Origin of the sequence: Pseudomonas hormoni (genome assembly GCF_018502625.1) — a bacterium.
Taxonomy (GTDB): domain Bacteria; phylum Pseudomonadota; class Gammaproteobacteria; order Pseudomonadales; family Pseudomonadaceae; genus Aquipseudomonas; species Aquipseudomonas hormoni.
In genome coordinates this window covers 4,482,920-4,598,262 of record NZ_CP075566.1, presented here as the reverse complement: position 1 = coordinate 4,598,262, position 115,343 = coordinate 4,482,920, and the positions used below count along the sequence as shown (strand labels likewise).

The window sequence follows — 115,343 nt, the reverse complement described above, 5'->3', positions numbered from 1 at the left end:
GGACGTCGAATTCCTGTGCCGTGCCGACGAGCTCTACGTGAGCCCCGGCCTGGCGCTGGCGACCCCGGCCCTGCAGGCCGCTGCTGCCCGTGGCGTGAAATTGTCCGGTGACATCGAGCTCTTCGCGCGTAACGCGAAGGCGCCGATTGTCGCCATCAGCGGTTCCAACGCGAAAAGCACCGTGACCACCCTGGTGGGCGAGATGGCGGCTGCGGCGGGCAAGCGCGTCGCCGTCGGCGGCAACCTTGGCACTCCGGCGCTGGATCTGCTTCGCGATGACGTCGAGCTGTACGTGATGGAACTGTCGAGCTTCCAGCTCGAAACCACCGACCAGCTCAACGCCGAAGTGGCGACTGTGCTCAACGTCAGCGAAGACCACATGGACCGCTACAGCGGTCTGCCGGCCTATCACCTGGCCAAGCACCGGATCTTCCGTGGCGCCAGACAGTTCGTGGTCAACCGTCAGGATGCCCTGAGCCGTCCGTTGATGGGCGAAGGTCAGCCTTGCTGGACCTTCGGTTTGAGCAAGCCCGATTTCAAGGCCTTCGGTATCCGGGAAGAGGACGGCGAGAAATACCTGGCCTTCGAATTCCAGAACCTGATGCCGGTGCGCGAGTTGAAAGTTCGCGGTGCCCACAACCAGTCCAACGCCCTGGCGGCATTGGCCCTGGGGCACGCGGTCGGCCTGCCGTTCGACGCCATGCTGTCGAGCCTGCGCACGTTCGCCGGGCTTGAGCATCGCTGCCAGTGGGTTCGTGATCTCGATGGCGTGGGCTATTACAACGATTCCAAAGCCACCAACGTTGGCGCCGCACTGGCTGCCATCGAGGGCCTGGGCGCGGACATCGACGGCAAGGTCGTGCTGATCGCCGGTGGCGACGGCAAGGGTGCCGAGTTCAGTGATCTGCGTGATCCGGTGGCGGCCAACTGCCGCGCCGTGATCCTGATGGGGCGCGACTCCGACAAGATCGGCGATGCCATTGGCGACGCCGTGCCGCTGATCCGCGTCGGTTCGCTGGTCGAAGCGGTGGAACAATGCCGCGCCGCTGCGCAACCGGGCGACGTGGTGCTGTTGTCGCCGGCCTGCGCCAGTTTCGACATGTTCAAGAATTACGAAGACCGTGGTCACCAGTTCGTCCGCGCCGTGGAGGATCTGGCATGAGCCTGCTTAACATCATCAAGCCGTATCCTTCGCCGCTCATTACCGGGCGCGGCATTGACCTCGATTTCCCGATGCTCGCCGGTTGCCTGGCCTTGCTCGGCCTCGGGCTGGTGATGATTGCATCGGCCTCGACCGAAGTGGCGGCCGTGCAGTCGGGCAGTGCGCTGTACTACATGATTCGCCATTTGATCTACGTGGTGCTGGGCCTGGGTGCCTGCATCGTCACCATGATGATTCCGATCGCCACCTGGCAACGCCTGGGCTGGCTGATGCTGATTGGTGCGTTCGGTTTGCTGGTGATGGTGATCATTCCGGGGATCGGCCGTGAAGTGAACGGTTCGATGCGCTGGATCGGTTTCAGTTTCTTCAACGTTCAGCCTTCCGAGATCGCCAAGGTGTTCGTGGTGATCTACCTCGCCGGTTATCTGGTGCGTCGCCAGAAAGAAGTGCGTGAAAGCTGGATGGGTTTCTTCAAGCCGTTCATCGTGCTGCTGCCGATGGCGGGCCTGTTGCTGATGGAGCCGGACTTCGGTGCCACCGTCGTGATGATGGGTGCGGCTGCGGCGATGCTGTTCCTCGGCGGGGTCGGGCTGTTCCGTTTTTCCTTGATGGTGGTTCTGGCGGTCGCGGCGGTGGTGTTGCTGATTCAAGTGCAGCCGTATCGAATGGCGCGCCTGACCAACTTTGCCGATCCGTGGGCTGACCAGTTCGGTGCCGGTTATCAGTTGTCGCAGGCATTGATCGCGTTTGGTCGCGGCGAATGGCTGGGCGTGGGCCTGGGCAACAGCGTGCAGAAACAGTTCTACCTGCCGGAAGCCCACACCGACTTCGTGTTTTCGGTCCTGGCCGAAGAACTGGGCGCCGTGGGGTCCTTGTGCACGGTCGCGCTGTTCGTCTTCGTCTGTATTCGTGGCATGTACATCGGTTATTGGGCCGAGAAGGCCAAGCAATTTTTTGCCGCTTACATCGCGTATGGCCTGTCGTTCCTGTGGATTGGTCAGTTCCTGATCAATATCGGGGTGAACGTCGGCCTGCTGCCAACCAAGGGTCTGACCCTGCCGTTCCTCAGTTATGGCGGCAGTTCGTTGGTGATCTGCTGCGCCTGTCTCGGCCTGTTGCTGCGCATTGAGTGGGAGAGTCGAACCCACCTCGGCAGCGAAGAGATGGAGTTTCATGAGAGCGACTTCGCCGAGGAGTCGACCCATGGGCGCTAACGTTTTGATCATGGCGGGCGGCACCGGTGGCCACGTGTTCCCGGCGCTGGCCTGCGCTCGCGAATTCCAGGCACGCGGTTACACCGTGCATTGGCTCGGGACGCCGCGTGGCATCGAGAACGATCTGGTGCCGCTGGCCGGTATCGAACTGCATCGGATCAATGCCAGCGGTTTGCGTGGCAAGGGCAAATTATCCCTGCTCAAGGCGCCGTTGATGTTGCTCAAATCCGTCTGGCAGGCGCGGGCGATCATTCGCCAGCTGCAGCCGGTGTGCGTGGTCGGCTTCGGTGGTTATGTGACCGGCCCTGGCGGCGTTGCAGCCAAACTGGCCGGCGTGCCGGTGATCGTTCACGAACAGAACGCCGTGGCCGGTACCGCCAATCGGTTGCTGGTGCCGTTGGCCGCCCGAGTCTGTGAAGCGTTCCCCGACACCTTTACCCTGTCGGACAGCCGACGGACCACCGGTAATCCGGTGCGCACCGAGCTGTTCCTCGACACACCGCGACCAGCCCTGGCCGGTCGCAAGGCGCGTTTGCTGATCCTGGGCGGAAGCCTGGGCGCAGAACCGTTGAACAAGTTGCTGCCTGAAGCCCTGTCGCAAGTCGCCCCCGACCTGCGCCCGGAAGTATTCCATCAGGCCGGCAAAAACCACGATGAAGTGACTGCAGAGCGCTATCGCGCGGCTGGCGTCGAGGCGCAAGTGCAGCCTTTCATCAAAGACATGGCCCACGCCTATGGCTGGGCCGACCTGGTGGTGTGCCGCGCAGGCGCATTGACCATCAGTGAACTGGCCGCCGCCGGTCTGCCCTCGATGCTGGTGCCGTTGCCCCACGCGATCGACGATCACCAGACCCGCAACGCCGATTATTTGGCCCGTGAAGGCGCTGCCTTCCTGATGCCGCAAAGAACGACTGGCGCAGCGGATCTAGCCGCACGCCTGACAGAGGTCCTGATGCAACCACAACGACTCACCGACATGGCCACTGCGGCACGCCGCCTGGCCAAACCCGATGCGACCCGTAACGTGGTCGATACCTGCCTGGAGGTGGCCCATGGTTGAGAATCAGAAAGCCATGCCGCAACCGGAAATGCGCCGCATTCGTCGCATCCACTTCGTCGGTATCGGCGGCGTGGGCATGTGCGGGATCGCCGAAGTGTTGCTGAACCTGGGCTATGAAGTGTCCGGTTCCGACCTGAAAGCTTCGCCGGTCACCGAGCGTCTTGAATCGTTCGGTGCTCAAATCTTCATCGGCCACCGCGCCGAGAACGCTGCCGCTGCCGACGTGCTGGTGGTGTCGAGCGCCGTGAACACCTCCAACCCGGAAGTCGCCACCGCGCTGGAACGCCGTATCCCGGTGGTGCCACGCGCCGAGATGCTGGCTGAGCTGATGCGCTATCGCCACGGCATCGCCGTCGCCGGTACGCACGGCAAAACCACCACCACCAGCCTGATCGCTTCGGTGTTCGCTGCCGGTGGCCTGGACCCGACGTTCGTCATCGGTGGTCGTCTGAATGCCGCGGGCACCAATGCCCAGCTAGGCACCAGCCGTTACCTGATCGCCGAAGCCGACGAAAGCGACGCCAGTTTCCTGCACCTGCAGCCGCTGGTGGCCGTGGTCACCAACATCGACGCCGACCACATGGCGACCTATGACGGTGACTTCAACAAACTGAAGAAAACCTTCGTCGAGTTCCTGCACAACCTGCCGTTCTACGGTCTGGCGGTGGTGTGCCTGGACGACCCGGTGGTGCGTGAAATCCTGCCGCAGGTCAAACGTCCGGCCGTCACTTACGGCTTCGGCGATGACTGCGACGTGCGCGCGATCAATGTGCGTCAGCAGGGCATGCAGACCTTCTTCACCGTGCTGCGTCCTGACCGCGAGCCGCTGGACGTCTCGGTGAACATGCCGGGCAATCACAACGTGCTGAACGCGCTAGCCACCATCTGCATCGCCACTGACGAAGGCGTCAGCGACGAAGCCATCGTCCAGGGTCTGTCCGGGTTCCAGGGTGTGGGCCGACGCTTCCAGGTCTATGGCGAACTGCCGGTCGAAGACGGCAGCGTGATGCTGGTCGACGATTACGGTCACCACCCGACCGAAGTTGCTGCCGTGATCAAAGCCGTGCGCGGTGGCTGGCCGGAGCGTCGCCTGGTGATGGTTTACCAGCCGCACCGTTACAGCCGCACCCGCGACCTGTACGACGATTTCGTCAATGTACTGGCCGACGCCAACGTCCTGTTGCTGATGGAAGTGTATCCGGCCGGCGAAGAGCCGATCCCGGGCGCCGACAGCCGCAAGCTGTGCAACAGCATCCGTCAGCGTGGCCAGCTCGACCCGATCTACATCGAGCGCGGTGTCGACCTCGCGCCGGTGGTCAAGCCGCTGCTGCGTGCCGGCGACATCCTGCTGTGCCAGGGCGCCGGTGATATCGGCGGTCTTGCACCGAAACTGTTGAAGAGTCCGTTGTTCGCTGGCACGGTTGCCGCGCCGAGCGTGGGGAAGTTGAAATGACTGCTGCTTACGCCAACCTCGTCTCCACAATCGCGCCGAAAGATTTCGGCCGCGTCGCCGTGCTGTTCGGCGGCAAGAGTGCCGAGCGTGAGGTGTCCCTGAAGTCGGGCAACGCGGTTCTCGATGCGCTGCAAAGCGCCGGTGTGGACGCGTTCGGTCTCGACGTGGGTGATGACCTGTTGCAGCGTTTGCTCAACGAAAAAATCGATCGCGCCTTCATCATTCTCCACGGTCGTGGCGGTGAAGACGGCAGCATGCAAGGCCTGCTGGAATGCCTGGGCATTCCGTACACCGGCAGCGGCATTCTGGCCTCGGCACTGGCCATGGACAAGCTGCGCACCAAACAGGTCTGGCACAGCCTCGGCATTCCGACGCCACGCCACGCGGTATTGAGTTCCGAGGCCGATTGTATTTCGGCGGCGACGGAACTGGGCTTCCCTTTGATCGTCAAACCGGCCCATGAAGGTTCAAGTATCGGGATGGCCAAAGTGACGTCCGCGCCCGAGTTGATCGACGCGTGGAAAGCGGCCAGTACCTACGATTCGCAAGTGTTGGTCGAGCAATGGATTCAAGGTCCGGAGTTCACCATCGCCACCCTGCGTGACCAGGTGTTGCCACCGATTGCCCTGGGCACGACGCACAGTTTCTACGACTACGACGCCAAGTACGTGGCTTCCGATACCCAGTACCGGATTCCATGCGGCCTCGACAGCACCAAGGAAAAAGAACTGATGGACCTCACGGCGAAAGCCTGTGAGGCGCTGGGTATCGCCGGTTGGGGCAGGGCAGACGTGATGCAGGACGCCGACGGGCAGTTCTGGTTCCTCGAAGTCAACACCGCACCGGGCATGACCGATCACAGTCTGGTGCCGATGGCGGCCCGTGCTGCCGGTCTGGATTTCCAGCAGTTGGTTCTGGCGATTCTGGCAGCCAGCATCGAGGCGCGAGGTTAATACCATGCAAGGCGCACAGCTAAGACATCAGCCCCCACCAGCACCCGGCCGCAAGCCGGTGCCACGGGGTGCCAGCCGAATGGTGGCCAAAGAGCCGATGTCCGCGCGCCTGCCGAAAGCCAATTTTGGTTTTCTCAAAGCCTTGTTCTGGCCGGTGATGCTGGTGGCGCTGGGGTTCGGTACTTACGAAGGCGCGCAGCGTTTGTTGCCGTACGCCGACCGGCCGATCACCAAGGTCGCGGTGCAGGGCGACCTGAGCTACATCAGCCAGCAAGCGGTGCAGCAGCGGATCGCCCCGTACGTGGCGTCGAGCTTCTTCACCATCGACCTGGCGAGCATGCGCACCGAGCTGGAACAGATGCCCTGGATTGCCCACGCCGAAGTGCGTCGGGTGTGGCCGGATCAAGTGGTGATCCGCCTGGAAGAACAACTGCCGGTGGCCCGTTGGGGCGATGAGTCGCTGTTGAACAACCAGGGGCAGGCGTTCACCCCGCGTGAGCTGGCGAACTACGAACACTTGCCACAGCTGTTCGGCCCACAACGGGCTCAGCAGCAAGTGATGCAGCAATACCAGGTGCTGAGCCAGATGCTCAGGCCGCTGGGCTTCTCGATTGCACGCCTGGAGTTGCGTGAACGGGGCAGCTGGTTCCTGACCACCGGTGCCGGCAGCTCGGGCCCGGGAATCGAACTGCTGCTGGGCCGCGGCAACCTGGTGGAAAAGATGCGCCGTTTCATTGCCATCTACGACAAGACGCTTAAAGAACAGATTACGAACATTGCGCGCATCGATCTGCGCTACGCCAACGGCCTCGCTGTTGGCTGGCGGGAACCTGTAGCGCCCACGACAGCCCAACCCGCTGTCGCGAAGAATTAAGAAGAGGCAGGACCCATGGCAAACGTGCAAAGCGGCAAAATGATCGTCGGTCTCGATATCGGCACCTCCAAGGTGGTGGCGCTGGTAGGCGAGGTCTCGGACGACGGCACGCTGGAAATCGTCGGGATCGGCACTCATCCGTCCCGCGGCCTGAAGAAAGGCGTGGTGGTGAACATCGAGTCCACCGTGCAGTCGATCCAGCGCGCCATCGAAGAAGCGCAGCTGATGGCCGGTTGCCGGATCCACTCGGCGTTCGTCGGCGTGGCGGGCAATCACATCCGCAGCCTGAACTCCCACGGCATCGTGGCGATTCGTGATCGCGAAGTCAGCTCCGCCGACCTTGAGCGCGTCCTCGACGCGGCCCAGGCCGTGGCGATTCCGGCTGACCAGCGCGTGCTGCATACCCTGCCGCAGGATTACGTGATCGATAACCAGGAAGGCGTTCGTGAGCCGCTGGGCATGTCGGGCGTACGTCTGGAAGCCAAGGTTCACGTGGTCACCTGCGCCGTCAACGCCGCACAGAACATTGAAAAATGCGTGCGCCGCTGCGGTCTGGAAATCGACGACATCATTCTCGAGCAACTGGCGTCCGCGTACTCGGTGCTGACCGACGACGAAAAAGAGCTGGGCGTGTGCCTGGTGGACATCGGCGGCGGTACCACCGACATCGCGATCTTCACCGAAGGCGCGATCCGTCACACAGCAGTGATCCCGATTGCGGGCGATCAGGTGACCAACGACATCGCCATGGCGTTGCGCACCCCGACCCAGTACGCCGAAGAGATCAAGATCCGCTACGCCTGCGCCCTGGCCAAACTGGCCGGTGCCGGCGAAACCATCAAGGTGCCAAGCGTTGGCGACCGTCCACCGCGCGAGCTGTCCCGCCAGGCCCTGGCCGAAGTGGTCGAGCCGCGTTACGACGAGCTGTTCACGCTGATCCAGGCCGAACTGCGTCGCAGCGGCTACGAAGACCTGATCCCGGCCGGCATCGTGCTGACCGGCGGTACTTCGAAGATGGAAGGCGCGGTCGAACTGGCCGAAGAGATCTTCCACATGCCGGTCCGCCTGGGCGTGCCCCATGGCGTCAAGGGCCTCGACGATGTGGTGCGCAACCCGATTTATTCCACCGGCGTTGGCCTGTTGATGTACGGCCTGCAAAAGCAGTCCGACGGGATTTCGTTCTCGGGCATCAGCAGCCGCGACAGCTACAGCAATGAAGAGCCGAAAGCCGCCTTGATCGATCGCATCAAGAGCTGGGTGCAAGGCAACTTCTAAGAATTACCGCAGCACCGTTGTAGATACAGGCAGTAGGCGAAAAAACTAGAGAATCAAAGGAGAGGGAAAATGTTCGAACTCGTAGACAACATCCCCGCAAGCCCGGTAATTAAAGTTATCGGTGTTGGCGGAGGCGGCGGCAACGCTGTCAATCACATGGTCAAGAGCAACATTGAAGGCGTTGAATTCATCTGCGCCAACACTGATGCCCAGGCGCTGAAGAGCATTGGCGCGCGGACCATCCTGCAACTGGGCACCGGCGTGACCAAAGGTCTCGGCGCTGGCGCCAACCCTGAAGTAGGTCGTCAGGCCGCTCTCGAAGATCGTGAGCGCATTGCCGAAGTCCTGCAGGGCACCAACATGGTGTTCATCACCACCGGCATGGGCGGTGGCACCGGTACCGGTGCTGCGCCGATCATTGCTGAAGTGGCCAAGGAAATGGGGATCCTCACCGTTGCGGTGGTGACCCGTCCGTTCCCGTTCGAAGGTCGCAAGCGCATGCAGATCGCCGACGAAGGTATTCGTCTGCTGTCCGAAAGCGTCGACTCGTTGATCACCATCCCCAACGAGAAGCTGCTGACCATCCTCGGCAAAGACGCCAGCCTGCTGTCGGCTTTCGCCAAGGCTGACGATGTACTGGCCGGTGCCGTTCGCGGTATCTCCGACATCATCAAGCGTCCGGGCATGATCAACGTCGACTTTGCCGACGTGCGTACCGTGATGAGCGAAATGGGCATGGCGATGATGGGCACTGGCTGCGCCAGCGGTCCGAACCGTGCACGCGAGGCCACCGAAGCGGCCATTCGCAACCCGTTGCTGGAAGACGTGAACCTGCAAGGTGCACGCGGCATCCTGGTGAACATCACCGCCGGTCCTGACCTGTCCCTGGGTGAGTACTCCGACGTGGGTAGCATCATCGAAGCCTTCGCTTCCGAGCACGCGATGGTCAAGGTCGGTACCGTTATCGATCCGGACATGCGCGACGAGCTGCACGTGACTGTGGTTGCCACTGGTCTGGGCGCGAAAATCGAGAAGCCTGTGAAGGTCATCGACAACACCGTTCACACCTCCATGGCGTCGCAGCCGCAACAATCGGCTCCCGCTCGTCAGGAAGCGCCAGCGGTGAACTACCGTGATCTGGACCGTCCGACCGTCATGCGCAACCAGGCTCAGGCCGGTGCTGCGACTGCCGCGAAGATGAATCCGCAAGATGATCTGGACTACCTGGACATCCCGGCTTTCCTGCGTCGTCAGGCCGATTAATGGAATGTATCAGGGCTATGAAGGTGATTGGTGTTCAGCAAAGGTCTGGTCTGCTATTATCGCCAGCCTTTGTTGATACCAGTTCGCAATTTGCGCTGAAGCGGCCCAAGCCATGATTAAACAACGCACACTGAAAAATATTATCCGTGCCACAGGTGTAGGCCTGCACTCCGGGGAGAAGGTATACCTGACCCTCAAGCCCGCACCTATCGACACCGGCATTGTGTTTTGTCGTGCCGATCTCGACCCTGTGGTGCAGATTCCTGCCCGCGCGGAAAACGTTGGTGAAACCACGATGTCGACCACGCTGGTCAGTGGTGACACCAAAGTGGATACGGTGGAGCACTTGCTCTCGGCCATGGCTGGCCTGGGCATCGATAACGCCTACGTCGAGCTCTCCGCGTCCGAAGTCCCGATCATGGATGGTAGCGCTGGACCTTTCGTATTCCTGATTCAATCGGCCGGCCTGGAAGAACAGGACGCACCGAAGAAGTTCATCCGGATCCTGCGGGAAGTGACAGTGGAAGACGGCGACAAGCGCGCCACTTTCGTCCCTTTCGAAGGCTTCAAGGTGAGTTTCGAGATCGATTTCGATCACCCGGTTTTCCGTAACCGCACACAAAGTGCAAGCGTGGATTTTTCCAGCACTTCGTTCGTAAAAGAAGTCAGCCGCGCCCGTACCTTTGGTTTCATGAGTGACATCGAGTACCTGCGCAAGCACAACCTCGCACTCGGCGGCAGCGTTGAAAACGCTATTGTGGTCGACGCGGATGGTGTACTGAACGAAGACGGCCTTCGCTATGAAGACGAATTCGTGAAGCACAAGATCCTCGATGCAATTGGTGACCTCTACCTGCTGGGCAATAGCCTGATTGGTGAGTTCAAGGGCTTCAAGTCCGGACATGCATTGAACAACCAGCTGCTGCGCAAGTTGATTGAGCAGACAGATGCTTGGGAAGTCGTGACTTTCGAAGACGCCAGCACTGCACCGATCTCTTACATGCGTCCGGTTGCGGCGGTGTAAGTAAAAACCTCTCTAGTTTTTAAAGGCTGCCTTCGGGTGGCCTTTTTTTATGCCTGCGGAAAAGTAATGCGGTGTTCGTTCTGGCCTCTTCGCGGGCAAGCCTCGCTCCTACAAGTGCAATGCGTGTCTCGTAGGAGCGAGGCTTGCCCGCGAAGAGGCCGGCCGCCACACCGAAGATCTCACTGCGTAGCCACCACCCGATTCCGCCCGCTTTCCTTCGCCTGATACAGCGCCTTGTCCGCCGCAAACAGCAACTGCTCGAGGCTGGTGTCGGTGGTCGAGGTCCAGGTGCTGATGCCGATACTGACAGTAATCGGCGATTCAACGCCCGCCACAAACGGCAGTTGTTCCACGGCAACGCGGATGTGTTCGGCAATCTGCTGCGCCCCCGCGCTGTCCGTTTCCGCCAGGACTACCGAAAACTCCTCCCCTCCGTACCGGGCGACCAGATCCGCCGGTCGCCGCACGTTCTCGGCGATGACTTTGGCCAGTGCACGTAACGCATCGTCACCCGCCTGATGACCATGTTGATCGTTGAAAGCCTTGAAGTGGTCGGCATCGATCATCAGCACCGACAGCGGTTTGCCGGAACGTTGGGCGCGAAACCACTCATGGCGCAGGGTTTGATCGAGCGTTCGACGGTTGGCCACGCCGGTCAAGGCATCGGTGGCGGCCAGTTGTGCCAGTTCCTGCTCGGCGTTGTGGCGCAGGCGCAACTCCCGGCACAGCAGCCAGGTCAGCCACAGCAGACCAATGCACAACACGCCGGTAGCACCGCTGATCACAATCGCCGTGCGCTCCCAGGCGGCAAACACGTCGTTGCCCGAGAGCGCGACGATTACCGTCAATGGCAGGTTGCCGACCCTGGAAAAGGTATACAGGCGTTGTTCATGATCGACGCTCGACACGCTGTCAAAGCTGCCGCTGTGTTCGCGCAGGATGCGCTGGACATTGGGGCGGTTGGCGAAGCTTTTGCCGATCGAGTCATTGGCCAGATGAGGCTTCTGCGCCAGTAATATGCCGTCGTCGTTGATGATGGACAGGGCGCTGCCGGCCCCGATGTTCAGGCTGTTGAACAATTGATCGAAGTAGCCCAGGCGCATTGAAGCCACGGCGACCCCGAGGAATTCACCCGTAGCCGATGAGATGCGGCGGCTGAAGCTGATTCGCCATTCGTCGCTGTCCTCGCAATCGCAACGGGGTTTGAACGGTCGGCTGATGAACATGCCGGTGTCGCGGTTGAAGGCATGTGCGAGGAAATAATCGCGATCGGCAAAGTTGCCGGGTTTTGGTTCGACCAGCGAGGAGTCCGCGAGCACCTCACCATATTTGTCGAGCAGCAGAATGTCGCCCTTGAAGCGCGCCGTGGTAGAGCGGTCGAACAGCACCAGATGGCGGATCTGCGCTGAAACCTGTTTCAAGTCGTCCCGCTGCGAGGCGGCAATCAGGCCTTGCAGCGTCAAATCGTAGAGTTCGACGGTGCGCAGCACGTCGGCGTCGATCAGTTGCGCAATCGTGGTCGCGCTGCGCGTGGCCGCCTGCTGCGCGTTGGCGTGTTCGCGGATTAGCAGAAAGGTGACGATGCTGAGAATCGCGATAACAGTCAGGGAGCTGCCCAGGATCACCATGAGCTCGGGGCGACCGGTCTTGCCTGAAACGTGTGGGGGACGGCTCGCGGGCATGGGGAAGATGTCTGCTTGAGGAGCAAAAAAAAGGCCAGCAAAACGCGCTGGCCTCTACTTACTCAAGCTTAGAAGACATTGAGCGGGTAGTCGACGATCACCCGGTATTGTCGACTATCTGAGCGTCGATCAGCATCGTTGCATTGATTGTAACGATCAATGAAGTGACAACAAAAAAAGCCGCTGACAGCAGCGGCTTTGAAGACAACTTTTCAACAGGAAGAGCCGATGAAAAGTGTCGAGGGAAACAGAGCGATATGTTGCGATCAGCTATCTTTCTCGACCCGTGGCTGGGCCTGAGTGGCAGACGCTTGAGGGGTTTGCGCAGCGTCCTGAGCCTTGGCCGTCATTTCGCTCTGATACGCTTCGAACGCTGCAGCGCGCGCGGCATTGTGCGCGACGAAAGTCTGCGACTCTTCAGCGATGGCGAACGGGGAGAGGAACAAAGAAGACAAAACGAAAGCGCTGGCAATACCCATAGTGTTGGACATCTTTAAAACCTTCTTGCTTGGCAAGTGCTGTTTGGTGGCGCAAAGATAAGGATCTTGGCCGACGGGAAACAGAGCCAATTCAAGAAAGGACTATTGCGGTAGAAGCAACAGTAGCTGCTTCAGGCAGGACACTTGTGGCGAGGGAGCTTGCTCCCGCTCGGCTGCGAAGCAGTCGCAATCCATGCACCTCGGTTTATCAGAAAAACCAAGTGACCGATTTGGGGCTGCTGCGCAGCCCAGCGCGAGCAAGCTCGCTCGCCACAGGAGGCAAGGTGATTCAGACCGGTAAATGGATGCCGAAGGTATTCATGCCGTGATCACTGCGCACAAACACGTCGCCGCCATGCATCAGCGCAATCGCCTTGACGATCGCCAGCCCCAAACCGTGGTTATTGCCACTGTTGCTGCGTGACGCATCGACCCGATAAAAGCGCTCAAACAGCCGTGGCAAATGCTCACTGGCAATCGGCGAGCCGGGGTTGGCGACGCCGATGCTGACCTGATGCTCCTCGACCTCGATCCGCACCTGGATCACTTGGCCGGGCTCGGTGTGTTGCACCGCATTGCTGAGCAAATTGATCAGCGCCCGACGCAGATGCGCAATCTCGATCCGCACCTGCGCATCACCACTGACCTGCACCTGAACCTGCGCATCTTCAAGAATGAAATCCAGATACTCCAGCGTCGTCGCCACTTCATCGGCCAGCGAGGTGGACGTCAATTTGGTCGCCTTGCTGCCCTGATCGGCACTGGCGAGGAACAACATGTCGTTGATGATCGAACGCAGCCGCTCCAGCTCTTCAAGATTCGATTGCAGCACTTCGAAGTAGTGTTCGGCCGAGCGCCCACGCGTCAGCGCCACTTGGGTCTGGCCGATCAGGTTGGTCAGCGGCGAGCGCAATTCGTGGGCGACGTCGGCATTGAACGACTCGAGCCGCGAGTAAGCCTGCTCGACCCGCTCCAGCGTGGAGTTGAACGAGTTAACGAACTGGTTGAGTTCCGGCGGCAACGACGATAGACGCAAGCGCCCGGAACGCAACGGTGGCGCCAATCGCTGGGCTTCCTGAGACAGTTTGATCAACGGCTTGAGACCGATCCGCGCCACCCAGTAACCGAGTGCCGAGGCCAGCAGCACACCGATAATCGCCAGACTGATCAGAGCAATCAGCAGGTGATGTTGGGTCTGGAAAAACGTCTCGGTGTCGATGCCGATCATGAAGCGCAACGGCGGTCGTTGATCCTTGGCCGGAAACTGGCTGACAAGCACTTTCAGCGGGTAAGGCTGATCCGGCAGCTGTAAGTCGCGCATGCCCAGCGGCCCTTCGGCGAAGGCGCGGACCTGCGGCGTCAGGTTGCCGTATTCGTAGTGCGGATCGCCGCTGATGATCCAGAAACTGATGCGTTTGTCTTCTTCACCCAACAGCTTGAGCTTGTTGTTGATCTTCACCCAATGCTCCGGCGTGCCGTAACGGCCGACGGTGGATTCGAGCACGCTGTAACGCGCGTCCAGCTCGGCTTCAGGCAGCAAGCCCAGGCCCTTGTCGACCTGTTGATACAGCGCCCAGCCAATCAACAGAAACACCAGAAGCGCCACCAGCGTGAACATTCCACTGAGGCGCAGCGCAATCGAATTACTGGACACCACGGCTCTCCAGCACATAACCCATGCCACGGATCGTGTGCAGCAGTTTCTCGTCGAATGGCCCGTCGAGTTTGGCCCGCAGGCGTTTTATCGCGACTTCGACGACGTTGGCGTCGCTGTCGAAATTGATGTCCCAGACCATTTCCGCAATCGCCGTTTTCGAGAGGATTTCACCTTGCCGGCGGGCCAGCACGCTGAGCAGCGAGAACTCCTTGGCGGTCAGGTCCAGTCGCGTTCCGGCGCGGGTCGCCTTGCGGCTGATCAAATCTATCCACAGGTCGGCGATGCTCACTTGCACCGGTTCATGGCCGCCGCTGCGACGGGTCAGCGCTTGCAGGCGCGCCACCAGCTCGAGGAAGGAAAACGGTTTGCCGAGGTAGTCGTCGGCGCCATCGCGCAGGCCTTTGATCCGGTCTTCCACACGCTCGCGGGCGGTGAGCATGATCACCGGGGTTTGCTTGCGCGCACGCAAGGCGCGCAGTACGCCGAAGCCGTCGAGGCCCGGCAGCATGACGTCGAGGACGATCACCGCGTAGTCGCTTTCCAGCGCCAGGTGCAGGCCTTCAACGCCGTCCCGCGCCAGGTCCACGGTGTAACCCTGTTCCGTCAGGCCGCGGTGCAGATAATCCGCGGTTTTTTCCTCGTCTTCGATAATCAGAACGCGCATGACCCCGCCTCAGTCTGTGGTCGCCAGCACCGACAGTGGCGCTGGTGCTGGTGGGAGAGAGTGCCGATGGAAAAGCCGCTCAAGCCACAAGTATATGACCGGAGTGGTAAACAGCGTCAGCGCCTGGCTCACCAGCAAGCCGCCGACCACCGCAATCCCCAATGGCTGGCGCAACTCGGCGCCGGTGCCGTAGCCGAGCATCAGCGGCAGTGCGCCGAGCAGGGCGGCGAGGGTGGTCATGATGATCGGCCGGAACCGCGTGATGCAGGCCTGATAGATCGCTTCTTCCGGTGGCAAGCCGCCCTTGCGTTGGGCCTCCAATGCAAAGTCGATCATCAGGATGCCGTTTTTCTTCACGATCCCGATCAACAGCACCAGCCCGATCAGCGCCATGATCGAAAAGTCCTGGCCGCAAATCCACAACATGATCACCGCCCCGAGCCCCGCCGATGGCAGCGTCGAGATGATGGTCAGCGGATGGACGAAGCTCTCGTAGAGCACGCCGAGAATGATGTACACCGCCACCAGCGCCGCCAGAATCAGCCACGGCTGGCTGGCCAGCGAACTCTGGAACGCCTGGGCCGCGCCCTGGAAGTTGCCGCTCATGGCTGCCGGCATGCCGATTTCAGCCTTGGCCTGATTGAGCATGATGACGGCATCGCCCAACGCCACACCGGGTGCCAGGTTGAACGACAGGTTGGCGGCCGGAAACATGCCGTCATGGGCAATCGACAATGGGCCCACGGTAGGCGCATCGAATTTCGCCAGCGCCGACAGCGGCACCATTTCCCCGCTGAGGGGGGAGCGCAGGTAGAAATAGTTGAGGCTTTCGGCCTTGCCGCGTTGCTTGGTGTCCAGTTCCAGAATTACGTTGTACTGGTTGATCTGGGTCTGGAATTCGTTGATCTGCCGCTGACCGAACGCGTCATAAAGCGCTTCGTCGACATCGCTGGCGGTCAGGCCGAAACGCGCTGCGGCGCTGCGGTCGATGCTGATGTGCGTGATGCTGCCGCCCAGTTGCAGGTCGTTGGAAATGTCGCGGAACGCCGGGTTGGCACGCAGTTTTTCCGTCAGGCGCTGGGTCCAGGTGCTGAGGGTCGCGCCGTCGTTGCTCTTGAGCACGTATTGGTATTGCGCGCGACTCGGGCCAGAGCTGAGGTTGATGTCCTGACCGGCGCGCAGATAGAGCACGATGCCCGGCACTGCCATCAGTTGCGGACGAATCCGGTCGATGAACTCGCTGGCCGAGACGTCGCGGTCACCGCGTTTTTTCAGGGAGATCCAGAAGCGGCCGTTGGCGATGGTCTGGTTGCTGCCCGAGACGCCGACGGAGTGGGAAAACGCCGCGACCGCCGGGTCTGCCGCGACGATTTCCGCCATCGCCAGGTGTTTTTTCACCATGTCGGGGTAGGAAATGTCGGCGGCCGCTTCGGTGGTGCCGAGGACAAAACCGGTGTCCTGGACCGGGAAGAAACCTTTCGGAATGAAGATGTAACCGGCAATGGCCAGACCGAGAGACAAGCCAAACACACCGATCATCAATTTCTGATGGGCGAGGGCGCGACGCAGGCCTTTTTCGTACCACGCCAGCAACCGTTCGCCGAACGTGGGTTTGCTGTGGGCGTGATGCACCGGGGCGCGCATGAACAGCGCCGCCAGCGTCGGCGCCAGGGTCAGCGACACCACCACTGAAATCATGATCGTAGACGTGGCCGTCAGAGCGAATTCCTTGAACAGCCGCCCGACCACGCCGCCCATGAACAGCAACGGGATGAACGCCGCCACCAGCGAGAAACTGATCGAGACCACCGTGAAACCAATCTCGCCGGCGCCTTTGATCGCTGCTTCGCGCATGCCGTCGCCGGCCTCCAGATGTCGGTGAATGTTCTCCACCACCACGATCGCATCGTCGACCACAAACCCCACGGCCACCACGATCGCCACCAGCGTCAGGTTGTTCAGGCTGAAGCCCATGATGTACATCAGGGCAAAACTGGCGACCAGCGAAACACCCAGTACCGCCGACACGATCAGCGTCGCCGACCATTGGCGCAGGAACAACGCCATCACCGCGACCACCAGCATGATCGCGATCAGCAGGGTGACTTCCACTTCATGCAACGAGGCGCGGATGGTCTGGGTCCGATCGATCAACACCTTGACCTGCACCGAGGCCGGCAACATCGCTTCGAGGCCGGGCAGGGCAGCCTGGATGCGGTCCACGGTCTCGACGATGTTGGCGCCCGGCTGCCGGGAAATCACTAGGTTCACCCCGGGTTTGTCGCCGGCCCAGGCTTGCACGTAGGCATCTTCCGAACCGTTGACGACTTTCGCCACATCCTTCAGGTGAACCGGCGCACCGTCCTTGTAGGAAACGATGAGCTGGCTGTATTCGTCCGGGTGGAATAATTGGTCGTTGGTGGACAGCGTCGAGATACTCGACTCGCCGTACAACGCACCTTTGGCCAGGTTGAGACTGGTTTGCTGAATGGCCAGGCGAATGTCCGCCAGCGTCAGGCCGATGGCGGCGAGTTTGTCCGCCGAGGCTTGAACGCGAATCGCCGGACGTTGCTGGCCGGTGATGTTGATCTGTCCTACGCCGTCGATCTGACTGATCTGACGGGACAGCAGGGTTTCCACCAGATCGCTGAGTTCGGGACCGGGCATTAAGGTTGAGTTGATGCTGAGAATCAGCACCGGGCTATCGGCCGGGTTGACCTTGCGCCACGTCGGTAGGTTCGGCATGTCCTTGGGCAGTTTGCCGGCGGCGGTGTTGATCGCGGCCTGCACTTCCTGCGCGGCAGTGTCGATGCTTTTGTCGAGGGTGAATTGCAGGGTCAGGTTGGTCGAGCCAAGGGCGCTGCTTGAGGTCATCTGGGTCACGCCGGGGATGGCGCTGAATTGCACTTCAAGCGGCGTGGCCACCGACGACGCCATGGTTTCCGGGCTAGCGCCGGGGAGTTGCGCGGCGACCTGGATGGTCGGGAATTCGGCTTCCGGCAGCGGTGCAATCGGCAGGCGTGGGAAGGCGATGACACCCAGCAACACCAGGGCAAACGTCAGCAGGATCGTCGCCACCGGATGATCGATGCACCACGCCGAAACTGAGCCGTGGCCCTTCATGGCTTCGGCTCCGACTGGACCACTTGCGGTGGCGCGGTCAGTACCTGCACGGTCGAGCCGGGTTTGAGCCGCGACTGGCCGTCGCTGACCAGCACGTCGCCCGGTTTCACGCCTTTGATGATGTCCTGGCCGCTGCCTTGATGGACCATCTGCACCTGGACGGTTTCAACCTTGTCGCCCTTGACCCGGTACACGAAGTGTTGATCGAGCCCGCGTTGTACGACCGTGGGCGGCACCACCAGCGCATCTTTATCCAATGCTGTCTGAATCTTTACCGTCACCAGCAGGCCCGGCCAGAGTTTCTGTCCGGGGTTGTTGAATTCGGCCTTGGCGCGGATGGTCCCGGTGTTGGCATTGATCTGGTTGTCGATCAGGGTCAGATGACCCTCGCCCAGCAGGTTGCCGGTTTCGCCGTCGGTGTCGGCACCGATGTAGGCCTTCACCTGAGCGTGCTCCGGATCGTTGATAAGGCCTTGCAGGGTCGGCAGCATTTGCTGCGGCAGGGAAAACTCCACGGCAATCGGGTCGATCTGGGTCACCGTGAACAAGCCTTGGGTGTCGGTCATGCGCAGGAAGTTGCCTTCGTCCACCGTGCGAATACCGACGCGACCGCTGACCGGCGAACGAATCTGGGTGTAGGAGAGCTGCACTTGCGCGGCATCAATCGAAGCCTGATTGCCTTGGGCAGTGGCCTTGAGCTGGTTGACCAGCGCTTGTTGCTGGTCGTAGGTCTGCTTGGAGACGCCGTCGTCGACGCTTAGCAGTTTGTAGCGCTTGAGGTTCACCAGCGCCACTTGCAGCTGCGCCTGGCTTTCGCCAAGTTGTGCGCGAGCCTGGTCGAGGCTGGCGCGAATCGAGCGGTCATCGATGGTGGCCAGCAGGTCCCCCTTATTCACCAACTGACCTTCCTTGACCAGGATTTTAGTGAGGATGCCGTCGATCTGCGGGCGTACCACCACACTGTGCAAAGACAGCACCGAGCCGATGCCGCTGACGTAGCGCGGGACGTCTTTTTCGGCGACGTTCACCACCCGGACCGGAATCGCCGTGGGCGCGGCGAGTTTCGCCGTCACGGGTTTGGTGGCATACCACACGCCCAGCGCTGCCAGGACAATCAGAAGGGCGGCGATCAAGGCGGGTTTTTTCTGAATTCGCATGCGAGTGGGGCGCCGGGGCTGGGTGGACGGAGTTTGGTCAGGGTTATACCTCCCTTTATAAACCTGTTCGCCGGTCAGGAAGGTGACTGCTAACTGACGGCGCTGTCAGTTTGGGGTTTGTGTTGTCTGTTCTGGCCTCATCGCCAGCAAGCCGGCTCCTACAGTATTCGTGATGTACGCAAGTCCCTTGTAGGAGCTGGCTTGCCAGCGATGGGCGTTAACGAAAACGCAGGCTGCCTGGATGAACGCTATGACTGGACGTTTTTCGCGAGCAAGCTCGCTCCTACAAGGGCGTGGGGAGGTATACTGCCGCCTTTCGCGGCTCGCTGACCGGGCCCGACTCTATTGCATCACCCGGAGCTTTCATGACTTCCCCGACACAACCGCCGGTTGCCGACGCCTTGAGCGACGACCAGGCAGACCTGCCAGACAGCGTCGACTCCAGCGCAGACAGCGAAACCAAAGCCGCGATCCCGGCATTCAAGTTCCCGTTCAAGCCGGGTGAACTGGCCGCCGCGAAATCCGCCAGCCAGCCGTGGTACAAGAACGGCGCCAAGAACGGCCATACCAAGACCCCCGGCGCAGCGCCTCCCGGCACCCGTCGTTCGATGGGCAAGCGCTGAGTTTCCACCCCCCGCCATTGGCCATCCGCCGCGGTTTTCAATCGCGGTGATGGCTAAGTGCTCATGTCCTGAGCCAGATCAACGTTTGTGGAATCAGTGCGCTTAGAGTCAGCAGCCCTGCCGACTCTTTCCCTACAACGAGCGCGCTTTCCATGAAGATCAACCTCCCGGTGACTGGCCGTAATGTCGACGTTGCGGCTGATGCGAACATCCTCTCGACCACCGATCTGACCAGCGCGATCACCTACGCCAACGACGACTTCATCAAAATCTGCGGCTACAGCCGTGAGGAGTTGCTGAGTTCGACGCACAACCTGCTGCGTCACCCGGACATGCCGGCAGCGGCTTTCGCGCATATGTGGCAGACCCTCAAAAGTGGCCGTTCATGGATGGGGCTGGTGAAGAATCGCTGCAAGAATGGCGATCACTATTGGGTGAGCGCCTACGCCACGCCGGTGACGCAGAACAGTCAGGCGGTGGAATATCAGTCGGTCCGGACCCGGCCCTCGGCGCGGCAGATCGACGCCGCCGAAAAAGCCTACGCAAACCTTCGCGACGGTCGGGTGCCGCTGTCGCAACGCCTGCCTGTGCTCGCACCGGGACTTAAAGTGGTGGCGCTGTTCAGTGTGACGCTGGCCTGTGTGGTGGGCGCCGAGGTGTGGCTCAACCCGTCATCAGCCGTGTTCGGGATGCTGGCGTTTGTCATCGGCAGCGGTTTGGCGGCGGTCGGAACCGGGCTGATGTTGCGCCCGCTGACAGCGCTCACCGAGCGCGCCCGACAGATTGCCGACAACCCGTTGAGCCAGGGCATTTATACCGGCCGCCGGGATCAGTTCGGCCAGATCGAGTTTGCCTTCCAAATGCTCGAAGCGCAGATCGGCGCGGTGGTGGGGCGCATCGGCGATGCGTCGCAGCGCCTGGCCGGGCATGCGGCGGAACTGGTCGAACACTTGCAAAGCAGTCACCACAGTACGCTGGATCAGCAGGCTGAAACCGATCAGGTGGCAGCGGCGATTCACCAGATGTCCGCCAGCGTGGCGCAGGTGGCCAGCCATGCGCAGCAAGCCTCTCAGGCCGCTGATCTGGCCGGCAGCGAAACCCGCGAAGGTCATCAACTGGTGAGTGAGAGTCGCCACGCCGTCTTGCGTCTGGCCGAGGAACTGGCGCACGCCACCGAGGTGATTCATCAGCTGGAAGGGCACAGCAGCGAGATTACCGGGGTGCTGGAAGTGATTCGCAGCATCGCCGAGCAAACCAATCTGCTGGCCCTCAACGCGGCCATCGAGGCGGCGCGCGCCGGGGATGCCGGGCGCGGTTTTGCGGTGGTCGCCGACGAAGTGCGGGGCCTGGCGCAACGCACCCAGCAATCGACCAACGAGATTCAGCGCATGATCAGCACCCTGCAAAACGGCACGCGAGACGCGGTGGTGGTGATGCAGCAAAGCAGTGAGCAGGTGGAAAACAGCGTCGAACAGGCCCGGCGCGCCGCCGATGCGCTGGACGCGATCAGTCGGCGGGTCAATCAAATCACGCAAATGAGCCTGCAAATCGCCTCGGCGGTGGAAGAGCAAAGCACGGTCAGCGAAGACATCAACCGCAACATCAGCCGCATTCGCTCTGCCTGCGAAGTCACGGTAAGCGAAGGCCGGCAAAGTCAGGCCAACTCCGAAGACGTGGCGGGGCTGGCGGGGGATTTGCGGCAGTTGGCGCAGGAGTTCTGGCGAGAACGCCGTTAAGCCGCGCGCAACGAAATGAACGCGTAGTTGACGGGCGCCTCGGTGGTCAGTTGCGCGCCGGCTGCCAGGACTTGCCCGGCGATGTCGTCGCCGGACACGTGGAACTGCCAGTCACTGCCCGACTCCGTCGACGGCTGTTGCGCCACCTGATCGATGACCGTGGCAAATGCAGTCATGTCCGGCAGGTACGCGGTGAACCCATCGCCCTTGAGCGCTGTAGTCCGAATCCCCAGCAACGCGCAAATCGCATCCTTGGTGCGGATGTCATCACGATCCGCCTGACGGGAACGCTGGATAAGTCCTGCGAGTTCCTGATCGACCAGTTCACCACCGACGATCAGGTCCGGGCCTTTTTCCCACGATTCGGGCGGGCATTCCTTGATCGAAGTGTTGAGTGGAATGTGCGGATTGATTTCCATCGGATAGATACGGCACACCAGCGGCCGGCGTTCGTAGATACGGCAGAGGTTGTCTTCGTCAAGATTCCGGCAGGGACCGACGTTGTAAGCCGCAAACGTGATGGCCACGAACGCTTCGGACGCGCCGCTTTGCACCACCACCGAACGGCGTTCGGCATGTTCGCGTTGCTGCACCGGCAGGCCCAGGCCATTGCCCAGGAACCCTTCCACCAGCACGATCACCTGACCGCCGTCGGCCGCCCACATCCGGGCTTCTGTCAGGGTCAGGGGCACGTGGTGGTCATTGCAGCATTTGCCACAACCTACGCAGGAAAACGTCGTATTCATTGAAGGATCAGTCGCCTGTCTGGGCCCGAAACGGCGACAGAATGTCACCGCAAAGGTCTGCTTCGAAGCAAGTTATGCGCCATTCACTTGGATTTGGCCGGTAGGCGGATGGAGTCCCATTCGGTCACGTAGGCGGTTTTGCTTTTTTTGTTGTAGAGGCACAGTTCGGTGCCTTGCTGTCCTTTCATGTGTTTTTGCGGGTAGCGGCCTTGCAGGAGCACGGCGGTGTAGTCGACCCGGTCGTCGAACTGTGCGGCTTTGCCGACGGGGGAGGCGTCTTGCAGGCCGCTGGCCTTGATGCAACTGGCGAGCATGGCTTTGTCGAAGGCGGCCCAGGCTTCAGGGGTGGAGGCTTGGGTTTGGGTGGCGAGGGCAGTGAGGCAGAGGAAAGTGAGGGTGGTGGTTTTCATTGTTCAGGCATCCTTGGGCATGTGTGGGCCGAGTATGCCTGATGGTATGAGGTTGAATGTGTCGGCCTCATCGCGAGCAAGCCTTGCTCCTACAGGAGACGGTGATTACCTGTAGGAGCGAGGCTTGCCCGCGAAGGGGGCTGTCAGGCCGGAACCGGCTCCCGACGGACCATATACATCCCGCAACTTTCATACAATCGCTGCGCCCGGATGTTGTCTTCCAGCACCTTCAAATCCACAAACCCTTCACGACGCTGCTGAAACACATTGAATGCATTCAACAGCAATGCCCGACCCAGCCCCCGACCCTGAGCGCGCGGGTGCACCACCAGATTCTTGATGTAGGCGCTGGTCCAGCACTGGCACACACCAACGATGCCGTCGGCATCCAGAGCGATGAAGCACAGTGAAGGATCGTACTCGGGATCGGTCTCGAATCGCTGTTGCCAGGTATTCAGCGCCGGCACACGGCCGCCACCTTCCAGATAACCCAGTTCCATCAGGCGATGAACGGCTTCTGCCAGTTCGGGGCGGTAATCGTGCAGGACGATTCCCTGAGGCCAGGTGATGGCGGGCGCAACCTCAGCCAGGTTGCGCCGCATCAGAAAACAAAAGGCGTCGGTCAAACTCAATGACCCTGTTCGGCGACCGCCTTGGCCGCTTCGATCAGGCACTTGGTCAGCTCCGGCGAGGAGAACTTGGTCAACACCGCGTTGGCACCGGCAAGACGTGCCTTTTCGCTGTTCATCGCGCTGTCCAGTGACGTGTGCAGCAGCACATACAGGTGCGAGAAATCCGGGGTTTCGCGCAAGGTGCGGGTGAAGGCATAGCCGTCCATCTCCGACATTTCGATGTCCGAGACGATCAGGTTGATTTGCTGGGCCGTGCCTTGCAGGTCCAGCAGGCAGTCAATGGCTTCCTTGGCGCTGCGCGCGGTGTGGCATTGCAGGCCGAGGTTGCGCAGGGTGTGCACCGACTGCTGCAAGGCGACCTGACTGTCGTCGACCACCAGGATGCGCGCGTTGCCCAGTACTTCGGCGTCTTCCATGCTCAGCTCGGTCGGGGCCATTTCGATCTGCGCCGGGGCGATGCCGTGGATGACTTTTTCGATGTCCAGCACCTGCACCAGCGTGCCGTCGACCGAGGTCACACCGGTGATGTACGAGCGCACACCGCCGGAGCCGAAGGGCGGCGGACGGATATCGGTGGTCAGGCAATGGACGATCTTGCTCACGGCCTGAACGTGCAGACCCTGCTTGGAACGGCTGACGTCAGTGACGATCAGGCAGCCGCCGTTCGGGTCTTCCAGCGGCCGCTCGCCAATGGCGCGGCTGAGGTCTATCACCGACAACGACGCGCCGCGCAGGGTGGCGATGCCTTTGACGTGGGGGTGCGACTCCGGCAGCCTGGTCAGCGGCGGGCAGGGGATGATTTCACTGACTTTGAGCAGGTTGATCGCCATCAGCTTGCCACTGCGCAAGGTAAACAGCAGAAGCGAAAGTGAGTCTGCGCGGGCTTTGGTGGAGGACATAAAAACCTTCTGTGGAAAAAGGTGATGGGCGAATGGAAAGTCGCCAAAAGCTATCGATGCCGGGTTATCGACTTGTTGGGGGCAGGCTTTAGGCCAAATACCTGTCGGGGGCCAAACGGTGAACCTGTGGCGAGGGAGCTTGCTCCCGCTGGAGTGCGAAGCGCTCCCCGATATGGCACCTCCCTCTGTCAGGCAGTACCATTTTGCGGATGCTTCGCAACCGAGCGGGAGCAAGCTCCCTCGCCACAATGGGCATCACTTCATGCCCAGTCTCTTGGCCATCCGCCCAAGATTCGCCCGATCCAGGCCTAGCTCTCGCGCCGCGCTCGCCCAATTATTGTGGTGCCGTTCCAGGCAAGCGCTGATCAATTGCCGCTGATAACTTTCAGTCGCTTCACGCAAGTCCCCGGACATCAACGGCACCGGAATCGCACTCGGTTGCTCGGACGCGACCTCAACACCACCACTGGGCAACTCCAGGTCCGCCGCACTCAAGCTGAGTATCTTCGGCCGCTCCTTGCAGTGCCCCAAGGCTTTCAGCGCGCTACGACCAATCAAGTGCTCCAGCTCTCGCACATTACCCGGCCAGTCATACGCGAGCAACGCGGCCTGGGCGTCGCTGTTCAGGCGCAGGCTGTTGAGGCCCATGCGCGAGCGGTTCTGCTCCAGGAAGAAACCGCTGAGCAGCAGCACGTCCCGCCCGCGATCCCGAAGGGCCGGCACCAGCAGCGGGTAAACGCTTAACCGGTGATAGAAATCGGCACGGTAACGGCCACTGCGCACTTCTTCGGCGAGGTCGCGATTGGTCGCGGCGATGAGCCGCACGTCGACCTGATGTTCCCTGTCCGAACCCAGCCGCTGCAGCTGACCGCTTTGCAGCACGCGCAGCAACTTGGCCTGCACGGTCAGCGACAGTTCGCCGACTTCATCGAGAAACAGCGTGCCACCATTGGCCAGTTCGAACTTGCCTCGGCGGTCGCTGGTCGCCCCGGTAAAGGCGCCGCGCACATGGCCGAACAGTTCGCTTTCCACCAGCGTGTCCGGCAGCGCGGCGCAGTTAAGGCTGATGATCGGCTTGTCGGCCCGGGGCGAGGCGGCGTGAATCGCCTGGGCCACCAGCTCCTTGCCGACCCCGGTTTCCCCGGTGATCAACACGGTCAGGTCGCTGCCGCCCACCAGGCTGATTTCTTCCACCAACCGTTTGTGGGCCTTGCTCTGGCCGATCATCTCGCGGCTCTGCTGACCGCTGGCCTGACGGTAAACCTCGGCGCGCTGATGTTCGTCTTCGACACGATTGGCCAAGCGTTCGATGCGCTCGGCGGCATTGACTGTGGCGGCGGCGAGGCTGGCGAAGGCTTGCAGGGCGTCCAGTTCGATCGGCTCGAAACGCTCCGGGTCGAGCGCATCGAGGGTCAACAAGCCCCACGGGCGCTCGTCGATAAACAACGGGCACCCCATGCAGTCGTGGACTTCCAGATGCTCATGGAGGCCATCGACCAGCCCGTCGTAAGGGTCGGGCAGATCGCTGTCGGCCGCAAAACGGGTCGGGCCGGGGCTGCTGAGCAGTGCTTCGAAGCGCGGGTGTTCGCTGACCTTGAAGCGTCGGCCGAGGGTGTCGGTGCTCAAACCGTCGACGGCCAGCGGCACCAGCCATTCACCATCGAGGCGCAGCAACGCGGCAGCATCGCAGGGGAGCAGGGCGCGCATGGCTTCGAGCAGGCGCCGATAGCGCTCGCCCTCGGGGAGTTCGCGGGACAGGTCCGAGACCAGGGGGAGCAATGTTGTGAGCAGGGATTTTGCAGTCATAGTGACTCCATGTAGTCGAGATGACTATAAGTCAGGCTGTGTCGTTATGACTAGAATGTTTTTAACTTGTTGATTTATAACAATTAAATAGCTGGCACGGAAACTGATAAGGAGAGGGCAATCAGTTAGAAACCCAAGTAGCTCAGGAGTCACCTTATGCTCAGCGTTCAAGACCGTGCAATCGTCAAATCCACTGTGCCGTTGCTGGAAAGCGGTGGCGAAGCATTGATCACGCATTTCTACCGCATGATGCTCTCCGAATACCCGGAAGTCCGCCCGCTGTTCAACCAGGCGCACCAGGCCAGCGGTGATCAACCCCGCGCCCTGGCGAATGGTGTGTTGATGTATGCGCGCCACATCGATCAGCTCGACCAATTGGGCGACCTGGTGGCCAAGATCATTAACAAGCATGTGGCCCTGCAAATTCTCCCGGAACACTACCCGATTGTCGGCACCTGTCTGTTGCGTGCGATTTCCGAAGTGTTGGGCGACGAGATCGCCACGCCGGAAGTGATGAGCGCCTGGGGCGCAGCGTACGGTCAACTGGCCGACATCCTGATCGGTGCCGAAACCAGCATCTACGATCAGAAAGAACAGGCACCGGGCGGCTGGCGCGGCGCGCGGGAATTCATCGTCGCGGCCAAGGTTGAAGAGAGTGCGGAAATCACCTCGTTCTACTTCGAGCCGGCGGACAAAGGTCCGATCCTCGCCGCAGAGCCTGGCCAGTACATCGGCATGAAACTGATCCTCGATGGCGAAGAGATTCGTCGTAACTATTCGCTGTCAGCCCTGGCGAACAAAGGTCAGTACCGCATCAGCGTCAAGCGTGAAAACGGTGGCCGCGCCTCGAACCATCTGCACGATCAACTGCACGTTGGCTCCACCATCCAGCTGTTCCCGCCATCGGGCGAATTCACCCTGACCGACAGCGACAAACCGTTGGTGCTGATCAGCGGCGGCGTCGGCATCACCCCGACCCTGGCCATGCTCGAAGCGGCACTGGAAACCCAGCGGCCGGTGCACTTTATCCACTGCGCACGCAACGGCAGCGTCCACGCCTTCCGCGACTGGATTGATGGATTGGCCGAGCGTCACCCGCAACTCAAGCGCTTCTATTGCTACGCCGAGGATGATGGAGTCAGTCCGGCAGCGGACAAGGTCGGGTTGTTGAGTCAGGAACAACTGGGCGAGTGGCTGCCGCAGCAGCGCGATCTGGACGCTTACTTCCTGGGGCCTAAAGGCTTCATGGCGGCGGTGAAGCGTCACCTGAAAGCGTTGGGAGTGCCGGAGAAGCAAAGCCGTTACGAGTTCTTCGGCCCGGCTTCCGCGCTGGAATAACCGCCGCTTTTCTGTAGGAGCACGGCTTGCCGGCGAAGGCGATCTTGAGGACGCCTTCGCCGGCAAGCCGTGCTCCTACAGGTGCGTGTTTCGCCATCAATCCGGGGGGCGGTTGTTTAGCCTTTCAATTCCTTCAGGTGTTTGTACACCGTCGCCCGTCCCATGTTCAGCACGTTTGCCACATAGTTGGAGGCGCTTTTGCCTTTGAAGGCGCCCTCGGCGTGCAGGGCCAGCACCAGTTCGCGTTTATGGTCGCGGGTCAGCAGGTTCAGGCTCAGCTGACGTTCGCGCAGCCAGCCGTGGAGGAAGGTGTTGATCCTCTCCTGCCAGTCATCGCGAAACAGTGAATCCGGTTGCGGGATCAGCTTGCTCGGTGACAGGAACAGATCCAGCGCTGCCTTGGCATTTTCGAACAGCGAAATATTCAGATTGATGCACAGCACGGCCAGTGGATGACCGTTGCTGTCGCGCAGCACGCTGCTCAGGCTGCGAATCTTCTGACCATCCCAATTGAGTTTTTCGTACGGGCCGATGTTTCGTTCGCTGATGTCATCGCTGAGCATGTCTTCCAGCGCGGAGTCGTCACCGACTTCACGTTTCGACAGGTTATTGGCTATGTAATCGACTTTCTGTGTGCGCAGATCGTGCAGCACCACCTCGGCGTGGGGAAAGAACAACGTGGCGATGGCATCGGCAATCGCGCGGAAGTTGTCCAGGGCCGGGTCTTTTACAGGTGCGTTCATACAGTGGAGCTCCAGGCAGCGTCAGCGCCCTGCAAAAAGGGCGCTGGAAGTTTGCCGCAATCGGGTCGACACGTCACCTGAGGACGCGGATCAGCCCAGGCGAGCAGGGGAGAGCATCCCGGCATCCAGGCCGAAGCGCGTGAGTTGCTCGGGCAAGGGTTCGCCGCGCACCAGTGCGGCGCTGGCCTGGCCCATGGCGGGCGAGGTCTGGATGCCATACCCGCCTTGCGCCGCAACCCAGAACAGCCCCGGCACCTGCAGATCGAAACCGGACAGCAAATCGCCGTCGGCCACGAAGCTGCGCAGGCCGGCCCAGGTGCGGGTCGGGCGGCGGATGGTCAGGGTGGTGGCTTCTTCGATCTGGTAGATGCCCATGGCGATGTCCAGTTCTTCGGGCTGCACGTCGTGCGGTTCCACCGGGTCGGCGTTGGCCGGTGAGCCAAGGAACATGCCAGCGTCGGGCTTCATGTAGAACGACTCGTCGAGGCTGACCAGCATCGGCCAATGGTGGATGTCCACGCCTTCTGGCCCGGCGAAGATGAACGCCGCACGGCGCTTCGGTTGCAGGCCCAGCGGCTTGGCGCCGGCCAGTTCGCCGATCTTGTCGGCCCAGGCGCCGGCGGCGTTGATGATGATCGGGGCGCTGAAGGTCTGGCCGTTGGTTTGTACGTGCCACACACCCTCGGCATCGCGGGTCAGGCTCAGGACTTCGCTGTCGGTGTGCACTTCTCCTTTGTTGCGCCGGATGCCGCGTAGATAACCCTGGTGCAGGGCGTCGGTGTCGATGTCGCTGGCGGTCGGGTCGTAGATCGCGCCGTGGACTTTGTCTCGGCGCAGGATCGGTAAGCGTACGCAGGCTTCGTCGGCGCTGAGCAGTTGCATCTCGGGCACCGTGGCTTTGGCGCTGAGGTATTGATTGTTCAGCTCGGCCGGGTCGCCGGTGAAGTCCACGGTCATCTCGCCACGTGGGGTCAGCAGCGGGTGTTCGCAGAAACCGGCGGGCGGGGCGTCGAAGAAATCGCGGCTGGCCTGGGTCAGTGCCCGGACTTGCGGGGTGCCGTAAGCAGCGGTGAACAGCGCGGCGGAACGTCCGGTGGAGTGATAGGCCGGATGGGATTCGCGTTCGAGCACAATCACCCGGGCGTGCTGCGACAGCCAGAAACCGGTGGAAGCGCCGGCAATCCCGCCGCCGATGATGATGAAATCTGCCTGGCTCATGAACGTCTCCTGTCGAGCGTAAATGCCGAATGTATAGATGACCTCTGTAGGAGCGAGGCTTGCCCGCGAAGGCGGTGTGTCAGTAGACATAAATTCAGGCTGATACACCGCCTTCGCGGGCAAGCCTCGCTCCTACAAGGGGATTAGTGCTGCAGGCGGTAAATGGCATTGGCCAGTGCGATGTCTTCCAGGCCCAGGCCGATCGAGCGGAAGAACACATGGCGGTCGTAACCGGGACGCTGGACTTTCTCGCTGAGCAGATCGGGCAGGTCGCCGACGATAGCGCTCTTGTCCCAGCCATGTTGCTCACCGGCGATCAGCATTTCGCCCGCCGACCCCGGAGTGGTCAGACGATAGTCGCAGAAAACCTGCATGTCGTTGAGGCTCTGCGGCGGCACTTCGTGGGCCCGCGGCGCGTTGGTGCTGATGGAAGTGATCAACGCCGGTTTGCTCAGGCTGGACGGGTCGATCACAGGTCCCGCGGACGAAGTGCAGAGCATGATCACGTCGGCGTCCTGGACGGCCGCTTCACGACTGTCGACGAGGGTCAGCCGTGGATCGAGACTTTTGATCTCGGCGAGGGCTTCAGGGCTGAGTTCGCTCAGGTTCGGCGAGAAAAGGTGGATGCTTTGCCAGTCGCGCAAACCCTTGACGTAATGCAGGTGCGCCATGGCAACCTTGCCGCTGCCGATGATTGCCAGACGTTGAGCGTTCAACGGGGCGAGGGCATCGACAGCCACGGCGGTGGTCGCGGCGGTACGCGCAGTGGTCAGTTCGCCGGCATCGCAGAGCAACAGCGGCTGGCCGGTCTGCATCGACATCAGCAAGGTCCACGCAGTCACCAGCGGACCTTGTTCTCGCACGATGTAGGGCGACGTCTTGACCCCGTAAACCCCGTCTTCGGCCAGCACGCCCAGGTAGTTGATGAAGTCGCCGGCACCCTTGGGAAATTCCACCAGTTGCTGCGCCGGTTGCACCGCCTGCCCGGCGGCCAGGTCGCGGAACAGCTTGCGCAGGATCTGCGGCACGTCGACCTGTGCCAACAATTCACGGGCCTGGGGTTGGGTGATCACAAAAGGCGTGCTGGACATGGGCGGCTCCGAGAGCTGGAAGTAAACTAATTTGTCCATTATGGACTTTTAGTTATCGCGAGCAATATCCGGGGCGAAAAAAAAGCGCAGTCCGTTTCCGGCTGCGCCTCTTTCAGTAAGGCCCGCGTTACGGACGCTTGCGCTCAACCGCCCGCAGCAGATGCGTCGGTGGCGTTTCACAGCTGATCTTGCGACCCAGCAGCGCCTCGATGGACGGTAGCTGGTAGGAGTCGTCTTCACCGGCAAAACTGATGGACACGCCATCCGCGCCGGCACGACCGGTACGGCCGATACGGTGCACGTAGTCGTCCGGGACTTCCGGCAGGGTGAAGTTGATCACGTGACTGATGCCGTCGATGTGAATGCCGCGACCGGCGACATCCGTGGCCACCAGCACGCGGATCTTGCCTTCGCGGAAGCCTTCGAGGGTCTTGATGCGCTTGTGCTGCGGTACATCGCCGGACAGTTGCGCGGCGTTGACGCCATCACGTACCAGGCGTTCTTCGATGCGCCGCACTTCATCCTTGCGGTTGGCGAAGACCATCACCCGCTCCCAACCGTTGTCGTTGACCAGGTTGTAGAGCAGTTTGTATTTGTCCGCACCAGCCACCGCGTAGATGTGCTGCTCGACGTTTTCGCTGGCCACGTTCTGCGACTCGATCTCGACGATCGACGGGTCGGTGGTCCATTGCTTGGCGAGGTTCATCACGTCTTCGGTGAAGGTCGCGGAGAACAGCAGCGTCTGACGCTCGTTCTTCGGCGGGGTCTGGCGAATGATCTGACGCACTTGCGGGATGAAGCCCATGTCGAGCATGCGGTCGGCTTCGTCCAGGACCATGACTTCGACCATGTCCAGGTGCACGTCGCCGCGCTGGTTGAAGTCGAGCAGGCGGCCCGGGGTCGCGACGAGGATGTCGCAGTGACGCGCTTCGAGGTGCTTGAGCTGCTTGTCGAAGTCCATGCCGCCGACAAACGTCATGACGTTGAGGCCGGTGTACTTGGTCAGGTCGGCGGCGTCCTTGGCGATCTGCACCACCAGTTCGCGGGTCGGCGCGATGATCAGCGCCCGAGGCTCGCCCATGTAGCGCTCTTTCGGCGGCGGGGTTTGCAGCAACTGGGTGATGATCGAAATCAGGAACGCGGCGGTTTTGCCGGTGCCGGTCTGGGCGCGACCGATGGCGTCTTTGCCCGCGAGGGTGAAGCCCAGCACTTGAGCCTGAATCGGCGTGCAATACGGGAAGCCCAGGTCCTGGATGGCGTGCATCAGTTCCGGAGCAAGTTTGAAATCGTGGAAACGGGTTTTGCCTTCCTGGGGTTCAACGACGAAATCTTCGAGTTTCCAGGGGATCACCGGCGCTTTTGGCTTGGGCTCGCGACGCGGTTTGGCAGGTTTCGCGGCTTCGCTGGGCGGCGCTTCAGCGGCAATGGCTTCGACAGCGGGAGTGGCCGGTGCAGGCTTCGGCGCGTGTTTCGGTGCCGTTACGGGTGCGGTCCGGCCAGGCTGATTACCGTCGGTGCGGTGGCTGGGGGTGTGAGACGGAGCGCTGGAGGCTGGCGCGAGCTGCTCAGTCTCGCTTTTACCGAACATTTTCTTGAGTGCTTTGAGCACGGTCATCTCATCAATTGGTTAAGTGCCGGCCAGTGTAATGCAAGAAACGGGCGCGGCGTAGTGGGAGGGATCAATGGGCTGTTTTTCGCCTGAACCGTTAACGCAAGCGTTCAGCGAGCCAGACGCCGATGTCGCGAATTTCCTCGGGTAACACTTCGTGACCCATTGGGTATTCCTGCCATGTCACGGTGACACCATGCGTCTTTAAATACTCGTAGGCGGTGCGACCCATCGAGTTTTGCACCACGTCATCGTACTGACCGTGCAGCGACAGCACTGGAATGCGTTGCTGGCTGGCGGAAAGCTCCAGTTTGTCACTGAAAGTCGGTGCATAAGTAGAGAGGGCAAGTACGCCACCCAACGGCCCCTGCCATTTCAGAAACGCGGTGTGTAACACCACGGCGCCGCCCTGGGAAAAACCTGCCAGGAAAATCCGCGAGGCGTCTATTCCCACGGCTCGCTGCACGTCGATCAATTTAATGATCCTGTCCGACGACTCTTCAAGCTGCTCGCGGTTGATCGCGCGTGCGGGGCTCATGGCCAATATGTCGTACCAGCTCGGCATCTCGTAGCCACCATTGATGGTGACGGCGCAGGTCGGTGCCTGAGGGAGAACGAAGCGAGTGGTCAGCAGGCTTTCCTGTAACGCTTCGGCCACCGGCAGGAAGTCGTAACGGTCGGCGCCCAGGCCGTGCAGCCAGATAACGCAGGCGTCTGCGGGCTTGACGGGTTCAAGAATAAGGGGCTCGGTCATGGCTGCTCCAATGTTGTGCGCGCGCGCTCATTGAGTGCGTGATGTGAGTGCGCGTCAGGTTGATCAGTTACGAAGATGTCGCAAGGCTACAAGTTTTGCTATTGACCTGTCCCTTAAGTGCTTTGGCGAGCGGTCTGGTACGGGCTTTGCTATAGGAATGCCTGTACGAAAATCCCACGCCTGTCGGTAACACTATCAGGCCATTGTTCGTGGTGGGATAGCAAAAAATCCGGTGATGGATGTTCGCCAGTGGCCGATACGGGCTTCGCGAACGTGAAAGGGCTACAGCCCGTTCGGCCGATTGGTGAGAAGTGAGTGGTCCATGATGTGGATTTTCTCCTACTAGACTCATAGCGCAGGTCCTACGTCGGTTGACCCCAAAAAAAGCCAACACGGGTCAAAACGCCTCAAAAGGGTGCGACTGGACTCAAGCTCCGACACAACAAGAGCAAAACTGGAGGTTTGAATGAAGATGTTGAAATCCACCCTGGCCATCGTGACTGCAGCCGCAGTACTCGGTGTCAGCGGGTTCGCTCAGGCGGGTGCAACCCTGGATGCAGTGCAGAAGAAAGGTTTCGTACAGTGCGGCGTCAGTGATGGCCTGCCTGGTTTTTCGGTTCCAGACTCCACTGGCAAGATCATCGGTATCGACGCTGACGTCTGCCGCGCTGTGGCCGCTGCCGTTTTCGGCGACGCGACCAAGGTGAAGTTCAGCCAGTTGAACGCCAAAGAGCGCTTCACCGCGCTGCAGTCCGGCGAAATCGACGTGCTGTCGCGTAACACCACCTGGACCAGCTCCCGCGATTCGGGCATGGGCCTGGTGTTTGCCGGCGTGACTTACTACGACGGCATCGGCTTCCTGGTGAACAACAAGCTGGGCGTGAAAAGCGCTAAAGAGCTCGACGGCGCCACCATCTGCATTCAAGCCGGTACCACCACCGAGCTGAACGTTTCCGACTACTTCCGTGGCAACGGTCTGAAATACACCCCGATCACCTTCGACACCTCCGATGAAAGCGCCAAGTCGCTGGAATCCGGTCGTTGCGACGTGCTGACCTCCGACAAATCCCAGCTCTACGCACAACGCAGCAAGCTGGCGACGCCGACCGACTACGTCGTTCTGCCGGAAACCATCTCCAAGGAGCCTCTGGGCCCTGTCGTGCGTAAAGGCGACGAAGAGTGGTTCAGCATTGTGAAGTGGACCCTGTTCGCCATGCTCAACGCTGAAGAAATGGGTATCACCCAGAAGAACGTTGAAGCGGAAGCCAAAGCCACCAAGAACCCGGACGTCGCTCGTCTGCTGGGCGCTGACGGTGAATACGGCAAAGACCTGAAAGTGAAGAAAGACTGGGTCGTGCAGATCGTCAAGCAAGTGGGCAACTACGGTGAAGTGTTCGAGAAAAACCTCGGCAAGGGCACTCCACTGGCCATCGACCGCGGGCTGAACGCTCTGTGGAACAACGGCGGCATTCAATACGCACCACCAGTGCGCTGATGGTTCTATCACCCGGTGGGCCAACCGCCGGGTGATGTTCTGTTCCATTACATCCGGGGCACTTCATGCAAAATTCAATCGGCGCACCAAAGCAGAGGCTCAGCCTCAGCGATCCCAAAGTGCGTGCGTGGCTATTTCAGATCATCACCATTGTGGCGGTGGTCTCGATGGGCTGGTACCTGTTCGACAACACGCAGACCAACCTACAACACCGGGGCATTACCTCCGGTTTCAGCTTTCTGGAGCGCAGTGCCGGTTTCGGTATCGCTCAACACCTGATCGACTACACCGAATCGGACAGCTATGCCCGGGTGTTTGTCATCGGCCTGCTCAACACGCTGCTGGTGACCTTCATCGGCGTGATCCTGGCGACGATCCTCGGATTCATCGTCGGCGTATCACGGCTGTCGAAGAACTGGATCATCGCCAAGCTGGCGACTGTTTATGTGGAAGTCTTCCGCAACATTCCGCCGCTGCTGCAAATCCTGTTCTGGTACTTCGCGGTGTTCCTGACCATGCCGGGGCCGCGCAACAGCCATAACTTCGGCGACACCTTCTTCGTCAGCAGCCGCGGCCTGAACATGCCGGCCGCGCTGGTGGCGGACGGTTTCTGGCCGTTCGTGGTCAGCGTGGTCGTGGCCATTGTCGCCATCGTGCTGATGTGCCGCTGGGCCAACAAGCGTTTCGAGGCCACCGGTGTTCCGTTCCACAAGTTCTGGACCGGCCTGGCGCTGTTGCTGGTGATCCCGGCGCTGTGCGCGCTGATCTTCGGCACGCCACTGCACTGGGAAATGCCCAAGCTGCAAGGTTTCAACTTCGTCGGTGGCTGGGTGCTGATCCCGGAACTGCTGGCGCTGACCCTGGCCCTGACCGTGTACACCGCGGCGTTCATCGCCGAGATCGTGCGTTCGGGCATCAAGTCGGTCAGCCATGGCCAGACCGAAGCGGCACACTCGCTGGGCCTGCGCAACGGTCCGACCCTGCGCAAGGTGATCATCCCGCAAGCCCTGCGTGTGATCATTCCACCGCTGACCAGCCAGTACCTCAACCTGGCGAAGAACTCTTCGCTGGCGGCCGGTATCGGTTATCCGGAAATGGTCTCGTTGTTTGCCGGTACGGTGCTGAACCAGACCGGGCAGGCGATCGAAGTCATTGCCATCACCATGAGCGTGTACCTGGCGATCAGTATCAGCATTTCCCTGCTGATGAACTGGTACAACAAGCGCATTGCGCTGATCGAGCGGTAAGGAAAAGCGCATGAGTACTCATACTTTCAAACCCGACATGCCTCCACCGAGCAGCAGCATCGGTGTGGTGGCGTGGATGCGCGCGAACATGTTCTCCAGCTGGCTCAACACCCTGCTGACCCTGTTCGCGTTCTACCTGATTTACCTGGTGGTTCCGCCGATTCTGGAATGGGCGATCATCGACGCCAACTGGGTCGGCACCACCCGCGCCGACTGCACGAAGGAGGGCGCCTGCTGGGTGTTCATCCAGCAGCGCTTTGGCCAGTTCATGTACGGCTACTACCCGGTGGACCTGCGCTGGCGCGTGGACCTGACCGTGTGGCTGGCGGTCATCGGCGTGGCGCCGTTGTTCATCTCGCGCTTTCACCGTAAAGCGGTGTATGGCCTGAGCTTCCTGGTGCTGTACCCGATCATTGCCTACTTCCTGCTGCATGGCGGTTTGTTCGGCCTGACCACCGTGGCGACCAGCCAATGGGGCGGCCTGATGCTGACGCTGGTGATCGCCACCGTCGGTATTGCCGGCGCCCTGCCGCTGGGTATCGTCCTGGCCCTGGGCCGTCGTTCGAACATGCCGGCGATTCGAGTGGTCTGTGTGACCTTCATCGAATTCTGGCGCGGCGTGCCGTTGATCACGGTGCTGTTCATGTCCTCGGTGATGCTGCCGTTGTTCCTGCCTGAAGGCATGAACTTCGACAAACTGCTACGGGCACTGATCGGCGTGATCCTGTTCCAGTCGGCCTATGTCGCCGAAGTGGTGCGGGGCGGTCTGCAAGCGATTCCAAAAGGTCAGTACGAAGCGGCCGCAGCGATGGGCCTCGGTTACTGGCGCAGCATGGGCCTGGTGATTCTGCCGCAAGCCCTGAAGCTGGTAATCCCTGGCATCGTCAACACCTTCATTGCGCTGTTCAAGGACACGAGCCTGGTGATCATCATCGGCCTGTTCGACTTGCTCAACAGCGTCAAACAAGCCGCCGCCGACCCGAAATGGTTGGGCATGGCCACTGAAGGCTATGTGTTCGCGGCCCTGGTGTTCTGGATTTTCTGTTTTGGTATGTCCCGCTATTCCATGCATTTGGAACGTAAGCTGGACACAGGCCACAAGCGTTAGGAGTTAAGTGATGAGCGAAGCGATCAAACAGCCTGTGAGCCCTGAAGGCATTATTCAGATGCAGGGCGTGAACAAGTGGTACGGACAGTTCCACGTGTTGAAAGACATCAATCTGAACGTCAAGCAGGGCGAGCGAATCGTCCTGTGCGGCCCGTCGGGTTCCGGCAAATCCACCACGATCCGTTGCCTCAACCGTCTGGAAGAACACCAGCAGGGCCGCATTGTGGTCGATGGCGTGGAGCTGACCAACGACCTCAAGCAGATCGAATCGGTCCGCCGCGAAGTCGGCATGGTGTTCCAGCACTTCAACCTGTTCCCGCACCTGACCATCCTGCAGAACTGCACGCTGGCGCCGATGTGGGTGCGCAAGATGCCCAAGCGCAAGGCCGAAGAAATCGCCATGCATTACCTGGAGCGCGTACGCATTCCGGAACAGGCGCATAAATTCCCGGGGCAACTGTCCGGTGGTCAGCAGCAGCGTGTGGCGATTGCCCGTGCCCTGTGCATGAAGCCGAAAATCATGCTGTTCGACGAACCGACTTCAGCACTCGACCCGGAGATGGTGAAAGAGGTTCTGGACACCATGATCGGCCTGGCCGAAGACGGCATGACCATGCTCTGCGTAACCCACGAAATGGGCTTCGCCCGCACCGTGGCCAACCGCGTGATCTTCATGGACAAGGGTGAAATCGTCGAGCAGGCTGCGCCGAACGACTTCTTTGATAATCCGCAGAATGAGCGGACCAAGTTGTTCCTGAGCCAGATCCTGCATTGATCCTGCACAGGCGTTGAAATAAACCCGGACATGTTCCGGGTTTATTTTTGCCTGGGGATTTATCGCGTCAGGGCTGTTTCGTGTTCTGGATGACAGGCCGCGAGAAGTTGCTTCAAATCGCTCCCCTCACTGAGCGCGTGCACCTCGGCCATCAGGTGCGGATGACGATCAAGCAGGAGCATCAATGTAAACAGCGGCTGAGGTGGCGCCAGTTCACCGCGCTCATAACGGGAGAAGGCGTTGTGCCCGCCACCGGAGAGGAGCTTCACAGCGTCTTTTTGCGTGAGATGCAGTTTGCGGCGGATGCGTTTCATCTCGGCTGCCATGAGTTGGCGGCAGTCAATGAGCAGTTGATCGCTAGCCTCGGAGTACCGTTCGGCACTTGCGTCATCGAACTCGATTTCACCGCAGACCCGGCATTCATAACCTGAAATGTCGTCTATCTCACGACTCATCTGCTTGAAGTCAATGGTGAAGCTGCGCGAGTCAAAATGTTGCAGTCCATCATGGGTGCCGCAGCTGAAGCATTGCTTTGCTTTCATGTGTCTTTCTCCTTGAAGGAGATTATCGGAGGCCCACCACCGGGGCGGTAAGTCGCTTTGATGTAAATCTCCAAACCGTGAGTCTTCATGTGATAAACGTCCTGCCATATTCGATGGTCGGCGTAAGTGGTCATCGATTTGTGCAGCATCCTGTGCTCCAGCGAACAGACGATTCGCAGCATCTGTGCAAGGCTTAAATCGAGTCTCCGGCCACCTTCCCGCGCGGCAGCGGTAAATGCTTTTGTTCCTAGCCTGACAACCTCCGCTTTGACTACGGCCAAGTCGTAATGAGGTGTGTTCTTTTCCATAAGAAACTTGGGACCTTGAGTTAAAAAATTACCCTTAAAGGGTAATTTTGGCAATCTGAAATTCAGTTCTTTTTGTTGCCTGAATAACCCTAGCCCGTTGCCCTCTCGGACGAAGCTGACTAACATGTCAGAAAATTCATCCTATGATTGGATGAAAGGGCGAATCCAATGTCAGAAATTTCTCCATTAATAAAGCGATCCTTGGTCGATCAGGCCTTGGATCAGTTGCGTCTGCGCATCACCGAAGGCGTCTGGACTGTCGGCCAACGCCTGCCCACCGAGCCAGAGTTGTCCGCTGAGTTGGGCATCAGCCGCAACACCGTCCGCGAAGCCATGCGTGTGTTGGCGTTTTCCGGGTTGATTGAAATCCGTCAGGGAGACGGCAGTTATCTGCGGGCGGTGATCGATCCTCTGGACACTCTGAAAGCGTTGTCCCGATGCTCCCTCGAACAGGCGCGGGAAACACGGCACATCCTTGAGGTCGAGGCCATCGGCCTTGCCGCCATCCGCAGGACCGACGAAGACCTCATCGAATTACGCAAAGCGCTCAACGTCAGCGGCGATCACTATCACGGCGATCTCGACAGCTACATCGCTTGCGATCTGGTATTCCACCGTCGCCTGGTGGACGCCGCGCACAACCCGACCCTCAGCGAGTTGTATCGCTATTTCTCCAGCGTCATCGGTGCGCAATTGCGCCAGACCCTGAGCGTCACGCCTCGCCGCCAGGAAGTGTTCGACCTGCATATCCAATTGCTCGATGCCGTCGAACAACGCGACCCGGAACGGGCCAAAGCCCTGACGAGGCAGTTGATCAATGAACCTTGAAACCGAGAACGCCATGTCCAGCAGCAACAATCACATCCCCGAAGCCAAGCGCACGGCGGAGCTCGAAGAGCTGCTGATCGACGCCGAAGCCGATGATGAACAGGTTCAGAAAAGTCAGCCCGTTCTGCTGCGGCCGTGGCTGTTGCTGCTGGGCCTGATTCTGGTGGCGCTGAACTTGCGTCCGGCGCTGTCGAGCATGGCGCCGATGCTCAGCGAGGTGTCGAAAAGCCTCGGACTGTCCGCGGCACAGGCGGGTTTGCTGACGACGCTGCCGGTGCTTTGCCTTGGTTTGTTCGCACCGCTTGCACCGATTCTGGCGCGACGCTTCGGCGCTGAACGCGTGGTGTTGGGCATCCTTCTGACGTTGGCCGGCGGGATCATCCTGCGCAGTTCGTTCGGCGAGATCGGACTGTTTTCCGGCAGCGTGTTGGCCGGTGCCAGCATCGGCGTCATCGGCGTTTTGCTGCCGGGCATCGTCAAACGCGACTTCGCCAGACACGCCGGCACCATGACCGGCGTCTACACCATGGCGCTGTGTCTGGGGGCCGCGATGGCGGCTGGCGCGACCGTGCCGTTGAGCGAACATTTCGACAAAAGCTGGGCCCTGGGCCTCGGGTTTTGGGTGATTCCGGCGCTGGTGGCGGCGATTTTCTGGTTGCCACAGGTAGGTCAAAAACACGGCGCGCATAACGTTGCTTATCGGGTTCGCGGTTTGTTGCGTGACCCGTTAGCCTGGCAAGTGACCTTGTACATGGGCCTGCAATCGTCGCTGGCCTACATCGTGTTTGGCTGGTTGCCGTCGATCCTGATCGGTCGCGGTCTGACGCCGACCCAGGCCGGTCTGGTGCTGTCCGGCTCAGTGATTGTTCAGTTGGCCAGTTCGCTGGCCGCGCCATGGCTGGCGACGCGTGGCAAGGATCAACGCCTGGCGATTGTGATCGTCATGGTGCTGACGCTCGGCGGTCTGTTCGGTTGCCTCTACGCACCCATCGAAGGCCTGTGGGGCTGGGCAATCCTGCTCGGTTTGGGGCAGGGCGGTACATTCAGTCTGGCGTTGACCCTGATCGTGCTGCGTTCGCGGGACTCGCATATCGCGGCCAACCTGTCGAGCATGGCCCAGGGCTTTGGCTACACCCTGGCGTCCATGGGGCCATTCGCGGTCGGCATCGTGCATGACTGGACCGGTGGCTGGAACGCTGTGGGCTGGATCTTTGGAGTGATCGGCCTTGGTGCGATTGTCGCCGGGCTCGGTGCCGGGCGAACCCTTTACGTTCAGGTGCAAAGCGAAAAAATCTGAATGGCTGCATCACTGGCATTCGGCCCACGAATGCCAGTGGTCTTGCGTGCATTTGCAGACTATCGTGCAGGCAATCTTTTGATGCCATTTTGCACAACAGGGAGTCTGCCCATGAGTGATACCCACAACGCCTTGATCACCCGGTTCTACCAAGCCTTCCAGCAGCTGGATGCCGAGGCGATGAGTGCCTGTTACACCGACGACGTGGTGTTCAGTGACCCGGCGTTTGGCGAACTGCGCGGCCGTGATGCTGGCGACATGTGGCGCATGCTCACCACTCGGGCCAAGGATTTTTCCTTGACGTTCGATAATGTCCGCAGTGACGAGCGCAGCGGCGGCGCGCATTGGGTGGCGACGTACCTGTTCAGCCAGACCGGTAACACCGTGGTCAATGACATTCAGGCACGTTTTGTTTTTCGCGACGGCAAGATCTGCGAGCATCACGACAGCTTCGATCTGTGGACCTGGTCACGACAGGCGCTGGGTTTCAAAGGGGTGCTGCTGGGGTGGACGCCGTTGGTGAGAAACGCGGTTCGCGCTCAGGCCTTGAAGGGGCTGAAGGCATTCCAGGCCAGTCGCTGATAAGATCGCGGCTTGTTTCCTTTCAAGTCTTGATCGTCACGTGAACACCCCGAGCGAATCTTCCGTCATTGCCGCCGAACCTACGCCTGTCAGCAAACCGTGGTTCGTCTACCTCGTTCGCGCGGCCAATGGTTCGCTCTACTGCGGGATCAGCGACGATCCCGTACGACGTTTCGCCATCCATCAAAGTGGTAAAGGTGCGCGGTTCTTCCTCTCCAGCCCGGCCGTAGCCTTGGTCTACACCGAAGTCTGCCGCGACAGAAGCGAAGCGCTGCGCCAGGAACGGCTGATCAAAAAACTCAAGAAAAGCGCCAAGGAATGTCTGGTGGCGACCTTTGCTGCGGGCTTATCAATCTGACTGATAAGTTCCCATCAGGCAGATGGGTAGGATGCTTGCGGATTGCGCGCTAAGCTGCGGATTCATTATCCGTGCGGCGGAGCCGAGCATGTCAGAGTTGATTCTTCATCATTACCCGACGTCCCTTTTCGCCGAAAAGGCCCGCCTGTTGCTGGGCTTCAAGGGGCTGTCCTGGCGCTCGGTGAAAATCTCGCCGGTGATGCCCAAACCTGATCTGACGGCCCTGACTGGCGGCTATCGCAAGACGCCTGTGTTGCAGATTGGCGCCGATATTTACTGCGACACCGCGCTGATCGCCCGTCGTCTGGAGCAGGAAAAGGCCTTGCCGGCGTTCTTCCCGGAAGGTCAGGAAATGATCGCCGCATCGTTCGCCGCCTGGGCCGATTCGGTGGTGTTCCAGCATGCGGTCAGCCTGGTGTTTCAGCCGGAATCGATTGCCGTGCGCTTCGGCAATATGCCACCGGAAGCGATCAAGGCGTTCATCGCCGATCGCGCCGGTCTGTTTAGCGGTGGCAGCTCTACCAAGTTGTCCGCTGAGCAAGCCCGGCATCAATGGCCGACAATCATGGGGCGCCTGGAGCAGCAGCTTCAGCGCGAGCAGGGTGATTTCCTGTTCGGTGAGCCGTCGATTGCCGACTTTGCCCTGGCTCATTGTCTGTGGTTCCTCAAGGCTACGCCGGTGACTGCACCGTTGGTCGATGCTTATCCGGCGGTTTCTGCATGGCTCGGGCGGGTGATGGGGTTTGGTCATGGCGCGTCCAGCGAGATGACTTCCGAGGAGGCGCTGGAGGTCGCGCGCAATGCCACGCCGGCCGCGCTTCCGGATGAGCAGTTTGATGAGCCGAATGGTTTTGAGGCGGGTCAGCAGGTGGTGATCGCCGCGACCGATTATGGCGTTGATCCGGTGGCCGGGGAGTTGCTGTTTGCCGGGCGTGAAGAGTTGATTCTGCGTCGAGAAGACGAGCGTGGCGGCGTGGTGCATGTGCACTTTCCGCGATTTGGTTTCCGCATCGAAAAACGCTGATAAACACACTTGTGGCGAGGGAGCTTGCTCCCGCTTGAGTGCGCAGCACTCATAAAATAGTGGGGCCGCTTCGCAGCCCAGCGGGAGCAAGCTCCCTCGCCACAAGGATTGTGTGGGCCTGATCAGTTATTTGAGGGCTGCGAGGATCGCGTCGGGGTCGTAGCCACGAATCAACGTACCGTTCACATCGATGATCGGAATCCCGCCGCCACCCAGCGTCTCATACGCCTTGCGCGCCTCGGCATCTTTCTCGATATCGAATTCCTTGTACGGAATGCCTTTCTGATCAAGAAAGCGCCGGGTCAGTTTGCAGTAGCCACACCACTCGGTGGCGTAGAGCACGACGCTGGCCTTGGCCTGGGTCTGCTCGGACACCACTTGTGAAGGGTTGAAAACCCGCTCGATCTTGCCCCAGTTCTGATAGACCACGACCACCAGCAGGATCAGCAGGAATTTCTTCAGTACGCTGCCGAGCATCAGTTGCGTCGCTTGAGCTGGTCAGTGAGTTGAGTCGGCAGTCCCTTGATGATCAGCGTGCCGGCTTCTTCGTCGTATTCGATCTTCGAGCCCAGCAGGTGCGCTTCGAAGCTGATCGACAGGCCTTCGGCGCGGCCAGTGAAGCGGCGGAACTGGTTCAGCGTACGTTTATCCGCCGGGATCTCCGGGGACAGGCCGTAGTCTTTATTGCGGATATGATCGTAGAAGGCCTTCGGGCGCTCTTCGTCGATCAGCTCCGACAGCTCTTCCAGGCCCATGGGCTCGCCCATTTTTGCCTGGCTGCTGGCGTAATCCACCAGGGTCTTGGTTTTCTCGCGGGCCGACTCTTCCGGCAGGTCTTCGCTTTCGACGAAGTCACTGAAAGCCTTGAGCAGGGTGCGGGTTTCGCCCGGGCCGTCGACACCTTCCTGGCAGCCGATGAAGTCGCGGAAATACTCCGAAACCTTTTTGCCGTTCTTGCCTTTGATGAACGAAATGTACTGCTTGGACTGCTTGTTGTTCTGCCACTCGGAGACGTTGATCCGAGCCGCCAGGTGCAATTGGCCCAGGTCGAGGTGGCGGGACGGGGTCACGTCCAGCTGATCGGTCACTGCAACGCCTTCACTGTGGTGCAGCAGCGCGATCGCCAGGTAATCGGTCATGCCCTGCTGGTAATGCGCAAACAGCACGTGGCCGCCCACAGAGAGGTTCGACTCTTCCATCAGTTTTTGCAGGTGTTCCACCGCCACGCGGCTGAAACCGGTGAAATCCTTGCCGCCGTCGAGGTATTCCTTCAGCCAGCCGCTGAACGGATGCGCGCCGGACTCGGCATGGAAGAAACCCCACGCCTTGCCTTGTTTGGCGTTGTAGCTCTCGTTGAGGTCGGCAAGCATATTCTCGATGGCGCTCGACTCGGCCAGTTCAGAGTCACGAGCGTGGAGAACTGCGGGCGTGCCGTCGGGTTTTTTGTCGATCAGGTGGACGATGCAATGACGGATCGGCATGGGCTTCTCGGCTGTTTGAAGCGGCTGGTTGGAGAGAGCAGGGCAGGCTCCCGAAAAAGTGCCAAGTGTACCGCAACCACTGGTTTTGGCGCGGTGCGAAGGGCAATTCGCAGGCGTGCGGCAGCGCTTATGCAGTTTTTTCCTGTTTTAGAGCAATAAAGCTGACCAAATGGGTAGCTAGAGGCGGATATTTCCCCGTCTCTGTGCTAGTTTTGCCCCGTCTTACGCGAAGTCACTGCGTTAAGCGTGCATTCAGCATTTGTCAGGTCGAACCAAACCCTGATTTCGGTATCTATAACCCCGATCCCGTGGTTATTGGCCGAGGGTGCCAGATCCAGAAGATCGGGCTCGATGGCTGACACTGCACTCTGCAATCCATATGAATTTGATAGGGAAGGAACACTACATGGCTCTTACTAAAGACCAACTGATCGCCGACATCGCTGAAGCTATCGACGCGCCAAAAACCACCGCGCGTAACGCTCTGGACCAACTGGGCCAAATCGTTGCCGATCAGCTGGAAAACGGCGGCGAAATCACTCTGCCAGGTATCGGCAAACTGAAAGTGACTGAGCGTCCTGCCCGTACCGGCCGTAACCCTTCGACTGGCGCTGCCATCGAAATCGCTGCCAAGAAAGTTATCAAGCTGGTTGTGGCCAAAGGCCTGACCGACGCTGTTAACAAGTAAGACGCAGTAAAAAAAAGCCGTGCTCCGGAGTGATCCGGGCACGGTTTTTTTGTGTCTGTGATTCCGAAAACACCGCAGACCACTGTAGGAGCGAGCTTGCTCGCGAAGGACGCAAACGATAACGCGGGCATTCTGGATGAGCGCGTTGACCACAGGTTCTTCGCGAGCAAGCTCGCTCCTACAGGGTCAGCGGATCAGCTCTTGCGGGCCCAACGCTCGCGCCACACCTGTTGTTCGGATTTGGTCTGGAAGGTCCAGGCGACGAAGCGACTTTGCTTCTGGCCCTGAGACATTTCCACGACCTGGCTTTCCAGCACGCCGGCCTTTTTCAGCGCCGTCTGAATCGCCGGAAGGTTCGAGGCTTTCGAGACCAGGGTGCTGAACCAGAGCACTTTGTGTTGAAAATGCGCGCTCTCGGCGATCAGTTGTGTCACAAAACGCGCTTCGCCACCTTCGCACCACAATTCCGCCGATTGCCCGCCAAAGTTCAATACTGGCAGTTTGCGTTTCGGGTCGGCGCGGCCCAGGGCGCGCCATTTACGCTCGCTGCCCTTGGTGGCCTCGTCCATCGACGCATGGAACGGCGGATTGCACATGGTCAGGTCAAAGCGTTCGCCCGGCTCCAGCAAACCCAGCAGGATGTGCTTGGGATTGCTTTGCTGGCGCAACTGAATGGCTTTGTTCAGTCCGTTGGATTGCACGATGGCCTTGGCGGCAGCCACGGCGGTCGGGTCGATCTCCGAGCCGAGGAAGTGCCAGCGGTAGTCGCTGTAACCGATCAGCGGATAGACGCAGTTGGCGCCCATGCCGATATCCAGCACCTTGACCGGCGCACCGCGCGGGATTTCGCCGTCATTGACGCTGGCCAGCAAGTCGGCCAGAAAGTGCACGTAGTCGGCACGCCCCGGCACCGGCGGACAGAGGTAATCCGCCGGGATGTCCCAATGCGCAATGCCATAGAACGACTTGAGCAGCGCCCGGTTGAACACCCGCACCGCGTCAGGGCTGGCGAAGTCGATGCTTTCCTTGCCGTACGGGTTGATGATCACGAACTTCGCCAGTTCCGGCGTGGTTTTGATCAGTGCCGGGAAGTCGTAACGACCCTGATGGCGATTGCGCGGGTGCAGGCTGGCCTTTTCACGCGGCTCCACGGCTTTGGCTGGAGTTGCGGGTTTCGGCTTGGTGCGCGGGGCTTTGGGTTTGCTAGGGGCGGTCATGGGCGGTCGATTCAGGGTTTGGCTCAAATTGGCGGGCATTGTCCCACATATGAGCTCGCTGCGCGGTGGATCGAATTCGCCCGCAACCTGTCAGACCTCGTCCGGATGACTGAGATAAGGCACATTGCGCTCCAGAATTTTCAAGCCGAAAGTGATGGGGGATTGGCCATTGAGCATGATTCTTTTAGGTTCGTCCGTCCAGACAACCTCAGTCTTCAATAAATCGCCACTTCGGGTTTGCAAGGCTATGACTTCTTTATCTGTATCGAGTTGATCGAGTGTAATGACTTTTCCGTTTTCGCCGATGATGTCGAACGTGGTCGTGTTTCTTGCCGTACTGGTCGTAAAGAAGTTTTCGACTCGATCGATTGTTTTTCCGAAATGCTTGCCTTCAGTTCGGATGTAAAGCGTATAGGTGTCTCCGTCGCATCGAAAATATAATACGTCCGCCACTCCATTGTTGGCTTGGCCCCAAACCGGGGCTGTATTGCCGGAGTGTGAAATGATTGCCGCCGGTTTTCCGTGGAAGGCCAATGTTGCGAGAAATGATTTCTGTCGATTGGTGCTCATACTGATAATCCTTTGTCAGTGTTGGGGGGGTATGTGGTTTTTGCTAGAGATGCCCAGGTTTTTCGAGGTCGGATACAAGGGGCGAATGACCGAAATTCAACGTCCTGAAAAACTGTCAGATTTCATCCGGATGGTCTAGATAAGGCTCGTTACGCCCCATGATATCCAGTTCCAGTGTCAGTTTTTCTTTGCCTGTGGTCGTGACTATTAGATCGCCGTTACGTTTTAACTCTAAGCCCCCTCGGGTTTGTAGGCGTATCTGTTCTTTGTTGGTTTTAAGGTCGTCGAGAGTAACTATTTTTCCATGGGTATCCAATATATTGAAGCTCGTTGCATCTTTTGTGCTGGTGCCGAAAAACGAGCCGTCTGCAACCAGTGTTTGTCCGAAAATCCGGCCTTCGGATCTGACGTAGAGGTTGTAGTAGTCACCTTCGCAGCGAAAGTAAAATGTGGCGGTTTGACCAAAGGGTTCCGTCGATAAAACCGGGCCTATCGATTTTCCTGCTGAAATCAGGCCTAAAAAACTTAAGGGCCTGTTGTTATAGATCAATGTTGCAAGAAACGACTTTTGTCGAAGAGTACTCATGCGGATAAACCTTGTTATCTTAAAATTTTAGGGTGGTTTAATTGGTGTGGCGGGAAACAGGCTATCGGACTTTTATTGGAGAGGGTCAATTTAAATATTAAATTATTATTCAAAAAAAACGCCCCGATAATCGGGGCGTTATTTTTATAACTGTGTAACAGTCGTTTATAAGCTTGCTATCCGCGCATGCTGCTCGGCCAACTTGCCCAAAGCCTGTTCGGCTTCCGCCAGTTTGGCGCGTTCCTTCTCGATGACTTCGGCCGGGGCCTTGTCGACAAAACCAGCGTTGGACAGCTTGCCGCCCACGCGCTGGACTTCGCCCTGTAGACGCAGGATTTCCTTGTCCAGACGTGCCAGCTCGGCATCCTTGTCGATCAGGCCGGCCATTGGTACCAGCACTTCCATCTCACCTACCAACGCGGTGGCGGATAGCGGTGCTTCTTCGCCGGCAGCCAGCACGGTGATCGATTCGAGGCGAGCCAGTTTCTTCAACAGGGCTTCGTTCTCGGTGAGGCGACGCTGATCTTCGGCGCTGACGTTTTTCAGGAACAGGTTCAGCGGCTTGCCCGGCCCGATGTTCATTTCGCCACGGATGTTGCGCGTGCCGAGCATCAGTTCCTTGAGCCATTCGATATCGTTCTCGGCCGCTGGATCGATGCGCTCTTCATTAGCCACTGGCCAAGGCTGCAGCATGATCGTCTTGCCTTCGATACCGGCCAGCGGCGCGATGCGCTGCCAGATTTCTTCGGTGATGAACGGCATGAACGGGTGCGCCAGACGCAGCGCGACTTCCAGGACGCGAACCAGCGTGCGACGAGTACCGCGCTGACGTTCAACCGGTGCGTTTTCGTCCCACAGCACAGGCTTGGACAGTTCCAGGTACCAGTCGCAATACTGGTTCCAGATGAACTCGTACAAGGCTTGTGCCGCGAGGTCGAAGCGGAACTGGTCAAGTTGACGGGTCACTTCGGCTTCGGTGCGTTGCAACTGCGAAATGATCCAGCGATCCGCCAGCGACAGCTCGTAGGCTTCGCCGTTCTGGCCGCAGTCTTCGCCCTTGTCCAGCACGTAGCGCGCGGCGTTCCAGATCTTGTTGCAGAAGTTGCGATAGCCTTCGACGCGGCCCATGTCGAACTTGATGTCGCGACCGGTGGACGCCAGCGAGCAGAAGGTGAAGCGCAGGGCGTCGGTGCCGTAGCTGGCGATGCCGTCGGCGAACTCGTCGCGGGTCTGCTTCTCGATCTTCTTCGCCAGTTTCGGCTGCATCATGCCGGAGGTGCGCTTCTGCACCAGGTCTTCCAGCTCGATACCGTCGATGATGTCCAGCGGGTCCAGGACGTTGCCCTTGGACTTGGACATCTTCTGACCCTGGCCATCACGCACCAGGCCGTGAACATAAACGGTCTTGAACGGAACCTGCGGCGTGCCGTCTTCGTTTTTCACCAGGTGCATGGTGAGCATGATCATCCGGGCGACCCAGAAGAAAATGATGTCGAAGCCGGTGACCAGCACGTCGGTGGAGTGGAATTTCTTCAGGAATTCGGTCTGCTCGGGCCAGCCGAGCGTGGAGAACGTCCACAGGCCCGAACTGAACCAGGTGTCGAGTACGTCGTTGTCCTGTTGCAGCGCAACGTCCGGGCCGAGGTTGTGCTTGGCACGCACTTCGGCTTCGTCGCGGCCGACGTAGACTTTGCCGGACTCGTCGTACCAGGCCGGAATCCGGTGGCCCCACCACAGCTGACGGCTGATGCACCAGTCCTGGATGTCGCGCATCCACGAGAAGTACATGTTTTCGTACTGTTTTGGCACGAACTGGATGCGGCCGTCTTCAACGGCGGCAATCGCAGGCTCGGCCAACGGCTTGGTGGACACGTACCACTGATCGGTCAGCCAAGGCTCGATGATGGTGCCGGAACGGTCGCCTTTCGGCACTTTCAGCGCGTGATCGTTGACGCTGACCAAGAGGCCGGCAGCATCGAACGCAGCCACGATTTGCTTACGCGCTTCGAAGCGGTCGAGGCCGGTGTATTCGGCCGGGATCTTGCCGTCGATGCTTTCATTCAGCGTGCCGTCGAGGTTGAACACCTGACAGGCCGGCAGTACGGCCGCGTTTTTGTCAAAGATGTTCAGCAGCGGCAGGTTGTGGCGCTTGCCGACTTCGTAGTCGTTGAAATCGTGGGCCGGGGTGATTTTCACGCAGCCGGTGCCGAATTCTGGATCGCAGTAATCGTCGGCGATGATCGGGATGCGGCGGCCGACCAGCGGCAGCTCGACAAATTTGCCGATCAGGGCCTGGTAGCGTTCATCGTTCGGGTTAACAGCCACGGCGGCGTCGCCAAGCATGGTTTCCGGGCGAGTGGTCGCGACGATCAGGTAATCATTACCTTCAGCGGTCTTGGCGCCGTCGGCCAGCGGGTATTTCAGGTTCCACAGGAAACCTTTCTCGTCATGGTTTTCCACTTCGAGGTCGGAAATCGCCGTGTGCAACTTGGTGTCCCAGTTGACCAGACGCTTGCCGCGATAGATCAAGCCGTCTTCGTGCAGGCGCACGAACGCTTCTTTAACAGCTTCCGAGAGGCCGTCGTCCATGGTGAAGCGCTCGCGGCCCCAGTCCACGGACGAGCCGAGACGGCGGATCTGACGGCTGATGTTGCCGCCGGACTGATCCTTCCATTCCCAGACTTTTTCGAGGAATTTCTCACGGCCCAGGTCGTGGCGATTCTGGCCCTGGGCTTCGAGTTGGCGTTCCACCAGCATTTGCGTGGCGATACCGGCGTGGTCGGTGCCCGGCTGCCACAGGGTGTTGCGACCCTGCATGCGGCGGAAACGGATCAGGGCGTCCATGATCGCGTTGTTGAAGCCGTGCCCCATGTGCAGGCTGCCGGTGACGTTCGGCGGCGGGATCATAATGGTGTAGGACTCGCCCGCGCCTTGCGGGGCGAAGTAATTCTCTGACTCCCAGGTGTTGTACCAGGAAGATTCAATGGCGTGCGGCTGGTAGGTCTTATCCATGCGCGGCGGGACCCTATTGGCATTAATTCAGGAAAAGCCGACGAGTATAGCGGGGCATGGGGCGCAGGGCGAGCAGGGGCGGACAGGCGCAGAGTGATTCGGGGCGACGGGATTTGTCGGAACGTCCTTTTGACATCCGACACTGGAAAGGAGGCAGATAGCTCCGGGCGCCAGATGGGACTACGGAGTCTCGCCCTCAGGCTTGATCGAAACGGTAGACCATCTCTCCAAAAAAATAGTTAATCGTATCGGGAATAAGTATGTCTGTTGGTTAATGTGTGCGCTCGTGCGCAGATCATCAATCAAATCGGCTTACTGGTTTCTGTTGTCTCTTGAGCGCGGAAAAAAAAACAAAAAAAAGCCACCCCTGAGGATGGCTTTAAATCGGTCGTCACTTCTGACGACCTGGCGGTCACCTCTCCAGATGACCTGTTTTGCTGCCAATGACATTTCGTCAGCAAACGGGTGAAGTATTTACTTCATTTGGTGGAGCCGGGGGGATTTGAACCCCCGTCCGCCAGTACTCCGCTGTCGGTTCTACATGCTTAGCCCGTTCAATTAAGTTAACCCGTCGCCACCCGAGGGGCAGGGCGCATGGGGCGAGCTGTGTAATATTTAGCCGTTACGTCCACAGCACACTACGCGGCGATTCTGTTCTAAATGACAATCAGGTCGGGTTTACAGAAATCCCCTGGTGATTGCTGGCGCCGAGGCGGCCAGAAGTGCTTAAGCGTAGATCTTTTCCTTGAAGAGGGAATCGTTCATTGCAGGAGCACCGTAGTTGGCAAGTTTGGCAACTATTAAGTATGTAACAGTGGATTTACGAGTGCTGTTACCCACTCGGCATGCCCCTAGAGTTTTGTTACCGGCGTCGAATCCTAATCGGCCCCAAGTGCGCTAAGGCAGGGCAAATATAAGAAGGCTTAGTTAAATAATCAACAGATTTATTTGTGGGTTGTTGAGCGTTTTTTGAAAGTATTTAGTGGGCGCATGCGGTAATTGAGTGGGGAGATAAACTATTAACTCGAATTGTTGTATAGGGGGATATTTTCCAAGGGAGGGGCTCTGAAAGAAACTTTCAAGTTTGGTGAAGTGCCCGCCTCAATACGGGCTACAGCGATTCGACGGTGAAAGATGCATTTAACGAGAGCACGATTCTTCGCTGGTTTTTTAGGGGCATCTGGATCGGGGTTTCCGATGAAGCGGCAATACTCAACTTCGGTCGACTATTGGAAAAAGGCGAATTGGCGAGCGGAATTTTGCAGATCCCCCCAATCGTGCGCGATCAGGAATGCCAATATCGGTAGCCAGATTCTATATTTGGGGAACAAATATAGAATCTCCCACAGATGGTTCAGTCGTTGTACTGGCTCAACAACCGTTCCAGACGCGCGCTGAGGCGGCGTTTGATTTCGGTTTCGATGTGCGGCGCGAAGTCGTCGATCACGTCTTGCATGATCAATTGCGCGGCGGCGCGCAGTTCGCTGTCCAGGTGCAGCAGGTCGTCGGGATTTTTGCCGGGGGTGGCTGCCGGCGGGGTGGCGGCGGGTGGAGTCGGTTCGACGGTTGGCTGGGAAGCGCTGACCGTGTCGAACAACATCGGAATCTGTTCCTGATCACCGTCCTCGACCGTGTCGGTCAGCAGGGGTGGTTGCAGGTTGTCATCGCCGAGCAATTGGCGGATCGACTCGAGGTCGTCCAGCAGGTGCGCGGACTTTTGCAGCGGTTTTGGAGTGTCCATCGGAATGCTCAGAGTCGCTGTAAACGGTGATCTTGCAGAGGATAGCCCTGTTCGCGGTAGAAACGGAAACTCTCCCGCGCCGCCGCACGAATCGTCGGATCTTCCACCACCACTTCCGCCACCCGGGCGAATTTGTTGGCAAAGGCCGGGACTTTCAAGTCGAGGTTGACCAGCAGGTCCTGATGTTGACCGCAGTCATCGCCAAGCCCCAGCACAATCAAACTGTCAGGCTCGCTTTCAGCGGGGCCGTGGGGCACGAAACTTTCGCCCTTGAAGGCCCACAGGCGCGCATCGAGATCGTCACGCTGGGCGGCATCGCTGCAATGCAGGTAAATGCGGTGTCCCATGCGCCAGGCTTTTTCGGTGAGCTTGCAGGCGAAATCCAGCCGCGCCGAAGGATCGGCGCTGGGCAGGATATAGAAGTCGACTTTAGTCATTGCGGTTCCTGAGCCTTGGGCGGCGTCACTCGAAAGCAACGCCGCCCAGGATCATCGGTTTCAGGCTTTGGCGCGGTCCAGCAGGTACTGGGTCAGCAGGGGAACCGGACGGCCAGTGGCGCCCTTGTCCTTGCCGCCACTGGTCCACGCCGTGCCGGCGATGTCCAGGTGCGCCCAGTTCAGGTTCTTGGTGAAGCGCGACAGGAAGCAAGCGGCTGTGATGGTGCCGGCCTTCGGCCCGCCAATGTTGGCGATGTCGGCGAACGGGCTGTCCAGCTGCTCTTGATACTCATCGAACAGCGGCAATTGCCAGGCGCGGTCGTCGGCAGCCTTGCCGGCGCTCAGCAGTTGGCCGATCAGTTCGTCGTTGTTGCCCAGCAGGCCCGACGTGTGGGAGCCCAGTGCAACGACGCAAGCGCCGGTCAGGGTCGCGATGTCGATCACGGCTTGTGGCTTGAAGCGCTCGGAGTAGGTCAGGGCGTCGCACAGCACCAGACGGCCTTCGGCGTCGGTGTTGAGGATTTCCACGGTCTGGCCGCTCATGGTGGTGACGATGTCGCCCGGACGCGAAGCGTTGCCGCTCGGCATGTTCTCGGCGCAGGCGAGGATGCACACCAGGTTGATCGGCAGCTTCAGTTCGAGCACGGCACGCAAGGTGCCGAAGACGCTGGCGGCGCCGCCCATGTCGTACTTCATTTCATCCATGCCGGCGCCCGGCTTCAGGCTGATGCCGCCGGTGTCGAAGGTGATGCCCTTGCCGACCAGTGCGTACGGCTTCTCGGATTTCTTGCCGCCGTTGTATTGCATGACGATCAGGCGCGGCGGCTGGGCGCTGCCCTGGCCGACGGCGTAGAACGAACCCATGCCGAGTGCCTTGATCTTCTTCTCGTCGAGCACTTCGACTTTCAGATCCTTGAACTCTTTGCCCAGGTTTTTCGCCTGCTCTCCGAGGAACGTCGGGTGGCAGATGTTCGGCGGCAGGTTGCCCAGGTCGCGGGTGAAGGCCATGCCGTTGGCGATGGCGGTGGCATGGTTCACGGCGCGTTGCACTTCAGCCTGGGCCGCCTTGATGGTCACCAGGGTGACTTTCTTCAGGGCACGAGGTTCGGCTTTCTGGCTCTTGAACTGATCGAAGGAATATTCGCCGTCCACCAGGGTTTCCGCCAGCAGACGGGTCTTGCCGTAGCTGTCGCGACCTTTGACGACCACTTCGTCCAGCGCCAGCACGGCATCGCTGCCGCCCAGGCCTTTAAGGGTGTTGAGGACGCCGGCGATGATTTTGCGGAACGGACGGTCGCCCAGCTCTTCGTCCTTGCCCACGCCCACGAGCAGCACGCGATCGGCTTTCAGGTTAGGCAGGCTGTGCAGCAGCAGGCTCTGGCCGACCTTGCCGGCCAGGTCGCCGCGCTTGAGTACGGCGCTGATCGCGCCACCGCTCAGTTCGTCGAGTTGCTTGGCAGCGGCGCCGAGTTTTCGGCCTTCGCTGACGGCGACCACCAGAGTGGCGGTTTTCAACGTTTCCGGGTTAACGCTTTTTACAACCAGTTCCATGTCCGGGTCCCTGAATTAATGGTCAACACGCGAGGGCTCGACGGCATTTGCTCGAACCTGCTCATAAGATAGAAAGACGCAAGTCACGGCTTGCGACAAAGGCCGCAGTTTGAACCTCGGGCCCCGAGCCTGACAACCCTCGGTTGTACGATCTTCTACGCTTTAGCCGCCTGCTTGAGCGTGCGCAGTGACAGGCGCACCCAATCACAGGATAATGCGCCAACTTTTTTCGGCGGCTCTGTCTTGCGGGCTGCCTGATACGTTTGCTTGTTTGGCCGCCTTAGCCTGACAACCCTGGAGTGTCTGGTTTGATTGTCTTCCGTTATCTGTCCCGCGAAGTCCTGTTGACCTTGAGCGCCGTCAGCGCCGTGCTGCTGGTCATCATCATGAGCGGGCGCTTCATCAAATACCTCGCCCAGGCGGCTGCCGGCCTTCTGGATCCGGGCTCGCTGTTCCTGATCATGGGGTTTCGTCTGCCGGGCTTTTTGCAACTGATCCTGCCGCTGGGCCTGTTCCTCGGGATTCTGCTGGCCTACGGTCGCCTGTACCTCGAAAGCGAAATGACCGTGCTGTCGGCCACCGGCATGAGCCAGCAACGCCTGTTCACCATGACGCTGTTTCCGGCCACGCTGGTTGCGCTGGTGGTGGCGTGGCTAAGCCTGAGTCTGGCGCCACAAGGGGCCAATCAGTTCCAGTTGTTGCTGAACAAGCAGGACGCCCTGACCGAGTTCGATACCCTTGAGCCCGGGCGCTTCCAGGCTCTGCGCGACGGAACCCGGGTGACCTACACCGAAACGCTGTCGGATGACCGCATCCACCTCGGCGGTGTGTTCATTTCGCAAAAGAACGTCTCGTCCGACAAGAAGGATCGCGGCATTTCCGTGCTGGTGGCCGAGAAGGGCCGTCAGGAAATCCGCCCCGACGGTAACCGCTACCTGATTCTCGACAATGGCTATCGCTATGACGGCAACCCGGGGCAGGCCAACTACCGAGCAATCAAGTACGAAGAGTACGGCGTATTGCTGCCTAAACCGGACGTGAGCGACGAAGTCACCGACCGTGATGCAATGCCCACCAGTTCCTTGCTCGGCAGCGACGACCTGCGGTCCCGCACCGAACTGCAATGGCGTCTGTCGTTGCCGTTGCTGGTCTTCATCGTGACCTTGATGGCGGTGCCGCTGTCGCGGGTCAACCCGCGCCAGGGCCGTTTCCTCAAGCTGCTGCCGGCGATTCTTCTTTATATGGCTTACCTGAGCATCCTGATTGCCGCTCGCGGCGCCCTTGAAAAGGGCAAGATCCCGCCTGCTCTGGGTCTGTGGTGGGTTCACGCGATTTTCCTGGTCATCGGCCTGGGACTGCTCTATTGGGAACCCCTGCAGTTGAAGCGGGCAAGTCGCCGCAGCGCGCTGGAGGTGGCCCGTGGTTAAGCTCGATCGCTACATCGGTAGCAGCGTTTTCATCGCGATCCTGGCGGTACTGGGGATCATTCTCGGGCTGGCGACACTGTTTGCCTTCATCGACGAGATGGGTGATGCCAGCGACACCTACACCCTGGTCGATGTGTTGAGTTACGTCCTGCTGACGGCGCCGCGCCGTCTCTACGACATGTTGCCGATGGCGGCGCTGATCGGCTGCCTGATCGGCCTCGGCAGTCTGGCCAGCCACAGCGAACTGACCATCATGCGCGCTGCGGGCGTGTCGGTTGGGCGGATCGTCTGGGCGGTAATGAAGCCTATGCTGGTGCTGATGCTGGTCGGTCTGTTGATCGGCGAATACATCGCGCCGGCAACCGAAAGTACGGCGCAGGCCAATCGCTCCCTGGCTCAGGGCAGTGGCGATGCGCAAAGCGCCAAGCATGGCCTGTGGCACCGCCAGGGTGACGAGTTCATCCACGTCAACTCGGTGCAGCCCAACGGTCTGCTGTACGGCGTGACCCGCTATCGCTTCGACGATCAACGCCACATGCTGTCCTCGAGCTTCGCCAAGCGTGCGGAGTTCGACAAGGATCACTGGCAGTTGAGCGATGTCACGACCACGCTGTTCCATGACAAGAGCACCGAAGTGGTGACGGCGCCGGTCGAGCGCTGGAACGTGGCGCTGAGCCCGCAGTTGCTGAGCACCGTGGTGATGTCGCCCGATTCGCTGTCGATCACCGGTCTGTGGGGTTACATCCACTATCTGGCGGATCAGGGTCTGAGCAATGGCCGGTACTGGCTGGCATTTTGGGTCAAGGTGTTGCAACCGTTGGTCACTGCCGCTCTGGTATTGATGGCGATCTCCTTTATTTTTGGTCCGCTGCGTTCGGTGACCCTCGGTCAGCGGGTATTCACCGGCGTGCTGGTGGGTTTCACCTTCCGTATCGTTCAGGATCTGCTGGGGCCTTCGAGCCTGGTGTTCGGTTTCTCACCGCTGTTTGCGGTGCTGGTGCCAGCAGGTGTGTGCGCCCTGGCCGGGGTCTGGTTGCTGCGCCGGGCCGGTTGATATCGGGTATTTCCCGACGCCGTAGCTGATAAAAAACGCCCCTGTCGCAAGACCGGGGCGTTTTTTGTATGTGCCGTCTGACCTGCGAACGTGACGCTAGCGCCGTGGATCAGGTACAATTCCCGGCTATTTTTCGGCGGGCTATGCCTGCAGCCTTTTTGAGTGTTGATCCGTGAGTGATTTGAGTCATATCCGCAATTTCTCCATCATCGCCCACATTGACCATGGCAAGTCGACGCTGGCCGATCGCTTCATCCAGATGTGCGGCGGCCTTGCCGAGCGCGAAATGGAAGCCCAGGTGCTGGACTCCATGGACCTGGAACGTGAACGCGGGATCACCATCAAGGCCCACAGCGTCACCCTGTATTACACCGCTCGCGATGGCATCAAGTACCAGCTGAACTTCATTGACACCCCCGGCCACGTTGACTTCACCTATGAAGTAAGCCGGTCGCTGGCAGCCTGTGAAGGTGCATTGCTGGTGGTCGATGCCGGTCAGGGCGTAGAAGCGCAGTCGGTTGCCAACTGCTACACGGCGATCGAGCAGGGCCTGGAAGTGATGCCGGTCCTGAACAAGATCGACCTGCCACAGGCCGATCCGGAGCGCGTCAAGGAAGAAATCGAAAAAATCATCGGCATCGATGCCACCGACGCAGTCGAGTGCTCGGCCAAGACGGGCCTGGGCGTCGATGAAGTGCTCGAGCGTCTGGTTCACACCATTCCTGCGCCGACCGGCAACATCGAAGATCCGCTGCAAGCGTTGATCATCGATTCCTGGTTCGACAACTACCTGGGCGTTGTTTCCCTGGTACGCGTGCGCCACGGTCGTGTGAAGAAGGGCGACAAGATCCTGGTCAAATCCACCGGCAAGATCCACCTGGTGGACAGCGTCGGTGTATTCAACCCGAAACACACCCCAACCGCTGACCTGAAGGCCGGTGAAGTGGGCTTCATCATTGCCAGCATCAAGGACATCCATGGTGCGCCAGTGGGCGACACCCTGACCTTGAGCTCGACGCCAGACGTCGACGTTCTGCCCGGCTTCAAACGCATTCAGCCGCAGGTCTACGCCGGTTTGTTCCCGGTCAGCTCCGACGACTTCGAAGACTTCCGCGAAGCCCTGCAAAAGCTCACGCTCAACGATTCGTCCCTGCAGTACACCCCGGAAAGTTCCGACGCCCTGGGCTTCGGCTTCCGTTGCGGGTTCCTCGGCATGCTGCACATGGAAATCATCCAGGAGCGCCTGGAGCGCGAGTACGACCTGGACCTGATCACCACGGCGCCGACGGTAATTTTCGAACTGTTGCTGAAAACCGGTGAAACGATTTACGTCGATAACCCGTCGAAGCTTCCAGACCTGTCCTCGATCGAAGACATGCGTGAACCGATCGTGCGGGCCAATATCCTTGTGCCGCAAGAGCACCTGGGCAACGTCATTACCCTGTGCATCGAGAAGCGTGGCGTGCAGCACGACATGCTGTTCCTCGGAACTCAGGTCCAGGTGACCTACGATTTGCCGATGAACGAAGTGGTCCTGGACTTCTTCGACCGACTGAAATCCACCAGCCGCGGCTATGCTTCGCTGGATTACCATTTCGATCGTTATCAATCGGCTAGTCTGGTGAAACTGGATGTGCTGATCAACGGTGACAAGGTCGACGCCCTGGCGCTGATCGTGCACCGCGACAATGCGAACTACAAAGGTCGCCAGTTGACCGAGAAGATGAAAGAACTGATTCCACGGCAGATGTTCGACGTGGCAATCCAGGCCGCCATTGGCGGTCAGATTGTGGCGCGGACAACCGTCAAGGCACTCAGAAAGAACGTATTGGCCAAATGCTACGGCGGTGACGTCAGCCGTAAGAAAAAACTGCTGGAAAAGCAAAAGGCCGGTAAGAAACGCATGAAGCAAGTCGGCAACGTGGAAATTCCACAAGAAGCCTTCCTTGCAGTGCTCAGGTTGGATAGTTAGGTCCTATGTCACTAAATTTCCCGCTGTTGCTGGTCATCGCCGTGTTCGTCTGCGGCCTGTTGGCGTTGCTCGATCTGGTTTTCCTGGCGCCGCGTCGGCGTGCCGCCATTGCCTCCTATCAGGGCAGCGTCAGCCAGCCTGATGGGGTGGTGGTCGAAAAACTGAACAAAGAGCCGTTGCTGGTCGAATACGGCAAGTCGTTCTTCCCGGTGTTGTTCATCGTGCTGGTGCTGCGTTCGTTCCTGGTGGAACCGTTCCAGATTCCTTCCGGCTCGATGAAACCGACCCTGGATGTCGGCGACTTCATTCTGGTGAACAAGTTTTCCTACGGGATCCGCCTGCCGGTGATCGACAGGAAAGTCATCGAAGTCGGTGATCCGCAGCGCGGCGACGTGATGGTGTTCCGCTACCCAAGCGATCCGAACGTCAACTACATCAAGCGTGTGGTTGGCCTGCCGGGCGACCAGATTCGCTACACCGCCGACAAGCGTCTGTTCGTCAACGGCGAGTCGATTGCCGAGCAATTGGTCGGCTCCGAGCCGGGCACACTGGGCAGCGCAGAGCTCTACAAGGAAAAACTCGGCGCCGCCGAGCACCTGATCCGCAAGGAAATGAGCCGCTATCGCGCATCGCCGGACCACACGTGGACCGTGCCTGCCGGGCACTACTTCATGATGGGCGACAACCGCGACAACTCGAACGACAGTCGCTACTGGGATGATCCGAGCATTCCCAAGGATCTGCTGGGCATGGTTCCCGACAAGAATATCGTCGGCAAGGCCTTCGCAGTCTGGATGAGCTGGCCGGAACCCAAACTCAGTCACCTGCCGAATTTCTCGCGGGTTGGCCTGATCAAGTAATCACACACGGCGCTGTTGAACACAGCGCCGAATGCATTTCTGGAACCGGCACAATCGGCACCAGAGGCATGAAAACAATGATATTCAGGATGTAATTTTTGAACACAGCGTTAATTGTCCCAAGCCTGCGCCGCACCACGGCGATGGCGGTGGAATCCAGCCACGAACTCAGCGTGGGTAAACCGTGAGCGTCTCCTTAAGCCGTCTAGAGCGTCAGCTCGGCTACACCTTCAAGGATCAGGAACTGATGGTCCTGGCCCTGACTCACCGCAGCTTTGCCGGGCGCAACAACGAACGCCTGGAGTTCCTCGGTGATGCCATCCTCAACTTCGTTGCTGGCGAGGCTTTGTTCGATCGCTTCCCGCTGGCCCGCGAAGGCCAGTTGTCGCGATTGCGCGCACGCCTGGTGAAAGGTGAGACCCTGGCTGTGCTGGCTCGAGGTTTCGATCTGGGCGAGTACTTGCGTCTGGGTTCCGGCGAGTTGAAAAGCGGCGGTTTCCGTCGCGAGTCGATTCTGGCCGATGCCCTGGAAGCGCTGATCGGTGCGATCTACCTGGACGCGGGCATGGACGTGGCGCGCGAGCGCGTGCTGGCCTGGCTGGCCGGAGAGTTCGAAGGCCTGACGCTGGTCGACACCAACAAAGATCCAAAAACCCGCTTGCAGGAATTTCTGCAATCGCGTGGTTGTGAGCTGCCGCGTTACGAAGTGGTGGATATCCAGGGTGAGCCGCATTGCCGGACGTTCTTCGTCGAATGTGAAATCACCTTACTGAATGAAAAAAGCCGAGGTCAGGGTGTGAGTCGTCGTATTGCCGAACAGGTAGCGGCCGCCGCAGCACTGATTGCCCTGGGTGTGGAGAATGGCAATGACTGATTCAACCGCAACACGCTGTGGCTATGTTGCCATCGTCGGCCGTCCCAACGTGGGCAAGTCCACGCTGCTGAACCACATCCTCGGCCAGAAGCTGGCGATTACCTCGCGCAAGCCGCAAACCACCCGCCACAACATGCTGGGCATCAAGACCGAAGGCGCCGTCCAGGCGATCTACGTCGACACCCCGGGCATGCACAAGGGCGGCGAAAAGGCCTTGAACCGCTACATGAACAAGACCGCTTCGGCGGCGTTGAAAGACGTCGACGTGGTGATCTTCGTGGTTGACCGCACCAAGTGGACCGACGAAGACCAGATGGTCCTCGAGCGCGTCCAGTACGTGACCGGCCCGCTGATCGTGGCACTGAACAAGACCGACCGCATCGAAGACAAATCCGAGCTGATGCCCCACCTGACCTGGTTGCAGGAACAGCTGCCGAACGCGCAGATCATGCCGATCTCGGCGCAGCACGGGCACAACCTCGACACGCTGGAGCGGGTGATCGCCGAGCACCTGCCGGAAAACGATCACTTCTTCCCGGAAGACCAGATCACCGACCGCAGCAGTCGCTTCCTCGCCGCCGAACTGGTGCGTGAAAAAATCATGCGTCAGCTGGGCGCCGAGCTGCCGTACCAGATCACCGTGGAAATCGAAGAGTTCAAGCAGCAGGGCAAAACCCTGCACATCCATGCCTTGATCCTCGTCGAGCGCGATGGCCAGAAGAAAATCATCATTGGTGACAAGGGCGAGCGCATCAAGCGCATCGGCACCGAGGCGCGCAAAGACATGGAGCTGCTGTTCGACTCCAAGATCATGCTTAACCTCTGGGTGAAAGTGAAAGGCGGCTGGTCCGATGACGAGCGCGCGCTGCGTTCGCTGGGTTATGGCGACCTGTAAATCGTTCAGCAGCACATCGATCCAAATGTGGGAGCGAGCTTTTGTGGCGAGGGAGCTTGCTCCCGCTCGGCTGCGAAGCAGTCGTAAAACCCTGCCATCGCGTTTTACCTGAAACACTGAGGTGCATGGTTTTGGGGCCGCTTCGCAGCCCAGCGGGAGCAAGCTCCCTCGCCACAGTGGATCTCCTGAGATTCGGAAACTGATGTCAACCAGCCCACCTCCCGGCCAACCCGCCTACGTCCTCCACTCCCGCGCCTACCGCGAAAGCAGCGCGCTGGTGGATTTCCTCACGCCGCAAGGTCGGCTGCGGGCGGTGTTGCGCAGTGCGCGGGGCAAGGCGGGGACGTTGGCGCGGCCGTTCGTGCCGCTGGAAGTCGAATTCCGGGGGCGGGGTGAGCTGAAGAACGTTGGCCGCATGGAAAGCGCCGGGGTTTCCACCTGGCTTATCGGTGAGGCGCTGTTCAGCGGCCTCTACCTCAATGAATTGCTGATTCGGCTGCTGCCCTCCGAAGATCCGCACCCCGGCGTTTTCGATCACTACGCCGCGACGTTGCTGGCCCTGGCCGAAGGTCGTCCGCTGGAGCCGTTGCTGCGTTCCTTCGAATGGCGGCTGCTTGATGATCTGGGTTACGGCTTCGCGTTGAACACCGACATCCACGGCGAGTCCATCGCGCCGGACGGCCTGTACCGTCTGCAAGTCGACGCGGGTCTGGAGCGGGTCTACCTGCTGCAACCCGGCCTGTTCAACGGCACCGAGTTGCTGGCCATGGCCGAAGCCGACTGGAGCGCCCCCGGCGCACTGTCCGCCGCCAAGCGCTTGATGCGTCAGGCATTGGCCGTTCACTTGGGCGGTCGTCCGCTGGTTTCCCGAGAGTTGTTTCGAAAGCCGTAATTTCCCCGTGTATGCTGTGCACCGAACTTTCTCTTCTTCTGGAGCGCTTCCGTGACCACCAGCAATCGCATTCTTCTTGGCGTGAACATCGACCACGTTGCCACCCTGCGTCAGGCCCGGGGCACTCGCTATCCCGATCCGGTCAAGGCCGCACTGGATGCGGAAGAGGCGGGCGCTGACGGCATTACTGTGCACCTGCGTGAAGACCGTCGGCACATCCAGGAACGTGACGTGCTGGTGCTCAAGGATGTGCTGCAAACCCGCATGAACTTCGAAATGGGCGTCACCGAAGAAATGATGGCGTTCGCCGAACGCATCCGTCCGGCACACATTTGCCTGGTCCCGGAAACCCGTCAGGAGCTGACCACCGAAGGCGGCCTGGACGTGGCGGGGCAGGAAGCGCGGATCAAGGCCGCGGTGGATCGCCTGGCGAAGATCGGTTGCGAAGTGTCGTTGTTCATCGATGCAGACGAGCGACAGATTGAAGCGTCCCGCCGCGTGGGTGCCCCGGCGATTGAATTGCACACCGGTCGTTATGCCGATGCCGAGACGCCGACGGACGTGGCTGAAGAGCTGAAGCGCGTGGCCGATGGCGTGGCGTTTGGCCTGGCCCAGGGGCTGATAGTCAATGCCGGCCACGGTTTGCACTATCACAACGTCGAAGCTGTGGCCGCGATCAAAGGCATCAACGAACTGAACATCGGCCATGCGCTGGTGGCGCATGCGTTGTTTGTGGGGTTCAAGTCGGCGGTATCGGAGATGAAGGCACTGATCCTGGCCGCCGCAAAAGCCTAAGCCGAACACAAAACAACTGTGGGAGCGAGCCTGCTCGCGATGGCGTCTTAACATTCAACGAAGGTGTTGACTGTAAGACCGCTATCGCGAGCAGGCTCGCTCCCACATTTGATTGGGGTGGCTGCTAGAGCTGCGGGGTTTCCTGATTCGGCTTGGTCTTGTCGACCCCCGGCACATGCAGATTGCCTTCGGCGACCTGATTGCCTTCCAGCTGCGGCTGCGTCACCCACGTCAGGATGTCGTAGTAGCGACGGATGTTCGCCACAAAATGCACCGGCTCGCCACCCCGGGCATAACCGTAACGGGTTTTGCTGTACCACTTCTTTTCGGACAGACGCGGCAGGATCTTCTTCACGTCCAGCCACTTGTCCGGGTTCAGACCTTCCTTTGCCGCCAGTTTGCGCGCGTCATCCAGGTGACCGCTGCCGACGTTGTAGGCCGCCAGCGCAAACCAGGTGCGATCTGGCTCCTGGATCGATTCGTCCAGTTGGTCCTTCATATAAGCCAGGTACTTCGCCCCGCCCATGATGCTTTGCTTGGGGTCCAGGCGATTGGACACGCCCATGGCCTGCGCGGTGTTCTGGGTCAGCATCATCAAGCCGCGGACGCCGGTCTTCGAGGTGACGGCTGCTTGCCACAGCGATTCCTGATAACCCACCGCCGCCAGCAGGCGCCAGTCGACTTTCTCTTTCTTGGCGTAGGTTTTGAAGTGCTGCTCGTATTTGGGCAGCCGTTGCTGCAAGTGCTGCGCGAAGGTGGTGGCGCCCATGTAGCCGAGAACATCAACGTGCCCGTAGTAGCGGTCTTTCAGGCGTTGCAGGGTGCCGTTCTTCTTTACCTTGTCGAGGTAGTCGTTGATCTCGTTGAGCAGGCTGTTGTCGTCGCCGGCCGCTACGGCCCAGCTCTGGTTGCTGGCGTCACCGAGGTCAAAGGCGACCCGAATGTTGGAGAAGTAGACCTGGTTCATCGCCACTTCGTTGGAGTCGACCAGGGTCAGATCGATCTGGCCCTCATCCACCATGCGCAGCAGGTCGACGACTTCAACCGCGTCGGACTCTTCGTATTCAATGCCGGGAAATTTCTGTTTCAGCTCCGCCAGTTGCCCGGCGTGGGTGCTGCCCTTGAGCACCATGATCTTTTTGCCGACCAGATCTTTTGCATCGGTCGGCCGAGACTGGCCGTTGCGATAGATGATCTGCGGGGTGACTTCCAGGTAGGGGTGGGAAAACCGCACCTGCTTCTTGCGCGCTTCGCTGCTGACCAGGCCGGCTGCCGCGATCACCGGGCCGTTGGGCTTGCCCACCTGGTTGAACAGGTCATCGAGGTTGTCGGCGGTTTCGATCTTGAGTTCGACCCCCAGATCGTCGGCGAAGCGCTTCACCAGCTCGTATTCGAAGCCGGTTTCACCGTTGCGATCCTGAAAGTAGGTGGCGGGGCTGTTTCGGGTAACCACCCGCAGCACGCCATCCTCCTTTACGCGCTCCAGCGTGTTGGGTTTATCAACACAGCCACTGAGCACCAGGAAGAGTCCGGTTGCGATCAGCCATTTGGCGTACCGCGGACGCAAAGCCGTTGGGGAAAACATCTGCGCAGTATACGCAAAGGACCACGAGCGCCATATCTCGACAGCGAAGCCCTTGTCTGCTAGAGAGCGGAAAACCGCTCTGGAGCCCGCAGGAATGGGCCCGAACCGCATTTTGTGACACAAAAAATAACACCTGACGGACCGCTGTTTCAGGCCCGAATACCCGGCCCGACGTCCGGGTGACGCCACCCGTACCGTTTCGGGTGATGTCGCGGGCGGTTTAGGCTAGAATGCACGGCCTCAAAGCACACCCCTTCCCGAGGCTGTCCCGAAGATGTTGATCCTGCGCGGCGCTCCTGCCCTTTCTGCCTTTCGCCACAGCAAACTCCTTGAGCAACTGAGCCAGAAGGTTTCGGCTGTCAGCGGCTTGTATGCTGAATTCGCTCACTTCGCCGAAGTCACCGGCGTCCTGACCGGCGACGAACAGCAGGTGCTTGCGCGCCTTCTGAAGTACGGCCCAAGTGTCCCGGTGCAAGAACCGACCGGACGTCTTTTCCTGGTGTTGCCGCGTTTCGGCACCATTTCGCCATGGTCCAGTAAAGCCAGCGACATCGCTCGCAACTGCGGCCTGAGCAAAATCCAGCGCCTGGAACGCGGCATCGCGTTCTACGTGGCTGGCCAGTTCAGCGACGCCGACGCGCAGTTGATTGCCGATGTGCTGCACGACCGCATGACCCAGATCGTATTGGGCAACCTCGAACAGGCTGCCGGCCTGTTCAGCCACGCCGAGCCCAAGCCCCTGACCGCGATTGACGTGTTGGGTGGCGGCCGCGCCGCGCTGGAAAAAGCCAACACCGAGCTGGGCCTGGCCCTGGCCGAAGACGAGATCGATTACCTGGTCAACGCCTTCGTTGGTTTGAAGCGCAACCCGCACGACATCGAACTGATGATGTTCGCCCAGGCGAACTCCGAGCACTGCCGTCACAAGATCTTCAACGCCAGTTGGGACATCGACGGCCAGAGCCAGGAAAAAAGCCTGTTCGGCATGATCAAGAACACGTACCAGATGCACAGCGAAGGCGTTCTGTCCGCTTACAAGGACAACGCTTCGGTGATCGTCGGTAACGTTGCCGGTCGCTTCTTCCCGGACCCTGAAACCCGCCAGTACGGCGCGGTGCAGGAACCGGTACACATTTTGATGAAAGTCGAGACTCACAACCACCCGACCGCGATTGCCCCGTTCCCGGGCGCGTCCACCGGTTCCGGTGGCGAGATTCGCGACGAAGGCGCTACCGGTCGCGGCGCCAAGCCAAAGGCTGGCCTGACCGGCTTTACCGTTTCGAACCTGCAGATCCCTGGCTTCGAACAGCCGTGGGAAGTGCCGTACGGCAAGCCCGAGCGCATCGTCACCGCGCTGGACATCATGATCGAAGGCCCACTGGGTGGCGCCGCGTTCAACAACGAATTCGGTCGTCCGGCCCTGACCGGTTACTTCCGTACCTTCGAACAGTCGATCACCACCCCGCGTGGCGACGAAGTTCGTGGTTACCACAAGCCGATCATGCTGGCCGGCGGCATGGGTAACATCCGTGCTGAACACGTACAGAAAGGCGAGATCACCGTCGGCTCCAAGCTGATCGTGCTCGGCGGCCCGGCGATGTTGATCGGTCTGGGCGGCGGCGCGGCTTCCTCCATGGCCACCGGCACCAGCTCGGCTGACCTGGACTTCGCTTCGGTACAGCGCGAAAACCCTGAGATGGAACGTCGCTGCCAGGAAGTCATCGACCGCTGCTGGCAGTTGGGTGACAAGAACCCGATCAGCTTCATCCACGACGTGGGTGCGGGCGGTCTGTCCAACGCCTTCCCGGAACTGGTGAACGACGGCAACCGTGGCGGTCGCTTCGAACTGCGCAACATTCCAAATGACGAGCCGGGCATGGCCCCGCACGAAATCTGGAGCAACGAATCCCAGGAACGTTACGTTCTGGCGGTTGGCCCGGAAGACTTCGAACGCTTCCAGGCGATCTGCGAACGCGAGCGCTGCCCGTTTGCCGTGGTCGGCGAAGCCACTGCCGAGCCGCAACTGACGGTCACCGACAGCCACTTCGGCAACAGCCCGGTGGACATGCCGCTGGAAGTGCTGCTGGGCAAAGCCCCGCGCATGCACCGTTCGGCCGTTCGTGAAAACGAACTGGGCGACGATTTCGATCCGTCGACGCTTGAGATTGCAGACTGCGTCGAGCGCGTTCTGCATCACCCGGCCGTGGCGAGCAAAAGCTTCCTGATCACCATCGGCGACCGCACCATTACCGGCCTCGTGGCCCGTGACCAGATGGTCGGCCCGTGGCAGGTTCCGGTGGCCGACGTTGCGGTCACCGCCACCAGCTTCGACGTCTACACCGGTGAAGCCATGGCCATGGGCGAGCGTACTCCGCTGGCACTGCTGGACGCTCCGGCGTCGGGCCGCATGGCCATCGGCGAAACCCTGACCAATATCGCCGCTTCGCGCATCAACAAGATCTCCGACATCAAGCTGTCGGCGAACTGGATGTCCGCAGCCGGTCACCCGGGTGAAGACGCGCGTCTGTACGACACCGTGAAAGCAGTCGGCATGGAGCTGTGCCCTGATCTGGGCATTACCATTCCGGTGGGCAAGGACTCCATGTCCATGGCCACGCGCTGGAACGACAACGGCGAAGACAAGACCGTCACCTCGCCGATGTCCCTGATCGTGACCGGTTTCGCGCCAGTGGCTGACATCCGTCAGACCCTGACCCCGGAACTGCGCATGAACAAGGGCACCACCGACCTGATCCTGATCGACCTGGGCCGTGGCCAGAACCGCATGGGTGCTTCGATCCTCGCTCAGGTTCACGGCAAGCTCGGCTCGCAAGCGCCGGACGTCGATGATGCCGAAGACCTGAAAGCTTTCTTCGCCGTGATCCAGGGCCTCAACGCCGACGGTCACCTGCTGGCTTACCACGACCGTTCCGATGGTGGTTTGCTGACCAGCGTTGTGGAAATGGCCTTCGCCGGCCACTGCGGTCTGAGCCTGAACCTCGACGGTCTGGCAGAAACCTCCGCCGACATCGCCGCGATCCTGTTCAACGAAGAACTGGGCGCCGTGATCCAGGTTCGTCAGGACGCCACCCCGGACATCCTCGCGCAGTTCAGCGCTGCGGGCCTGGGCGACTGCGTGTCGGTGATCGGTCAGCCGATGAACAACGGCGAGATCAACATCACCTTCAACGGCGACACTGTGTTCGAAGGTCAGCGTCGTCTGCTGCAACGTCAGTGGGCTGAAACCAGCTACCAGATCCAGCGTCTGCGCGATAACGCTGATTGCGCCGAACAAGAGTTCGACGTGCTGCTGGAAGAAGACAACCCGGGCCTGAGCGTCAAGCTGAGCTACGACGTCAACCAGGACGTCGCCGCGCCTTACATCAAGAAAGGCATCCGCCCACAGGTTGCCGTGCTGCGTGAGCAGGGCGTCAACGGTCAGGTGGAAATGGCAGCAGCGTTCGACCGCGCCGGTTTCAACGCGATCGACGTGCACATGAGCGACATTCTGGCCGGCCGTGTTGACCTGAACGAGTTCAAAGGCCTGGTTGCTTGCGGCGGTTTCTCTTATGGCGACGTACTGGGTGCCGGCGAAGGCTGGGCCAAGTCCGCGCTGTTCAACAGCCGCGCTCGCGATGCGTTCCAGGGCTTCTTCGAACGCAATGACAGCTTCACCCTCGGCGTGTGCAACGGTTGCCAGATGATGTCCAACCTGCACGAGTTGATCCCGGGCAGCGAGTTCTGGCCGCACTTCGTGCGTAACCGTTCCGAGCAGTTCGAAGCCCGCGTGGCAATGGTTCAGGTCCAGGAGTCGAACTCGATCTTCCTGCAGGGCATGGCCGGTTCGCGCATGCCGATCGCCATCGCTCACGGTGAAGGTCATGCCGAGTTCGAAAGCGAAGAGGCGCTGCTGGAAGCCGATCTGTCGGGTTGCGTAGCGATGCGTTTCGTCGACAACCACGGCAAGGTCACCGAAAACTACCCGGCCAACCCGAACGGTTCGCCGCGCGGGATCACCGGTTTGACCAGCCGCGACGGCCGCGTAACGATCATGATGCCGCACCCGGAGCGTGTGTTCCGCGCCGTGCAGAACTCGTGGCGTTCGGAAGACTGGAACGAAGACGCACCATGGATGCGTATGTTCCGTAATGCTCGCGTGTGGGTGAACTAAGCGCCGTGTACAAGCTCAGCTTTTTTGTTCCTGACAGCCATGTCGAGGTGGTCAAAAGCGCCGTATTCGCTGCCGGTGGCGGACGGATCGGGGCTTACGATCACTGCGCGTGGCAGGTGTTGGGCCAGGGCCAGTTTCGCCCATTGGACGGCAGTCAGCCGTTCATTGGCGAAGCGGGGCAGGTCGAACAGGTTGAGGAATGGAAAGTTGAGCTGGTGGTGGCGGATGAGTTGATCCGGTCGGTGGTGGCGGCTTTGAAACAGAGCCATCCCTACGAGACACCGGCTTACGAAGTGTGGCGGTTGGAGGATTTTTGATCCGCTGGCCGCTGTAATGAAAAACCCGCCAAGGCGGGTTTTTTGTTGCCCACTATTTATCGAACCTGCACGCAACCCCTGTAGGAGCCGGCTTGCTGCGGGCGGCGTTCCGACGATAGCGGCCTCACAGCCACCATCAACGTTGAATGTTAAACCGCAATCGTCGGAACGCCGCCCGCAGCAAGCCGGCTCCTACAAAGGGTTGCGTTCATTCACCCACAAAAAAGGCGACCCCCTCACAGGAGTCGCCTTTCCTTTTACCGCCGCTAAAACTTACTCGGACAGTTTGTACGCAATCACATAGTCACCTTGCCTGGTGCCCAGCGAACCGTGACCGCCCGCAACGACCAGCACGTATTGCTTGCCGTCCTTGCCGGTGTAGGTCATCGGCGTGGTTTGCGCGCCTGCAGGCAGGCGACCTTCCCACAACTGTTTGCCGTTTTTCACGTCGTAGGCACGCAGGTACTGGTCGAGGGTGCCGCTCAGGAAACCAACACCACCGCCAGTGGTGATGGTGCCACCCAGGCTGGGCACGCCCATGCTCAGCGGGATCGGAACCGGCGAGCTGTCGCGCACGGTGCCGTTCTTGTGCTTCCATAGGACTTTGGCGGTGGTCAGATCGATCGCCGCCACATAGCCCCACGCCGGCGCCTGGCACGGCAGACCCATTGGCGACAGCAGCGCTTCGAGGACCACGCCATACGGAGCGCCTTTGTTCGGCTGCACGCCTTCGGTTTCGCTTTTGCGCGGGCCTTGGGCAGCGATTTCGGCGGCCGGGATCATTTTCGATTTGAACGCCATGTAGCTCGGGTTCACGAAAGCGATCTGACGCACCGGGTCAACCGAGAAACCGCCCCAGTCGAACACACCGAAGTTGCCTGGGTAAACGATCGAACCCTGCAGCGACGGCGGGGTGAACGGGCCGTCGTAGCGCATGGATTTGAAGTCGATCCGGCAGATCAGTTGGTCGAACGGCGTCACGCCCCACATGTCGCGCTCTTGCAGCGGCGGCGGCATGAGGTTGAGGTCGGATTTCGGTTGGGTCGGCGAGGTGCGATCACCTTCGACAGCGCCTTGTGGTACCGGCACTTCGTTGATCGGCACGATCGGTTGGCCGGTGCTGCGGTCCAGCACGTAGATGCTGCCTTGCTTGGTGGACGCCAGTACCGCCGGCTTCACGCCGTCCGCGGTTTTCAGGTCCATCAGGGTTGGCTGGCCACCGACGTCCATGTCCCACAGGTCATGGTGGGTGAACTGCATGTGCCAGCGCACGTGCCCGGTGTTGATGTCGAGCGCGGTCAGGCCGGCGGCGTGCAGTTCCGATTCTGGCGTGCGAGCGCCACCGAACTGATCCGGTGTCTGGTTGCCCATCGGCAGGTAGAGCATGCCGAGTTTTTCGTCGACGGCGAACATGGACCACATGTTCGGCGAGTTGCGGGTGTAGACCTTGCCTTCGGCTATCGGCGTCGTATCGTCCGGGTTGCCGCTGTCCCAGTTCCACACCAGTTTGCCGGTGTGCACGTCGAACGCGCGGATCACGCCGCTTGGCTCGTCGGTGGAAACGTTATCGGTGACGTGGCCGCCAATCACCACCAGGTCTTTGGTGACCGCTGGTGGTGAAGTGGAGTAGTAACCGCCGGCATTGAAACCGCCGATGTTGGCACTCAGGTCGACCTGGCCTTTGTTGCCGAAGTCTTCGCACATCTTGCCGGTGTCGGCGTTCAGGGCGATCAGACGGGTGTCGGCGGTCGGCAGGAAGATACGGCGCGGGCAAACGCTGGCGACTGGGGCGCTGGCGCTGCCGGTCGGGCTCTGTTCGGAGGCGTAAACGGCGTCATCGTGATACGACACGCCACGGCAGGTCATGTGCGCCCAACCCTTGAAGTTCGCCGCGTTCTGCGTGGAGAGCTTCGGATCGAAACGCCAGATTTCCTTGCCGGTGTCCGGGTCCAGCGCGATCACCTGGCTGTGCGGCGTGCACACGTAGAGCATGCCGTTGACTTTCAGCGGGGTGTTTTCGGCGGTGGTTTCCCCCGGATCGTTCGGCCCCGGCAGGTCGCCGGTGCGGTAGGTCCAGGCCGGAACGAGCTTGTTCACGTTCTGCGGAGTGATCTGCGCCAGAGGCGAGTAACGATCGCCATGCGCGCTGCGACCGTAGGAATTCCAGTCGCCATCCGGCATGGCTGGCGCGGTGTTGGTCATGCCCGGCACGCTGTCGCGGTCCAGCTGACCTTTGATTTCACCGGGGTTGGTGAACTGGCTGGCCAGTGCAGCAACGCCCGCCAGCACCACGGCTACGCTCAGCGCGCCGGTGCCCATCGGCGCGGGGCCGGTGATCAGCAGCGGGCGACGGAACCATGGCAGCAACATGACGATGCCGAGGGCGAACAACATGGCCAGACGCGGCACCAGTTGCCACCAATCAAGGCCGACTTCCCACAGCGCCCATACGGTACTGGCGAACAGCACCAGTGCGTAGAGGCCCAGTGCGGCACGGCGGGCCAGAATCAGCAGCACGCCGGTCAGTGCCAGGCCGATACCGGCCAGCAGGTAGTACAGCGAGCCGCCGAGCATGCTCAGCTTGATCCCGCCTGCCAGCATGGCCAGGCCCATTAGCAGAAGCAGAATGCCGAGCAGGGTCGGCAATAGACGGCTTCGACTCAAAGCACCATCAGTGCTCATAGTGTGGTTCTCCGTGACGTTTCAAGTAGTCCCGCGCAAGTTCACTGTAGATGACGATCCGGCGCGGGCATGGTTCAGATAAAAAAGGTTCGGTTGATGCGATCCCTGTAGGAGCGAGGCTTGCCCGCGAAGAGGCCATCACATACAACATTGATGTTGGCTGACACGCCGCCTTCGCGGGCAAGCCTCGCTCCTACAAGGGTTTAGCGGTGTTGGTTAGAAGGAGGACTGGACCTTGATCCCGCCAATCAGCGCGTCATCGACCTTGTCCACGCCACCGGGGTGGCGGATGTATTGCAGGTTCGGGCGCACGGTCAGCCAGTTGGTGACGTGCACGCCGTAATAGAGTTCGGCGCTGTATTCGGTGTCTTGCGGCGGCAGGAACGACGGGTCGTCGAAGTCGTAGACCGCGCGGGCCTGGTTGCTCGCCTCGGCGTTCTTGCGGTACGCCGGATTGACATGAACCCGGGCCATGGCGAAACCGATGTCGTCCTTGGCGCGTGCATCGAACAAGCCTTTGTAGACGACGCCTGCCTGCACATAGTTGTCGATGGCGTTGGTCTTCTTGTCGTGCATCGTGCCGTTGGCAAACACGCTCAAACCGCGCGAATGGTCGCTGGCGCGGCTGGTGAGTTGCTGCTGCACACCCAACCACACGCCGTGCTTGCTCGACGCGCTGCGATAAGCCTCGCCACTCAGCGCGGCGGGTTGGCCATTGCTGTCTTTGTAGGCATCCGTGGCATTGGCGTTGCTGTAGTAATAACCAGCGCGGTATTCACCCGGCAGGCCATTGAGCTTTGGCGTCCAGACCAGTTCTACCGGCAGGATCGCGCCCTGGGTGCCGCTGCCACTGAGCTTGAAACCGTTGTCGCGATCGAGGTTCGACGGGTTCTGTTCATACACGCCGACTTGCGCGTACAGCTCTGGCGTCAGGTGGTATTTGACCCGCATCGCCCACTGGCTGACCGGCCAGTTGTACCAGATGCCGCCGACCCAGTTGCCGACCTGGGAGCCGCAGAACGCCAGGTTCTGGAAGTCGCAGGGGAAGCTGTTGAAGTCTTCGCCTTCGCCGAATCGACCGACCTTGATGTCGAGCTTCTGATCGAAGAATTTTTGCTGATACCACATCTGCGTCAGGCGCCAGGTTTGCCCGCGACCCCAGACTTCCTGAGCCGAGGTAAAACCGCCGACTCGCGGGTCGTTGATCCGGTCATTGCTGATGTTGTTGCCGTTGCGCTCGGTGATGGTCAGCTGAAATTCAGCGTCGTCCCAGCCCAGAATCTTCTGCAAGTCCAGACGAGCGCCGAGGCCGAACTGATCGCTGTAGCGTGCGGTGCGATCGTGGTCGTAGCCGCCGTGCAGATTGCTGCCCATTTCGCCGGTGTAATCGACTTTGAAGTCGTAGCCTTTTTCTGAAAGTTCGGTGCGAGTGCCGTTCCAGTCGCCGAGCATCCAGGGTGATTCGCTATCGAAGGCCGGTGCAGCTTGAGCGCAGGTGGCGAGACCCATTGCGGTGAATCCGCCGATCAGGTTCAAGGCTTTTCGGCTGGCAACAGAAGGGCAGACAGCGCTGTCTCGCGAAGATTGAAAATAAGGCATAGAGAAGAAATTCTGGGTCTTTTTCTGAGGAATGAACGGATGCAGCAGAGGAGAAGCAGGTAGCGGAAGCGTTTCAGCTCGGCGGGCGCAAGGATAATGTTCTGTTACAAATAGAGAAAGACCTTTTACCGACATGGATCATTTCGGATTCGGTAACAGTGTCGCGCGGCGATCTGTCGCGCTTCACCTACATTTAACAGATAGCGCACAGAGCGCTTCCACCCGACCACACCCTCGGCTAAGGTGCGCGACTTCCCATCCTTACATCGCTCGAAGGCCCGGCATGACCGAACAGAACAACAACCCGCTGCACGGCGTGACGCTGGAACAGATCCTCAACGCCCTGGTTGAGCATTACGAATGGTCGGGGCTGGCCGAGCGTATCGACATTCGCTGTTTCAAGAGTGACCCGAGCATCAAGTCGAGCCTGACGTTCCTGCGCAAAACCCCGTGGGCGCGGGAGAAGGTTGAACGCCTGTATGTGAAGTTGATGCGCACCAAGCGTCCGCTCTGAACATGGTCAACCTGTCGACGCCAGGTTCTGCCGCGAGGCGTCGTTTTGTTGCGGTGGCCGCAGTGCTGGGCTGGGCGGGGCTGGCCATTCAGCTGTACCTGATTCTTTACTCGCGCTGGAGTCTTGAGGCCAGCCTGCTGGGTGGGCTGGTCAGCTTTTTCAGCTACTTCACCGTGCTGACCAATACGCTGGTGGCGACCGTGCTGACCTGCGAATGGACGTCCCGCGAGTCGGCGGCGCGACGCTGGTTTTTGCAGCCGTGGGTGAGCAGCGCGATTGCGGTGAGCATCGCCGTGGTCGGGCTGGTTTACAGCGTGTTACTGCGTCATCTATGGCATCCCGAAGGCTGGCAATGGCTGGCCGATGAGTTGATGCATGACGTCATGCCACTGCTGTTCCTGGCCTGGTGGTTCTGCTGTGTGCCGAAGGGCACGTTGCGTCTTTGGCACATCGCACTGTGGGTGATTTACCCGCTGGTGTACTTCGCCTATGCATTGTTGCGCGGGCATCTGCTGGCGGCTTATCCGTATCCGTTCATTGATGTCGAGAAGCTGGGTTATCCACAGGTGCTGATTAATGCGTGTGGGCTGTTGGTGGGGTTTTTGGTGATTTCCGTGTTGGTGATCGGGCTGGATCGTTGGCGTGCTCGAAAGTGAACGCGGAGGGTGATGCTTTTGTGGCGAGGGAGCTTGCTCCCGCTGCGCTGCGAAGCGGCGCTAAAACCTGCAACCGATTTCTGTCAGGAATAATGCGTTGGCTGATTTACGACTGCTTCGCCCGGGCGCGGATCGGCCGGCGGGAGCAAGCTCCCTCGCCACAGATTATTTGCAGCCACAAATAATTTGCAGGCACAGAGTCGCGATCACTCCTCGTCGCTGCCATCCAGCCGCCAATAGCCCACGGCTTTGACGAACTGATCGTCAAGCCCATGCTCATCCAGCAACACTCGACGAATCTGCCGCGACACCTTGGTCTCCGTCGCCACCCACGCGTACAAATTGCCGCCGGGGATCTGCAACTGTTTCACAGAGTTCAGCAAGTTGTTACGGTCGCCCTCGCGCAACACCCAGATTACGTTGACTTGCGCGGCGCTTTCCAAACGCTGCTGCTCGGCACCGTTCTCCACTTCGACGATCACCAACGCACGCCGATTGGCTGCCAGACCCTCAAGGCGCCTGGCAATCGCGGGCAGGGCGGTTTCGTCGCCGATCAGCAAATAGCTGTCGAAGATATCCGGCACGATCATCGACCCGCGGGGCCCGCCAATGTGCAGGAACTGTCCCGGTCTGGCCTGTTCGGCCCAGGTCGAGGCCGGGCCGTCGCCATGCAACACGAAGTCGATGTCCAGCTCCAGTGTGTCGAGGTCATAGCGGCGTGGGGTGTAGTCGCGCATCGCCGGCATCGGTCCGTTGTCTTTGCCGGCGCCAAGTACCAGGGTTTCCAACGCGGCTTGTTCTGCCGCGTTCTGCGGGAACAACAGTTTGACGTGGTCGTCGGTGCCGAGGCTGACGAAGCCTGTCAGTTCAGGCCCGCCCAGGGTAATCCGACGCATGCGCGGGGTCAGGTCGACCACGCGCAGTACTTCCAGGCGACGGCGTTTGATTTCATGCATGACACGGTGAATGGTTTGGATCACTTCAGTCATTCGGCTTTCTCCGATGCGGTGGGTACGGCGGGGCCGTCGACGATGGCTTTGGCGGCGTTATTGAGCAACGCGGCAACCCGCAGGATTTCTTCGGGGCTCCAGCGACCGTGGTGCAGTTGCAACGCATGACGCAGGTTATGCACCGCTTCGTGGATCTCTGCCGGCCGGTCATGGCCACGCAACGAGCGTTTGCTGACATCGATGCGCATGCGCACGCCGTCCAGGGCAATCGCTTGCTCGCTTAAAGACAAACGTCCGGCATCGGTCACTGTGTAGCGTTTCTTTCCACCTTCGGCATCGCCCTGGATCATTTCGCTTTCTTCCAGAAAGGTCAGGGTCGGGTAAATCACACCGGGGCTGGGGCTGTAGGCACCGTCGAACATGCCTTCGATCTGGCGGATCAGGTCGTAGCCGTGACAGGGCTGTTCGGCGATCAGTGCCAGCAGCAGTAATTTCAGGTCGCCGGGGGCGAATACCCGCGGGCCGCGTCCACCGCGCTCGCGGCCGGGACGTTTCTCGAAGCCATCGCGGCCGTCGCCGTGTTCGCGGTGGGGGGAATGATGGTCTCTCATTTTTGCTTTCTCTTCGTCGTATTTAGATACAACTTAAGATATATCTTAATACGGGCGCAAGCTCGCCCGATCAACGGTCAACCCGCGTGCCGTGCTGACCCGGCGCTCGCTGGGAAGGGGGCGGTGCTTTAGAGTAATTGAACTAATTATCGTGTTTTAATGTTTATCATCAGGCATTTATTAGTTACAAGTAGTAGGCGTCTTACAGAAATGTTAGTTGTTATGATCTGTGTGTTTTTTTTGATCAATACTGTATGTAGTTTATTTCTGAAGGCTGAACAATCGAACGGGTGTAATCATGACTTTTTTCGTCATCATTGCAGACTGTTAAAACTACAAGTGCTGCGGAATCTTCCTACTTACTTTGTTGGGAAAATACTTGATCATGCTGTCGCGTTGAAGGGTTGAGTCAAAGCGCCATTATCTAGATGGCTGGCTCATTAAAACTTTTCACGTTCCAATCCTATTGAAAAGACAGGTACTTAACATGTTCAAGAAGTTTGCTATCGTCGTTCCGATGACCGTCCTGGCTCTGAGCTCTTCCATGGCTTTCGCTGCTGACCCGATTAACCAGGTCATTAACATCAAGGCGACTGTCCCGGCGGCAGAGTTCAATGTTACGCCGCTGACTCCGGGCTTCGGTCGTGACGAAACCATGGGTTGGCTGCCTAGCAACAGGCTGAGCGATATCACTGAAACCTTCACCTTGAAAAACACGGCAGCCAACGGCTCCATCAATGCCTTGATTGATGGCGAGGCAAAGCTGTTCAATGGTCGCGACGACATCGCGTTGACAGTGACCCTCGGTGGAGTCGTGCTGAACGACACCACCCAGGAAGTTGCCGGGGCTATCGAATCTGTACCAGGTGTGCAGAAGCCGATGGTGATCAAGGCCGCTATCCCTAGCGACACTCAATCCGGTGAATACCGAGGCAGCTTTGCCGTGGTATTTGAACCCGTTGTCATTTGATTGACCGCCCTTTTGAATAAGGATTTCTTTATTCATTAGTTTTGGCCCACCGGTCATCAACGGATGACCGGTGGATGTCAACTTCCTAAGTAACTCGAGTATCAAGATCATGTTCCCGATGACTCCCATCGCGGCGGCGCTTGCACTTTTTTTATGTGCCGGTGCCTTTGCTGCGCCCACTAACAACGCCAATACGCCACGCACTCTGTTGGCTCAGGCCAAAGGGTTGCCGGCGGAATTCGAAGAGCACTTCTTCGATGTGCCATTGGCGGTTCGGGTGGAGCGTGATCAACAGTTTCTGGGTGAGGCGATGATCGTTTTGACGAAGGATGATCGCGTCACGTTGCTGGACTTCACCGATACCGGCGACAGCCCTGTCTCCGCCAGTGAGCGCGAGGTCTGGGCTACTTATTTGAAACAAGGCGTTGTCTTGGGCGCCTGCCAGGGCAGTTGCCCCGAGCAGATGCTGGCGGTGCATTACAACCTGCAGAATTCGCTGGTATCGATCGCCACCGAAAATGCCGAGCGCGATACCGAGGCCCGGCGCTATTACGAGTTGCCGCAAGACGGCAGCACCGGCCTGATCGTGCGCAATCAATTGAACCTCAACGGTGGCCAGGATCAGGACCTGGGCGGGCGCTATGGCCTGGAGGCCAGCAGCAGTCTGGGCAACTGGACCCAGCGTGCGAACCTGCAATTGGCCCGTCTGGGCGGTCCGGATGACAAGCTCTATCACGCGGTTCATGAGCTTTACGGTCAGCGAGAGCTGCAGGGCAGTTTTCTGCGTCTGGGCTATTTCACCCCCAACTCCGAAGGTTTGAGCCGTCAGTTGCGCTCGTTTGGCGCCAACCCCGACACGGCGGTGGGCCTGATGTACGGCAGCTCCGACAGCCTGGCCATCAACAGCCCCAAGCCCAGCGTTTACCCGATCTACGTCACCGCCAACCGCCAGGCTTCGGTGGAGATCTTTCGCAATGGCGTGCTGATCAACACCCAGGCCGTCGCTGCCGGCCTGCAAACCCTCGATACCCGGACGCTGCCGGGGGGCATCTACGAAGTCGAAGTGCGGCTGATCGAAGATGGCCAGATCACGGCGACCACCCAGGAGCTGGTGTACAAGCCCAGCAACTGGCGCAACCCCGATGAGCGCTGGCGCTACAACCTGTTTGCCGGGCAAGAAAGCAAGTTGCTGAGCAACTGGGATGAGCAGTCTTACGGCGACATGACCGCCGGGGCGGCCATCAACTACCTGCTGCATCCGCGCGTGATCGTGGGGCTGTCGGGGCGACAGGTGCAGGACAAACAGCAATACGGTTCGTCGATCGACTGGACCCTGGCCAACAACACCAGCCTGTACGGCAATGTTTATCGAACCCAGGACCACGGCACCGGGATGGATCTGCAAGCCAATTACAGCTATGGATCCGGCAGCCTGTTCGCCACGCACAACCGCAGCTGGCTCGACACCACCAACACCTATGAGACCCTGCCGGATGGTACCCGGGTGCGTCAGCGCAACGTCTTTATCGGCCAGACCAGCAGCTCTTCACTGGCGATCAACCATCGACTCAACAGCAAGAATTCGCTTAACGGGCGGGTGTCCTACACCGAGGGCAACACCGAAGGTGCCGCGCTCGATCTGGGCTGGTCGCAACGAACCATGCTGTTTGGCAGTGACGCCAACTGGCGCTTCTCGGTGTTCGACCGCCCGGGCAGTTTCAGCAGTGGCGACAAACGCAATCGCGGGGTCGACCTGAGTGTCAGCCTGGCGCTCGGCGGGCCGGGTGAACAATGGATGGGCAGTATCGGCACCCGCACGGCCAGAGAAGGCGGGCGCGACAACAACGGCTCGCTGACTTACCGCAAGACCCTTGAGGACCATGTGCTGCAAAGCGTCTCGGTGACAGCCCTGGCCGACACCTATGGCGTCGGGTTGTCCGGCCAGAGCAGCTTTCAAGCCGACGCCTTCAATGGCGATGCCTTCCTCCAGCGCTCTTCCTACAACGGCAACTACACCGGTGGCTTGAACCTCGACAGTACCGTGGCCGTGGGTGGCCAGCACATGGTCATGACCAGCCAGCAACACGCCGGTGGCGCCGGAATGATCATCGATGTGGAAACCGACCTCGACGAGATTGCACTGCGCGCCGACGATCTCAGTGGCGGCAGCGCGACCTTGCGTCCGGGTCGCAACTACGTGCCGCTGACGGCTTACAAAAACAGTTCGGTCAGCTTCGACTTCGAAGGCAATCACGTACCGTCGGCGAGTATCCAGCCGCCCCGTACCCGCTATCACTTGAACAAGGGTGGAGTGGACTACCGCAAGATCACAGTGAGCAAAACCCTGACCGTCCTCGGTCGCCTGCTCGACCCACAAGGCAAGCCGCTCAAGGGCCACCACGTCATCAACCACGCCAGCCGTGGCGTGACGGAAGTGGACGGATTCTTCTCCATGGAAATGAACGCCGGTTCACCAACGCTTGAAGTGCGCCGGGGCGATCAGTTGCTGTGTCAGTTCCGTCTCGATACCGCCAATGCGCGCAGTGAAAACAATGTGCTGATGATCGGGGATTTGCGTTGCAGCCCGGACACGCTGGCAGACACGCTTAATAAAGCTGAGACGGCGGGTTAATCAAATGTTGTTTGATGCTCTTAGGTTGCGCACCGGCTGTTCTAATTTGGATGAAATAAGATGAACATCTTAAGCACCATGAAAAACATGATGGGTCGCTGTTTGCTGGGCGGAGTATTGATTAGCGCCTCTTTAATGGCGGGAGCCGCTACGGTTGAAATTACTGCTGAATTTAAGCCTGATCCCACCAATCCGATGGTCAACAAATTTACTAATACCTCACCTCCAGATGGGTATTGCGCGGGTGAGCCCGCTGCCTGTAAAGCGGCGAACATCTTCAGTCTCAATATTCCCAGCGGATTCCCGCAGACCCGTGGTGGGCCCATTAAGGCTAATCACCCTGATCAACGTCAAGGCGCTTATTTTCAAGTCCCTTCTGACTGGCGATCTATTACTGTCGTACCCGATGACGCTGGCGGTAATCCTGAAACACTTGAAATCCGAATCGCCGGCATTGGCGGTCGGCACGATCTGGGTGCCAGTGTGCACGATATAACAGGAGGGGATGTATACGGTCATTGGAACTTGTGGAGTTCTGGCCATTGGGGGTTAACGGCTCCTGCCCCTTGTCGAAGTGCCGGTACGAAAGTAAGTGGCGGCGCCCATTTCATTAACTACATGTGGCTTGTACCCGAGGGCGCAGGCGTTTGTGCCCCGCAAGCGAAATTTGATATTCCGGATTTTCACCTTCGATTTATCCAGTTTGCTTATGAACTCCGAACACCTAATCCTCTTAAAATGAGGACAGGAAGATATACAGGACAAATTACTTATTCGATGGGGCCGAGGGGAGACTTCGATTTCGGCGATCACGTCCGCCCTAATGATAATAGTCTGACTCTTAACTTTGTTCTTGATGTTATGCATGAACTAAAAGTTGAAGTCCCTCCCGGTGGCAATCGCATTGAGCTGCTTCCACAGGGCGGCTGGCAAGCCTGGCTGAACAAGGGCCGTAAACCTGAGAGGTTATTCCGTGATCAGACATTCAATATCTCGGCCAGCTCACGCTTCAAGATGAGTATGGAATGTCAATTCAAAGCCTTTGATATCAATAGCTGCGCGGTAGCTGATTCTGAGGGACAGATTATTGCTGGCTTGAACGTCAGCGTCAGCCTGCCGCGAGGTTTAAGCGACGCGAGTGGCCGCCCTGTCGAACGCCGCCCATTGTTGCTGGATGGCAGCGGTACTGAATTATTCCAGCCGACTTTTTATGTGGAGCGCAAACCGGGAACGTTGCACTTCGAAATCCCTGCCAATGAAGTTGCAGAGATGATTAGTCCAGGGCGACCAGGACAATATTCCGGAAATGTAACGGTTATTTGGGACTCAGAAGTTTAGTGGGACACACGTTGCTGTCAGTCATTCAAAGAGGTTAAGGACAATGAAACACCTTTTGGCACTGTTTGGTTTTTGTCTTTTCACGCAGACGGTTCACGCCGGACCGCAAATCAACGTCGGCGTGGTTTACGACTATCTGGACGCCGACAAAAGTACCTATTTGAAACGGGTCTTCAACGGCGGCGACGCCACGGCCTTCGTCAAGGTCAACATCCTGGAAATCATCTACGAAGCCGATGGCACCTCGCGAGAAATTCCCCTCACGACTCAGGCGGATATCACGGCCCGCGACGGACTGATGGCCAGTCCGGCGCGGCTGATCGTCCCGGCCAATGGCATGCAGGGTTCCCGTCTGGTGTTCATGGGCGAGCGCGAGAAAGAGCGTTATTTCCGGGTGCGTTTCGTGCCTGTGGTGCCGGAAAAAGAAGACGAGTTCGCCGTGTCCGCAGAGGAACGCGATGAGTACAAAAAAGGCTTGTCTGCCGGGGTCAACGTGCTGGCCGGGTATGGCACGGTGTTTTTTGTACGGCCCGCCGAGACACGCTTCGACAGCGCAATCAACGACGGCCCCGGTCAGTACCGCATCCGCAATCAAGGCAACTCCGTGGTGGTGATCGATGAGTTCAGGGACTGCTCGGTGAAGAACGAAAACGACTGCCAACCCACCACCAAACATCACATCTTGCCGGGCCGCACCTTTGAGTTCGACAAACAGAGCGGTCGTGAATACCGCTTCACGATGATCGAGGGCAAGGCCACGAAAGTAGTGGAGCTCAAGGGCTGAAACTCGCTGCACAAGCGCCCTTATTGACTGTGTCAGGTGACGACAATGTTCAAGGCAACACTCGCAACTCTATCGCTGGCGCTGCTACCGCTCAGCGGCGCGGTGCAGGCGATCACCGAGCGTGAAACGTTCGAAGTGTCGGTCAGCATTCCCACCGCGGAGTTTTACGTGATCCCGTCGGAACCCGGCTGGATTCATCAGGAGCAGTCGCTGATCTTCAACCCGGTGTCGGGCCGGTTGGCCCCGTTGCGCAAAAACTTCGATGTGAAAAATACCAACGGTGGGATTTCCGCCCGGCTCAGTGTCGAGCCGTATCTGAGCAACGGCCGGGACAGCGACAACATTCCCTTGATCGTGACCTTCAACAGAAAGCGGCTCAGCGTGGATGCCGATGAAGTGGTGTCCGAACTGGATGGCCGGGGCGGCAAGCGCGTGGGTCTGGAAGTGGCCGCGGTCGAAGCGCCGGAGGGTTATCAACCGGGTAGTTACTACGGCAGCGTGCACATGATTTTCGAAGCGCTGGCGCCATGATCATTTCAACGGCAAGGCGATTCGGCCGTTCAGAGATACAACCATGCAATTGAAAACAAGATCTGCAATAAACCGTATGGTGGCTTTTGGTGCAGGGTTGTTGCTGTGGCTTGGCGCGCAAGCCGTCAGCGCCGCCACGCAGGAGATAACAGCGGTTTTCCGGCCGGACCCCTTCAATCCAAGCGTCAACAAATTCACAAATACGACCCCGCAAAGTGGGGTTTGTCCATGGCATATGCCGGCACGGTGCGAGGCCCTTGGCATTTTCAGTATCCGTGCCACGGGGCCAACATTCCATTCTACTGGTCCGATGGCCGCGGGGGAGTTGGACGAGCGCAAGAGGGTGATGTTCAAGGTTCCGTCCGATTGGCGCCGTTTTGAGGTGATATCCGAAAGGGGAGACCGACAAGCCGTTGAAATGCGCATAGCGGGCGTCGGCAACCGCTTTGATATTCCCAACCCACCTGGAACCTATGCATGGGGAGGTATCTGGGGCGGCGCGCCGGCTCCTTGCCAGGCTTCGGGCATGTACGCGGCAGGCCCGACAATCAGACTCTGGTTTTGGCTCGTGCCGGAAGGGGCGGGTGCTTGCGGTATGGCGTCTCTGGTCGATATCCCGCAACTTGATTACGTCAATTTCGAATACAGCTATGAACTGAGAACGCCCAATCCATTGAGAATGCAGACAGGTCAATATTCAGGCTTTATTACTTTTACGGTGGGGCCGAACAAGGATTTCGATTTTGGCGACATCATGATTCCCAATGACGAAACCTTGACCTTTAACTTCTCTCTGGACGTGCAACACACCCTCAAGGTCGAAGTGCCTCCCGGTGGCAACCATGTGGAACTGGTACCCCAGGGCGGCTGGCAGGCCTGGCTGAACAACAATCGCCAGCCGGCACGCCTGTTTCGCGATCAGACCTTCAACATCTCGGCCTCTTCACGTTTCAAAATGAAGCTGGAGTGCGGACAGGAAATGGGCGACACCTGCAGTCTGCGCAATGCAGACAACCATCAGGTGCCGATGCAGATCAGCGTGAGCCTGCCCAGCGGTCTGACCCGCGCAGACGGTTCACCCGTCAACCGCCAGCCGTTATTGCTGAGTGGTTCAGGCACCGAGTTGTTTCAACCGGGGCACTACGTCGATCGCAAACCAGGCACCTTGCACTTCGAGGTGGGCCGGGACGATACGAAGGAGATGCTCAAGTATGGCGGCACTCAATTTTCCGGCACCGCCACGGTGATCTGGGATTCGGAAGCCTGACGAAAGCGCCCTGAAGGTGGAAAACATGTCCTCCTTCAGGGCGCTCGCGTTACACCCCGGCCTTTTTCAGCGCCTCGCGGGTCAGCCGTCTGCCCAGTTCCTGCTCGTCGTCACCGATGTCGCTGTACAACCGTTCATAGGTTTGATCGGTCATGGCGTCACCGGTGAACACCACGCTTTCGGGCACGGGAAACTCGCCGGCGAGGGTTTTCAACCGTTCCTTCAGCCGTACTTTGTCAGGGTCCGACAAGGCCTTGGCGTCCGCCCATGCCTGTTGTGCCTGCCGCAACTGGTCCAGCAGGTCGGCTTTGTTTTCGTAGGTGATGGCGTTGTTTCTGAATTCACCGGGCCAGGTCTCGCGCAGGTACTTGCTCCAGAATGACTGGTCGAGCATGCCGTTCACCAGGCCATCGCCCTGTTCCAGAGCGATGACCGTGTCGTAGGCCTGGGCAATGGCCGCGTCGGAAACCCCGGCGACTCTGCGCGAAAGCATGTTTTGCGACTGCCAGGGCAAATCCAGGCGCAGCGCCAGCCCGGTTTCATAGGCCAGATGCACTTCCACCTCATCAGGCATTCCCGTGCGTGCGGTGATGTCGGCTCGGGCGATGGCGTTGACCTGCTCGAGACGGGCAGCGCCCTTTGCCAGTTTCACCAGTTTGCCCTGCAGTTGCGCAGCGGTTGTCGAGTCCGAATACGCCTCTGAGGTGAGCACTTTGATGCCCATGTTATTGAACAACTGCGCGCCGGCATCGGCGCAGGTGGTGGGTGCCGTGGCCATGGTGAACAGCTCTTCGCGCACAGCGGTATCGAGATAAGCGGCATCGATCATTCGCCATACCCGGTCGGCGAGCTGTTGGCGCGATTCCCCGGCCCGCCGATAGTCCGCCGACATTCGCAGCTTCTCGATGACCATGAAGAAGCCCTCTGAATTGGGCTCCAGTGCCAGGTCGCTCCAGAGTTCCGGCCTGAGCGTTCCGATGCCTCGGGTGTCGCTGCCCCAGATCATGTCATCGGGGATTGGCCACTTGATCAGTTCTCGATTGGCCACCCTGGAGTAGAAGATCTGCGGATAGATGCCCACCGATTTTCGATAGTCCTCGTAGGCGATTCGATTCCAGTCGGTAAGGTTGCTTGTATAGAGGCGTGTTCGGGCGATGATGAACGCCTGATCCGACCCGGCCGCGACGTCAGGTATGTGGGTGATGGGGTTTTGCTGCATGTCCAGGAAAAAGCTTCTGGGCCGGCGCTTGCTGAAGATGCCCGATGGCCAGGTATCGATGCCCGTGTTGTTCAGACTCAGCACTCTGAGCCGGGGCATGCGATCGATGTTTATGGATGCACCCAGCGGGTTGTTGTCCAGTCTCACGATTTCCAGGCGGGTCAGGTTGCGCAGTCGCTCGACATCCGCTGGCGCCAAGCGGATATCGTTGTCGCTCAGGCGCAGGGTTTCCAGCAAATGCATGTTGCCGATACTTTCTGGCACTGCCGTCAGCCCACATTGCCGGGCGCTCAATTGACGCACGTGGCGGAAGTCTTTCAACAGGCCGCCGGCGTCTGTGGAAAACCGCGTGCTGTCCAGATTCAGGGTCGAGACCTGATCGAGGTATTTGCCCAGCTCGGGCAGTTTGTTCCACCACAGGTCGAGGTCGTACTGTGAAAACTCCGTCGACAGGTCCAGCGCGTAGCCTTCGTCCAGATGCGCACTGCGTTTGCCGAACACCGTGGATTTGCGCTCGAAGCATTCGACCAGTCGTTCAATGATGTGCTGTCCGTTATTCCTCGTGAAAGCCGTGCCGGACCAGCCATCGAGCTGGTGATACTGCCACTGCCTGAGCAGTACGTGCAGGTCATCGATGTCCTTCTCCAGGCGGTCGAGGATCTGAATGGCATCGTCCCGGGTGTAGAGCGACTCGATGAAGGTGCGCATTTCGTTTTCGCTGAAGTGCGGATACAGATCCGCCACACGCTCTTCCAGGGTTACGCCCCACCTTGACAGTGCCGGTCCGCGTACCAGCAGAAGGTTTTCCGTTGAGGGAGGAGGGGCCGGCCCACGGTCATCAAGCAGGGTGCGGCGTTCGGTGACCGGCTCGGTCTTCACCATGACCCATTGTTTGAACAACCCCCCTTCACGAGTCTGGTAGCCCAGTTCTCTACGCTTCTGCTCAGGCAAGGCCTGCAGAATGGACCGGTAGAGATCAGCCGCCTCATGCAGTTTTGCATTCGAGCTGTCGCGAACCTCGTAGGTGTTGTTTTTTCCTTTGACCAGTATTCGTACAACGGAGGCATCCGCCGGGCCGGCCATGCACCTGAGCTCGCCATCGACACTGTCAGCGCGGATCTCGATGCGCAGGTCGCCCAGTGAATCACTGAACAGACGCAAGGCGTTGAGGGTCAGGCGTTCGGTGTCGACACTGATCAGCGAGTCCCGGTAAAAACCTTCATAGCCTCGTGCGGTGCGTGTTTCCAGTTGCAGTTCCCGGGCGATGGTTTTCAGGCGCAAGGGGATGCGTTTTTCGTGGGTCATGGTTTCCCGTTCAACCCGGGTGGCCTTCGCCAGGAGTTTGCTGATGCCTTGCGCGGGGATGTCGGGAAATTTTTCGTGGACCAGCGACGTCGGCGCTTGTTCGCGGCTGGCGTCATCACTGTTCGTCTGCTCGATGAATGTCTGAACGTCCTGATCAATGCCCAGGCGTTTGATCGTATCGGTCAGCAATACCGGCGGACGCTGGTTTTTGACATACATCCCGCGCAGTTCGGCGGGGTCGGTGCCGCTGATCCTGCGGGCTGTTTCAAGCTGCGAGTCGCTGAGGCCGGTCGCCGAAGGCCCGATGCGGCGCAACAGGGTGGCGTCATTCCAGGTGCGCGGCTGCTCACCTTCAAGCACATAGGCGCCGGCGCCGTTCAGCGTCAGCTGTGGCTGGTAGGCATTGCTGCGTTTGGGGTGTTGCAGGTGATGCTGGCCGGTTTTCGTGTCTTTGCGCACTTCATAGTGTTTGTTTTCCACGCGCAAAATCTGCTTGCCTTCGTGGGAGTGCAAGCCCGTTGCATCGGGTTTTGTCTGGGAGGGCAGGTCTGTTTTCTGCTGTTCGTAGGGCGTGAGGTCGGGATGCCACAACCGGGGTTCTCCGTCGGGCAGTTGTACCGGTTTCATCCTCTCGACGAAGGGCGACAGTTTGATCGCAAAGGGCTTGGCGATCGCGAACCCGGCACCGACGGCCGCCAGCTGGATCAGGTCGGTTACCACGCCGATCACGTGTTCGGCGGCCTCCACGCCCAGGCCTTCAGCCAGATCGACCACGCCCTCGATGACTTCGCTGCTGAGCTGATAAACGCTGTACACCAGCATGGCCTCACCCAGGACCGGTACGAACGGGGTGATGACCAGCAGCGCGGCGTTGAAGATATCCGCCAACATTTTCTGCACGTTTTCCCACCAGGCCCGGCGCGCCTTGCTGTCGGCATCGGCGGTGGACACCGCGAGGTCGCGGGCGTCATTGAGGATTTTGTCGAGCTTGCGCTGATACAGCGACTCGCTGAGTGTCAGGGTGAAAGGGATCGCGCTGAACTGCAATTCGGGCCGGTCCACCGGGGTCTCGCGCCACGAGGGGCGTTGATCGAGGGGCGCTTTCTGATGCCAGGTCACGCGGCTGAGGCGTTGTTCAAGCCCGGCGAAAAAATGCCCGCGTTGACGCTGGTCGACAAACTGACTGAAGAATTGCCGATAGCTCATCTGCGATGAGGCGCTGACCTTGTTGTCGCGCAACTGGCGGGTCAGTTCGAGGACGAAATCGCCCGCCGACGGGTATTCCTTCAGCGGATGTTCCGGGTCATGGGGAACGTACGCAATGATCCGGTCGACGCCTCGGCTCTGCTCCCTGACGGGCGTCATGACAACGATGCCGGTCAAGGTCGTGTCCATCATCGCCAGATCGCAGCATTGCATGACCTTGCCTTCCAGGGTCAGTCGCTGCTGTCCTGCCAGCATGCCGGTCACGACTCTGTGAGCGTTCTCGCTGATGTCGCCTTTCATCCGTGCCATGAGTGCCGCGGCTTTGATCGCGGTTTTCTGGCTGGTGATGATCGTGTCCTGGAGCTCTTTTCTGGCCAACACGCCGCTGGGCAGCAAAACGCTTTTTACATGGGCGGTGTATTTCGCGCCGATATCCAGCTCCCGGCACAGGGCCTGGAACTGTTGAATGGTCATCTTGCGTTTGATCGGTTTGATCGTGAAGTGCCCGCGCTCGCCGGGTTTGCTGATGAACTCGGATTCTGTTTCGCTGGTTTCACCGGCGGCGAAATTATGCAGCGCAGCGTCGAGCAACGAGACGGTTCGAGTCGTGACGCCGCCTGAGGTATTGATCACCCACCAGGATTGCTCTTTGGGGAGATAGAGGCGCAGGTAAGTGGTCTTGACGTCGTCTTCGACCCCGTACCGTTCCTTGAGCCTGGCCTGGAGCAGCGGGGCCGCAAATGAATAAACGTCCTGCACGTTGTTGAGGCGCCGATCCACCTGGTTTTGTGCGGCCCACGCTTCCTTGTTGGCGGCTTTCAGCAAGGTATCGTCGGCATACCATTGCTCGATTTTCAGTTTGACGCCGGCCAGGGCTTTGCCTCTTTCGGGGGAGGCCGTCTGGAAACAGTCGCTGATACGGGTCTTGATGAGGTCGTAGTGTTTGCCTTTATCCACAGTGGTGGCGGCAGGCAGGGCTGAGTAGAGCATCGTGATCATCCTTGAGTCTCGATTAAGAATGACCAGCCTATCGGTTGATGCCCGAAATAAAAGTTTGAATATCAGGGGTTAATTGGCCGGATTAGCCGCTGATGCATTGAATATGCGCATCTGAAAAATAACTAAATACCACCACGGGGCTCACTGCTTTGCCACCTGGACCGGCAGACACATCGTGTGACTACCCGGCTGCAAGTACGGCGTGAGAATCGGCGCCATGCCCTTGAGCACTTGCACCGGTAGCGCCGAGGTGAACTTGAACGCTTCGGCCGTGCGCCCCGGCACGAATGCGGTCAACGTACCGAAGTGGGTATCACCGATATAAAACACAAAGGTGGCCGTGCGGTTGATCGACTTCGAGCTCAGAATCCGTCCGCCGGAACCGATGGCTTCGATGCGGTTATCCCCGGTCCCGGTCTTGCCGCCCATGGCCAATGGTTTGCCATCGGGCGTGATGAAACTGCCGGACACACGTTTCGCCGTACCGGCATCCACCACTTGCGACAGGGCCTCGCGCATGGCCGCGGCCACCTCTGATGGCATGACCCGTTTGCCGGCGTCCGGATCATTGATCAGTTTGGTTTCGTACGGTGTATTCGCCGCGAAGTGCAGGGTGTCGATGCGCAATGTCGGCATGCGCACGCCATCGTTGAGGATGGTGCCGATCAATTCGCCCAGCGCCGCCGGACGGTCGCCGGAACTGCCGATGGCGGTGGCCAGCGATGGCACCAGGTGATCGAACGGGTAGCCGACTTTCTGCCAGCGCGCGTGAATGTCGAGAAATGCCTCGATCTCCAGCATGGTGCGGATACGGCTGTCGCGGGCGCCCTTGTGACGACTCTTGAACAGCCAGCTGTAGACTTCCTGACGCTCGAACTGACTGGCTTTGACGATCTGGCTCCACTTGGCATCCGGGTTGTTCAGCAGGTAACCCATCAGCCACAAGTCCAGCGGGTGCACCTTGGCGATGAAGCCCTGATCCGGCAAGTCGTAGATGCCGGGGGCGTAATTTTCGTAGAGCCGCTGGAGGCGTTCATCCGTGAGTTTTTCGGTGAGTTTGACGCCTGTGAGGTGCGCGCGCACAAAGGCGTTGAAGCTTTCCTGGCTGGCCTGCGGCAGCAGATAACGATGCACGGCGGCGATGCGAATCGGCGTCGGGCGCATGCTGTCGAGGAACGTTTCGAGGCGTGCCTGGGTGTCCTTGTTCTTGTACTTTTTCCAGAACTTGAGCAGGAACGAAGTGCCCTCGCGGTCGGCGAACTCGGCCAGGTATTCCTGGCGCCGGGGATCGCGGTCGTCCCCGAGCAGTGCAGCGCTGTTGTTGGGGCCGGAGTAGGTGGTATAGCGCACCAGATCACGCATCAGCCGAATGAACGGCAGGTTGATCGACTCGCGCAGGGCATCGCGCAGGGTCGGTATGCGGCCGTTGTCTTCCTTGCGGAAGTTGACGAAGGTGTGCAGCCCGCCGCCGGTGAAAAAGGCTTCGCCGGGGCTGGCGGAATATTTGCGGTCCAGCGCGGCGCCGAGCATGGCCGGCAGGTTGCGGTCCTTGTTCTCGATCAGGTAATCGACGGCCCAGCGGCTCAGGCGATCCTGATCCGGGACATCGACTTTCTTCAATTCCGGTACGGTCATGTCGGCGTACTTGTCGTGCAGCTCGGCGATGATTTGCAGATAAGTCGTCAGCACGCGCATTTTCGCGGTGGAGCCCAATTCCAGCTTGCTGCCTTCGTTGATGTCGAACGGCTGGTCGGTGCTGTCGGTCTGCACCCGCACCCGCGAGCCGTCCGGGGTCAGTTCGAACAGCGTGAAGCTGTAGCGCACTTGCGTGGTGCTGGTGGGCGTGAGCAGGCGTTCGCCCATCAGGCCGATTTGCGCGGCAAACGCCGGGTCGGCCAAATGCTTGAGGTATTCGGTGGCCTGGGTTTGCAGGTCGCCTTGCAGGGTGGTGGTGGCCGACAGATCGAGGCGGTCGAGGTCGTACAGCGGCCGATTGAGCAAGCCACCCAGGCGACTGCGCGCCACGCTGATGCCTTTGTTGGTTTCGATCGGTTGAATGGTCGGCTGGGTCTGCCAGTCACGGTAGGTCACTTTGCTGGCCAGTGCGGCCGCCGCAAACGGCGCATCAATCACGTTGTTCTGTGCCAGCAGGCGAATGTGGCTGTCGGTGAGATCAGCCAATTCATCACGGCCCTTGGTCAGGTAGTGGGAAGGACGGCGCTGAGCGATCATCAACGAGAGTATTTCACGCAGGGCCAGGCCTTTGGCGGCCAGGCTTTGCGGGTCCGTGGCGGTGCTGGCCAGCGTCTCGTTGGCCTTGTTGAAATCGGCGCCGTACCAGACGCGCAAACCTTCGGCCATGCCGTGCACTTCACCGTGGCCAGGGACCGCCGACAGGGGCACGCTGTTGAGGTAGTCGCGCACCACGTTCTGCCGGGCTTCCAGGGTGTCCGGCCCGCCCTGATAGGCGCGCACGGTGGCAGAAATCATCTGGCGGATTTTTTCCCCGCCCGACACGGTCAAGCCATCCGGTGAGTGACGGTACTTTTCGAGTTGCGTCGCCAGGGTACTGCCGCCCGCCGACTGGCCGGGCATGTGCAGCCACTTGGCAACCTGCGACCACGCGGCCATGCCGAACCGTGGCCAATCCACGGCAGGGTTGGCCCGGGGTTGACGAGGGTCGAGCAGGAAGCGGTTTTCGATGAACAGCAAACTGTTGACCACCACGGGCGGGATCACATCAAAGCTTGAATAGAGTTGTTGTGGATATTTGTACTGATACAACGGTGCCGCCCGGCAATCGGTGATCAGCAAACCGGCCTGGATTTTCTCCGGATAGGGCACGAAAAGACCGTTGTCGCTGTAGTCCATCAGCGCCTTGGAAAATCGGGTCTGGGCCGAGATGACGTAATCACGCTTGAGCAACCTCGGCAGGAACTCACCCAGCGAACTGTAGCCCAGACGCAAATCGAACGGCCCGGCGCCGGGGTAGCGAATGGCGTCGCTGGGGCCGGGTTGTAAATCATATTTCAGGGTCGCGGCAAATTTGCTGATTTCCCGGGATTGAAGCTTCGAGGTACGCATTTCCTTGGCGGCAGCCAGACCCACGACAATCGCGATAATCAACAGCAACAACCAGAAGGCACCCCAGCCGTGTTTCGTGCGACTACGGCGAGGTTTTTCAGGTAAAGGCGCTTCATCCACACGTTCAGTCGGAACCACAGTTTTGCTCGAATCGGTTTGCCACAAAGCACCCATAGTCGACTGATCCATTCACGCAGATTGATCGGACTTGTTTGAAGCTTAGTCGGTGGTTGGCGATGGTGAAAAAATTGTGGAGAACCGAATGTCAGTATTGTGGCGAAGGAGCTTGCTCCCGCTGGGCTGCGAAGCAGACCCGGACCCTGTACCTGCGGTTTGTCTGATTGATTCGGTCTACAGGTTTTGCGACTGCTTCGCAGCCGAGCGGGAGCAAGCTCCCTCGCCACAGGGAAGTTTGGAGTCTGTTGATTAGAGCCAACAAGCATCCCAGAGGGGGTAATCGCCGATTTTGTCTACCAGTCCCGCGCGCAATGGGTTGGCAACGATGTAGCGAGCAAATGGCAGGAGCTCTTCGCCATCACGGATTGCCCGGTCGTGGTAGCCGGTTTGCCAGAAAGCACCTTCGCGGCGCAGCGCTTGGTTGATAGTGAGTGTGCTACGAGATTTGATCGATTGCATGAGCTGCGCCAAGTCGCATTGCTCAAGTTGCACCAGCCAATGGAAGTGGTCCGGCATGACTACCCAGGCAATCGAGTTGACCCATTCTTGTTCATGGGCTCGCCTCAGTTCAGCGACCAACAAACGACCCAATTGCCAATCGGTGAAGACCTGGTGGCGCTGATGCACAACCGCCGTTATGAGATAGGCCCGGCCTCGCTCTGAAAAGCGTCCCTGACGGAGCAAGTGTGAGTTTGGTCGTGGCTGCATTCCTTTGCTTCCTGGAAATAGTGATTTCCATTAACGCTAGGTACGCCGCGACCTACACGCCGCTTCAAACTCTGAGTGAATTTTCTGAAAGTCCTGACTGATCCAGTCATGAGCACAATTCCTGTGGCGAGGGAGCTTGCTCCCGCTGGGCTGCGAAGCGGCCCTGAACCCTGTATCCGCGGTTCGTCTGATTGATTCGGTCTGCAGGTTTGCGCCTGCTGCGCAGCCGAGCGGGAGCAAGCTCCCTCGCCACAGGGTGGTGTGGGTCTGGAGTGGTTGAGTTAGAGAGGTCGGAGGGTAAGTGCCGCCTAGGCAGGGGCATGACGCTGCACCAATACCGTGCAATACTCGGCGCCGTTCTAAATGGCGAAAAATCCTACAAAATCCAGACAATCCATCTCCTGAAATCGCCTTTTTATCGAGATGTACGCCTGAATTTTGTGATTTATAGAGTGAAAATCTCTGCAGCCGGCTTTTTATACTGCACGCCCCGCTGATCTTGCAGGTTTTGTCCTACAGGACGGTTCTGCCCACGAAGCAGGCCCGGTTCCAGGCAAGCAATGGTTTATCAGCCAGCGCTTCGACACTCGGTGGTCATATCCAATAACAAGACGAGGTTGTACCCCTATGCCAGTCGGCAATCACCTGCCCCACGGCGAGACCGCTCAAGGCGGCCCGCTTAAACGCGAACTCGGCGAACGGCATATTCGCTTGATGGCGCTCGGTGCCTGTATCGGCGTCGGCCTGTTCCTCGGTTCGGCCAAAGCCATCGAAATGGCCGGCCCGGCCATCATGCTGTCCTACATCATCGGCGGTCTGGCGATCCTGGTGATCATGCGAGCCCTCGGCGAGATGGCGGTGCACAACCCGGTCGCCGGCTCCTTCAGCCGTTACGCCCAGGATTATCTCGGTCCCTTGGCAGGCTTCCTGACCGGCTGGAATTACTGGTTCCTGTGGCTGGTGACCTGCGTCGCGGAAATCACCGCGGTGGCGGTGTACATGGGCGTTTGGTTCCCCGAGGTGCCGCGCTGGATCTGGGCACTGGCCGCGCTGGTCAGCATGGGCTCGATCAACCTGATCGCAGTGAAAGCCTTCGGTGAATTCGAATTCTGGTTCGCCCTGATCAAGATCGTCACCATCATCGCGATGGTGGTTGGCGGCGTCGGAGTGATCGCGTTCGGTTTCGGTAATGACGGCGTGGCACTGGGGATTTCCAATCTCTGGGCGCATGGCGGCTTCATGCCCAACGGCGTGCAAGGTGTGTTGATGTCCCTGCAAATGGTGATGTTCGCTTACCTCGGCGTCGAGATGATCGGCCTGACCGCCGGTGAAGCGAAGAACCCGCAGAAGACCATTCCCAATGCGATCGGCTCGGTGTTCTGGCGGATTCTGCTGTTCTACGTCGGCGCGTTGTTCGTGATTCTGTCGATCTATCCGTGGAACGAAATCGGCACTCAAGGTAGCCCGTTCGTGATGACGTTCGAGCGCCTGGGCATCAAGACTGCCGCTGGCATCATCAACTTCGTGGTAATCACCGCGGCGCTGTCGTCCTGCAACGGTGGCATTTTCAGCACCGGGCGCATGCTCTACAGCCTGGCGCAGAACGGCCAGGCCCCGGCCGGTTTCGCCACGACCTCGAACAATGGCGTGCCGCGTCGTGCGCTGCTGCTGTCGATTTTCGCCTTGCTGCTGGGCGTGCTGCTCAACTACCTGGTGCCTGAGAAAGTCTTCGTCTGGGTGACGGCGATTGCCACCTTCGGCGCGATCTGGACCTGGGTGATGATCCTGCTGGCCCAGCTCAAGTTCCGCAAAGGCCTGAGCGCCAGCGAACGTGCCGGCTTGAAATACAAGATGTGGCTGTACCCGGTCAGCTCGTACCTGGCGCTGGCGTTCCTGGTGCTGGTGGTCGGCTTGATGGCGTACTTCCCGGACACCCGCGTGGCGCTGTATGTAGGCCCGGCGTTCCTGGTGTTGCTGACGTTGTTGTTCTACGTGTTCAAGTTGCAACCGACCAATGTATCGCAAGGTGCGGTGCGCTCGGCTTCGTAAGTTATAACGCTTGAAATGAAAAGCCCCGGTCAATTGGCCGGGGCTTTTTAATGGCTGATGAGATCTCCTGTGGCGAGCGAGCTTGCTCGCGCTGGGGCGCGCAGCGGCCCTGAATACTGACGACTGCTTCGCAGCCGAGCGGGAGCAAGCTCCCTCGCCACAAAAGCTCGGTGCCCCTCAATTGACCGGTACTGTTTGAACCGGTGCGGTCAATCGTTTGTTGAACTCCAGCCACGCCCCCAGCAACGCCATCAACCCGGCACCCACCAGCGCGGTGAATACCTGCATGGCAAAGGCATCGTCGGTCATGGCGTTGACCATATCGGCCAGCGGCGCCAACAACACGCCGAGGCAGAAAATTTCCAGCGAGTAGCGACCCATGCGACAGCATTGCTGCGCCAGCCAGTTTCGCGTCCAGCCGCTATCCGGCAACAGTTTCGCAGTAACGTACGCCAGCGCCAGGAAGTGCAGCAGCCGCACCGGCGACAGGTCGGTCTTGCTGATCGGGTACAACAGGTTGCTCAGCCAGCCCGGCATCACCGCGTCATGAATTTCCGGCCATCGCCACGAGACGGTAATCACGCCAGTGATGACCACATACACCAACGCACTGATGAACAATGGCTGACGCTGCAGCGCACGAGTCTCGGGTAACCGTGGCCGCTGCCCGTGAGTCGCAGCGGCACCACCGAGGACAAACAACAGTTGCCAGACGACCGGGTTGAAATACCAGACGCCGTCCTTGATGGCGGCCAGGTTCCAGCCGAACCACGGCGCCAACAGGTACACCGTCAACGATACCGCCACCACCGCCCCGGCCTTGCGCACCAGCACCGGCAACACCAGCGGCAATCCGGCCAGCAGCACGATGTACAACGGCAGCGGGTCCATGAGGTTCGGTTTGAAGCGCAGCAGCAGTTCATCCACCAAGGCCTGCTGCGGGTTGGTAATGAAATGGTGCATGCCCATTTCCTCCACCAGATCCCGGGTTTCCACATGGCTGTTGGCGAAGAACACGATGCCCATCAGCATCGCCAGCAGGAAAATATGCACCACGTAGAGCACCCAGGCACGGCGCAGGATCTTCACGCAGGCGATCAGGTAACCATCGCGCTGAAGGATTTTGCCGTAGGCCAGGACCGCCGCATAACCGGCCAGAAATACGAAGATTTCGGCGGCGTCACTGAAACCGAAGTTGCGCGGGGTGATTTGCCCGAGGGGGTTGTGAGGCACGTGATCCCAGAAGATGAAGATCAGCGCCAGGCCTCGAAAAAAGTCGATTCGGTGATCGCGTTCAAACGTCATGACAGCGGGCTCGTGAACGGGTGTTGAATTAAGAGTGGACGGAGGCGCTGAAGATTGCGCGCCGCACATTGGCGGCGCGCAGGGTGGCGTGATTCGTGGGCAATTGCAAAACCCCGATATTACTGAATGTCTCAACTGCCTGCCCTTACCTGAGCCGACAACAGGAATCTGCCCACTGGTCTGGCAGACCGGTGGCACGCAAGAACGACGGCTGAAGGCCTCTGTCGAACAGTTACACGACATTGTTCAGGAGCGTGAAACGTGAAGGTTTCGCTGATCGTTCCGGTCTTCAACGAAGAGCAGGCAATCGTCCTGTTCTATCAGGCAGTGCGCCGCGAGTTGAGGCTTGGCGGCAGTGAGGTCGAGATCGTGTTCATCAACGATGGCAGTTCCGATGGCACGGCAGAGCAGGCCAAAGCGCTGGCGCAGGTCGATGATCTTGTGCTGCTGATCAACTTTTCGCGCAACTTCGGCAAGGAGCCGGCACTGTTCGCCGGTCTGGAATATGCGACCGGCGACGCAGTGATTCCCATGGATGTCGATCTGCAGGACCCGATCAGCGTCATTCCGCTGTTGATTGACGAATGGCAGAAAGGCGCGGATGTGGTGCTCGCCAAACGCCGCAATCGTGGCGCCGATAGTTACCTGAAACGCCACACTGCATCGCTGTTCTACCATGTGCTGAACCGTATCTCGTACACCCGGATAGAGGAAAACGTTGGCGATTTCCGGTTGATGGATCGCAAGGTGGTCAACGTGATCCGCGCACTGCCCGAGCACCAGTTGTTCATGAAGGGCGTGCTGTCGTGGGCCGGGTTCAACACGGCGATGGTCGAATACGAGCGAGCCGGGCGGGTGGCCGGTGCCAGCAAGTTCAATGGCTGGAAACTCTGGAACCTGGCCCTCGAAGGCGTGACGTCGTTCAGCACCGTGCCGTTGCGCCTGTGGACGTACATCGGCGGCGGCATTTCGATTTTCGCGGTGCTTTACGCGGTATACATGGTCCTGGACAAGATTTTCTTCGGCAACAGCGTCCCCGGTTACCCGTCGTTGATGACCGCCATTCTGTTTCTCGGCGGTGTGCAGCTGATCGGTATCGGCATCCTTGGTGAGTACGTCGGGCGGATCTACATCGAATCAAAGCATCGGCCGCGCTATGTGGTGAAAGACATCGTCGGCGGCAAAGACCGGCTCGGGCTTTAGCATGGGCCGGTTCAGTGATTTTCTCGGTAAAGAACTCGGGCCGCGCCAGGTCTGGCTGTTTTTTCTGCTCGCGACGTTGCTGTATGTCGTGCCGCTGATCCTCGCGGACTACCCGTACATCGATGACAACTGGCGTTCGCTGTCGGCCGGCATGGCGTGGGCGGAACAGGGTCGCTGGTTTACCCAGCTGTTCTACAACCTGCTGACGTTCGGCAACGCCGCGCCGAACATCTTTCCATTGCCCCTGTTGATCGCCACGCTGGCCATGGCCTCGGCACTGACCCGGCTGACGTTTCATTACTCTCCACAACCGACGATTGCCTGTTGCCTGGTGCCGCTGCCACTTTGGTACAACCCGTTTTTTCTGCAGAACCTGTCCTATCAATATGACGGTCCCGCCATGGCGTTGAGCCTGGTGGCGGTGATCTATGCGATCACTTTTCGTCACCCCTCGCGCAGTCGGCAATGGCTAGTGCCGGCGTTGCTGATTGCACTGGCGCTGGGGCTGTATCAGATCAGCCTGAATGTGTTTCTGGGCTTGTGTTGCCTGGAACTGCTCAGGGGCGTGAATGACCGATTGGGCTGGCCGCAACTGTGCGGGTTGATCGGCTGGAAACTGGCGCAGGTCACCATGGGCTGGCTGATGTACTGCGTCAGTGCCGTGGCGTTCATGAGTCAGGATCGCGCGTTGTTATTGAACTGGGCCGCCGCGCCGCTGCTGCAGCTGCACGTCAACATCGGCAGAGTGCTGGAAAAAGTCGTGCTGCTGTTTCACGGCGGATTCGCCTGGGTGTTCGCCGCGTTGTTGCTCTGCGCGATTGCCGGTGCTGTTCAGGTGGGACTGAAGGTGCGAGCGCGTCAGGACAGCGGACTCAAGAAAGGCCTGATCGGCCTGCTGTGTTTGCTGACCTTGCCGGTCGTGACGCTCTTGGTGTCGGGCGTCGCGCTGTTTTTCCGTGACTTCAACGAAGGCGCCCGGACCTTGATGGGTTTCGCCGTGCTGCTGGTGCTGTTGTTCTACTTGAGCCACTTGGCACTGGCGCAGATCCATAAACGGCTGCCGTTGTTGCTGTTGCTGCCATTGCTGGCGATGTTGTCGTTGTCGTTCGCTTACGGCCGGGTGCTGACGGTGCAGAAAGCCTTCACTACCAGTGCGCTGTTGAGCCTTGAACACGACATTGCGACGCATCGACAACTGCGTGAGGCCAAGCGGATTTACATGTCGGTGACGTACTCCGATCACTGGTTGCTGGGTGCCGCAGGTTCGTTCAAGCAGATGCCGGTGTTGCACTATCTGCTGAACATCGACTTTTTCATGCTGGCCGAGAACCTGCCGAAAGTGGGCATCACCAACGTCGTCGCGGAGAAGGAGCGTCGCAATGCGACGCGGGTGGGATATCTTGGATATCCGGCGCTGCTGGAGCGCCAGTACTACCGGATTTATCTGCTGGGTGATTACGGTTTCATCGTCATGAAAGAGCCGGCCCCGATCAAGGCGCTTCGCTGGTGAAGCGCCCCGTTGGACTCAAGCCGCTGCCATTTCATTGGGCTCAAAACTGTCCGCCCGCGCCATCTGCCACATGCGCGAATAGAACTCGCCGTTTACCTCGCCGGTGAGCAACTCCCCCGGTTTCAAGAACACATGCAGCTGCGAGAACAGCTTGATCTCGGTCGCCGACATGCGCCGCACCAGGTGCTTGGCCGACAACTGCGACGGATGATCGAGGCCGGCGGCGGCGAGCATTTCGGCCAGCGCCTTGAGGGTGTTGCGGTGGAAGTTGAACACGCGCTGGGCCTTGTCCGGGACGACCAGAGCGCGCTGGCGCAAGGTGTCCTGGGTGGCGACGCCGGTCGGGCATTTGTTGGTGTGGCACGACTGCGACTGGATGCAACCGATGGCGAACATGAAGCCGCGCGCCGAGTTGGCCCAGTCGGCGCCGATGGCCAGTACGCTGGCGATGTCGAAAGCGCTGACGATCTTGCCGCTGGCACCGAGTTTGATCTTGTCCCGCAGGTTCAGGCCTACCAGCGTGTTGTGCACGAACAGCAGACCCTCGCGCATTGGTACGCCGATGTGATCGGTGAATTCCACAGGCGCCGCACCGGTGCCACCTTCCTTGCCATCGACGACGATGAAGTCCGGGAGGATGCCGGTTTCCAGCATGGCCTTGGCGATGCCCATGAATTCCCACGGATGGCCGAGGCAGAACTTGAAGCCCACCGGTTTGCCGCCGGACAGTTCACGCAGTTGCTGGATGAAGTGCATCAGTTCGATCGGCGTGGAAAACGCACTGTGCCGCGACGGCGAGATGCAGTCTTCGCCCATCAGGATGCCGCGGGTTTCGGCGATTTCCTTGGTGACTTTGTGCTTGGGCAGGATGCCGCCATGGCCGGGCTTGGCGCCCTGGGACATCTTGATTTCGATCATCCGCACCTGCGGCGTCTGCGCTTGTGCGGCGAAGCGTTCCGGGTCGAAGCGCCCGTCTGCGGTGCGGCAGCCGAAGTAGCCGCTGCCGAGTTCCCAGGTCAGGTCGCCGCCGTTTTCCCGGTGATAGGCGCTGATGCTGCCTTCGCCGGTGTCGTGGGCAAAGTTGCCGAGCTTCGCGCCCTGGTTCAACGCGCGAATGGCGTTGGCGCTGAGCGAGCCGAAACTCATGGCCGAGATGTTGAACACCGATGCCGAGTACGGCTGGGTGCACTGCGGGCCACCGACGAGGGTGCGAAAACTGCTCGGATCACTCAACGGTGCCGGGCGCATGGAGTGGCCGATGAATTCGAAACCCGACTGATACACATCGATCAACGTGCCGAAGGGTTTGTCGGCGCTTTCGTTCTTGGCGCGGGAATAGACCAGCGAACGCTGGGCCCGGGAGAAGGGCAGGGCGTCGCTGTCGGACTCGAGCAGGTATTGGCGGATTTCCGGACGAATGCCCTCCACCAGATAGCGGATGTTGCCGAGGATCGGGTAATTGCGACGCACGGCGTGGGGGCTTTGCAGCAGATCGAACAGGCCGATCAGGCTGAGCACGCCCGTGACGGCGGTGATCGGCCAGAGCCAGTCGTGTTCCAGGAAGGGCAGGCTGGCGAAGGTGAAGATCACGCAAGCGGCAAAGAAGGCGTAGCGGCTCAGGAGTGACAGGCTCATACGGTTTCCTTGGGTTCGGACTCGGTCATTGTTTGGCAATGCTGCATCTTGCTTCTGTGGCGAGGGAGCTTGCTCCCGTTCGGCTGCGCAGCAGTCGCAAAACCTGCTGACGGGTTCTGTCTGACTGCACGCGGTGTCTGTATCGGGACCGCTTCGCGGTCCAGCGGGAGCAAGCTCCCTCGCCACAGGAGTCTGGGGCGCTGCAACGTTTTTTAGGCATTCTGGGCCTGAAGAAAAATCGAAAACAGCTCGGACTGGGACTTGATCCCCAGCTTGCTGTACATGTGCTTCTTATGGACTTTCACGGTTTCAACAGAGATTTCCAGCTTACGGGCGATTTCTTTACTGGAGCAACCGCTGAGCATCAAACGCCCGACATCCAGCTCGCGTGCGGTCAGTTGCGCGCCTTTGAGTTGCTGCACCGAGGCTTCCAGTTGAACCCGCCAGTCACCCTGGACCGGCGCCGGCGCGAGGGCCACGACTTCGTTGATTTCGTAAGGCAGGCGCTGGCGCAACAGGCCGAGCACCCACGGCTGGATCAACGACAGCCAGGCAATCTGCTGACCGCTGAAACGCTGTTTGCTGCCCAAAGACAGGCACAGCGTACGGTCACCCTCGAGCTGGCAATTGAACTGGATTTCGTCGGCCACCACATTCAGACGAAAGTAGCGCTGGTAATACTCGGTCAGCTCGAAATGCTCCGGCGCCACTTCCGACAGGCGATAGAGCCCGGTGCGCGACTGCTCGCGGCAGGCGATGTAGAACGGGTCGAGCAGGTACAAACCGCGCAGGTAATCCTGGAACAACTGATCGGGGCTGCCGTCTTCGCCCGGGCATTCGGCGAACACTTGCGGGTGCTGATCGGCGCTGAAAAGCAGCGCCACCCAGCTGTCGAAGGTCACGTACTGATCCAGCAGCCGCACCAGTTGCGTCCAGAAATTGGGCTTGTCGAGGGCGTCGATCAGTTGCCCGACCGAACGGTGCCAGGCGATGTCGTCTAACGAGAGTGTCATGGGTCTACCCCTATCGGGTTACCCCGGCCGCGTGATTCCCTGGCCGGTTGCTTGCTGCGCATACTGGCGCACAGACAACGGCCGGGCAATCTTTCTGCCGCCCGGCCACTAGAACAAGGACTACCCATGAAGGTCGAACTCGCCCAACTGGCGGGCCGTGACAACGACACGGCTTACAACCTCGAACGCGCGCTGGCGGCGATTGCTGCCTGCGCGGCCGACACGCAGTTGATCATGTTTCCGGAAAGCCATCTGATGGGCTTCCCGTCCGCCGAGACCGTCGCTGCGGTCGCCGAACCCCTGAACGGCCCGACGGTCAGCGCGATCGTCGCCGTTGCCCGTGAGCGCAACATCGCCGTGGTGATCGGTACGGCCGAGAACGACAACGGTCGCTTTTTCAACACCACGCTGCTGATCACCCCGGAAGGCATCGCGCTGAAATACCGCAAGACGCACCTGTGGGCGTCCGACCGTGGTGTGTACGAACCGGGCGACCGCTACGCCACGTGCCTGTGGAACGGCGTGCGGGTCGGCCTGCTGATTTGCTACGACATCGAATTCCCGGAAACCGCCCGCGCCCTGGCACAGCTGGGCGCCGAACTGCTGATCGTCACCAACGGCAACATGGACCCGTACGGCCCGACTCACCGCACCGCGATCATGGCCCGCGCCCAGGAAAACCAGGCGTTTGCGCTGATGGTCAACCGCGTGGAAGCGGGCGATGGCGGGTTGTTGTTTGCTGGCGGCAGTGCGCTGGTGAATCCGCTGGGCACGTTGTTGTTTGAGGCTGGGCGGGATGAGGGGCAGTTTGCGGTGGAGCTGGACTTCAGTCAGCTGGAAGCGGCGCGGCAGGATTATCGGTATCTGGATGATCAGCGGCTGAAGTTGCCGGGGGAGAGGGTTGAGCATGCTTCTGGACTTCGGGAGCTGCTGATTCCCAAGGGCTGAGCCTGATTCTGTGTCGACCGGGCTGATGCCTTCGCGGGCAAGCCCGCTCCCACAGGGATCTTCTGTGGATATCGATTTTGTGTACAACGCAAAACCTGTGGGAGCTGGCTTGCCAGCGATGAGGCCCTGACAAACGACACACCTGTTTGACCAGAACAACAAACGCAACACCCGTAATTTGCGCCGAACTCGGCTCTGCCATAAATCCAATAAAATTCGGAGTAGTCGCTCATGGCTCGTTTGCAACGCACCCTCTCATTAGGGTCGGTGGTGCTGTTTGGCATCGCCTACATGACGCCGATCATTGTGCTCGGCACGTTCGGCATCCTCGCTCAATCCACCGCCGGCATGGTGCCGGCCGCGTACCTCGCGGCGCTGGTGGCGATGTTCTTCACCGCCATGAGTTACGGCCGAATGGCTTCGGCGTTTCCGGTGGCCGGCTCGGCTTACAGTTATGTGCGCAAGGCGATCAGTCCCAAGCTCGGTTTCATCGCCGGTTGGGCAGTGCTGCTCGATTACCTGTTCCTGCCGATGGCGATCTGGCTGATCGGCGCGGCATACCTCAACTCCGCGTTCCCGGCGGTGCCACAGTGGATCTGGGTGCTGGCGTTCATCGGCATCACCAGCGCGATCAACATCGTCGGCCTGAAACTGGCCAACGGCATCAACGCCTTGCTGATGCTGGTGCAGTTTCTGGTCCTGATCGCCTTCGTTGCGCTGTGCGTGCATTACGTCGGCGGCGATGCGAGCACGCCGTTGTGGTCGGTGAAGCCGTTCTTTAACGGTGACATGCAGATGCCACTGATCATGAGCGGTGCGGCCATCGCCTGTTACTCGTTCCTCGGTTTCGACGCGGTCAGCACCCTGACCGAAGAAACCCGCGACCCGCGCCGCACCATCCCACGGGCGATCATGCTGATTACCCTGATCGGCGGGCTGATCTTCGTCGGCGTGTCGTATTTCGTGCAGATCGCGCATCCGTCATTCCAGTTCGACAGCGTCGACTCGGCTGCCTATGAAATTGCCCGCAACATCGGTGGCGACCTGTTCGTGTCGATCTTTCTGATCGGCCTGATCGTCGGTCAGTTCGCTTCGGGTCTGTCGGCTCAGGCCAGCGGTTCGCGGCTGCTGTATGCCATGGGCCGTGACGGTGTGCTGCCGAAATCGTTTTTCGGCACCTTGCACGAACGCTTTGGCACGCCAATCAACAGCATCCTGCTGTGCGCCGTCGTGGCGTTGCTGGCGCTGAAACTGGACGTCACCACCTCGACCTCGTTCATCAACTTCGGCGCGTTCCTGGCGTTCAGTCTGGTGAACCTGTCGGTGATCTTTCACTACTGGATCGGCGGCGAGAAGAAGGGGTTGCGTGAGTTGGTGCTGTTCCTGATCTTCCCGTTCATCGGTCTGGTGGCTGATTTGTGGCTGATGGTCAGCCTCGATCATCTGGCGATCTATCTGGGTTTGAGCTGGCTGGCGATTGGTGTGGTGTACCTGGCAGTGTTGACCGGTGGTTTCCGTCGTCAGCCACCGGAGATGGATTTTCAGGAAGCCACATAACCACCTGACTTGTGAGGAACCCTGTGGGAGCGAGCCTTTGTGGCGAGGGAGCTTGCTCCCGCTGGGTCGCGAAGCGGCCCCAAAAGCTTTGCGACTGCTTCGCAGCCGAGCGGGAGCAAGCTCCTCGCCACAAAAGCTCGCTCCCACATCTTGAGTTGTGTTCAGGCTGCCGGTTTTGATTGGTGGATCGGCAATTCAACGCGGAAAGTGCTCCCCACCCCGACTTCACTCACCACCGAAATATCCCCCCCATGTTTCTTCACGATGCCATAGGACAGGGACAACCCCAGCCCTGTCCCCTGGCCCACCGGTTTGGTGGTGAAGAACGGGTCGAAGATTTTCTGCAGGCTGTCCGGCGGGATCCCGACGCCGGTGTCGGCGACTTCGATCCATACGGTTTCCCCTTCAGACCCGGTGCGCAGGGTGAGGGTGCCGCGTTCCGGGCCGATGGCCTGCGACGCGTTGACGATCAGGTTCATGATCACCTGGTTGATCTGCGAAGGCAGGCATTCGATATCGGGCAGGATCTGATAGTCCTTCACCACATCGGCCTTGTACTTCAGTTCATTGGCGACGATGTTCAGCGTCGATTCGATGCCGTGTTGCAGATTCGCCCACTGCCATTCCTGGTTGGAGTCCACCCGCGAGAAGTCCTTCAGGTCCCTGACGATCTGTCCGACGCGGTTGATGCCGTCCTTGGATTCCTTGATCAGCAGCGGTATGTCGTCGCGCAGGAATTCCAGCTCGACCCGATCGCGTAGTTGATGCAGGCGCTCGACCAGCTCGCTGGAACCAATTGCTTCCTCTGCATCACGATAGGCATCGAGCATTTCCTGCAGCTGTTTGAAATAGCCATCGAGGGCGCCGAGGTTGGAGGAAATGAAGCCGATGGGGTTATTGATTTCATGGGCGACACCGGCCGCCAGTTGCCCCAGTGAAGCGAGTTTTTCCGATTGCACCAGTTGCGATTCAAGCTGTTTGCGCTCGTCGATTTCCCGCTGCAACGCCTCGCTGGCCTGTTTGAATTGGGTCGTGCGCTGGTCCACCAGATGCTCCAGGTGGCTCATCTGCACCAAGGCCCGTTCGGTCATGTCCCATTTGGTCAGCAGGGTGTTGGCCATCTGCTGGACTTCAATGTTGTCGAACGGTTTTTTCAGAATCAGCAGCCGGTCATGCGCCTGCAACCGGTCCAGCAGTTCATCCCACGAATAGTCGGAATACGCGGTGCACACCACCACTTGCAGACGCGGGTCTTCCTGCCACAAATGCTCGATGGTTTGCGCGCCGTCCCAGCCCTCCGGCATGCGCATGTCGACGAAGGCCAGCGCGTAGGGATGGTTTACCTGCAAGGCGTCCTTGAGTTTGCCCAGGCCCTCTTGCCCGCCATACGCCGAATCCAGCTCGAACAGGGCGCGGGTGGATTTCACTTCACTGCCAAACAGCGCCGCTTCCATCGCGTCCAGCTCGACAGTCGGCACCGGCGTCGGCGTAAGAATCTTGCGGAAATCCTCATGAATGGACGGTGTGTCGTCGATCAGCAGAATGCGCCGGTTCGACTGTTCGCTCATGCTACCTCCGTGACGGGTTTCAGCGGGATTTGCAGGGTGAACTGCGCGCCCTTGCCCGGCCCGTCGCTGTAGGCGGTGAGGTGGCCGTTCATTTCGATGGCGGCCAGGGCACAGCTGTGCAGGCCAAAGCCGTGACCTTCCTTGCGGGTGGTAAAGCCGTGGGCAAAGATGCGCGTCATGTTTTCCGCAGCGATGCCTTCACCGTCATCCTTGACGCTGACTTGTAGCGTCTCGTCGTCGACGATTTTTACCCCCAGGGTCATTTGTCGCGGGCGGTTGCTGAGGTCGGACATGGCGTATTTGGCGTTGCTGATCAGGTTGATCAGGATCAGCAGCAAACGGTGTTTGTCGCCCATGACCTGCGGCACCTCACCGTACTCCTTGACCACCGTGACGTGATGCCGGGTCAGCGCGCCGGCGTTCATGCGCAGGGCGTCCTCGAGCAATTCGCTGATGTGCAGCGGCTCCATCAGGCTGTTGGCGCCCGCGTAGGATTGCTGGGTGGCGACGATGTCCTTGATGTGGTCGACACTTTTGCTCAACTGCGCGAGTTCGTCGGTCATGCTTTGTTGTTCGAGGGCGATGGCCTCCACCAGTTGATTGAGGTAGCCAGGCAGCAATTTGCCTTTCTCGTCCTGGGTCAGGAAGGTGCCGAGGTCGCCGGGGTGTTCGTTGATCAGTTGCATCGCCTTGCCCAACCCCTGGGCCTTGCTGGCGCGCAGTTTGCGGCTGACCAGGTCGGCCGAGATGTTGACGCTGTTAAGCACGTTGCCGACGTTGTGCAACACATTGGTGGCGATCTCGGCCATGCCGGCCTGGCGTGCGGTGTCCAGCAGTTCGCTCTGGGTGTCCTTTAGTTCACGGGTGCGTTCTTCCACCCGCAGCTCCAGGTCGTCATTGACGGTTTTCAGGGCTTTGTTAACGTGGTTGATGACGGTGAAACTGCGCATGAGATGGATCGCCAGGTACACCAGCAACAGGACCAGCAACACTGAAAACGCCAACATGTAGAAGTGATAGTGCTGGTCGACCGCATCGGCCTGTTGCTGGTCCGTGTTCAACAGGCTGGTGATGTCGTCCAGGCGCTCGGCGACGGGAATCGCTTCGATGTTTTCCAGCAAGCGGTTGACCACCGGTTGTTCGCGCAGAATCAGTGAAATGTGGTTACTCAAAATATCGATCGGGCTGTGAAACTGTTTGGGCAGGCGCAACTTGTTCACCGCCAGTTTGTTCAGTCCGACCAGAATGTCGGCGGCCCTTTCGTCGGAGGTGACCTGGGCGAACTCCAGACTGCTGAGCAGCAGGTCGTAAGTGTCGTTGGCGATGTTCTGCAGTTGCAGTTTATCGCCATCGACCAACCTGGCCAGTTGCTCCTGAATGTCGTCCTCGGCGGTAGGCAGGAACGCCAGTGAGTTGCGCAGAACGGCGTTGTGGGACTTGAACTGCTCCACCAGCCGGGTCTTTTCCAGGATGGCGGTCAGGTACGCATCATGGCTGGCACGCCAGATCGGCGAGTCGTTGCGACCGTGGGTCGATTCCATGGTGTCGAACCGTTCCCACAACTGGGACATCTCGATCAGCGGCGTGACCAGCGGATCATAGTTGTGGTTGGTGGTGATCCTGGCCTTGAGGATTTCGGTTTCCCATTGCGCGTTCAGCTGCTTGATACGACCGATCAGGTCACGGGATTCAGCGTAGGTCGACGTCTCGTTCGAATTCGATTTGAGGTACAGGAACAGCAGCGTCGAGGCCAGCATCACGGCGACGATGCCCAGCAATGCCAGGTTGCGACGGTTAGACATTTTCATAAAGGCTTGCCTCCCCATTCACCCGTCAACGTCTTGAGGAACTGGATGATCAGGAACTTGTCCTCGGCGGAAGGAATGCGCCCGAGCTGGAACTTGAACATCACGTCCACCGCCTCTTCGAGGGTGTTGACCGAACCGTCGTGAAAATACGGTGCGGTCACCGCGACATTGCGCAGGCTCGGTACCTTGAACACGTTGCGGTCCTCTTCATCCTTGGTCACCAGATAGCGACCCAGGTCGGAGTCGGTCGGGTTGCCGCGAACCTTGAAGTAATCGCCCATGACGCCGAACTTCTGGAACATGTTGCCGCCGATGTTCACGCCCTGGTGGCAGGCAATGCAGCCGTAATCCTTGAAACGTTGATAACCGTACTTTTCCTCGGTCGTGAGGATGTCGGTGTCGCCCAGCAGGTATTGATCAAACCGCGAGTTGCTGCTGAGCAGAGTCCGTTCGTACGACGCCAGGGCGTTTTGCGCATTGTTCATGGTCACGCCGTCCGGGTAGGCGTTGGCGAATGCGCTGCGGTACGCCGGGTCGGCGGATAGCACTTGCACCACGTGTTGCCAGTTGCTGCCCATTTCACTGGGGCTTTGCACCACTTCATGGATCTGGGTTTCCAGGGTGTCGGCGCGGCCGTTCCAGAACTGCCTGAAATTCAGGGTGGCGTTGAACACGCTGGGGGTGTTGATCGTCACAGGCACACCGTTGAAGCCCATGGAAAACGCCTGGGTATCGGCACCACCTTTGTCCAGCTGATGGCAACTGGCGCAGGACAGTGTGTTGTTGACCGACAGGCGCGGTTCATTGAACAACTGGCGACCGAGCTCGACCCGCAGCGGGTTTTGTTGTGGCACCGGAGGCAGCGGTTTGAGTGGTTCATCCAGCGGTGCGGCGCCAGCGCTCAGACAGAATCCGAGCAGCGGCACCAGGAGCAGGTGGTGAATGGATGACGACATCTGATGATTCCTTGGCTTATAGCCTGTGTGTCGTTGCGCATCGTTCACGTGGCGGGAAATGGAGCAGGCTTCACGGACCACAGATACTGGACGAAGCTGTCCGGTTCCACGGCTTTGCTGAAGTAGTAACCCTGGCCTTCCTCGCATTGATGGGCTCTGAGGAAATTCAGTTGTTCGAGGGTTTCCACGCCTTCGGCGATGATGGTCAGCTTGAGGCTGCGCCCCAGGCTGATGATGGCGCTGACCAGGGCGGCGTCGTTGCTGTCGTTGCTCAAGCCGCGAATGAACGACTGGTCGATTTTCAGCACATCGATCGGAAAGCGCTGCAAGTAACTCAGGCTGGAGTAGCCGGTGCCGAAGTCATCGATGGCCAGACGCACACCCAGCGCCTTGAGCCGGGTCAGGGAATTGACGGTGGTCTCGATGTTTTGCATCAACACACCTTCGGTGATTTCCAGCTCCAGCAAGGACGGCTCCAGGCCCGTCTGTTCGAGGATCTGTTGGATGCCATCGACGAAGTCCCGCTGACGGAAATCGATGGCTGACATGTTCACCGACATGCAGATTTTTGGCAGCCCGCGGGCCTGCCAGGCACAGGCTTGTCGGCAGGCCTCGGCCAACACCCATTTGCTCAGCGGGACAATCAGACCGCTGTCCTCGGCGACCCCGATGAACGCTGATGGAAAGACCAGGCCGTGCCCCGGTTTTTGCCAGCGGATCAACGCCTCGGCGCCGACCACCTGGCCGCTGCCCAGATCCAGTTTGGGTTGGTAATGCAGGACAAACTCATTGCGCTCCAGCGCCAGGCGAATGCCGGTTTCGATGCTTTGCTGATCCCGTGCACGCTGATTCATATCGTCGATGAAAAAACTGAATTCGTTCGGGCCGCTTTCCTTGATGTTGCGCATCGCGGTTTCGGCCTTCTTGATCAGCTCGATGGCGTCGAAACCGTCATCGGGATAAATGCTGATGCCCAGGCTCGCGGTCACGCTCACGTCATGTCCGGCGATGTGCAGGGGGGCGCGAATAGCGTTCAACAGTTTGTCGGCGATGCCCTTTGTCTGCTGTGGGTGGCGGATATCGGCGAGGATCACCACGAATTCGTCGGAGCCGTAGCGAAACACCGAATCGGACTCGCGTACGGTGGCCACCAGATTGCGGCTGACCTGTTTCAACATTTCGTCACCGGCCGGATGGCCGAGCGCATTGTTGATGCGCTTGAAGCGATCAAGCCCCAGAAACATCACCGCCAGTTGCTTGTCATGGCGTCGGGACAACGCCAGCGACTGGTTCAGCCGGTCACCCAGCAACGTGCTGTTGGGCAACTCGGTCAACACGTCGTACTGCAACAGGTGAGACACCTTGAGCAATTCGTGAACCCGCGCTTCGATGGTTTGCTCCAGGCTGAGCACCTTCATCGCCGCGTCCTGAGCCATCTGCCATTTCCAGGTCAGGGCGCTGGCCATCTGGCGGATTTCCAGGCTGTCGAAAGGTTTTTTCAGCACCAGCATCTGGTCGCCAAACTCCAGCCGTTCGGCCATCGCTTCCCAGGTGTAATCCGAATACGCCGTGCACAAAGCGATTTGCAGGTGTGGATCGGCCTTCCACAGTTGTTCGATGGTCTCCAGCCCGTCCCAGCCGGGCGGCATGCGCATGTCGGTGAACACCAGGGCGTAAGGGTGACCTTCGGCCAATGCGCGCTTGACCAGCTCGAGGGCTTCCTGACCCTGATAGGCCGAGTCGAGCTGGAACGTCTGCCGATCATTCTGCGGCGTGCCGAACAGCGCTGCTTCAGTGCCGGCCAGGTTCTGTTCTTCTTCGGTTTCGGGGCCGAGGATCTTGCGGAAATCCTCATGAATCGAAGGCGTGTCGTCGACGATCAGGATGCGCCGGTTGGTCCGCACGAAAGGCACTTTCATCCTTTGTCCTCCGTAGACGGCATGATTCTCCCGGCTTTCAGCAGCTCGGCGGCCTGCTGGCTGCTGACGGCCTTGCTGAAGTAATAACCCTGGGCATTCATCGGTGACCCGGTGGCCATCAATGAACTGCGCTGTTCCTGGGTTTCGACGCCTTCGGCAATGATGCCGATCCCGACGTCCCGAGCGAAGTTGATGATGGCGCGCAAGGTGTTGGCGCTGGACGGATCGCGAGCGGCTGTGTCGATGAAGGCCTGGGCGAGTTTCAGGTGATTGACCTGATAGGTCTTGAGGTAATCGAACGAGGAATACTCGGTGCCGAAGTCGTCGATGGCGATCTTCACCCCCAGATCACGCAAGCGTGGCAACACGTCGTTGTGGGTCCATTTGGTCTGGGCCAGTGTCGCTTCGGTGACGTCGAACCGCAGGTCCCCGGCGCAGAGCTCCCAGCGCGCGGTGGTGCGCAGCACGTCATAGATCAGTTCGGGGCCACTCTTGAGCTGGGCCAGGGACAGCTTGATCGCAATCACCGGTGGCGCGACACCCTCATCACGCCACTGGCGCATCTGCCGGCAGGCTCGATCCAGCACCCAATGACCGAGGGCGATGATCGTGCCGGTCTTTTCGGCGGCGGGCAGGAACGCCGGAGCTTCCAGCAAACCACGATCGCGGTGATTCCAGGTGACCTGCGCTTCCATCCCGAGGATCTTGCCGCTGCTCAGGTCCACTTCCGGCCAGTAACGCAGTTCGAGTTCATTGTGTTCAATGGCCTCTCTCAACTCGCTGGTGATGGTCATGCGCTCGACCACCTCCTGATTGATCTCCTCGGAGTGGAAATGGTACTGGTTGCGGCCCTTCTCCTTGGAGCGATAGAGCGCCATGTCAGCCTGGGTCAACATGCCGTCGGCACTGGTGATGGTCGGGCTGTAACTGCTGATGCCGATGCTGACCGATACCCGTATATCGTTGCCGGCCAGGGAGTAGGGCAGCACCAGCGCATCGCGGACCTTGGTGGCGAGGGCCGCAGAGTGGGTCGGATCGCTGACGTCCAGTTGCAGGATCGCGAACTCGTCGCCGCCGAGGCGGGCGACCACATCGTTTTCCCGCACGCAGGCCTTGATACGCCGGGCCACTTCTTGCAGCAACAAGTCGCCCACCGGGTGCCCGAGGGTGTCGTTGATGCGTTTGAAGTGGTCCAGGTCCAGGTAAAACATGGCGAACGGTGTCGCGCCGCGACGTGCGGCGGCGAAGGCCTGGTGCAGCCGCTCGATCAGCGTGGCGCGGTTGGCCAGCCCGGTCAGTCCGTCGGTGCGTGCCAGCAGGAAGATTTTCTCCTCCGCCACCTTGCGTTCGGTGACGTCGATGATGATGCCTTCGACTTCCAGCAGGCGGCCTTCGTCGTCGCGTACCGGGATGTAGCGGTTTTCCACCCAGCGCCACTCACCGTTGCCGGTGCGCATCCGGAATTCGATGGAGGCGCCTGCAGCATGGCGGTCCAGCACCCGGGCCATGGCGGTGTCGACCTTCGGTTGATCCTCGGGATGGATCAACTCCTTGGCCCAATTGGCCGAGGCCACCAGTTTCGCCGCGACATGACCGTATTTGGTGATGTTGTGCGAGATGTACATCAACGGAAACGACGGCTCGCCCCGCAGTCGATACAGGATGGTCGGGCTGTTCTGCACAATGATGTTGGCATCGGACAGTTCCCGGGTGCGCTCCTCGACCGCTTGCTCGAGCAGCGACATCTTCAGCGCCGCATCTTCGGTCATTTGCCACTTGGCGGTCAGCGCGCTGGCCATCTGGCGGATTTCGATGGCATCGAACGGTTTCTTGAGAATCAGCAGGCGGTCGCCCAGCTCCAGGCGTTCGTCGATGTCTTCCCAGGAATAGTCGGAGTAGGCCGTGCACAGCGCCACTTGCAGCTTGGGGTCGACTTGCCACAGGCGTTCGATGGTTTCCAGGCCGTCCCAGCCCGGTGGCATGCGCATATCGATGAAGGCCATCGCGTAGGGCATGTCGTTGGCCAGGGCCGTTTCGACCTTGTCCAGCGCTTCGAGGCCCTGGAATGCCGAATCGAGTACGAAACGCTGGAGTGTGGCCGTTACCGCCGTGCCGAACAGGGCTTGTTCAGCACTGGTCAGGCTGTCGTCATCGGATGAGGGCGGGCTGAGGATCTTGATGAAGTCCTCATGGATCGAAGCCGTGTCGTCGACGATGAGAATCCGCCGGTTGGTCCGCGCCAGCAGCGTATTCATCGCCATTTCCCTGGACCGGCAGCAGTTTGATGCACAGTGTTCATAAGGGTCATCCTTTTCCCTGACCACCTGGCCGAACGTACAGATTATGGATCCGAGTGAACTGAGCATAGTCGCCCGGAGGCGACTTCGCGCAGCTGACTGAAACGAATCATTGCGGTGACAGGTCGAAAATCATCTAGCCTGTAGGTCAGGATCCGGCAATAGGGGATGTTTGCCCGGTTCCCGACATGACGCTGTACCGTTTTAGCCTGAGGTAATGCCATGGAAGAGCAACTCCCCACGAAGTCCACCCATAAACCCAAGGTGCTGCTGGTCGATGATGAGGAACCCATCCTCAACAGCCTGCGTCGCCTGTTACGCGGTCAGCCCTACGAGGTGCTGCTGGCCACCAGCGGCGCCCAGGCCCTTGAAATCATGGCGCAACAGCCGGTCGACCTGGTGATGAGCGATGCGCGCATGCCCAACATGGACGGTGCCACGCTGCTGGCCCACATCCACAAGCTTTATCCCGATACCGTCCGGATCATGCTTACCGGGTATGCCGATCCGTCAGCCATCATCAAAGCCATCAATGACGGGCAGATCCACCGTTACATCAGCAAGCCCTGGCACGATGAGGAAATGCTGCTGATATTGCGACAATCACTCGCGTATCAGCATTCCGAGCGTGAACGGTTGCGCCTGGTGCAGGAAACGTGGGATCAGAACCAGGAATTGAAGCTGCTCAACATCACCCTGGACAAACGCGTCGCCTCCCGCACCGCTGAACTGCAGCAGACCGCCGACATGCTCGACCTGGCCTACGAAGAGCTCAAGCACAGCTACGTCACCGGCACCGAGATGTTCTCGCTGCTGGCCAACCTGCGCATGCCGCCGGCCAAACAGACCAACCGCCAGATCATCGAGCTGGTGCGGGTGTACTGCAAGCTCCATGGCGTGGATGAAGGTACCAGTCGCGACCTGACCATGGCGGCCGCGCTCTACAACATCGGAAAGCTGAGCTGGACCGACAGCATGATGACCGCCCCAGCGGACCTGTTGCATCACAATGATCGTGAGCGTTATCGCAATTACCCGAAACAGAGCGAATCGCTGTTGATGACGCTCGACCCGATGAAGGATGCCGCCCGTCTGATTCTTCACCATCAGGAGCGTTGGGACGGCAGCGGTTTCCCCGACCGACTCAAGGGCGAGGCGATTCCCGTCGGTTCGCGGTTGCTGAAACTGGCGGTGGATTTCATCGAGTTGCAGCGCGGGTTGATCCTGGAACGGCAGATGAACAGTGATGAGGCGCTGGTGTACATCCGCAGCTACGCCGGAAAACTCTACGACCCCGAGATGGTGGAGGATTTCATTCGAGTATGTGCCGCCTACCTGAGCGATGTGTCGTTGGCCGATCCGACGGTCAAGGTTATGACCACCCGGGAATTGGCGGCGGGGATGATCCTGGCGCACAACCTCAATGCCGACAACGGCATGCTGCTGCTCAATGCCGGCAAGGTGTTGAACGGACCGCTGGTGGAGAAGCTGATCGCATTCGAAGCCATGGAGGGGGCGAAATACAGCATTTTTGTGAAGTTGCCGGAAGAGGGCGATGGCGCGATTCTCGAAGCAGGTCACGTTTCCCAAGCCTTGCACTGATCCCTGTGGGAGCGAGCCTGCTCGCGATGGCGGAGTTTCAGTCAATGTAGATGTTGAATGTTAAACCGCTATCGCGAGCAGGCTCGCTCCCACAGGGGCTGTGTTTCGCAGAAGTTTTTCGGCGTGACGACGCGCCGATACTCATGTGATCCTAGCGCCTTTGCATCCAAGGCCATTTCTGATCCATGACCCCTTCATCCGCCGCTTCACCCCGCCTCATCCGCATCGCCGCCGCCCTGTTGATCGGTCCCGACGGTCGTACCCTGCTGGTCCGCAAGCGCGGCACCGAGGCCTTCATGCAACCGGGCGGCAAGATCGAGGCCCATGAACAACCGGCCTGCGCGCTGGCACGTGAACTGGACGAAGAGCTGGGTCTGGTCATCGATCCGGCGCACGCCCTCTATCTGGGGCAATTCTCGGCACCGGCCGCCAATGAACCGGGATTTATCGTACAGGCCGAACTCTTTCAGCTGACGATCGATTCAGACGTGTCGCCGGCAGCGGAGATCGAAGAGGTACGCTGGATCGACCCGGCGACCGACAGTGATGTCACGCTGGCGCCATTGACACGGGACTTGATCCTGCCGTTTTATCGAGCCTCGCTGACCGCGATCGCCTGATTATTCACGGACCAAGGATTGCCCATGATTCCGCTTCAAGACTTGCTGATCTTCGCCGCTGCCGCGTTGCTGATGGTACTGACGCCGGGGCCGAATATGATCTACCTGATCTCCCGTTCGATCTGCCAGGGCCGCAGGGCCGGGGTGACCTCGTTGCTCGGTGTGGTCGCCGGATTCTTCGTGCACCTGTTCGCCGCAGCGGCGGGTCTGACGGCGGTGTTCCTGGCGGTGCCGATGGCCTATGAAGTGTTGAAGTGGGCCGGTGCGCTGTACCTGATATGGCTGGCCTGGCAGGCAGTCAAGCCGGGGGCGCGGTCGCCGTTCGAGGCGCAGCAGTTGCCGCCGGACTCGTCGCGCAAACTGATCACCATGGGTTTTCTGACCAGTGCCCTGAACCCGAAAATCGCCGTGTTTTACCTGTCGGTGTTTCCGCAGTTCATCACGCCTGAGCATGGCTCTGTGTTCACCCAGAGTGTTGTTCTCGGTTTGACCCAGATCAGCGTCAGTTTCTGCGTCAACCTGTTGATCGCGGTGTTTGCGGCGGGCATCGCGTCCTGGTTCGTCAACAACCCGACCTGGCTGGCGGTGCAACGCTATTTCATGGGGTTCGTGCTGTCGGCGCTGGCGGTGCGGCTGATGCTTGAGCAACGAAGGGCGACGTGAACATGTGGATTGAGCGACTTGATGCCAGCCATGCTCTGGACTATCGGGCGTTGATGCTCGAAGCCTACGACTTGCATCCTCAGGCGTTCACCTCCAGCGTGCGCGAGCGCGCCACGATGCCGCTGAGCTGGTGGGAGTCGCGCCTGACCAGCAAGCTGGATGTGCTGTTCGGCGCGTTTGAGGAAGGGCAATTGGCGGGCATCGTCGGCCTCGCCTTCGAACCTCGTGAAAAGGCCCGGCACAAGGCGACGCTGTTTGGCATGTATGTGTCCGGCAAGGTTCGTCAGCGCGGGCTCGGTTATCAACTGGTGCAGGCGGTATTGGCCGAGGCACAAACCCACAAGGGCCTGAGGCTGATTCAGCTGACAGTCACCGCCGGCAACGAAGCGGCGTTCAACCTCTACCAGCGATGCGGCTTCATCCAGTTCGGCCTGGAGCCGATGGCGCTGCGAGTAGGCGAGGACTACTTCGACAAGATCCACATGTGGCGGGAGATCACCCCAGGAACTTGAGGCATAAGGCAGCTTTTGTGGCGAGGGAGCTTGCTCCCGCTGGGCTGCGAAGCAGCCCCAAAACCTGCAACCTTATTCTCTCAGGTACACCGCATAGGCTGGATTTACGACTGCTGCGCAGCCGAGCGGGAGCAAGCTCCCTCGCCACAAGGAATGTATTTACTCAGCGGTCCATCAGCGAACCGCGCTGACCCCATCCAGGGTCGAAAACGACGTGTCCTTCGCCGTCAGCAGAAAATCACGCATATACGGCGCATCCAGCATGTCCGCGCGGATCCCCGCGTACAACGTCGCAAACAACCCTTTCTCACCCAGCCGCTTGGCCTTCACATAGCCCCGTGAGCTGTATTCATGCAGTGCCCAATGCGGCATGCCGCACACGCCGCGGCCGCTGGCCACCAGTTGCATCATCATCACCGTCAGTTCCGAGGTGCGGACCTGGGCCGGTTCGATGTCGGCCGGTTCGAGGAAGCGGGTGAAGATGTCCAGCCGATCACGCTCCACCGGGTAAGTGATCAGTGTTTCCGTAAGCAGATCTTCCGGCACGATATACGCCTTGCTCGCCAAACGGTGCTGATTGGCCACGGCGAGCATCGCTTCATAAGTGAACAG

Annotated in this window: 93 protein-coding genes, 1 other RNA gene and 1 pseudogene (2 of these 95 running past the window's edge); 50 read left to right on the top strand and 45 right to left on the bottom strand. The window is 59.6% G+C overall.

The features are described from left to right. The 9 genes from murD to lpxC form a co-directional block, all read left to right on the top strand. A protein-coding gene (gene murD, locus KJF94_RS21355; RefSeq protein WP_214378562.1) for a UDP-N-acetylmuramoyl-L-alanine--D-glutamate ligase crosses the window boundary here: on the top strand, window positions 1-1,162 show its 3' portion. It extends 185 nt beyond the left edge of the window; 1,162 of the gene's 1,347 nt are visible here — the last part of the coding sequence; the start codon falls outside the window, past its left edge; its stop codon occupies window positions 1,160-1,162. Further along, the gene (gene ftsW, locus KJF94_RS21350) at window positions 1,159-2,376 is read left to right on the top strand and encodes a putative lipid II flippase FtsW (RefSeq protein ID WP_017340686.1); all 1,218 of its coding nucleotides are present in this window, start codon (window positions 1,159-1,161) and stop codon (window positions 2,374-2,376) included. The genes murD and ftsW overlap by 4 nt, the downstream gene beginning before the upstream one ends. Further along, a complete protein-coding gene (murG, locus tag KJF94_RS21345) occupies window positions 2,366-3,436 on the top strand; it encodes an undecaprenyldiphospho-muramoylpentapeptide beta-N-acetylglucosaminyltransferase (protein ID WP_214378561.1) in 1,071 nt (356 codons plus the stop codon). The genes ftsW and murG overlap by 11 nt, the downstream gene beginning before the upstream one ends. Then, window positions 3,429-4,889, top strand: coding sequence for a UDP-N-acetylmuramate--L-alanine ligase (murC, locus tag KJF94_RS21340; protein WP_214378559.1), 1,461 nt, complete (start codon window positions 3,429-3,431; stop codon window positions 4,887-4,889). Before murG ends, murC begins: the two co-directional genes overlap by 8 nt. After that, a complete protein-coding gene (locus KJF94_RS21335; RefSeq protein ID WP_214378557.1) occupies window positions 4,886-5,842 on the top strand; it encodes a D-alanine--D-alanine ligase in 957 nt (318 codons plus the stop codon). Before murC ends, KJF94_RS21335 begins: the two co-directional genes overlap by 4 nt. 4 nt (window positions 5,843-5,846) lie before the next feature. Next, complete coding sequence (locus tag KJF94_RS21330) at window positions 5,847-6,716, top strand: cell division protein FtsQ/DivIB (protein WP_214378555.1); 870 nt, start codon at window positions 5,847-5,849, stop codon at window positions 6,714-6,716. Window positions 6,717-6,731: 15 nt separating this feature from the next. Next, window positions 6,732-7,991 (top strand): cell division protein FtsA, encoded by a 1,260-nt coding sequence (gene ftsA / locus KJF94_RS21325; RefSeq protein WP_017340681.1) that lies wholly within the window; start codon window positions 6,732-6,734, stop codon window positions 7,989-7,991. Between the two features lie 69 nt (window positions 7,992-8,060). Further along, window positions 8,061-9,254: a cell division protein FtsZ gene (gene ftsZ / locus KJF94_RS21320; RefSeq protein WP_017340680.1), complete on the top strand. Its 1,194-nt coding sequence runs from the start codon at window positions 8,061-8,063 to the stop codon at window positions 9,252-9,254. Between the two features lie 112 nt (window positions 9,255-9,366). Then, on the top strand, window positions 9,367-10,278 hold the full coding sequence (gene lpxC / locus KJF94_RS21315; protein ID WP_017340679.1) for a UDP-3-O-acyl-N-acetylglucosamine deacetylase: 912 nt from the start codon (window positions 9,367-9,369) through the stop codon (window positions 10,276-10,278). A 179-nt stretch (window positions 10,279-10,457) separates the two neighbouring features. Here lpxC and KJF94_RS21310 read toward each other — a convergent pair whose 3' ends face one another. The 6 genes from KJF94_RS21310 to KJF94_RS21285 form a co-directional block, all read right to left on the bottom strand. Beyond that, window positions 10,458-11,960, bottom strand: coding sequence for a sensor domain-containing diguanylate cyclase (locus KJF94_RS21310; RefSeq protein WP_214378553.1), 1,503 nt, complete (start codon window positions 11,958-11,960; stop codon window positions 10,458-10,460). Between the two features lie 266 nt (window positions 11,961-12,226). Further along, on the bottom strand, window positions 12,227-12,451 hold the full coding sequence (locus KJF94_RS21305; protein ID WP_214378551.1) for a hypothetical protein: 225 nt from the start codon (window positions 12,449-12,451) through the stop codon (window positions 12,227-12,229). A 277-nt stretch (window positions 12,452-12,728) separates the two neighbouring features. Next, entirely contained in the window at window positions 12,729-14,093 is a 1,365-nt protein-coding gene (locus KJF94_RS21300; RefSeq protein ID WP_214378549.1) for a heavy metal sensor histidine kinase, read from the bottom strand. Beyond that, window positions 14,083-14,760, bottom strand: a complete 678-nt coding sequence (locus tag KJF94_RS21295) for a heavy metal response regulator transcription factor (RefSeq protein WP_007916978.1) — start codon at window positions 14,758-14,760, stop codon at window positions 14,083-14,085. Before KJF94_RS21295 ends, KJF94_RS21300 begins: the two co-directional genes overlap by 11 nt. A gap of 9 nt (window positions 14,761-14,769) precedes the next feature. Beyond that, window positions 14,770-17,883, bottom strand: coding sequence for a multidrug efflux RND transporter permease subunit (locus KJF94_RS21290; protein ID WP_214378547.1), 3,114 nt, complete (start codon window positions 17,881-17,883; stop codon window positions 14,770-14,772). Beyond that, a complete protein-coding gene (locus tag KJF94_RS21285; protein WP_214378545.1) occupies window positions 17,880-19,040 on the bottom strand; it encodes an efflux RND transporter periplasmic adaptor subunit in 1,161 nt (386 codons plus the stop codon). The genes KJF94_RS21290 and KJF94_RS21285 overlap by 4 nt, the downstream gene beginning before the upstream one ends. 365 nt (window positions 19,041-19,405) lie before the next feature. Between KJF94_RS21285 and KJF94_RS21280 the strand changes: the two genes are divergently transcribed. From KJF94_RS21280 to KJF94_RS21275, 3 genes and pseudogenes are all read left to right on the top strand, one after another. Continuing rightward, complete coding sequence (locus KJF94_RS21280) at window positions 19,406-19,663, top strand: hypothetical protein (protein WP_150633444.1); 258 nt, start codon at window positions 19,406-19,408, stop codon at window positions 19,661-19,663. Window positions 19,664-19,815: 152 nt separating this feature from the next. After that, window positions 19,816-20,097 (top strand): annotated as a pseudogene (locus KJF94_RS30675) (PAS domain-containing protein); the annotation flags it as partial. Between the two features lie 255 nt (window positions 20,098-20,352). Then, window positions 20,353-21,399, top strand: a complete 1,047-nt coding sequence (locus tag KJF94_RS21275) for a methyl-accepting chemotaxis protein (protein ID WP_375379891.1) — start codon at window positions 20,353-20,355, stop codon at window positions 21,397-21,399. Here KJF94_RS21275 and KJF94_RS21270 read toward each other — a convergent pair. The 5 genes from KJF94_RS21270 to norR all read right to left on the bottom strand — a co-directional run bounded on the left by KJF94_RS21270 (window position 21,396) and on the right by norR (window position 25,892). Further along, window positions 21,396-22,145, bottom strand: a complete 750-nt coding sequence (locus tag KJF94_RS21270; RefSeq protein WP_214378541.1) for a YkgJ family cysteine cluster protein — start codon at window positions 22,143-22,145, stop codon at window positions 21,396-21,398. The genes KJF94_RS21275 and KJF94_RS21270 overlap by 4 nt on opposite strands. 83 nt (window positions 22,146-22,228) lie before the next feature. Continuing rightward, window positions 22,229-22,555, bottom strand: coding sequence for a hypothetical protein (locus KJF94_RS21265; protein WP_214378539.1), 327 nt, complete (start codon window positions 22,553-22,555; stop codon window positions 22,229-22,231). Between the two features lie 143 nt (window positions 22,556-22,698). Further along, window positions 22,699-23,157, bottom strand: a complete 459-nt coding sequence (locus KJF94_RS21260; RefSeq protein WP_214384925.1) for a GNAT family N-acetyltransferase — start codon at window positions 23,155-23,157, stop codon at window positions 22,699-22,701. Between the two features lie 26 nt (window positions 23,158-23,183). Next, on the bottom strand, window positions 23,184-24,086 hold the full coding sequence (locus KJF94_RS21255) for a chemotaxis protein CheV (RefSeq protein ID WP_214378537.1): 903 nt from the start codon (window positions 24,084-24,086) through the stop codon (window positions 23,184-23,186). 255 nt (window positions 24,087-24,341) lie between these two features. Then, entirely contained in the window at window positions 24,342-25,892 is a 1,551-nt protein-coding gene (norR, locus tag KJF94_RS21250; RefSeq protein WP_214378535.1) for a nitric oxide reductase transcriptional regulator NorR, read from the bottom strand. A gap of 156 nt (window positions 25,893-26,048) precedes the next feature. Here norR and hmpA point away from each other — a divergent pair, with 156 nt between their 5' ends. Beyond that, the gene (hmpA, locus tag KJF94_RS21245; RefSeq protein WP_214378533.1) at window positions 26,049-27,230 is read left to right on the top strand and encodes an NO-inducible flavohemoprotein; all 1,182 of its coding nucleotides are present in this window, start codon (window positions 26,049-26,051) and stop codon (window positions 27,228-27,230) included. Between the two features lie 116 nt (window positions 27,231-27,346). Here hmpA and KJF94_RS21240 read toward each other — a convergent pair whose 3' ends face one another. The 5 genes from KJF94_RS21240 to KJF94_RS21220 all read right to left on the bottom strand — a co-directional run bounded on the left by KJF94_RS21240 (window position 27,347) and on the right by KJF94_RS21220 (window position 32,645). Continuing rightward, complete coding sequence (locus KJF94_RS21240) at window positions 27,347-27,973, bottom strand: helix-turn-helix transcriptional regulator (RefSeq protein ID WP_084320493.1); 627 nt, start codon at window positions 27,971-27,973, stop codon at window positions 27,347-27,349. Between the two features lie 90 nt (window positions 27,974-28,063). Continuing rightward, complete coding sequence (locus KJF94_RS21235) at window positions 28,064-29,191, bottom strand: NAD(P)/FAD-dependent oxidoreductase (protein ID WP_214378532.1); 1,128 nt, start codon at window positions 29,189-29,191, stop codon at window positions 28,064-28,066. 143 nt (window positions 29,192-29,334) lie between these two features. Beyond that, complete coding sequence (locus KJF94_RS21230) at window positions 29,335-30,282, bottom strand: ornithine cyclodeaminase family protein (protein WP_214378531.1); 948 nt, start codon at window positions 30,280-30,282, stop codon at window positions 29,335-29,337. Window positions 30,283-30,409: 127 nt separating this feature from the next. After that, a complete protein-coding gene (rhlB, locus tag KJF94_RS21225; protein WP_214378529.1) occupies window positions 30,410-31,897 on the bottom strand; it encodes an ATP-dependent RNA helicase RhlB in 1,488 nt (495 codons plus the stop codon). Between the two features lie 91 nt (window positions 31,898-31,988). Further along, window positions 31,989-32,645: an alpha/beta hydrolase gene (locus KJF94_RS21220; RefSeq protein ID WP_214378527.1), complete on the bottom strand. Its 657-nt coding sequence runs from the start codon at window positions 32,643-32,645 to the stop codon at window positions 31,989-31,991. Window positions 32,646-33,111: 466 nt separating this feature from the next. Between KJF94_RS21220 and KJF94_RS21215 the strand changes: the two genes are divergently transcribed. The 4 genes from KJF94_RS21215 to KJF94_RS21200 all read left to right on the top strand — a co-directional run bounded on the left by KJF94_RS21215 (window position 33,112) and on the right by KJF94_RS21200 (window position 37,270). Further along, window positions 33,112-34,140 (top strand): amino acid ABC transporter substrate-binding protein, encoded by a 1,029-nt coding sequence (locus KJF94_RS21215; protein WP_123365710.1) that lies wholly within the window; start codon window positions 33,112-33,114, stop codon window positions 34,138-34,140. A 65-nt stretch (window positions 34,141-34,205) separates the two neighbouring features. Continuing rightward, window positions 34,206-35,387, top strand: coding sequence for an amino acid ABC transporter permease (locus KJF94_RS21210; RefSeq protein ID WP_214378525.1), 1,182 nt, complete (start codon window positions 34,206-34,208; stop codon window positions 35,385-35,387). 10 nt (window positions 35,388-35,397) lie between these two features. After that, a complete protein-coding gene (locus KJF94_RS21205) occupies window positions 35,398-36,495 on the top strand; it encodes an amino acid ABC transporter permease (protein ID WP_214378523.1) in 1,098 nt (365 codons plus the stop codon). A 10-nt stretch (window positions 36,496-36,505) separates the two neighbouring features. After that, complete coding sequence (locus KJF94_RS21200) at window positions 36,506-37,270, top strand: amino acid ABC transporter ATP-binding protein (protein ID WP_045062117.1); 765 nt, start codon at window positions 36,506-36,508, stop codon at window positions 37,268-37,270. A gap of 59 nt (window positions 37,271-37,329) precedes the next feature. Here KJF94_RS21200 and KJF94_RS21195 read toward each other — a convergent pair whose 3' ends face one another. Further along, a complete protein-coding gene (locus KJF94_RS21195; RefSeq protein ID WP_214378521.1) occupies window positions 37,330-37,812 on the bottom strand; it encodes a type II toxin-antitoxin system MqsA family antitoxin in 483 nt (160 codons plus the stop codon). Continuing rightward, the gene (locus KJF94_RS21190; RefSeq protein WP_214384924.1) at window positions 37,809-38,120 is read right to left on the bottom strand and encodes a type II toxin-antitoxin system MqsR family toxin; all 312 of its coding nucleotides are present in this window, start codon (window positions 38,118-38,120) and stop codon (window positions 37,809-37,811) included. The genes KJF94_RS21195 and KJF94_RS21190 overlap by 4 nt, the downstream gene beginning before the upstream one ends. 168 nt (window positions 38,121-38,288) lie before the next feature. Between KJF94_RS21190 and KJF94_RS21185 the strand changes: the two genes are divergently transcribed. The 5 genes from KJF94_RS21185 to KJF94_RS21165 all read left to right on the top strand — a co-directional run bounded on the left by KJF94_RS21185 (window position 38,289) and on the right by KJF94_RS21165 (window position 42,209). Next, window positions 38,289-38,948 (top strand): FadR/GntR family transcriptional regulator, encoded by a 660-nt coding sequence (locus KJF94_RS21185; RefSeq protein ID WP_214378519.1) that lies wholly within the window; start codon window positions 38,289-38,291, stop codon window positions 38,946-38,948. Beyond that, the gene (locus tag KJF94_RS21180) at window positions 38,938-40,245 is read left to right on the top strand and encodes a CynX/NimT family MFS transporter (RefSeq protein WP_214378517.1); all 1,308 of its coding nucleotides are present in this window, start codon (window positions 38,938-38,940) and stop codon (window positions 40,243-40,245) included. Before KJF94_RS21185 ends, KJF94_RS21180 begins: the two co-directional genes overlap by 11 nt. A 111-nt stretch (window positions 40,246-40,356) precedes the next feature. Next, entirely contained in the window at window positions 40,357-40,827 is a 471-nt protein-coding gene (locus KJF94_RS21175; RefSeq protein WP_214378515.1) for a nuclear transport factor 2 family protein, read from the top strand. 40 nt (window positions 40,828-40,867) lie between these two features. Then, on the top strand, window positions 40,868-41,185 hold the full coding sequence (locus KJF94_RS21170) for a GIY-YIG nuclease family protein (protein ID WP_214378513.1): 318 nt from the start codon (window positions 40,868-40,870) through the stop codon (window positions 41,183-41,185). An 88-nt stretch (window positions 41,186-41,273) separates the two neighbouring features. Further along, complete coding sequence (locus KJF94_RS21165) at window positions 41,274-42,209, top strand: glutathione S-transferase family protein (RefSeq protein ID WP_214378511.1); 936 nt, start codon at window positions 41,274-41,276, stop codon at window positions 42,207-42,209. Between the two features lie 126 nt (window positions 42,210-42,335). Here KJF94_RS21165 and KJF94_RS21160 read toward each other — a convergent pair whose 3' ends face one another. Together KJF94_RS21160 and yejK are read right to left on the bottom strand one after the other, a co-directional pair. Further along, on the bottom strand, window positions 42,336-42,686 hold the full coding sequence (locus KJF94_RS21160; protein WP_214378509.1) for a glutaredoxin family protein: 351 nt from the start codon (window positions 42,684-42,686) through the stop codon (window positions 42,336-42,338). Then, window positions 42,686-43,690, bottom strand: coding sequence for a nucleoid-associated protein YejK (gene yejK / locus KJF94_RS21155; RefSeq protein ID WP_214378507.1), 1,005 nt, complete (start codon window positions 43,688-43,690; stop codon window positions 42,686-42,688). The genes KJF94_RS21160 and yejK overlap by 1 nt, the downstream gene beginning before the upstream one ends. A 406-nt stretch (window positions 43,691-44,096) precedes the next feature. Between yejK and KJF94_RS21150 the strand changes: the two genes are divergently transcribed. Beyond that, window positions 44,097-44,378 (top strand): HU family DNA-binding protein, encoded by a 282-nt coding sequence (locus KJF94_RS21150; RefSeq protein ID WP_007905514.1) that lies wholly within the window; start codon window positions 44,097-44,099, stop codon window positions 44,376-44,378. Between the two features lie 194 nt (window positions 44,379-44,572). Here KJF94_RS21150 and rlmF read toward each other — a convergent pair whose 3' ends face one another. The 8 genes from rlmF to KJF94_RS21110 form a co-directional block, all read right to left on the bottom strand. Then, window positions 44,573-45,595 carry a 23S rRNA (adenine(1618)-N(6))-methyltransferase RlmF gene (rlmF, locus tag KJF94_RS21145; protein ID WP_214378505.1) on the bottom strand — a complete coding sequence of 341 codons (1,023 nt, stop codon included), beginning with the start codon at window positions 45,593-45,595 and terminating at the stop codon, window positions 44,573-44,575. Between the two features lie 90 nt (window positions 45,596-45,685). After that, the gene (locus KJF94_RS21140; protein ID WP_214378503.1) at window positions 45,686-46,165 is read right to left on the bottom strand and encodes a hypothetical protein; all 480 of its coding nucleotides are present in this window, start codon (window positions 46,163-46,165) and stop codon (window positions 45,686-45,688) included. A 115-nt stretch (window positions 46,166-46,280) separates the two neighbouring features. After that, a complete protein-coding gene (locus KJF94_RS21135) occupies window positions 46,281-46,751 on the bottom strand; it encodes a hypothetical protein (protein ID WP_214378501.1) in 471 nt (156 codons plus the stop codon). Between the two features lie 165 nt (window positions 46,752-46,916). Continuing rightward, window positions 46,917-49,763: a valine--tRNA ligase gene (locus KJF94_RS21130; RefSeq protein WP_214378499.1), complete on the bottom strand. Its 2,847-nt coding sequence runs from the start codon at window positions 49,761-49,763 to the stop codon at window positions 46,917-46,919. Window positions 49,764-50,247: 484 nt separating this feature from the next. Further along, window positions 50,248-50,653, bottom strand: a transfer-messenger RNA (tmRNA) gene (ssrA, locus tag KJF94_RS21125). A gap of 464 nt (window positions 50,654-51,117) precedes the next feature. Continuing rightward, window positions 51,118-51,504, bottom strand: coding sequence for a DNA polymerase III subunit chi (locus KJF94_RS21120; RefSeq protein WP_214378497.1), 387 nt, complete (start codon window positions 51,502-51,504; stop codon window positions 51,118-51,120). Between the two features lie 8 nt (window positions 51,505-51,512). Beyond that, a complete protein-coding gene (locus KJF94_RS21115) occupies window positions 51,513-51,941 on the bottom strand; it encodes a DNA polymerase III subunit chi (protein ID WP_214378495.1) in 429 nt (142 codons plus the stop codon). A 60-nt stretch (window positions 51,942-52,001) separates the two neighbouring features. Beyond that, complete coding sequence (locus KJF94_RS21110) at window positions 52,002-53,492, bottom strand: leucyl aminopeptidase (protein ID WP_214378493.1); 1,491 nt, start codon at window positions 53,490-53,492, stop codon at window positions 52,002-52,004. A gap of 308 nt (window positions 53,493-53,800) precedes the next feature. Here KJF94_RS21110 and lptF point away from each other — a divergent pair, with 308 nt between their 5' ends. From lptF to pdxJ, 8 genes are all read left to right on the top strand, one after another. Further along, window positions 53,801-54,919 carry an LPS export ABC transporter permease LptF gene (lptF, locus tag KJF94_RS21105; protein WP_214378491.1) on the top strand — a complete coding sequence of 373 codons (1,119 nt, stop codon included), beginning with the start codon at window positions 53,801-53,803 and terminating at the stop codon, window positions 54,917-54,919. Continuing rightward, window positions 54,912-55,973 (top strand): LPS export ABC transporter permease LptG, encoded by a 1,062-nt coding sequence (lptG, locus tag KJF94_RS21100; protein WP_214378489.1) that lies wholly within the window; start codon window positions 54,912-54,914, stop codon window positions 55,971-55,973. The genes lptF and lptG overlap by 8 nt, the downstream gene beginning before the upstream one ends. 172 nt (window positions 55,974-56,145) lie before the next feature. Further along, a complete protein-coding gene (gene lepA / locus KJF94_RS21095) occupies window positions 56,146-57,945 on the top strand; it encodes a translation elongation factor 4 (RefSeq protein WP_084323046.1) in 1,800 nt (599 codons plus the stop codon). 5 nt (window positions 57,946-57,950) lie between these two features. Further along, on the top strand, window positions 57,951-58,805 hold the full coding sequence (gene lepB / locus KJF94_RS21090) for a signal peptidase I (RefSeq protein WP_214378487.1): 855 nt from the start codon (window positions 57,951-57,953) through the stop codon (window positions 58,803-58,805). Window positions 58,806-58,989: 184 nt separating this feature from the next. Next, a complete protein-coding gene (gene rnc / locus KJF94_RS21085) occupies window positions 58,990-59,679 on the top strand; it encodes a ribonuclease III (protein WP_017340629.1) in 690 nt (229 codons plus the stop codon). Next, the gene (era, locus tag KJF94_RS21080; protein ID WP_150746885.1) at window positions 59,672-60,574 is read left to right on the top strand and encodes a GTPase Era; all 903 of its coding nucleotides are present in this window, start codon (window positions 59,672-59,674) and stop codon (window positions 60,572-60,574) included. The genes rnc and era overlap by 8 nt, the downstream gene beginning before the upstream one ends. 202 nt (window positions 60,575-60,776) lie before the next feature. Next, a complete protein-coding gene (recO, locus tag KJF94_RS21075; protein WP_214378485.1) occupies window positions 60,777-61,466 on the top strand; it encodes a DNA repair protein RecO in 690 nt (229 codons plus the stop codon). A gap of 51 nt (window positions 61,467-61,517) precedes the next feature. Beyond that, the gene (gene pdxJ, locus KJF94_RS21070) at window positions 61,518-62,261 is read left to right on the top strand and encodes a pyridoxine 5'-phosphate synthase (protein WP_084323043.1); all 744 of its coding nucleotides are present in this window, start codon (window positions 61,518-61,520) and stop codon (window positions 62,259-62,261) included. Window positions 62,262-62,385: 124 nt separating this feature from the next. On the opposite strand, the gene mltF is transcribed toward pdxJ, so the two are convergent. Next, window positions 62,386-63,846 (bottom strand): membrane-bound lytic murein transglycosylase MltF, encoded by a 1,461-nt coding sequence (gene mltF, locus KJF94_RS21065; protein ID WP_214378483.1) that lies wholly within the window; start codon window positions 63,844-63,846, stop codon window positions 62,386-62,388. Window positions 63,847-64,120: 274 nt separating this feature from the next. On the opposite strand from mltF, the gene purL reads away from it, so the two are divergent. Further along, window positions 64,121-68,017, top strand: a complete 3,897-nt coding sequence (purL, locus tag KJF94_RS21060; protein ID WP_214378481.1) for a phosphoribosylformylglycinamidine synthase — start codon at window positions 64,121-64,123, stop codon at window positions 68,015-68,017. A 5-nt stretch (window positions 68,018-68,022) separates the two neighbouring features. Further along, window positions 68,023-68,334 carry a YqfO family protein gene (locus KJF94_RS21055; RefSeq protein WP_214378479.1) on the top strand — a complete coding sequence of 104 codons (312 nt, stop codon included), beginning with the start codon at window positions 68,023-68,025 and terminating at the stop codon, window positions 68,332-68,334. 273 nt (window positions 68,335-68,607) lie between these two features. Here the strand turns inward: KJF94_RS21055 and KJF94_RS21050 are convergent, their stop codons facing one another. Together KJF94_RS21050 and KJF94_RS21045 are read right to left on the bottom strand one after the other, a co-directional pair. Further along, window positions 68,608-71,016, bottom strand: a complete 2,409-nt coding sequence (locus KJF94_RS21050) for a glucose/quinate/shikimate family membrane-bound PQQ-dependent dehydrogenase (RefSeq protein ID WP_214378477.1) — start codon at window positions 71,014-71,016, stop codon at window positions 68,608-68,610. A 216-nt stretch (window positions 71,017-71,232) separates the two neighbouring features. After that, a complete protein-coding gene (locus tag KJF94_RS21045) occupies window positions 71,233-72,615 on the bottom strand; it encodes a carbohydrate porin (RefSeq protein WP_214378475.1) in 1,383 nt (460 codons plus the stop codon). 283 nt (window positions 72,616-72,898) lie between these two features. Here KJF94_RS21045 and KJF94_RS21040 point away from each other — a divergent pair, with 283 nt between their 5' ends. Both KJF94_RS21040 and KJF94_RS21035 read left to right on the top strand, forming a co-directional pair. Next, window positions 72,899-73,129 carry a VF530 family protein gene (locus KJF94_RS21040; RefSeq protein WP_007903672.1) on the top strand — a complete coding sequence of 77 codons (231 nt, stop codon included), beginning with the start codon at window positions 72,899-72,901 and terminating at the stop codon, window positions 73,127-73,129. Window positions 73,130-73,131: 2 nt separating this feature from the next. Continuing rightward, complete coding sequence (locus tag KJF94_RS21035; RefSeq protein WP_214378473.1) at window positions 73,132-73,785, top strand: Pr6Pr family membrane protein; 654 nt, start codon at window positions 73,132-73,134, stop codon at window positions 73,783-73,785. Window positions 73,786-73,991: 206 nt separating this feature from the next. Here the strand turns inward: KJF94_RS21035 and KJF94_RS21030 are convergent, their stop codons facing one another. After that, window positions 73,992-74,774, bottom strand: coding sequence for a siderophore-interacting protein (locus KJF94_RS21030; protein WP_214378471.1), 783 nt, complete (start codon window positions 74,772-74,774; stop codon window positions 73,992-73,994). After that, window positions 74,771-75,346 carry a PadR family transcriptional regulator gene (locus KJF94_RS21025; RefSeq protein ID WP_214378469.1) on the bottom strand — a complete coding sequence of 192 codons (576 nt, stop codon included), beginning with the start codon at window positions 75,344-75,346 and terminating at the stop codon, window positions 74,771-74,773. The genes KJF94_RS21030 and KJF94_RS21025 overlap by 4 nt, the downstream gene beginning before the upstream one ends. A 487-nt stretch (window positions 75,347-75,833) precedes the next feature. Here KJF94_RS21025 and KJF94_RS21020 point away from each other — a divergent pair, with 487 nt between their 5' ends. The 6 genes from KJF94_RS21020 to KJF94_RS20995 all read left to right on the top strand — a co-directional run bounded on the left by KJF94_RS21020 (window position 75,834) and on the right by KJF94_RS20995 (window position 82,868). After that, window positions 75,834-76,316: a CS1 type fimbrial major subunit gene (locus tag KJF94_RS21020; RefSeq protein ID WP_214378467.1), complete on the top strand. Its 483-nt coding sequence runs from the start codon at window positions 75,834-75,836 to the stop codon at window positions 76,314-76,316. A gap of 109 nt (window positions 76,317-76,425) precedes the next feature. After that, complete coding sequence (locus KJF94_RS21015; RefSeq protein WP_214378465.1) at window positions 76,426-78,948, top strand: TcfC E-set like domain-containing protein; 2,523 nt, start codon at window positions 76,426-76,428, stop codon at window positions 78,946-78,948. A 60-nt stretch (window positions 78,949-79,008) separates the two neighbouring features. After that, window positions 79,009-80,286 carry a hypothetical protein gene (locus KJF94_RS21010; RefSeq protein ID WP_250548187.1) on the top strand — a complete coding sequence of 426 codons (1,278 nt, stop codon included), beginning with the start codon at window positions 79,009-79,011 and terminating at the stop codon, window positions 80,284-80,286. Between the two features lie 43 nt (window positions 80,287-80,329). Continuing rightward, window positions 80,330-81,070 (top strand): molecular chaperone, encoded by a 741-nt coding sequence (locus KJF94_RS21005; protein WP_214378463.1) that lies wholly within the window; start codon window positions 80,330-80,332, stop codon window positions 81,068-81,070. Window positions 81,071-81,115: 45 nt separating this feature from the next. Beyond that, entirely contained in the window at window positions 81,116-81,601 is a 486-nt protein-coding gene (locus tag KJF94_RS21000; RefSeq protein WP_214378461.1) for a CS1 type fimbrial major subunit, read from the top strand. A 43-nt stretch (window positions 81,602-81,644) separates the two neighbouring features. Beyond that, on the top strand, window positions 81,645-82,868 hold the full coding sequence (locus KJF94_RS20995; RefSeq protein ID WP_214378459.1) for a hypothetical protein: 1,224 nt from the start codon (window positions 81,645-81,647) through the stop codon (window positions 82,866-82,868). A 49-nt stretch (window positions 82,869-82,917) separates the two neighbouring features. Here KJF94_RS20995 and KJF94_RS20990 read toward each other — a convergent pair whose 3' ends face one another. From KJF94_RS20990 to KJF94_RS20980, 3 genes are all read right to left on the bottom strand, one after another. Next, entirely contained in the window at window positions 82,918-87,588 is a 4,671-nt protein-coding gene (locus tag KJF94_RS20990) for an NEL-type E3 ubiquitin ligase domain-containing protein (protein ID WP_250548186.1), read from the bottom strand. Window positions 87,589-87,738: 150 nt separating this feature from the next. Next, window positions 87,739-90,855 (bottom strand): transglycosylase domain-containing protein, encoded by a 3,117-nt coding sequence (locus KJF94_RS20985; protein ID WP_214378454.1) that lies wholly within the window; start codon window positions 90,853-90,855, stop codon window positions 87,739-87,741. 252 nt (window positions 90,856-91,107) lie between these two features. Continuing rightward, window positions 91,108-91,566 (bottom strand): REP-associated tyrosine transposase, encoded by a 459-nt coding sequence (locus tag KJF94_RS20980; RefSeq protein WP_214378453.1) that lies wholly within the window; start codon window positions 91,564-91,566, stop codon window positions 91,108-91,110. Between the two features lie 627 nt (window positions 91,567-92,193). On the opposite strand from KJF94_RS20980, the gene KJF94_RS20975 reads away from it, so the two are divergent. Further along, the gene (locus tag KJF94_RS20975; RefSeq protein WP_214378451.1) at window positions 92,194-93,615 is read left to right on the top strand and encodes an amino acid permease; all 1,422 of its coding nucleotides are present in this window, start codon (window positions 92,194-92,196) and stop codon (window positions 93,613-93,615) included. Window positions 93,616-93,792: 177 nt separating this feature from the next. Here the strand turns inward: KJF94_RS20975 and KJF94_RS20970 are convergent, their stop codons facing one another. Continuing rightward, a complete protein-coding gene (locus KJF94_RS20970; protein WP_214378449.1) occupies window positions 93,793-94,920 on the bottom strand; it encodes an OpgC family protein in 1,128 nt (375 codons plus the stop codon). A gap of 261 nt (window positions 94,921-95,181) precedes the next feature. Here KJF94_RS20970 and KJF94_RS20965 point away from each other — a divergent pair, with 261 nt between their 5' ends. Both KJF94_RS20965 and KJF94_RS20960 read left to right on the top strand, forming a co-directional pair. Continuing rightward, complete coding sequence (locus KJF94_RS20965) at window positions 95,182-96,123, top strand: glycosyltransferase family 2 protein (protein ID WP_214378447.1); 942 nt, start codon at window positions 95,182-95,184, stop codon at window positions 96,121-96,123. Between the two features lies 1 nt (window position 96,124). After that, window positions 96,125-97,633 carry a glucosyltransferase domain-containing protein gene (locus KJF94_RS20960; RefSeq protein WP_214378445.1) on the top strand — a complete coding sequence of 503 codons (1,509 nt, stop codon included), beginning with the start codon at window positions 96,125-96,127 and terminating at the stop codon, window positions 97,631-97,633. A 15-nt stretch (window positions 97,634-97,648) separates the two neighbouring features. Here KJF94_RS20960 and KJF94_RS20955 read toward each other — a convergent pair whose 3' ends face one another. Continuing rightward, on the bottom strand, window positions 97,649-99,268 hold the full coding sequence (locus tag KJF94_RS20955) for an FMN-binding glutamate synthase family protein (RefSeq protein WP_214378443.1): 1,620 nt from the start codon (window positions 99,266-99,268) through the stop codon (window positions 97,649-97,651). Between the two features lie 212 nt (window positions 99,269-99,480). Beyond that, on the bottom strand, window positions 99,481-100,281 hold the full coding sequence (locus KJF94_RS20950) for a helix-turn-helix transcriptional regulator (protein WP_214378441.1): 801 nt from the start codon (window positions 100,279-100,281) through the stop codon (window positions 99,481-99,483). 126 nt (window positions 100,282-100,407) lie between these two features. On the opposite strand from KJF94_RS20950, the gene KJF94_RS20945 reads away from it, so the two are divergent. Continuing rightward, window positions 100,408-101,229, top strand: a complete 822-nt coding sequence (locus KJF94_RS20945; RefSeq protein WP_214378439.1) for a carbon-nitrogen hydrolase family protein — start codon at window positions 100,408-100,410, stop codon at window positions 101,227-101,229. Between the two features lie 231 nt (window positions 101,230-101,460). Beyond that, entirely contained in the window at window positions 101,461-102,786 is a 1,326-nt protein-coding gene (locus tag KJF94_RS20940; protein ID WP_214378437.1) for an APC family permease, read from the top strand. A 161-nt stretch (window positions 102,787-102,947) separates the two neighbouring features. Here KJF94_RS20940 and KJF94_RS20935 read toward each other — a convergent pair whose 3' ends face one another. From KJF94_RS20935 to KJF94_RS20915, 5 genes are read right to left on the bottom strand one after another with little or no spacing between them, the layout of a single operon-like run. Continuing rightward, window positions 102,948-104,354, bottom strand: a complete 1,407-nt coding sequence (locus KJF94_RS20935) for an ATP-binding protein (RefSeq protein WP_214378435.1) — start codon at window positions 104,352-104,354, stop codon at window positions 102,948-102,950. Further along, entirely contained in the window at window positions 104,351-106,162 is a 1,812-nt protein-coding gene (locus tag KJF94_RS20930; RefSeq protein ID WP_214378433.1) for a DAHL domain-containing protein, read from the bottom strand. The genes KJF94_RS20935 and KJF94_RS20930 overlap by 4 nt, the downstream gene beginning before the upstream one ends. Further along, window positions 106,159-107,118 carry a cytochrome-c peroxidase gene (locus tag KJF94_RS20925; RefSeq protein ID WP_214378431.1) on the bottom strand — a complete coding sequence of 320 codons (960 nt, stop codon included), beginning with the start codon at window positions 107,116-107,118 and terminating at the stop codon, window positions 106,159-106,161. Before KJF94_RS20925 ends, KJF94_RS20930 begins: the two co-directional genes overlap by 4 nt. A 44-nt stretch (window positions 107,119-107,162) precedes the next feature. Further along, the gene (locus KJF94_RS20920; RefSeq protein ID WP_214378429.1) at window positions 107,163-109,037 is read right to left on the bottom strand and encodes a putative bifunctional diguanylate cyclase/phosphodiesterase; all 1,875 of its coding nucleotides are present in this window, start codon (window positions 109,035-109,037) and stop codon (window positions 107,163-107,165) included. Beyond that, window positions 109,034-111,298 (bottom strand): putative bifunctional diguanylate cyclase/phosphodiesterase, encoded by a 2,265-nt coding sequence (locus tag KJF94_RS20915; protein WP_214378427.1) that lies wholly within the window; start codon window positions 111,296-111,298, stop codon window positions 109,034-109,036. The genes KJF94_RS20920 and KJF94_RS20915 overlap by 4 nt, the downstream gene beginning before the upstream one ends. A gap of 258 nt (window positions 111,299-111,556) precedes the next feature. Here KJF94_RS20915 and nosR point away from each other — a divergent pair, with 258 nt between their 5' ends. The 4 genes from nosR to KJF94_RS20895 all read left to right on the top strand — a co-directional run bounded on the left by nosR (window position 111,557) and on the right by KJF94_RS20895 (window position 114,731). Next, the gene (gene nosR / locus KJF94_RS20910; RefSeq protein WP_214378425.1) at window positions 111,557-112,936 is read left to right on the top strand and encodes a response regulator c-di-GMP phosphodiesterase, NosR family; all 1,380 of its coding nucleotides are present in this window, start codon (window positions 111,557-111,559) and stop codon (window positions 112,934-112,936) included. Window positions 112,937-113,121: 185 nt separating this feature from the next. After that, window positions 113,122-113,556 carry an NUDIX hydrolase gene (locus tag KJF94_RS20905; RefSeq protein WP_214378424.1) on the top strand — a complete coding sequence of 145 codons (435 nt, stop codon included), beginning with the start codon at window positions 113,122-113,124 and terminating at the stop codon, window positions 113,554-113,556. Between the two features lie 24 nt (window positions 113,557-113,580). Beyond that, window positions 113,581-114,219, top strand: coding sequence for a LysE family translocator (locus KJF94_RS20900; protein ID WP_214378423.1), 639 nt, complete (start codon window positions 113,581-113,583; stop codon window positions 114,217-114,219). Window positions 114,220-114,221: 2 nt separating this feature from the next. Continuing rightward, on the top strand, window positions 114,222-114,731 hold the full coding sequence (locus KJF94_RS20895; protein WP_214384922.1) for a GNAT family N-acetyltransferase: 510 nt from the start codon (window positions 114,222-114,224) through the stop codon (window positions 114,729-114,731). A gap of 174 nt (window positions 114,732-114,905) precedes the next feature. On the opposite strand, the gene metR is transcribed toward KJF94_RS20895, so the two are convergent. Then, window positions 114,906-115,343: the 3' end of a transcriptional regulator MetR gene (gene metR / locus KJF94_RS20890; RefSeq protein WP_084323017.1), read on the bottom strand. 480 nt of this gene lie beyond the right edge of the window; only the last 438 of its 918 coding nucleotides appear in the window; its start codon lies beyond the right edge, outside the window; its stop codon occupies window positions 114,906-114,908.

Bases quoted from the DNA above. Each gene is read 5' to 3' on its own strand.
- ftsW (WP_017340686.1), top strand. From the start codon at position 1,159: ATGAGCCTGCTTAACATCATCAAGCCGTATCCTTCGCCGCTCATTACC.
- murG (WP_214378561.1), top strand. From the start codon at position 2,366: ATGGGCGCTAACGTTTTGATCATGGCGGGCGGCACCGGTGGCCACGTG.
- murC (WP_214378559.1), top strand. From the start codon at position 3,429: ATGGTTGAGAATCAGAAAGCCATGCCGCAACCGGAAATGCGCCGCATT.
- KJF94_RS21335 (WP_214378557.1), top strand. From the start codon at position 4,886: ATGACTGCTGCTTACGCCAACCTCGTCTCCACAATCGCGCCGAAAGAT.
- KJF94_RS21330 (WP_214378555.1), top strand. From the start codon at position 5,847: ATGCAAGGCGCACAGCTAAGACATCAGCCCCCACCAGCACCCGGCCGC.
- ftsA (WP_017340681.1), top strand. From the start codon at position 6,732: ATGGCAAACGTGCAAAGCGGCAAAATGATCGTCGGTCTCGATATCGGC.
- ftsZ (WP_017340680.1), top strand. From the start codon at position 8,061: ATGTTCGAACTCGTAGACAACATCCCCGCAAGCCCGGTAATTAAAGTT.
- lpxC (WP_017340679.1), top strand. From the start codon at position 9,367: ATGATTAAACAACGCACACTGAAAAATATTATCCGTGCCACAGGTGTA.
- KJF94_RS21310 (WP_214378553.1), bottom strand. From the start codon at position 11,960: ATGCCCGCGAGCCGTCCCCCACACGTTTCAGGCAAGACCGGTCGCCCC.
- KJF94_RS21305 (WP_214378551.1), bottom strand. From the start codon at position 12,451: ATGTCCAACACTATGGGTATTGCCAGCGCTTTCGTTTTGTCTTCTTTG.
- KJF94_RS21295 (WP_007916978.1), bottom strand. From the start codon at position 14,760: ATGCGCGTTCTGATTATCGAAGACGAGGAAAAAACCGCGGATTATCTG.
- KJF94_RS21290 (WP_214378547.1), bottom strand. From the start codon at position 17,883: ATGAAGGGCCACGGCTCAGTTTCGGCGTGGTGCATCGATCATCCGGTG.
- KJF94_RS21285 (WP_214378545.1), bottom strand. From the start codon at position 19,040: ATGCGAATTCAGAAAAAACCCGCCTTGATCGCCGCCCTTCTGATTGTC.
- KJF94_RS21280 (WP_150633444.1), top strand. From the start codon at position 19,406: ATGACTTCCCCGACACAACCGCCGGTTGCCGACGCCTTGAGCGACGAC.
- KJF94_RS21275 (WP_375379891.1), top strand. From the start codon at position 20,353: ATGCTGGCGTTTGTCATCGGCAGCGGTTTGGCGGCGGTCGGAACCGGG.
- KJF94_RS21270 (WP_214378541.1), bottom strand. From the start codon at position 22,145: ATGAATACGACGTTTTCCTGCGTAGGTTGTGGCAAATGCTGCAATGAC.
- KJF94_RS21265 (WP_214378539.1), bottom strand. From the start codon at position 22,555: ATGAAAACCACCACCCTCACTTTCCTCTGCCTCACTGCCCTCGCCACC.
- KJF94_RS21260 (WP_214384925.1), bottom strand. From the start codon at position 23,157: ATGCGGCGCAACCTGGCTGAGGTTGCGCCCGCCATCACCTGGCCTCAG.
- KJF94_RS21255 (WP_214378537.1), bottom strand. From the start codon at position 24,086: ATGTCCTCCACCAAAGCCCGCGCAGACTCACTTTCGCTTCTGCTGTTT.
- norR (WP_214378535.1), bottom strand. From the start codon at position 25,892: ATGACTGCAAAATCCCTGCTCACAACATTGCTCCCCCTGGTCTCGGAC.
- hmpA (WP_214378533.1), top strand. From the start codon at position 26,049: ATGCTCAGCGTTCAAGACCGTGCAATCGTCAAATCCACTGTGCCGTTG.
- KJF94_RS21240 (WP_084320493.1), bottom strand. From the start codon at position 27,973: ATGAACGCACCTGTAAAAGACCCGGCCCTGGACAACTTCCGCGCGATT.
- KJF94_RS21235 (WP_214378532.1), bottom strand. From the start codon at position 29,191: ATGAGCCAGGCAGATTTCATCATCATCGGCGGCGGGATTGCCGGCGCT.
- KJF94_RS21230 (WP_214378531.1), bottom strand. From the start codon at position 30,282: ATGTCCAGCACGCCTTTTGTGATCACCCAACCCCAGGCCCGTGAATTG.
- rhlB (WP_214378529.1), bottom strand. From the start codon at position 31,897: ATGACCGTGCTCAAAGCACTCAAGAAAATGTTCGGTAAAAGCGAGACT.
- KJF94_RS21220 (WP_214378527.1), bottom strand. From the start codon at position 32,645: ATGACCGAGCCCCTTATTCTTGAACCCGTCAAGCCCGCAGACGCCTGC.
- KJF94_RS21215 (WP_123365710.1), top strand. From the start codon at position 33,112: ATGAAGATGTTGAAATCCACCCTGGCCATCGTGACTGCAGCCGCAGTA.
- KJF94_RS21210 (WP_214378525.1), top strand. From the start codon at position 34,206: ATGCAAAATTCAATCGGCGCACCAAAGCAGAGGCTCAGCCTCAGCGAT.
- KJF94_RS21205 (WP_214378523.1), top strand. From the start codon at position 35,398: ATGAGTACTCATACTTTCAAACCCGACATGCCTCCACCGAGCAGCAGC.
- KJF94_RS21200 (WP_045062117.1), top strand. From the start codon at position 36,506: ATGAGCGAAGCGATCAAACAGCCTGTGAGCCCTGAAGGCATTATTCAG.
- KJF94_RS21195 (WP_214378521.1), bottom strand. From the start codon at position 37,812: ATGAAAGCAAAGCAATGCTTCAGCTGCGGCACCCATGATGGACTGCAA.
- KJF94_RS21190 (WP_214384924.1), bottom strand. From the start codon at position 38,120: ATGGAAAAGAACACACCTCATTACGACTTGGCCGTAGTCAAAGCGGAG.
- KJF94_RS21185 (WP_214378519.1), top strand. From the start codon at position 38,289: ATGTCAGAAATTTCTCCATTAATAAAGCGATCCTTGGTCGATCAGGCC.
- KJF94_RS21180 (WP_214378517.1), top strand. From the start codon at position 38,938: ATGAACCTTGAAACCGAGAACGCCATGTCCAGCAGCAACAATCACATC.
- KJF94_RS21175 (WP_214378515.1), top strand. From the start codon at position 40,357: ATGAGTGATACCCACAACGCCTTGATCACCCGGTTCTACCAAGCCTTC.
- KJF94_RS21165 (WP_214378511.1), top strand. From the start codon at position 41,274: ATGTCAGAGTTGATTCTTCATCATTACCCGACGTCCCTTTTCGCCGAA.
- KJF94_RS21160 (WP_214378509.1), bottom strand. From the start codon at position 42,686: ATGCTCGGCAGCGTACTGAAGAAATTCCTGCTGATCCTGCTGGTGGTC.
- yejK (WP_214378507.1), bottom strand. From the start codon at position 43,690: ATGCCGATCCGTCATTGCATCGTCCACCTGATCGACAAAAAACCCGAC.
- KJF94_RS21150 (WP_007905514.1), top strand. From the start codon at position 44,097: ATGGCTCTTACTAAAGACCAACTGATCGCCGACATCGCTGAAGCTATC.
- rlmF (WP_214378505.1), bottom strand. From the start codon at position 45,595: ATGACCGCCCCTAGCAAACCCAAAGCCCCGCGCACCAAGCCGAAACCC.
- KJF94_RS21140 (WP_214378503.1), bottom strand. From the start codon at position 46,165: ATGAGCACCAATCGACAGAAATCATTTCTCGCAACATTGGCCTTCCAC.
- KJF94_RS21135 (WP_214378501.1), bottom strand. From the start codon at position 46,751: ATGAGTACTCTTCGACAAAAGTCGTTTCTTGCAACATTGATCTATAAC.
- KJF94_RS21130 (WP_214378499.1), bottom strand. From the start codon at position 49,763: ATGGATAAGACCTACCAGCCGCACGCCATTGAATCTTCCTGGTACAAC.
- KJF94_RS21120 (WP_214378497.1), bottom strand. From the start codon at position 51,504: ATGGACACTCCAAAACCGCTGCAAAAGTCCGCGCACCTGCTGGACGAC.
- KJF94_RS21115 (WP_214378495.1), bottom strand. From the start codon at position 51,941: ATGACTAAAGTCGACTTCTATATCCTGCCCAGCGCCGATCCTTCGGCG.
- KJF94_RS21110 (WP_214378493.1), bottom strand. From the start codon at position 53,492: ATGGAACTGGTTGTAAAAAGCGTTAACCCGGAAACGTTGAAAACCGCC.
- lepB (WP_214378487.1), top strand. From the start codon at position 57,951: ATGTCACTAAATTTCCCGCTGTTGCTGGTCATCGCCGTGTTCGTCTGC.
- era (WP_150746885.1), top strand. From the start codon at position 59,672: ATGACTGATTCAACCGCAACACGCTGTGGCTATGTTGCCATCGTCGGC.
- recO (WP_214378485.1), top strand. From the start codon at position 60,777: ATGTCAACCAGCCCACCTCCCGGCCAACCCGCCTACGTCCTCCACTCC.
- mltF (WP_214378483.1), bottom strand. From the start codon at position 63,846: ATGTTTTCCCCAACGGCTTTGCGTCCGCGGTACGCCAAATGGCTGATC.
- purL (WP_214378481.1), top strand. From the start codon at position 64,121: ATGTTGATCCTGCGCGGCGCTCCTGCCCTTTCTGCCTTTCGCCACAGC.
- KJF94_RS21050 (WP_214378477.1), bottom strand. From the start codon at position 71,016: ATGAGCACTGATGGTGCTTTGAGTCGAAGCCGTCTATTGCCGACCCTG.
- KJF94_RS21045 (WP_214378475.1), bottom strand. From the start codon at position 72,615: ATGCCTTATTTTCAATCTTCGCGAGACAGCGCTGTCTGCCCTTCTGTT.
- KJF94_RS21040 (WP_007903672.1), top strand. From the start codon at position 72,899: ATGACCGAACAGAACAACAACCCGCTGCACGGCGTGACGCTGGAACAG.
- KJF94_RS21035 (WP_214378473.1), top strand. From the start codon at position 73,132: ATGGTCAACCTGTCGACGCCAGGTTCTGCCGCGAGGCGTCGTTTTGTT.
- KJF94_RS21030 (WP_214378471.1), bottom strand. From the start codon at position 74,774: ATGACTGAAGTGATCCAAACCATTCACCGTGTCATGCATGAAATCAAA.
- KJF94_RS21025 (WP_214378469.1), bottom strand. From the start codon at position 75,346: ATGAGAGACCATCATTCCCCCCACCGCGAACACGGCGACGGCCGCGAT.
- KJF94_RS21020 (WP_214378467.1), top strand. From the start codon at position 75,834: ATGTTCAAGAAGTTTGCTATCGTCGTTCCGATGACCGTCCTGGCTCTG.
- KJF94_RS21015 (WP_214378465.1), top strand. From the start codon at position 76,426: ATGTTCCCGATGACTCCCATCGCGGCGGCGCTTGCACTTTTTTTATGT.
- KJF94_RS21010 (WP_250548187.1), top strand. From the start codon at position 79,009: ATGAACATCTTAAGCACCATGAAAAACATGATGGGTCGCTGTTTGCTG.
- KJF94_RS21005 (WP_214378463.1), top strand. From the start codon at position 80,330: ATGAAACACCTTTTGGCACTGTTTGGTTTTTGTCTTTTCACGCAGACG.
- KJF94_RS21000 (WP_214378461.1), top strand. From the start codon at position 81,116: ATGTTCAAGGCAACACTCGCAACTCTATCGCTGGCGCTGCTACCGCTC.
- KJF94_RS20995 (WP_214378459.1), top strand. From the start codon at position 81,645: ATGCAATTGAAAACAAGATCTGCAATAAACCGTATGGTGGCTTTTGGT.
- KJF94_RS20990 (WP_250548186.1), bottom strand. From the start codon at position 87,588: ATGCTCTACTCAGCCCTGCCTGCCGCCACCACTGTGGATAAAGGCAAA.
- KJF94_RS20985 (WP_214378454.1), bottom strand. From the start codon at position 90,855: ATGGGTGCTTTGTGGCAAACCGATTCGAGCAAAACTGTGGTTCCGACT.
- KJF94_RS20980 (WP_214378453.1), bottom strand. From the start codon at position 91,566: ATGCAGCCACGACCAAACTCACACTTGCTCCGTCAGGGACGCTTTTCA.
- KJF94_RS20975 (WP_214378451.1), top strand. From the start codon at position 92,194: ATGCCAGTCGGCAATCACCTGCCCCACGGCGAGACCGCTCAAGGCGGC.
- KJF94_RS20970 (WP_214378449.1), bottom strand. From the start codon at position 94,920: ATGACGTTTGAACGCGATCACCGAATCGACTTTTTTCGAGGCCTGGCG.
- KJF94_RS20960 (WP_214378445.1), top strand. From the start codon at position 96,125: ATGGGCCGGTTCAGTGATTTTCTCGGTAAAGAACTCGGGCCGCGCCAG.
- KJF94_RS20955 (WP_214378443.1), bottom strand. From the start codon at position 99,268: ATGAGCCTGTCACTCCTGAGCCGCTACGCCTTCTTTGCCGCTTGCGTG.
- KJF94_RS20950 (WP_214378441.1), bottom strand. From the start codon at position 100,281: ATGACACTCTCGTTAGACGACATCGCCTGGCACCGTTCGGTCGGGCAA.
- KJF94_RS20945 (WP_214378439.1), top strand. From the start codon at position 100,408: ATGAAGGTCGAACTCGCCCAACTGGCGGGCCGTGACAACGACACGGCT.
- KJF94_RS20940 (WP_214378437.1), top strand. From the start codon at position 101,461: ATGGCTCGTTTGCAACGCACCCTCTCATTAGGGTCGGTGGTGCTGTTT.
- KJF94_RS20935 (WP_214378435.1), bottom strand. From the start codon at position 104,354: ATGAGCGAACAGTCGAACCGGCGCATTCTGCTGATCGACGACACACCG.
- KJF94_RS20930 (WP_214378433.1), bottom strand. From the start codon at position 106,162: ATGAAAATGTCTAACCGTCGCAACCTGGCATTGCTGGGCATCGTCGCC.
- KJF94_RS20925 (WP_214378431.1), bottom strand. From the start codon at position 107,118: ATGTCGTCATCCATTCACCACCTGCTCCTGGTGCCGCTGCTCGGATTC.
- KJF94_RS20920 (WP_214378429.1), bottom strand. From the start codon at position 109,037: ATGAAAGTGCCTTTCGTGCGGACCAACCGGCGCATCCTGATCGTCGAC.
- KJF94_RS20915 (WP_214378427.1), bottom strand. From the start codon at position 111,298: ATGGCGATGAATACGCTGCTGGCGCGGACCAACCGGCGGATTCTCATC.
- nosR (WP_214378425.1), top strand. From the start codon at position 111,557: ATGGAAGAGCAACTCCCCACGAAGTCCACCCATAAACCCAAGGTGCTG.
- KJF94_RS20905 (WP_214378424.1), top strand. From the start codon at position 113,122: ATGACCCCTTCATCCGCCGCTTCACCCCGCCTCATCCGCATCGCCGCC.
- KJF94_RS20900 (WP_214378423.1), top strand. From the start codon at position 113,581: ATGATTCCGCTTCAAGACTTGCTGATCTTCGCCGCTGCCGCGTTGCTG.
- KJF94_RS20895 (WP_214384922.1), top strand. From the start codon at position 114,222: ATGTGGATTGAGCGACTTGATGCCAGCCATGCTCTGGACTATCGGGCG.